Below are 115,343 nucleotides of genomic sequence, written 5' to 3' on the forward strand. Positions count from 1 at the left end.
CCAATCGCCCATGACCAGCTCGTCATGCAAGCAATCCACAACCCGATAACAACCAGCCCCATCATGAGGGCGTCATTATGTGCTCCCCCGATGAAGTCCACCACGAGGATGGGGTTGAGGGTGGAGAACCAGGCTGCAAAGTGCGGGTCTCGTCCGACTCGACGCGCCACCCGGGACAACAACAACCCTATAGCGATAACGCCTAAGAGAGCCGGAACACGCATAAAGACCGACGACCAGTAGGGATTGTCCCCAGTGAGGTGGACGATCCCATGTTGGACGACGAGGGCTAAAGGACCGTAGGGGGTCTTGGTATAACGCCATTCCTGGGCAACTTGGTCGGCGAAGGCCCCAGGTAGCAACCCGGGATACCCCTCATAGGGGCTGATGCCGTTTTCCAGCAGCCAGCCCTGGGCAGCATAGGAGTAGGCGTCGTGGCTGAAGATGGGTGGAGCGAGTAGGAAAGGCAGACCCCACACGCCGAGTACAGCCCACGGGTGTAGTCCAGCACGAATACCTGGAAGGTGTTTAAAGCATCGACGCGCATGCTTCGGCAGCGGTTCCGCAGTAAGGTCACGCGGCTCGCGACCAGGCCGCAGGCGCAGCCAGGAATCGACCAGCAAACCAACGCCGACGAGGACAAGCAAGGTCCCGACGATACGCCACGTTGATCCGCGTAAACCAGCCTCGTTTAGTCGAGACCACCATGGCGAGTTCAGTGGCAGATAGGCCGGGGTCAGTGATCCGGCCGTGATGAGAATCGTCCCGACCAGCCCTTCCAGGACCGACCAGGACCTCCAGGCGCGCACATAGGCAAGCCATCTGATCCGTCGCCGCCGCCCAACCGGCTGCTTCACCGATCACCGTCCAATCCCCACGCGCTGACCAAATCGGTGCGCGACAACGATTCCGAAACACGCTTGTCACTCCAGGACAGGGCGTCAAACGGGCAGGACTCGATGCACATGCCGCAATACATGCACAGCCCCCAGTCGATAGCGAACTCGTCGAGAACGGCTACCGTGCGGGGACGGCGAGCATCGCAGTCCGGAACCGCTTCGTGGTGAGCGTCGATGGTGATGCACCAAGCCGGACACTCGCGGGCACAGATCATGCAGGAGGTGCACGCGTCGACGTCAAGGTTGATAGCCGAATGTCTCATGCCTGCCTGCCTGACGCCGTGCTTGCCATTCGACGGGCAGCTGATCGCGGGCGCCGGCCAGACATGGCCGCGATGACCTCGGCATCCGGAATATCCTCACCGTCTTTGATACGCCGCCACGTCTCAGGGTCAGGAACGCCGACCGGCAGACGTCGACTCGCGGACTTCGAGCCAGCCTGGTCAGCCGCACCCGGCCACACGGTGTCAGCTCGCTGCGCCAACACAGCTTCCTTGCGCAGGGGCGGTTTCGGTGCATCGTGGACAAGGAGGGCACGATCATCTGCCCCAGGGCCGACAAACCTCACACCAAAAAAGTCGTGGATCTCCCGCTGATACCAGGATGCCCCGGCCAGCACGCCGACAATCGAGTCCAAGGTCCCGCCGTCACGAGGCACACGGGTGGAGATAGTCACGTCGTCGCCGTCATGATTCTCGAGGCGACAAACCACGATGATGTCGGGATCCTGGCCGCGCTCCCCTGTCCCGTCGATGGCCGTCAGATGAGCCAGCCACGGGTGAGTGGACACCGCCTGGGCAACAGCGTCGTGCCAGCCGATTGCAGGGACATCGCTGGTCGTCATGCGGCCTCCCGGGACGAGGCCAACAACCCGGTGAGCGTTTCAGGTCCGGGGGGACAGCCCGGAATCCAGTGATCGGCGTCGACCCCCGCATCCGGAAGTCCAGCGACAACACCAGCTGAATCCCAGTACGGTCCGCCTGCACAGGCGCACGCTCCAAAAGCCACCACGTCAACGGGATGGTTGCGCTTGAGTTCATGGACAGTGTCAGACACCACGGGCGCCAGACCAGTTGTCACCGTCCCGGAAACGAGCACCACTATCGGGGCGCCGTCTGGGATCTCTTCGCGCACCGGAGCGTTGGCCAACACGGCAGCCCCACTCTCGACCCCACAGCAGGCCAGCGCGAGGTCGACGACGTACACGGATCCGTCGGCGAACCAGTCGATGAACTTCACCAGGTCATCCTACCGAGGATACTGTTCATCACATTCGCGTGGCAGCGCGCAGCCGGGACCGAAGTTCGATAAGCAAAGGCTCGATGGTAGCGTTAGTAGCTGGTTCCGAAGCATCCAGACGCGCATCGTCGGTGCGGTCGTCCGCCACCCATATGACACGTCAACAACGGAATCCCGCGACGAGAAAAGAGGTCAGAGTGCCTTCCACCGACACGGCACATCACACCACTGACGAGCGAGAGGTCCAGCCCCTCGACCGAGTAGTCATTCGATTCGCCGGCGATTCCGGCGACGGCATGCAGTTGACCGGCGACCGCTTCACCGCCGAGTCCGCCATCCATGGCAACGACATTTCGACCTTGCCGAACTTCCCTGCCGAGATCCGCGCCCCCCAGGGCACGATCCCCGGCGTCTCAAGTTTCCAGGTGCACTTCGCCAATTACGACATCGCCACCCCGGGTGACCAACCTGACGTCTTGGTCGTCATGAACCCCGCCGCCTTGGCCGCGAACCTCGGCGACATCCGCCGCGGCGGACTCATCATCCTCGACTCCGCCGAGTTCACCGCGAAAAATCTCAAAAAAGCCGGATACACCGAGGATCCGCGCAATGACGGCACGCTGGAGTCCTACCAGGTCGTCGAGCTCAACCTCACCGGGCTGGCCGTAGCTGCCGTCGAACCTTTCAACCTTGGCCGCAAGAATTCTGAGCGCGCCAAAAACATGTTCGCCCTCGGACTGCTGACCTGGCTATACGGACGTCCCCTCGGCCCCTCGGAGAAGTTCCTAGCTAGCAAGTTCGCTTCCAAGCCGGACATTCGGGACGCCAACTTTGCCGCGCTCAAGGCCGGGCATGCCTACGGCGAGACGTGCGAACTATTCCGGGTGCGCTACGAGGTGGCCCCGGCCCCGATGCCCGAAGGCACCTACCGTCAGGTCACCGGCAATCTCGCCACCGCGTACGGTCTCATCATGGGTGCCAACCGGGCCGGGCTGCAGCTGTTCTTAGGCTCCTACCCCATCACCCCGGCCTCCGACATCCTCCACGAGCTGTCTAAGCGCAAGGCCCACAACGTCGTCACCTTCCAGGCCGAGGACGAGATCGCTGGGGTCAGTTCTGCCATCGGTGCTTCCTTTTCCGGTTCGCTGGGCGTGACAACGACGTCGGGCCCCGGCATGAGCCTCAAGTCCGAGGCCATCGGCTTGGCCGTCATGACGGAGCTGCCGCTGGTGGTCGTCGACGTGCAGCGCGCCGGACCCTCCACCGGTATGCCGACCAAACCTGAGCAGGCCGACCTGCTACAGGCAATGTTTGGACGCAATGGCGAATCTCCCGTCCCGGTGCTCGCAGCGAAGTCCCCGTCGGATTGCTTCGACACTGCGCTGGAGGCTTGCCGTATCGCGGTGACCTATCGCACCCCCGTGATCATGCTTTCTGACGGCTACCTTGGCAACGGTGCGGAGCCGTGGAAGGTGCCTGATCTGGCTGAGATCCCGCGCATTGACCCCCATTTCGCGACCGAGCCGAACACCACCGCTGCCGACGGCTCGCCGCGGTTTATGCCTTACCGCCGTGACCCGCAAACCTTAGCGCGTCCGTGGGCGCTGCCCGGCACCAAAGGTCTGGAGCACCGCGTCGGTGGTCTGGAGAAGTCAGCCCACACCGGCGCTATCTCCTATGACCCGGCCAACCACGAGGAGATGGTGGCCACTCGGGCTGCCAAGGTGAAAGGCATCGCAAAGACCATTCCTCCGACTGCCGTCGACGATCCTTCCGGTGACGCCGACGTGCTCGTGCTCGGATGGGGTTCCGCGTACGGCCCGATCACCGCCGCCGTACGCCGAGTACGTGCTCGCGGCCTGTCCATCGCCCAGGCTCACGTGCGCCACCTTAACCCGCTACCGGAGGATCTGGGTGACGTGTTGCGTCGATACCGGCAGATCGTCGTCCCCGAAATGAACACCGGCCAATTCGCGATGCTGTTGCGCTCGAAGTACCTCATCGACGTCAAGACGATCTCGCGGGTGCGCGGGCTACCAATCTCGCCGGTGGACCTGTGCGATGAGTTGTGTCGCCACTGTGGTGACAGCAAGGGTAGCGACGATACGAGGGAGGCCTGAGATGACTGACATCACCACCGAGGATCGTCCCGCCGGCCTGGCGGGTGTGCCGTTGGCGATTGAGCCGCTCAAGCGTCGGGACTTCGCCTCTGACCAGGAGGTGCGTTGGTGCCCCGGATGTGGCGATTACGCGATCTTGTCCACCTTCCAGGGTGTGCTGCCCAACCTGGGTATCGCCAAAGAGAACGCCGTCGTTATCTCGGGGATCGGCTGTTCCTCCCGCTTCCCGTATTATATGAATACTTACGGTATGCACTCGATCCATGGCCGTGCCCCGGCTATTGCGACGGGTGTGGCGGTGTCGCGTCCCGACCTGGCCGTGTTCGTCATCACTGGCGACGGCGACGCGCTGTCGATCGGGGGTAATCACCTCATCCACGCCATGCGACGCAACGTCAACCTGACGATTCTCATGTTTAACAACCGGATTTACGGTCTGACGAAGGGTCAGTACTCCCCTACCTCGGAGGCTGGCAAAGTTACGAAGTCCTCCCCGATGGGGTCGATCGACGCACCGTTCAACCCGTTGGCAGTGGCGTTGGGGGCGGGCTGCTCCTTCGTAGCTCGTGCCGTCGACTCTGATCGGAAGCATCTCGCCCAGGTACTCACCGCCGCCGCCAAGCATCGGGGCACCTCGTTTGTCGAGATGTATCAGAACTGCCCGATCTTCAATGACGGGGCGTTCGATGACTACAAGGGGCCCGAGGCCACCCAGCACCTCATCCGACTGGTTGATGGGGAGCCGGTGCTCGTCGGAGCTGACAATTCCCGCGGCGTGGTGCGCGACCCCGTAAGCGGCGAGTTAACGGTGGCTGACGTCGCCGAGGTGGGCATGGACCACGTGCTCGTTCACGACTCCCATCGCGCCGACCCGTCGCTGGCCTTCGAGTTGGCGCACTTGGACGACGGCACCGTCGTCACCCAGACCCCGGTCGGGATCTTCTACGACGTAGACCGCCCCACCTATGACGATCAGGCTCGCGCCCAAGTGAAACTGGCTTCCGGGGATGCGACCGACCCTGGCTCCCGTAACGCCGCGCTGCAACAGCTGCTACTCGGCAGCGACACCTGGCAAGTGCAGAGCTGACAACTCCCTGAGGCGAGGCCGACCGCGATTCTAACGTCGGTACCTCGCGGTTCTGAGTGCTGCTGCCCGGTCGATGTGGGGGTGACCTTGGTGGGAGGTACTATGTTCGTTGTCGGCCTAATGGGTGGGTTGATGCCTAGGTGGTGTGGGGAAGCTGGTGGGAGTCCGGCACTGTCGCGTAACCGTGACCACCATTTGTGTGGGAGTCGGGGTACCAGATCACGTGGGGGTGGTGTGGGGTTCCGTCGCGGGTTACGGGGTCGGCATCGACGCGTGAACGTCTGTGTTGTCTGTGGAATCCCCTCGGGACGTTTCCGTGGAGGGACAAGATGATAGAAGCAGCAACAACGAAACGTAGGCGAGTGTTGGGCTCGCTGGTGGCGGCTGCGGTGGTGACTGGCACGGTGGGGGGTGCCTGTCCCGGCTCTAGCAGCGGGTGGGCCGAAACCCGCCGATTACGCTGCCCAGGCCGGTAAGGCAGCCGACTACATTAACGGGCATAGTGCTGATCTGACGAAGGGTGATTTGGGTCCGGAGTTGGACGGGGCGCTGGCGTTGATTTCTGCCGGCAAGACCGATGCGAAGCTTTTCGGCATGATCAAGAAAGATATTAAGGCTAAGGGGCCGTCGTATTGCACTTTTAAGAATGTGGGTGGGTGTGCGAAGGTGACGATCACCTTGCTGGCAGCTGGCGAGCCGACCACCTATGGGGGAACTGATTACGCTAAGCCGGTGACGTCGTTGCCGGATTCGGCACTCAAGGAGCGCCCGTTTCATCAGGCGTTGGACATGATCGCGTTGGAGCGGCTGGGCAAACCGATCCCGCAGAAGCTATTCAAGTCGATCACCGACTATGTCTCGGCGCGTCCCGGGCGGAATTATCCGAGTACTGATGGTCTTATGCTCGCCGCCCTGTCGCATGTGGTGTCTACAGCATACGGTCAGGAGGGGATTACGGCTGTCAAGGCGGCGCTTGTCAAACGTCTGGATGCCGATCGTCAGACAGATGGGTGGGGTTGGCCAGACCACGGTGCGGATGTGCGTGCGACGACGCGAGTGGCACCGGGTTTGTATCGGGCCGGTGACGCGAACCACAAAGACCAGGCTGTCAAGGGTCAAGCGTGGCTGGCCGGTCAGCAGAAGGCTGACGGCTCGTTCCCAAGTAATGTCGTTAGTCCCGCGTGGACGATGATGGCGACGGTGCAGGCGGTTCCGGTGTTGCGGGGTTTGCAGTCGTTGGACACTATTGGTGCTAATCCGGCTCGGGCGGTCACGGTTGATGGGTGAGTGCCGCCTCGCCGGTTAGTGAAGATGACTGTGCTGGGAGACTCCTACTCGGCAGGCAACGGAACCTTGGTTGATGGGTATCCGGCTGATGGGTCGTATCGCAGCCCTAAGAATTATGGTTCGGTGCTCACGCGCCGGTTGAATCGGGAGTTCGGGGACGATACCACGTTCCAGACTGATGTGCGGGCCTGGAGTGGCGCCCAAATCACTACCGGGGACCACACTATTGTCAGTCAGGCCGACGGAATGGATCCCCACACACATGTAGTCCTCATGACCGCCGGAGGCAACGACCTAGACTTCACCACCGTCGTCGAAAACTGCTTCATTGAAAGAGTGTGGTCAGCGGCCAAGTGTGGCGGCTCTGTTGATGCGTCACGCAAGAAGATTGATGCCACGATGACGAAAACGACGACGTTGTTGTCGCACATACAGAACCGACTGGCCGACCCGGCTCACACACGGGTCATCCTGATCGGATACCCCTACCTCATCCCCGCAGACGATGATGCTCCTTTAACCGACGTGCCGTCTACCCGGGTGCGGGCCGCCGAGGACGAATTCCGCACCAGGCAAGCCGCCACCATCAAGGCCTGGAACACATCCCATGCCCTCAAAGTGACCTACACCCCCACCACCAGCCTCTTCAACACCCACGAACCCGAACCGCTGGTTCATAACGGTGACCAGAATCCGCAACGTTGGATCAACGCCGTCTTTGAGACCGCTGGCTACTCATATAATGGAAATGGCGTCATATTGTCAGAGCCAAGTCAAGATGAAAAGAATTGGTACCATCCGAATGTGGTCGGTCATGAACAGATTGCTGGGCTGGTCCATGATGCGCTCCTGTCGAGAACGGCCAGGAGTGCGAGCTTGTCTGAGAGTGTTGCGCAGGTGGCCTCGGCGCCGGGGGTGCGGATGCGTGCCGCTGTGATCGGGCAAAGCCAGGTGCGCCGGGGTAACCCGTTGAGCCTAGACGCGTCCTCGTCGTATACAGCCTTCGGCCATATCCGCCGCTGGCAATGGGACTTAGACGGTGACCGACACTACGAAATCGATACCACCACGCCTGAGATCACTCGCACCCTCACCCGAATCGGAACATACCAGGCACACCTGCGCATCACCGATACCACCGGCACCACTGACACCCTCACCTTCCCGATCCAGGTCACCCGAGACGGCGACGGCGTACCCGATACACAAGACAACTGCCCCACCATAGCCAACCAAGACCAAACCGACACCGACCACGACGGCATCGGAGACGCCTGCGACCCCCACACCACCACAAAGACACCACGATGACCACCCACAAAAACACACACGAACAGCAATACCGCCACGCACCCCTCAACGGCCTCATCATCGGAGCCATCATCGGGGTTGCCTGGGTCCTCGTGCTTTTGATTCCTGGTTTGTTCGCGAATGACCCTTCGAGGCGAGCGAAAATGGATCTTGTCGCATTGATGTTGCCTATTCTTGGATGGATTACCGGGGCATGGGAACGGTCCTTTACTTCCCGTGGGGATCCAGCAAAAATAGAGCATGGAATTAAGGTGATCGGTGCCGCAATGATGACTGCAGTAGGAATTATGACGGCAGCCACTTTTTATACGCTAGTTGCAAGTCAAGATACCCTCCATGTGCCAGCTCGTGCCGCATACAGCACTAAGGCGTTTATCCTGTACCTGCTTCCATTAATGATGTTTCCTTGTGCCGGATGGGCACTCGGGGGTGCGCGAGTAAATAATATTCATGATACTCGATGGATCATTTCTAAGATGAGTATCATGGCGGGTGTAATGCTGTTCTTGTCTGTGACTTTCTGGTTTACCACGAGTTTATTTATAGAAGCATTATTTTTTTTCGAGTTCTGAGCGTATTCCCAAATAACGCGCGCCCTTGCAACAATCCGCGCCGACCATGACGAGATAGGGGACGCCTATGATCTTCTATACCGCTACTAAAGAGGCAGCAACGACCACCCACAAAAACACGGTTGAAGAGCAATACCGCCACGCACCCCTCAACGGCCTCATCATCGGAGCCATCGTTGGAGCTGTCTGGGCGCTCGTGGTCTTGGGATACCTCATATCTCTACTCCTCACAGAACAAGATACTGAGCTCTGTCCACCTGAACTCGTCATGTCGCCTATTTTTCCTGTGGCTGGGTGGCTTACCGGACTGTGGCAGCGAACCGCCGTCGACTGCGACGATATAACGAAACAAAAACGCAGAGTTAAGGCCATCACTGCCGTCATGTCGAGCCTTGCCGGTGTACTCATGGGCTCCATCGAGCGTTTCCTGACAACTCTGAGGTTCATCAACGGCAAGGAAACCCTCATATACTATCTTATTCTTCTCGCGGTGTTCTCCCTGATAGGGTGGATTCTTGGCACGGTAGACATTACCCTCAAGGAGAACGGTAGCCACTTTCTCATCAAGATGGGCGCGGCCACAGCAATCGCACTATTCACATCCGTGGCGGTGTCCTTTTATGTGTTTAACGCCATGCAGATAATTTTTTTCTTTGAGGTTTGAATAGTTTGGATCGTTGATCTAGGACGTTGAGGACTTGACCGGCGGGCATGATTCTCGCTGAGAGTAGTAGTAAAGCTTTCTCTAGTAAAGATGGTCATGCTCCGCTTATAGCCAGACGCTCGTGAGAACTAGATCAAAATTCGGAGACTACCCGCTATCGAGAAGCAAAGATGATCACTCCTAAAAGCACCATTGATAAGCAGTACCGGCGCGCACCCCTTAACGGTCTCATCATCAGCGCCGCCTAAGCTCCGGAAATTTTGCTCTCCATGTTGAGGCTGGGGAAGTCCTGATCGTCGCGCGTCGAGGGCTTCCCGTCACCCAGCTGACGCTCTATGCAGGCGGTCGCCGAGCAACCAAGCCCGCCCGCCAAGAGTCAATTTTCGATACCAGCGATCTGACCACAACTGCGATCGACAGCGAGACTGTCCTCAACGACCTACGCGGCAAACGATGACTCGTTGGTATCTCGACATCTCAGCCACTGCCTTCGACCTCCAAGTCAATGCACTAGCCATCTACGACCAGCGGTTGCAATCAGCGGCACGCGACTGCGGCCTGACGGTCGTCGCACCTTCCTGAGACGGAACGCCGAGTAGTGGCCGAAGCTGTGATAGGCGGAAATGCATGGCTAGCGCGCCGGATAGGGTGGACCTATGACCGCATCCTTCCAGGACCGGGACCCCGACGTCCGCCCAGCTGATGACCTCTTCCGCCACGTCAACGGGTCGTGGCTATCAACAACGACCATCCCCAACGATCAGGCGAGCACCGGATCGTTCCGGGTATTGCGTGACAACTCCGAGGCCGCCGTTCACGACATCCTTGAGGAACTGACCTCCGGCGACGCCCACGAGTTGCGGCAAGCGGCCAGCGCGTCAACTGACCACGAAGTCAACCTTATGGCCGAGCTGTACCGCCGATTCATGGACTCTGCCGCCGTCGAAGCCGTCGGCACGATCCCCTTGACGCCGATCTTGGCACGCATCGATCGCGTGACAACGATATCGGAGTTCATGACATTGCTAGGCCAGCACTACCGCGAATCCCTCGGCGCCTTGTTCTACCTTGCCGAGGAGTCGGATCCCGCCGATCCCACTCGTTACGTACCGTGGATGGGTCAGGCTGGACTAGGCCTGCCCGACGAGGCCTATTACCGTGACGACGACAAGGCTGAGGTCCGCGAGGCGTATGTGAGCCACGTCACCCGGATGCTCACCCTGGCCGGGCTGGACAACGCCGCCGACCAGGCTCAGGCCGTCATGGATCTAGAAACCGAAATCGCGTCCCACCACTGGGATCAGGTCCACTGCCGAGATATGAAAGCAGCCTTTAACCCCAAGATCTTTGACGACCTGGCCTCGACACATCCTGGCCTGCACCTCGAGCAATGGCGCCAAGGTGCTCGCATCCCCGTCGAAGTCCTGGCCACCGTCATCGACAACCAGCCATCCTTCTTCGATGGGGTCGAGGGAATGCTCGTCGACGAACGCCTTGACCAGTGGAAGTCGTGGGCACGCTGGCACGCCATATCTTCCCTGGCCTCCTATCTCAGCTCAGCCTTCGTCGATGAGAACTTCGACTTTTACGGTCGTGTCCTCAACGGCACCCCTGCGCTCAAGGCTCGATGGAAGCGCGGCGTCTCCTTCGTTGAATCGGCCATGGGCGAGGCCGTCGGCAAACTTTATGTCGCCAGGCACTTCCCTCCAGCAGCCAAAGAGCGAATGGACAACCTCGTCGCCAACCTGCTGGCGGCATATCGTCAGTCCATCTCGACACTGACATGGATGAGCGAGTCGACCCGAGCTGAAGCCCTTGACAAGCTCTCGGCCTTCCGCCCGAAGATCGGCTACCCGGAACATTGGCGCGATTTCTCGGGACTCCGGCTACCTGACGGAAGCCTGGTCGACGCCGTTCTAGCCTGCAATTCATTCCAACTCGACCGCACCATTGAGAAACTCTCGGGCCCCATGGATCCCGACGAGTGGCTCATGTTCCCGCAGACGGTCAATGCCTACTACCACCCATTGCGCAACGAGATCGTCTTCCCAGCAGCCATCCTGCAGCCGCCATTCTTCGACGTCGAGGCCGACGACGCCGTCAACTACGGCAGGATCGGGGCCGTCATCGGTCACGAGATCGGTCACGGTTTCGACGACCAGGGCTCGACCTGCGACGGTGCAGGCAGACTGCGTGACTGGTGGACCGCTGAGGATCGCACCGCCTTCGAGGAACGCACCAAGGGTCTCATCAGCCAGTATGACGCCCTTGTGCCGCTGCAACTACAACCGGACGGCCCACACGTCAACGGATCACTGACAATAGGCGAGAACATCGGCGACCTCGGCGGAGCGGGAATCGCTTTCAAAGCCCTGCAGATTTCTTTTGCGGGAACTGAGCCCGAGCCGATCGACGATGTGCCGTGGCAGCAGCGATTCTTCCTGTCCTACGCCCGGATCTGGCGCGAGAAACAGCGCGACGAGGCCCTACGCACTCAAATCGCCACAGACCCACACTCGCCCACCGAGTTCCGGTGCAACCAGATCGTCCGCAACATCGACGCCTTCCACGAAGCCTTCGGGGTGACCGAGGACGACCCGATGTGGCTGGCTCCCGAGAAGCGGGTCACCATCTGGTGATGATAATGCCCCCGAGTCCCACCAACTCGGGGGCATTTCTTTTGCTCAGGTCACATCGTCATGGTCACTATTCGCGCAGCAACTCGTAAGGCTTGTGAGTCTTCACTGAAACAATAGTGCGCGGCAAGCACCCCAGCGGTACGGCAGCAAGAAGGACCAGAGGGAACCACGCTCCTTGCTCCAGCACATCAGCCAACGGCACCGGGGACATCGCCACCGGCCCCAAGTTCACCCCAACAGCCGTCAACGCCATCGCTACACCACACAGCACCAGCCCGACGATGACAATTCCCAGCGCCATCACCACACCAATAAAAAGGGCCTCCATTTCAAGGCAACCGAGAATCCACTCCCCCGAGCGGCCGAAAGCCTTAAATACTGCAATCTGAGACCCCCGCTGACGCGAGATCGTCGAGCCAACACTGACCCCAAGCACCAATGCCGCCACACAGATGACGACGATGAGGATCGTCTGCATCCGCTGGACATCAGAGGTCATCTGATCGGCGTATCCGACCACATCAGCCTGGCTGGTTGCGGAAAATCCTGCCTGGCTTAGCTGCCGATGGACGTCAGCGACGTGGGCGCGCGAATCAGCCTCGACATAGGCCCTCGACACGCCCTGCTTATCAAACGCTTGAGGGGACATCCCTGCGTTGGCAGCCTCCCAATTCTTGGCGTCGTCAACATTAACGTAGACCGTATCGGGACCGTCATTGTTCGGACGGCTGGAGTCGTAAAGGCCAACAACCTTGAGCTTCGTCGGGACAGCCTCAGCTTCAGATGCCTTCGTCTTGCGCTGGTACGACACATTGATCGTCGTCCCCAGCAAAGCTTTGAGATCATGACCGTTTACCGCATCTGGCACGATGACTTCCCCTGGCCGCACTGGCCTGGTGGGGCCGTCAAAGGCCACCGTGGCGGGAGGAACATCGGGAATCTGTGCCGTGGCCCATACGATCTGCGGAAGCCCATTGTCGTCGTCGCAGAGCAGTCCAGCCTGCGACCACTCGTAGACCTTCGCCACATGGTCCATGCCCATCATCTGCCGGCGAGCTGCCGCGTTAATCGGGCCACTAGACCCACGCCCCGTACTGTCAACAACAACATAGTTGAGTCTCTTGCCCGCGTCAGCGGCGTCAATCTGGTCACGAACATGGCCTGCGACGATGGTGTTCATTGCTAGAGCGCATCCTCCCAGCAAGGCCAGGACGATGATGAACCAGCGCTGTCGGGGCAAGCTGGAGCGTCGCAAGGACACCCAGGCGTGACGCGATGCTGACATGCTCATCGTGTCGCCTCCACCGTGACGCTCAGATGTGGAAGGTCGATCGGTTGGTGCGATGCCATGATGATCGTTCCTCCGTCATCCAGGTAGTCCTGAAGCAGTTTCTCCACGGCCCACCGATTGTCGTCGTCAAGGGATGCCGTCGGCTCATCTGCCAGCAAGACTGCGGGCCGCGACGCCACAGCCCGGACGACGGCCACCCGCTGCTGCTGCCCACCGGACAACGTGCTGGCCTGCTGATTGGCCAGGTCAGCCATGCCGCAAGAGGCCAGCAACTGATACGCGATCTCGGCTTCGGCGCACAGAGCGACGTTCTCCCAGACAGTGAAGTACGGGGTGAGGAATGGGTACTGGAAGGCGTAGGCAACCAGCCCCTCACGGCGAGCCTGCTCAGGATCACGGTCGCCATGACCATGAGCAATGGTGATGTGCCCGCTCGTCACTGGAAGCAGGCCACCGATCATGGCCATCATGGTCGACTTACCCTGACCGGATGCTCCCTTAATGAGACATGCCTGACCTGCGTCAACAGTCGCATCGGCGCAATGAATCGTGCACCCCCCACGCGCGGAATCGCCCGAGGGGAATGTCTTGGTCACACCTTGCCAAGAAACCGTCATGTCACCACGCCCAATTCCCGGAATACCTCAACAGGTACGCCGATTCGATACTGCACTTGTCCTTGACCGGCTTTCCATTGCGAATGAGCGCCGGACCAAGGTCCTTCCTCGGACATGGCGCATCCGCGAGACTGTCGCCGATGCGTTGCAACTGGGAACGAGACAATGTAGAGACGGTATTCGCCGCCGACAAGGCCATCGCGATAGTCGTACTCGGGCCACTTTAGGTCTCGAGATGGCGCAAATACCCGTCCGAGATCGACTCCCACCCCCATTTCTCGGCGTCCTTAGCATTGCTGAATAGGTCGGCACTGGCCAGCGCCTGCATCGCCCACCGAGCTTCCTCGGAAGAAGTCGTCTTGACCTTCCACGGTGTGAGGCACAACCCGTCGTTGGACAGGCCGATCTCCCGCCTCATCGTCGCGATGGGCAGATCCGTCATCACCGTCTTTCTCGTGATGCAGCCCTTCGGCAGGCGGGTACGTTTGTCGACCTCTGATCTCTCCTTGTCGGACAACGCGTTGAGGGTTTTCAGGGATGACGCCGCCATGAGTTGGTTGACGTGGGCCTGCCGACTGTCTCCACCATTCACCAAATACGGGCGCAAAGCCGCGACCAGATGATCATGAGCGTAGCCATCGTCGTCGGGTAGATCGTGACCGTCGATGAGCCGGAGGTACTCATATGTGCTCTTGAGCGTCCCAGTGGCTGACGAGTTCGTCGGCTCGCGAATGAGAGAGTTCGAGGGGCTGAAGACCGTACCGAGGTTATCGACAACGGGTGCCTGCGCATCATCTTGTCGAAAGCACGCAGTGGGCAGGAGAAGCAAGATGGCTGCTATCCCCACCAAGAATCGCTGGAAAGACACATTGCGAACACTATGACGCAACAGGCTCAACCCGACGATCTTGACAACGTCAACGGTGAACATGCTTGTCAAGCCGGCATTGAAACTGGGCTAACAGCTGTGCCCTGATGTGACGAAGTCAACAGAAAAACATCGAAAACACTCGCAACCTGTGACCCACGTAGGAGTTACTCTGCAGCCACGGCGAGACCGCACGACACGATATTCAACATTAGGAAAGATCGCATCATGCCCGAATCACAAGCCTTTGCCTTGCAGTCCACCACCGAGATTCTCAAAAACAAGTTCGATTGCGCCCTCCTCCGTCACGACGCCTGGTGGCTCGTGTTCATCGCGGTGCTCATCGGGCTGGGTGCCACCCTCCTTGCTGGTATGGCCATCTGGTGCGTCGTCAACCAGCACGGGAAGTTCACCGGCCACTGGAAATGGGTGAAGTACGGCATCTCCATATCTATGGAGTGTGCACGCTAATGCGTCCATCCGATGATGCCGACCGACTCCCCTCCCCGCGAGGGGGCCAGTCCTCGCGAGTACATCGAAGTTCGAGGGTCCGTTTTCTTGTCACGAGCCCGTCATCGAGATCAAGGATTTGGATTTCTACTACTCTGACAAGCCGGTCCTCAACAATGTCACTCTGGCAATAACCCAAGGATCTTGCCTTGCGCTCATTGGCCCCAACGGATCGGGAAAGTCCACGCTGTGCAAGATCTTGCAGGGCATCCTCGCTGCCCCGAAGACGGCGACGACCAATGTCCTCGGCTACCCCTGCGGTTCCCGAATCGCGTGCAGGGCGATCTCCTACTGCGCCGACAACGATCACCTACCGCAATTCCTCACCGGGGCGGAATTCATCTCGTACACCCTGTCTCTGAGGTCCCCATCGGTTCTCGGGAAACCACGTCTGCGTGGTGCGACCGCTGACATCTTCGAACGTCTGGGAATGGCGGGTCGCCATGACGATCTTATGGAGAGCTATTCCCACGGCATGCTCAAGAAAACCCAAATCGCAGCTGCGCTCCTTGCCCACTCCCCCGTGATCATCATCGACGAGTCGCTCAACGGCATCGACATCGAGGCCCAGATGACGATCGAGGACGCCCTTTTCAACCACATCCGGCAAGGCGGTACCCAGATCATCTGCAGCCACGATTTCGCCATGCTGGACCGCTGCGCAACCCACGTCGCCATGCTCGACTATGGGAATATGGTCGAGTTCTCCGCCGTCGACCAATTGCGCGCCCGACATGCCACCATCCGTGACCTCATCGTTGGGTATATGGGGCTGGGATGACCGAGACTGACACCATCTGGGTAGCCAGTGCGGGAAAGACTTCACCCACGCAAGGCCGAATCACCGTCACACCGGCGCCTCGAACCCGCCTCCGTGAGAACCTTTCACGGACCATGACCATCATGCGCTTCATGGGGGCGTACCTGGTCCGTGTCGTCGTTGGAAAGGGGGTCCTCAAGTCACGTGCCGCCCGTCTCGGTGCCTTCGCTTGCGTCATGCTTTTCCTTCTCACCGCGACCATTCTCGCGGTGATCCTCACCCATGATGGGGCAGGCGAAGCAACAACCCGAGATCTTGTCCTGACCGTCAGTTCCCTGTCCTCGGTGGTGTGGACCGCAGTTGCCTTCCTCATCGTCAAGGTGCTCATGGCTGACGCCGGCACCATGATGGCCATCACCCACCACCTTCCCATCACGAACCGGGAGCGACAGCGCGCTGTGGGGGTCCTCGATGGAGCTACCACCCTGCTCATCGTCATCATCGGGATGTTCGCCACCAGCGTCTCGACCCTGGTGAACTTCGGCATCTCAGCCATCCCAGGATTGACAATGTGCGTTGTGATGCCAGCCACCGCCACCTATACGGTGCTGGAAATGTCCCATCGATGCTGCGACCTGGCACTCGCCCGCACCCCATTGGGCCCCGCCCGCCAGCCGATCCTTGCCGTGGTTCTCTTCTTCGTCGTCCTCGCACTGTGGCGGTCGATGCCCACAATGCTAGCTGCCATCACCTCCACACCAGAGCCATTTACCGTCTGGAGCCTCGTCTTCCACGACATCGGCTTGCACTACGGCGCTCCCGCGGTGATCGGTTGCTTCGTCGTTCTGCTCGTGCTGAGTCTCCTACCTGTCATGGTATTGCCGACATCACCGTTGGATGTACGGCATCGCTTCGTGATGTTTCCCCTCGCAGGCATCAGCAATCGCTTCCGCAACGCGGCACCCCAATTCCAAGCTCTCTTCCGCAGCCGATACAGCCTGCAAGCCGCGGTGCTCTCGGCAGGATTCGTCATACTTCTGGCAACCAGAATCGCCAGTCCGTCGTCAGTGTGGGGGGTGGAACCCATGACCATTGGTGGATTCTTCCAGTTCGCCACCCTGGCACCGACCTTCCGCACCTTCGAACCGCGGCTACCAGCATCCCGCTTTTATCTCCGGATGCTCGCAGCACAATACGCCCTCGTCTCCCCAATGCTTGTAGTGGCAGTGCTGATCGACGTATTCACTGGCCACCCAGCCCACTCCACAGCCCTCGCTGTGGCGGGAGTATGCGGATCAGCCCTCATCACCATTGCTGTTGGGATTTTTATTCCAGCTCGTGACGACAATCCCCTGTCGATCCTGCTGGGTTGCGCGATCATGCTGGCTATCGGAACGGTACTCGTAGTGTTCTGTGGAATCCTCCACCTTCCTGCCACGGCATCCATTGGCCTGGGTATCGTCAGCGCAGTCTTGCTCATCACCCACAGCATCATCACCATTTCTGATCAACGGAAGGCAGCCCGATGAAGAACCCCAAGGTCTACCTGACAAGCCTGATCATCACGATTATTGCCACACTAGCGCTGGCCACCGGAACCATCCTCATCCTGATGTTTTCGGTACACGACAACGAGTCAGCTCACCTGACTGGGCTCTTCGGCTCGGTCTACTTTCAATCGTCTGTGGAGCACTCTCACAATACTGTCAAGGCGACGATGGGAGTGGCGTCCCTGCCTCGCCTGGGGGCGGTCGCCGCAGTGATCTTCGCCTTCACCTTGCTGGTGTCTTTCATCGTCATCAAGCTCAAAACATACCGTGAGTCGCTGCTCCACTGAACCACCAACTTGGGCATCTGCCCGTCACGTGCGTCCGTGGCCCTTATGCCATCACGTAGCCGTGGCGGGGAGCATTCCCGTGTCCATTCTGGTTTTTGGTTGGGTGTTCTGCATCCTCTCGCACAGCGATCCCGTCTTATTCACCAACGCCTTCGTGATCGTTGTGGTCGGCGTCCTTGGGTCCTACCTCATCCATGAGATCGGCCACTGGTTGGCCTTGTCGGTCACATCTCCGGATGCCGAAGCTCGCTGGGAGTCGACCCTGCTGCGAATCTCCCTTATCGTTCGCGGTAGCTCATCCCCGCGAGCAATCGCGGTCAATGCGGCTGCCGGCCCCCTAGCGTGCGTCGCGTTGGGTGCTCTTACCTTGCTCATCGGTGGTGGTCTTCCGTCTGAAGCGAGGAGCACCGTGAGGGTGATCGGATGGATCTACGTGGCACACGCGGTATTCCTCATCCCGCCATCAACAGATGGCAACACCGTTCTGGCGTCCCTCATGCACCACCGCTGACGGCCACGATCTCACATCACCCTCGTGCCTCGATCGCCTCAGCCATCGCCAGGGCTCGACGAGCAGTATCGACGTGAAGGTTCTCAATCATGCGGCCCTGGTAGGTCACGACGCCCGAACCGTTGCCGTTCTCCCATGCGTCGATGATGCCGCGAGCCTCGGCGACCTCCTCAGCGTCGGGGGCGAAGACCTCGTTGGCCGGGCCGACCTGGCCGGGGTGAATGAGCGTCTTGCCGTCGAATCCCATGAGCTGGGCCTCACGGCACTGGGAGGTGAATCCCTCAACATCGCGGACGTCGTTGTAGACCCCATCCAGAATGGCGGTACCGGCTGCCCGAGCCGCCAACATGCACATCTGCAGCGCCGTCACCACCGGGGCGCGGCCAGCCACGTGAGACGCGCGCAGCTCCTTAGTCAGGTCGTTAGTGCCCATGATGAGCACCGTCAGACGGTCGGAGGCCTCCGCGATGTCAAGGCAATCCAGCACCGCCCGTGGGGTCTCGATCATGGCCCATAATTTGACGCTCTCATCGGCCCCGGCGGCCTCCATGTCAGCGACAATAGCGTGCACGTGCTCGGCAGAGCCGACCTTGGGGACAGCGATAGCGTCCGGGCCAGCGGCAACAGCGGCAGCGAGATCATCGTGATACCACTGGGTGTCCATCCCGTTGACACGGATGGCAACCTCCCGGTAGCCGTACGGATGCTCTTTCACAACGCCAGCCGCGCGCTCACGGGCCTCAACCTTGAGATCGGGGGCCACCGCGTCTTCTAAATCAATAATGATGCCGTCGCAGTCGATGCTGCGGGCCTTCTCCAGCGCCCTGGCATTGGCGCCGGGCATGAATAAAACAGAACGGCGAGGGCGCAAAGAATCCATGCCCACAATTGTGCCGCAACCGAATCCAGCGCCGAGAGCGGGCTGAAGTCCAGTCATTGTGACCGAGTACTCACGGTCACAATGACTGGACTTCAGCGACGACGCAGCAGATACGTATCGAACACCCACCCTAAACGCTTCTCAGCGTCGGCACGAGCGCTCCGGATCTCCTCGCGAACCTCAGCAAGGTCCCCACTGATGAGAATCTCGTCGGGAGTGCCGATGTAGGCCGCCCAGTAGATATCGATATCTGTGGGATCAATGAGGCTAAAAGTCTGACGCCCGTCAAGCATGACGATCACATCGTCAACACCCTCCGGCATCCCGTTGGCCAGCAACCGGGCAGGCGAGATCTGCAGCGCGCGGCCTTGCCGATTGAGCGGAATCTGGTGACGCGACGCCAGGGACAGCGAACTCGAAATACCAGGAATGACGTCGAGCTCAATCGGCACACCCCCGTCAGCGTCAACGGCAGCGATGAGTTTCTTGACGATGGCGAGAGTGGACTCGAACAGGCCCGGGTCACCCCACACCAGAAATCCACCGCGTTCACCGTCGGCAAGGTTGTCAGCGACGGCATGGGTCCACTGATCGAGTCGCTGGCGACGCCACTTGGCGACGGCCGCTTTGTAGTTCTCGGCGGTCTTCCATGGACGCGGCGGATCCTGCAACTCGACGATGTGCAACCCATCGAAGTCGGCGTCGGGGCGGTGACGACGCAGCACCTCACGGCGGAACTCGACGAGATCATCGACGTCGTGCTCCTTGAGGACGACAAAGAGGACGTCGAGGTGCTGGATGGCGTCAACAGCCGCCAAAGTCAGCCAATCCGGGTTGCCGGGGCCGATGCCGATGAGGTCAAGACGACGGGACACAATGTCTCCTTAGTAGTTTCGAACGTGGCGTCAGGACGAGCGAGAAACCACCTCGTCGCACAGCGCCTCAAGAGCCTGCTTGGCATCCCCGTCAGGCAGCGGAGTCAAGTGGGTACGGGCGCGGTCCGCCCGGCGCTGAATCTCGACACGAGCCTCGTCGATAACGTGGTTGGCGCGCAGCTTGTCCAATACATCAGACAGCACGGCGTCATCGGACAGATCAGCATCGAGCATCTCCTTAAGCTCGGCGTCCGCCGGATCGTCAGAAGCGCGCAGCAAAAGGGTCGGCAAGGTCGGAACCTTCTCGCGCAGGTCAGTACCTGGGGTCTTGCCAGTCACCGTCGACGTGATGTCAATGAGGTCATCGGCAAGCTGGAATACCTCCCCGATGTCCTCGCCAAACTGCTCCAAGGCGGCGACGTTCTCGGCGGACGCATGGGAGACCATCGCCCCAAAGACAGCAGAGGCTGCAATGAGTGACCCCGTCTTATCGGCAACGACCTTGAGGTAGTGGGCCAACGGATCTTGCCCCTGCGAAGGACCACGGGTCTCGGCAATCTGCCCCTGTACCAGGCGGGAGAACGTTCGGGCCTGCAACTTAACGAAGTCGACTCCCAACTCCGCTACGGCCAGGGAAGCCTTCGAGAACAGGTAGTCGCCCACCATGATGGCCACCGAGTTGCCCCACCGCAGGTTCGCTGAAGGGGCACCGCGACGCCTAGACGCCTCGTCCATAACGTCATCGTGATACAGCGAGGCAACGTGGGTGAGTTCCATGACAACAGCGGCACGCACCAGGTCGGCGTCGTTCACCGCGTCACCAAACTGGGAGCACAACACCACCAGCAGCGGGCGGAACCTCTTGCCACCGGCAGAAATGATGTGGTTGGCCGCCTCAGTCACGAAGGGGGTGTCAGCGCCGGCCTGACGACCCAGCTCGTCCTCAATGAGGGCAAGTTTGGCGCTCACCAGATCGGTGAACTCGCTGCTGGCGCTATACGACACAGTTCTCCTCTTCCAACCAAGCGATCGCCCGGTACTCGTCCGGCTGTCGCCTCGACGTGGCCTGGTCATCTTTCACTTTACTGGCTTGACGGTGCTCGCGTCTTGCCGAAGTGCCGTTGTCATGGTCTACAGATGTAGCCAGGCCGGGGTCGCAACACTTCCAGATAGCGGCCCCGGCCCCCATTAACAAACTCAGCGCAGGAAGGTGCTCGCCTGGTTGAACAGGTCAATAATCGGCTGTGGGGCAACACCCATGACGATGGTGAACACCGCACACACGATGAGGGTGATCCATCCGGCGATGGAGGGCTCGGCAACCTCCACGGGGTCGTCGCCCTCTTTCGCGGACCGGAAAAACACCACGACGATGATGCGCAGATAGAAGGCCGCTGCCACCAGGGAGAACAGCACCCCAATCAACACCAGCCAGGCGTATCCACCACGCCATCCGGCCAGGAAGACCACCAGTTTGCCGGTGAAACCTGCCGTCAACGGGATACCGGCGAAACTCAGCATAAAGATGACGACCAGCACACCGATCCACGGATGACTACGACCAATACCCGCCCACGAGGCGATCTCAGTGGATTCGCCACCGGCGCGACGCACCATGAGGATGAGCAGCCAGAAGCCGATCGACGCCAAGCCATAGGCCGTCATGTACACCAGCACCGACGACACCGAACCCGTCTGGCCCTCGGCCATGCCGGTCTGGGTCGTCCAGGCTCCGACAACACCGACCAGCACGAACCCAGCATGGGCGATAGCGGAGTAGGCCAGCAGACGCTTCATATCGGTCTGCGCGAGACCCACGATGGCGCCCACACCCATCGAGGCCACAGCCACGACGGCGAGCACGATCTGCCAGTCCCATCTCATCGCGCCCAGACCGACATACAGGACGCGCATCAGACCGACGAGGGCGACGAGTTTGGTCGCGACAGCCATCCAGCCGCTAACCGGCGTCGGAGCGCCAGTGTAGACATCGGGGGTCCAGGAAGCGAACGGAACCGCGCCTATCTTGAACAGCAGCCCGACGGCCACCAGGATCATGCCTGCGACGATGAGTTTCGACGAGCCGACCTGAGTGACGCCCGCTGCGGCTAGATCGCCAAGCTTGAAACTGCCGGCGCATCCATACAGCAGCACGATGCCATAAAGGAACAAGGCCGAGGACAGCGCGCCCAGCAAGAAGTACTTCAGAGCGGCTTCCTGAGACAACAACCGACGACGCCGCGACATCCCACACAGCAGGTACAACGGCAGAGAGAAGATCTCCAAGGCAACGAACATCATGATGAGGTCATTAGCCGCGGCGAAACACATCATGCCCAACGCCGCGAACATCAGCAGCGGGTAGACCTCAGTGTGCTCGCGATGCTCCTGCTCGGCCTTAGCCTCCAGCGGGGAACCAGGCACCGACGACGCGCTCGCCACAAAAGCCGTCTGGGTGGTGCCGACTCGCTCAGCGAAGAGCACCACGGTCCCAAGACCGGTCGCTAGCAGAATGACCCACGTAGCCAGAGTCGGTCCGTCGGGGGCCAAAGTTCCCTGCCCGGCAACAATTCGGGTGCCACGGGCAATAGTGGTTAGCGTCGAGGCGATGGCAACAACCAGAGTGGCGACCGTCACGATGATCTGAGTCGGACGACGACCCGATCGGGGAACAAAGGCCTCCACCAGCACCGCCACGCACGCCCCTGCCATGAGGACGAACACCGGCGCCAGCGGCCCCCACTCGAGGTGCGGAGCCGCGACGTCGAGGAGCGCTGGCAGCCCAGACGCAGTAATCAACAGGGCGGAATTCACTTGAGACCCTCCTTGACGACGGGTGCCGGATCGGTGGCGTGGACCTGAGTCATGGTGGCCGTGGCCGCTGGTTCGATGGCGTGCAGCATCGGCCTGGGGAAGAACCCGAACACCAGCAGCAAAATGATGAGAGGTGCAAGCACCAACTTCTCCCGCCCGTTCAGGTCACTGACCTGCTCAGAGACACCCTGCACCGGGCCGGTCATAGTGCGTCGGTACGTCACCAGAACGTACACCGCAGCCAGCACCATGCCGATGGTGGAAATGGCGACATAGATTGGGTGACGCGACCAAGCACCAGCTAAGGCCATGAACTCGCTCACAAAGTTTCCCGTGCCCGGCAACGACAGGGTTGCCAGCCCGGCGAAGAGGAAAGTTCCGGCAAGTACCGGGGCGACCTTCTGGACGCCACCGTAACCGTCGACCTTCGCCGTCCCGCCCCTGCGCACCAGGAAACCAAGCACGAGGAACAACGCTGCCGTCGAAAAGCCGTGGTTGAACATGTAGAAGATCGAACCTGTGATCGACGTCGTCGTCAGCGCGAAAATGCCAATGACCATAAAGCCGAAGTGACTTACTGAGGTGTAGGAGACGAACCTCATGAGGTCGCTCGAGGTCGCGGCCATCATGGCACCCCACAGCACCGAGATAATCGCCAGGGTGAGGACGAAGGGGGTGGCCCAGTCGGAGGCGGCGGGGAACAGGCCCAGACACAGCCTCAGCATTCCAAAGGTGCCGATCTTGTCGAGCAAGCCGACGAGCAGGGAAGACGCCCCCGCAGTGGCCTGTTCGGCGGTATCAGGCAGCCACGTGTGCACCGGGACCATCGGGGCCTTGATCGCGAAGGCGATGAAGAATCCGACAAATAATTCCTTACCAATCGCCCCCGAGAAGTCCACCTTTGCCAGGTCGCTCAGAAGGAAGGATCCGCCGTGCACCCCGACGCCGATGACAGCGAATAGCATGACCAGCCCACCAGCCAAGGAGTACAGCAGGAACTTCATCGCTGCTCGGCCTCGTCGTGGACCGCCCCATCCTGCAATGAGGAAGTACATCGGGATGAGGGTGGCCTCGAACATGAGGTAGAACAGCAAGACGTCGGTGGCAGCGAAGCAATAGATTGCCAGTCCCTCAAGCATGAGGGCCAAGCCGAAAAACGCCCCAGTTGACCAGCGAGCCGTCTCGTCGTCGCCCACATGCCACTCGGCGAGTAGCACCACCGGCACGAGGATGACGACCAGCAGGATCATCGTCAGGGAAAGGCCATCACCACCTAGCGCATACCAGGCTCCGACAGCGCGGATCCAGCGATGGGTTTCCGAAAGGTTGGTGCCATTGACGCCGACGATGAAAGCGTAGACGCCCAGTACCAGAGTGACCAGAGAAAACACCATGCCGGTGGCTCGGGCCGCAGCCCCGCGCAGCATCATGGTGATAACGCCGCCGACGAACGGCAGCAGCGCGATCACTGTGAGGATCGGGAAAGACATGTCAGCTCCTCCAGCGCTCAGGCCATCCGGCCCAGGACGACGACGAGTCCGACGACCACCACGCCGACGACCATCATGAGGCCGTAACTGCGCACGTAGCCGTTTTGGACTTTGCGGATGATCTGGGAACAAGCCGTGGTGACGGAGCCAGCGCCGTTAACCAGACCGTCGACCACCGACCGATCGAAGCCCGCGACACCGCCGGCCAGCCAACGCCCCGGCTTCACCACGACAACATCGTTGATGTCGTCGCCGTAGATGTCGTGGCGACCAGCGACAAGCAGCGGATCGTGAGTCTCGGGCTCCTCGTTCGGCACATTGTGACGGTTGAGCAACCAGCCTGCCACGATGCCGAGGATCACCACGACGAGGGTGACAACCCCAATCACGCCCATATGCCACATACCGACGTGCTCAACCTCAGCGCCCGTAGCTGGAGCCAACCAGTCGCCGATCCAGTTGTTCATAAAAGCACCGGCGAAGATCGACAAAATAGCCAACACGATGAGAGGGATCGTCATGACTGCCGGAGACTCGTGCGGGTGGACGTCCGCGCGCCAACGCTTAGTCCCCAAGAAGGTCAGCATCATGAGGCGAGTCATGTAGTAGGCGGTGATTCCAGCGCCGATAAGGGCCAGCACCCCGAAGACCGCGCCCTTATCGAAGGCGGCCTCGATGATGTGGTCTTTGGAGAAGTAGCCGGAGGTACCAGGGATACCGATAATGGCGAGGTAGCCGCACGCGAAGGTCCAGAAGGTCATAGGCATCACCTTGGACAGCGCACCAAAGTGGTACATGTCCGTGTCGTCACCGGTACCGTGCATCACCGAGCCGGCCCCAAGGAACATGTTCGCCTTAAAGAAACCGTGGGTGAGCAGGTGGAAAATCGCCAGAGCCGCACCAGCCGGTCCCAAACCTGCAGCCAGCATCATGTAGCCGATCTGGCTCATCGTCGATCCGGCGAGGACCTTCTTGATGTCCTTCTTCGCCGAACCGATCCAGGCGCCGAACAACAAGGTAACGGTGCCGATGATCGCCACTGCCAACGAGGCTGCACCCGTGTGGGCATAGATCTCGTGAGAACGTACCACCAGGTAAACACCAGCGGTAACCATCGTCGCAGCGTGGATCAGGGCTGAGACCGGCGTCGGGCCCTCCATGGCGTCAAGCAGCCAGGCTTGCAACGGCACCTGAGCGGACTTACCACAAGCAGCCAGCAGCAGCATGAAGCCGAGCAACGTGGCCCAGGTTGACGTCAGCCCCGACGCTTTAGCTGAAACATCGGAGAAGCGCACGCTGCCGAACTGGGCGAGCATCGTAAAGATCGCCATCGTCAAACCGAGGTCGCCGATGCGGTTCATGATGAAAGCCTTATTACCGGCGCGGGCAGCAGCGGGACGACCAAACCAGAACCCGATAAGCAGGTAGGAGGCCAGACCGACACCCTCCCAGCCGACAAACAGGATGAGGTAGTTATCGGCCAACACCAACGTCAGCATCGCGGCAATGAAGAGGTTGAGATAGGCGAAGAACCGACGACGATCGGTGTCATGGGCCATATACCCGATCGCGTAGATGTGGATCAGCGAGCCCACGAAGGTGATGAGCAGCACAAACAGGATCGAGAGCTGGTCAATAAGCAGCCCCACTCGCAGATCCCACGCCCCGACGTCGATAAATCGGTAGACCCCCACGTCGACGGCACGAGACGCGCCGCCACGTCCGAGCAGGTCGATAAACAGGACCAACCCGATAACAAAGGCGACGATTGGGGCCACAGTGGCCAACACATGTCCCCACGCGTCGCTGCGGCGTCCCAACACCAATAGCAGCGCGGCAACCACCAGTGGCACCGCAATCATGAACCAGGCCACGTTGAACAAGCCGGTTTCCAAGACAGTCACGGTACCTCCCTCAGAACTTCAGCAGGTTGGTGTCGTCCACCGAAGTGGTGCGACGGGAACGGAAAATGGTGACGATGATCGCCAAACCGACGACCACCTCAGCAGCTGCCACAATCATCACGAAGAAAGCTCCGACCTGTCCGTCGAGAGAGCCGTGTACGTGAGCGAAAGTCACCAGCGCCAGGTTCGCGGCGTTGAGCATCAACTCCACCGACATAAAAGCCACCAAGGCATTACGCCTCGTCAGGAAGCCCACGATGCCGATAGCGAACAAGATCGCCGAGAGCACCAGGTAGTCATTCGGATTCATTCGAGTTCTCCTTGGACCTCGTGGCGGGCGGCACTGATTGACGCAAACGCCCGATGCGTCGGAGCCTTCAACTCACCGGCGTCGATAATGGCACCGCGGGTCGCCAAGGTTCCCGAGATCGAGTCCTGAGCCACCGTGCCGTCAGGCAGCAGAGCCGGAGCACCAATCTGATTCGTGCGGGCGTAGACACCGGAGTTGGGACGAACACCGGGGTGAGAGCCATGCTCGGCGTAGGCAGCCATACGGTCTGTCACCCGTTCACGCTGGGACTTCTTCTTGTCGGCCTCGCCATGAGCCAACACCATCGTGCCGACGGCAGCAGTGATGAGCAAGGCCGAAGTAGCCTCAAAGACGATGACATACTTGGTAAACACCAGCTCGGCAAGCGACTTGACGTTATTCCCACCAGCTGTGTTGGCCTGCCCCAGGCCCACCGGATGGTCAGTGCCGATAACACCGGTCGTCACTGCATTACCGACAGCCAGGATCAGCAGCACCACAAAGGCCAAGGCGGCGATCATGGCGGCCACCTTGTGACCCTTGAGGGTCTCTTTGAGGGAGTCGGTGGAGTCGACGCCGACAAGCATGACGACAAAGAGGAAGAGCATCAGGATGGCGCCGGTGTAGACGATGATCTGCACCACGAAAAGGAAAGGCGCTTCCTGGCTGGCGTACTGCACGGCCAGACAAATCATGACTACGGCCAGCGACAACGCCGAGTGGACAGGCTTCTTGGCAAAAACCATCACCAAGGCCGCAAGCACCATGATCGGTGCCAACAGCCAGAAGGCCCACTGGGATGCCGTCACCATAGGTACGAGACCGGCGAGCAGGGGGAGTCCCGTAGTCATCAGGCGGCCTCCTCATCCTTGTGTTGGGTGTCGTTGTCATCGTCCCGGTGCGCAGTGGCACCACTATTGGCCGGACCGGTCCGTACGTCGTCCTGCCCAGAGGGAGGAAGACCGTTGAAGTAGTCATCTTCGTCATCACCGAGACGGCGCGGGTGTGGCGGCTGCTCCATGCCCTCCTTGAGGGGAGCCAGCAACTCGTCCTTCGTCCAAATGTGCTTGGCACGCGAGGTGTCGGCCATCTTGAAATCGTTCGTCATCGTCAGGGCACGAGTTGGGCATGCCTCGATGCACATTCCGCACAAAATGCAGCGCAGATAGTTGATCTCGTACACGCGACCGTAACGCTCACCGGGCGAGTAACGCTCCTCGTCAGTGTTATCTGCCCCCTCGACGTAGATGGCATCGGCCGGGCACGCCCATGCACACAGCTCACAACCCACACACTTTTCCAACCCGTCAGGCCAGCGGTTGAGCTGGTGACGGCCATGCATGCGCGGCGGCATCGGCTTTTCCTTGCCCTTCTCCGGGTATCCCTGGGTGAAGGACTTGCGGAACATCGTCTCGAAGGTGATCCCGAATCCGGACCAGGCTCCCATCACAGACCTCCGTTCTCGTCGTGGTCTCGTCGAGCCACCGTGGTGGCCGTTGCAGCCCCAGCCAATGGGGCCTGCACCTGATGTGGCAATGGCGGTACCGGATAGCCACCGGCGAAAGCGTCGAAGGGTTCGTCAGGAGCCTCATCGGCCGTGGAATCAGTCTTACCACCCATGAACGCCCACACGATGAGAGCGACGAGGATGACGCCGACGACCACCAAAAAGACCGGGTTTCGACCCCATCCTTGATTGATGACGGTGCGCCAGGCAGCAATCATCAGGACCCACCCCAGCGACACCGGGATGAGAACCTTCCAACCCAGATCCATGAAGTGGTCATAGCGGAACCTCGGGATCGCGGCACGCACCCACACGAAGAAGAAGATGACGAGCTGGGTCTTGAGGAAGAACCACAACAGACCCCACCAGCCCGAATCGATGACGCCGAAGTAGTTCAGCGGCCACGGAGCGCGGTAGCCGCCCAAGAACAACGTGGTACAGACCGCCGACAGGGTCGCCATGTTGATGTACTCCGCCAGGAAGTACATGCCATAGGGGAAGCCTGAATACTCAGTGATGTAACCGCTGACGAGCTCCGATTCGCACTCCGGTAGGTCGAAGGGCAGACGGTTCGACTCACCAAACATCGTGATGACGTAGATGACGAAGCTCGGGATCAACAGCAACCAGTAATGCCCGGCGATATGGGTATCGAACCCGCCAACGACCAGGTGATTTGCCTGGGACTCGACGATCTGCGACGTCGACATCGAGCCAGAGAAGATGAACACCGTCACCAGAGACAGGCCCATCGCGACCTCGTAGGAGATCATCTGAGCACTGGAGCGCAGCGAGCCAAGCAAGGAGTACGTACCCGCCGACGACCAGCCGGCCAACACCACGCCGTAGATGCCGATGGACGCCACCGCAAGGATAAACAGCACGGCAACCGGCACGTCAGTAATCTGGAGCCTGGTGGTGTGACCGAACATCGACACTTGACCACCAAGAGGGATGACGGACCAGGACGCGAAGCAGGCTATGCCCGCTATGACCGGCGCCAGGTTGAAGACGATCTTATCGGCACCCTTCGGGGTGAGCATCTCCTTGAAGATGAGCTTCAGGCCGTCACCAACAGCCTGAAACACGCCACCAGCCCACGCCGAGTTCATGATCGGGCCGATGCGGTTCTGCATCTTGGCCAACACACGGCGCTCGAACCACACGTTGAAGATGGTCCAGGCCAGCAGGATCACGAAGAGGATGACGACCTTGACGATGATGAGCCACACCGGGTCGATGGTGGCCTCGAGGGGACTCATGCCACACCTGCCTCTCGGGAAGTTTCGGTTTCAACGGCGCTCAGCGAGACAACGGTTCCGGGAGCGTCGGGGACGGTGGTGCGGCTCTGAGGGGCAGTCGAGTCACCACGCAGCGACGGGATCCACACTGCCTCAGCCGTCATCGTCGTGTCGATCTTGACCGGAACTCGCAGACTGATAGGCCCACAGACATCAATAAGCTGCCCATTGGTCACACCAAGTTGCTCGGCCGTCAGCGGGTCGATGACGGCAACCGGCGCAGGTGCGGTAGCGACCAGTGCGTCGGCACCGGTCAGGCTTGCCGAGCCCTCCAGCAGCTGACGCCAGGTCTCCAGCACTCGGCCAACCGAACCGGCCTCAACCATGGGCGCCTGCGGTACGAGCGGGGAGGTCGACTCCATCTTGGGGTGACCGCCCGACCACTGCCCCAGGTCTCGCCACGCTTTGTGAGCCTGGGCGACCGTCGCTAGACCGGAGACCGACCCCATCTGGGAACTCAGCGCGTCAAGGACGCGGATCTCGTTCATAGGGGTCGCGGGCTGCTTGTTGACCACCCTGACACGGCCAGGGCGATGCTCCCAGTCAAGGAAAGTACCGGAGGTTTCCTCCAGCAGGCAGACCGGCAAGACAACGTCGGCTCGAGCTGAGACCTCAGAGAACCGCTGTTCGACAGACACGACGAACCCGCAATTCTCGACGGCCTCGCGAGCTCCGGTCGGGTCAGGCATATCAGCCAGCTCGACGCCAGAAACGACCAGCGCGTCGAGCTTTCCGGCCTGAGCGGCAGCCAGCATTCCGGCGGTGTCAAGGCCAGGCTGGGTCGGCAAGTTGGTGACTCCCCACGCGGCCGCGATATCGACGCGCGCCTTGGCGTCATCGACGAGACGTCCACCTGGCAGTAACTGAGGCAGCAGGCCAGCCTCGATGGCACCCATCTCGCCAGCTCGACGCGGCACCCAAGCCACCCGAACCGTCGAGTCAAGATCGTTGATGGCCGACAGGGTGCCGGGCCGGGTAGCGGCCCTCTCCCCCACCAACACGATGGTGCCCTCCCCAATGGTCCCATCGGCGACCAACTGGGCAAGAGCTTCAGGCTCCTGACCGGGCAGACAGCGAGCCAGCTCGGCACCTATCTTCGCCGAACCATTGGATAGGTGAGTTCCGACTACGGTGATCGTCGCCTTGTGACGACGCCACGCCTTCCGCAGACGCAGGAAGATCATCGGACACTCGTCCTCAGGCTCCAAGTCCACCAGGACTACCCGCGAAGCCGTCTCAAGGTCGGCGTAGGTGACCGATTCCTCGAGGCTGTGCCCGGCGACCCTGGCAGCCAGATAGGCGGCCTCCTCAGCTGAGTGTGGACGGGATCGGAAGTCGACGTTGTTGGTGCCGAGCACGACTCGAGCAAATCGCGACCAGGATAGACACGTCTCCACCGGGAGGCGCCCGCCGGTAAGGACACCGACGCTGGTACCGGCTTTCGTCAATCCAGCGGCGGCCGTCTGCAAGGCCTCAGCCCATGACGCCGGTTCCAGTACGCCGTTGTGACGCACCAGCGGAGTCGTTACCCGGTCGTCACCACGGCCGTAGCGGAAAGCGAAGCGACCCTTATCGCAGTTCCACTCCTCGTTGACGTCTGGCAGGTTGCCGGCGTTGCGGCGCTTGACCTCGTAATGACGGTGGTCGGTGCGCAGCTGGCAACCGGCCGCGCAGTGCTCACAGGTCGTCACCGTCGAGACGAGATCGAAAGGACGGGAACGGAAGCGGTACTCGGCGCTGGTAAGAGCTCCTACCGGGCAGATCTGGATGACGTTACCGGAGAAGTAGGAGTTGAAGTCGTCACCCTGATAAGCACCAATCTGGGAGACGGCACCGCGCTCCTGCAGGTTGATGAAAGGATCTCCGGCGATCTGGTCAGCGAACCGGGTACAACGCTGACACAGCACGCAGCGCTCGCGGTCTAGCAGCACTTGGGCCGAGATATTGATCGGCTTGGGATAGGTGCGCTTGACCCCGTCATAGCGAGACTCACCACGTCCGTTAGCCATCGCCTGGTTCTGCAGGGGGCACTCGCCGCCCTTGTCGCAGATCGGGCAATCCAGCGGGTGGTTAATGAGGAGGAACTCCAGCATGCCCTTCTGGGCTTTGCGAGCCATCTCGGAGCTGACCTGAGTCTTGACGACCATCCCCTCAGCGACCGGCATGGTGCAGGAGGGCTGTGGCTTGGGGAACCCACGACCGTTACCAGCGTCGGGGATCTCGACAAGGCACTCTCGGCAGGCACCGGCCGGGTCAAGCAGCGGATGATCACAGAACCGTGGGATAGCGGTGCCGATGGATTCGGCAGCGCGAATAATGAGGGTCCCCTTGGGTACGCTCACCTGCTGACCGTCGATGGTGCACGTCACGAGTTCGACGGGCTTGTTTTCGCTCATGCTCCGGCCCCCTCCAGGACTCGGCGATCGGCGTCGTTGAAGATCGAGCTGCGCTCATAGGGCAGATACTGCCAAGCGGGAATCCCCCGACATCCAGCTTCGAACTCGTCACGGAAGTGGCCAATAGCCCCGCGCAAACAGCCCACGGCACCGTCGGCCAAAGCGCAGAAAGAACGGCCACCGATATTGTCGGCAATGTCCATCAACTTGTCGACGTCACCCTCTTGGCCCTCACCAGCCTCGATGCGACGCAACATCTGGACAACCCACCAGGTGCCCTCACGGCACGGGGTGCATTTACCGCAGGATTCGTGCTTGTAAAACTCCAACCACCGCAACGTGACGCGAACCACCGAGGTCGTCTCGTCGAAGCACTGCAGAGCTTTCGTGCCGAGCATCGTCTTGGCCCCAGCCATCCCCTCGTAGTCGAGCGGGAGGTCGATGTCGTCCTTGGTCAGGATCGGGGTCGAGGAACCACCGGGGGTGAAGAACTTCAGTTCATGTCCCTGTCGCATGCCACCGGAGATGTCGAGGAGCTGACGCAGCGTAGTGCCCATCGGGGCCTCATACTGCCCAGGGTGAGCCAAGTGCCCAGACAAAGAGTAGATGGTGAAACCATCGGACTTCTCGGTGCCCATGGACTTGAACCATTCCTTGCCGTTGCGCAGGATCGACGGCACCGTCGAGATGGACTCGACGTTGTTAATGACCGTCGGACTGGCGTACAGGCCGGCAACGGCCGGGAAAGGCGGGCGCAGACGAGGCTGACCACGACGCCCCTCCAAGGAATCCAGCAGAGCCGTCTCCTCGCCACAGATGTAGGCGCCTGCGCCGGCATGGACGACAACGTCAAGGTCGTACCCGGAACCGAGGATGTTTTTGCCAATGTAACCAGCCGAGTAGGCCTCCCGCACGGCCTGCTGCACGCGTCGGACGACGTGCAGCACCTCACCGCGGATGTAGATGAAGGCCATCTTGGCCTTGATGGCGTAGGAGGCAATGATGACGCCCTCGACGAGGGTGTGCGGGGAGGCCATCATGAGCGGCATGTCCTTGCACGTGCCCGGCTCAGACTCGTCGCCGTTGACAACGAGGTAGGTCGGGTTGGGATTGTCCTTAGGCACGAAGGACCACTTCATGCCGGTGGGGAACCCGGCGCCACCACGGCCACGCAGGTTAGCGTCCTTAACCAGCGAGACAACGTCGTCAGGCGGCATCGTCAAAGCCTTACGAAGGCCGGTGTATCCGCCCTGTCGCTCGTAGTTAAGCAGCTTCCAACTGCGCTCTTCATCCCAATTGGCCGACAGAACCGGGGTCAGTGGATCGGTCACTTCTTCTCCTCTTCCACGGGCTCAGCGGGAGCGGGCAGGTTATTCGGATCTGGAGCCTTCCAGCCGCTCTGCTTAGCTAGCCGGACACCCTGCAGAGATGCCTCACCGGCGCTAGGGCCCTCGTCAGCCCGACCATCGGGGAAGCCAGCGAGCACTCGCTCAGCCTCACGCCAGCTAGTGATCTTCGCACCGCGGGTGGAATGAACCTCTTCGTCGCGAGCCAAGGAATCCAAGATTTCCTCAGCGCGGATCGGAGTCATGTTATCCATGTATTCCCAGTTGACCATCATGATCGGCGCGAAATCGCAGGCAGCATTACACTCCACCCGCTCAAGAGAGAACTTGCCGTCGGGGGTTGTCTGCCCCTCTTTAATGCCAAGCTTCTTCTCGACACGGGCAAGCACCTCCTCGCCACCCATGACGGCGCACAGCGCCGTGGTGCAGACACCGATGTGATGCTGGCCCGCAGGGTGCTTCTTATACATGGTGTAGAAGGTCGCCACCCCGGATACCTGGGCGGTGGTAATGCCGAGCACTTCAGCCGCAGTCTCAATGCCGACCGGCGAGATGCGTCCGTCCACCGACTGAACCAGGTGCAGGATCGGCAGCAACGCCGAACGGGAGTCGGGGTAACGCGAGGCGATCTGATGCATCTCCTCGATGGTGTGCTCGTCGATATTGGTAGAACGGTCGGTCTGATCGACTCCGCCGGTCCCCGAGAAGTCCGAGTGGAAAGACTCGACGTAGGGGTATCCCAGGTTGACGGGTTCGCGATCGCTCATCGGTCGACTCCTCCCATGACGGGGTCCAAGGATGCCAGAGACGGCACCACGTCAGAAAGCATTCCGCCCTCACACATGGCGGGCAGGGACTGCACGTTGACGAATCCGGGATCGCGCAGGTGGGAGCGGTAAGGCCGGACGCCACCGTCAGAAACAAGGTGGCAGCCGAGCTCGCCGCCGGCTCCCTCAATGGCCTGGTACACCTGGCCAGCAGGCACCCGGAAGCCCTCGGTGACAATCTTGAAGTGATGGATGAGAGCTTCCATCGACTCGCCCATGATATGGCGAATGTGCTCATTAGAATTGCCCTGACCGTCGGGGCCCAAAGCTAGCTCAGCCGGCCATGCGATGTGCGGGTCCTCGACCATATGACGGTCACCCTGGGTGTCCTCGAGGCGTTTGAGGCATTGCTTGAGAATGCGCACCGACTGGTCCATCTCTTCCAGGCGGATGCGGAAACGCCCGTAACAGTCACAGGTATCCCAGGTGGCGACGTCGAAGTCATACGTGTCGTAATCGCAATAGGGCTGGGTCTTGCGCAGGTCCCACGGCAGGCCGGTAGCGCGCAGAGCAGGACCAGTAACTCCCAGGGCCATACAGGTAGACAGATCAGCGTAACCAATGCCCTGAGTGCGGGCCTTAAAGATCGGATTCTCATTGCAGAACTGACCGATCTCGGGGAGGTACTTTTCCATCCGCTTGATGAGGTCACGCAACTGGTCGAGCCCGGTCTCGGGCAGGTCGGTAGCGACGCCGCCAGGACGAATCCACGCGTTGTTCATGCGCAGACCAGTGACGGCCTGGTTGAACTCCAGAATGATCTCGCGTTCCCTCAGGCCAACCTCAGCCACCGAGGAAGCACCAAGCTCCAGACCGCCAGTACCCACCGCAATGAGGTGGGATGAAATGCGGTTCAACTCGGTAATCATGACCCGAAGTACGCGAGCACGCTCGGGGACATCGTCGGTAATACCGAGCAGTTTCTCGACCGCCAGGCAATACACCAACTCGTTGAAGAAGTTCGCAACATAGTTGCACCGGGTCATGAAGGTGACGCCCTGAGTCCAGGTGCGAAATTCCATGTTCTTTTCGATACCGGTGTGGAGGAATCCAATCCCGACTCGCAGGTCTGACACTGACTCGCCATCAAGCTCAATGATGAGCCTCATGACACCGTGAGTGGACGGGTGGGAAGGCCCGAAATTCACGACGACGGTCTCGTCGCCTCGCTCGGCAGCCTCATCAACGATCTGGGCCCAGTCGCCGCCCTGGGACAAGTACTCGTGATTCTCGTTCATCAGTTGTAGCTCCTGCGCTGGTCCGGCGGTGGCACGACGGCACCCTTGTACTCGATCGGGATACCGCCAAGCGGGTAGTCCTTGCGCTGCGGATGGCCGACCCAATCGTCGGGCATGAGGATGCGAGTCAAGGCCGGGTGGCCATCAAAAATGACCCCAAACATGTCCCAGGCCTCGCGTTCCTGCCAGTCGGCGTGCGGGTAAACCGACACGACGCTGGGAACGTGTGGCAGGGAATCGACGTCGCTGCGCCCGGTACGAGCAACGTCCTCCTGACCGGGATCGGCCAGCGCCACCTCAAGGCGAATGCGACGGTTATGGGTCATTGACAACAAGTTGTAGACAACGTGCATTTCGCGTCCTGCCATGTGCGGGTAATGCACGCAGGTCAGCGATGTACAGCTTTCGAACCGCAGGGCGTCATCGTCTCGAAGAACCTTGACGAGTTCGAGGAGCTTCTCAGGACGGACGAAGAAGGTGATCTCCCCACGATCAACCACAGTCAGGCCGTCAGAAAAGTCGGGGACGAGCTCCGCCATGCGATCCGCAACCTCGTCGAACCAGCCGCCATAGGGGCGCTCAGAGTTGCCAGAGATTTCGACGGTGCGAACGATGCCGCCGTAACCAGACGTGTCTCCGGGGCCGGAGGTCGCTCCCCACATACCCTTTCGGGTATCGATGCGACGATCGGTCCACTCACGGCCCTTCGCGGGGGTGTGGACCTGGTCGGGATGGCTGGGATCAAGGAAGTTGCGGCCATCGGGGATGCGATCCCCGGAGTCCGAGCCGCCTGCGGCGCCGCGCGGGGTCGGCTTGTCACTCATCGCATGAGCCCCTTCTGCTCGAGAGTGGTCTTGGCGTCGAGGGCCTTCTTCTCCTTGGCTGCCTCGACCTCGGACATGTGGCCCATGAGTGGCCAATGCTGGATCTGCTCACGGATCTTGAAGACGGCGTCAATGAGCATGTCCGGGCTGGGCGGGCAGCCTGGCAGGTAGACATCCACCGGGACGATATGGTCGCATCCCTGGACGACCGCATAGTTATTAAAGATGCCGCCAGAGGATGCGCAAGCCCCCATCGAGATAACCCACTTGGGTTCGGGCATTTGGTCGTAAAGCTGACGGACCACCGGGGCCATCTTCTGGCTTACCCGGCCCGAAACGATCATGAGGTCGGCCTGACGGGGAGAGGCCCGGAACACCTCGTGGCCCCAGCGCGCAGCGTCGGCACGCGGGCCACCGTAGGAAATCATCTCGATGGCGCAGCACGCCAGCCCCATCGTCAGCGGCCAGAAGGAGGTCTTGCGGAGCCATCCGACGATGGCCTCCATCGAGGTCATCACGATGCCAGCTGGGACGTCGGCGTCGTACTCAGCCATCTCGCGCATCCTTTCTTTCTAAGACGTTGAGTGGCGTGGCTCGCAGGCCACTCAACATATTGCTGAGCGCGACCCCCAGGCCGCGCGGGAAGATCAAGTCCAATCCAAGCCGCCACGACGGCGGATGTAGAGGTAGGGGATGAAGACCATCGCCACGAACAGCACCATCTCCACCAACGCGAAGACGCCGAGGTGGTTAAAGTCAACCGCCCACGGGTAGAGGAACATGATGTCGATGTCGAACACGATGTAGAGCATTGCCACGACGAAGAACTTGACTGGGAACTTTCCGCCTCCTGCCGGTTGTGGCGTCGGCTCAATACCGCACTCATAGATCTCGTGTTTGGCACGATTGGGTCGCTTTACCGCAAGAAGGACGTTGACTGTGATCGTCGCCAGCACGAAGACCGCGCCGAGGATGACCATCCCCACAAGGGGAGCATATCCGTTCATCTCACCACCTTTAGTCACCACCATTCGTTCAGACCATACGACTCTGATCTGACACCCTGGTACTTTGGGTTACCTAACTTCAGGCTTGGCGGCACGAAAATGCTGCCGCAGGCCACGAACTCACAACGACGGGACAATCCTCGTCAGGGTGTTGATAATACGGTCATCAAGATCTCCACTCCTAGCATCAGTGAGGTTTGCCAGCAGCTTGTTCACAAATTTCATGAGTCGACGACGAGGAAGCCCGTACGTCGTGCACATCTTCATGACACGTGGATCGCCGATGAGCCGCACGAAGATCGTCCCCAGCCGGTAGTAACCACCGAAGTGGCGTTGCAGAGCGCGCGGATATCCCTGGAGTGCCTTCTCAGCAGCCGGAGTTCGGTGACCACGGTAATGAGCCTCAGCGATAGCATCAGCCGCCATCTCACCGGCCTCCATGGCGTAGTCGATGCCCTCACCATTAAATGGGTTGACCATGCCACCGGCATCACCCACGAGTAGTAAACCGTCGCGATAGTGGGGTTGACGATTGAAAGCCATCGGCAGGGCGGCACCGCGGATCGGCCCCTCCCGGTGTTCTTCGTCGAGGGTCCATTCAGCAGGCAGATGAGACAGCCAACGTTTCATAAGGGAGCGGTAATCAGTGCGACCAAACGCGGCAGAGGAATCAAGCATTCCCAAACCGATATTGACCGTTCCATCCCCCTCAGGGAAGGCCCAGCCATAACCCGGCAAAAGGTCAGATTTTTGCGGGGCACCGTCCCACAGCTCTAGCCAACTCTCCAAATTACGCGAGTCAGACAGCGCAGAGCGGTAATAGGCGCGTACCGCCACGCCCATCGGACGATCGTCGCGCTTATGCAGTCCCATCGCTAAGCCGAGGCGCGAAGAGTTGCCATCAGCCGCTACGACAACGGGGGCGGAATACTCGGTGCCATCGGAGGTCCGGACGCCGCAAATGCGGCCACTAGGATCGAGGATCGGATCAGTGACATTGGCACCCTCAACGAGAGTGACTCCCTGCGACTCGGCGTGGCGGGCCAGACGCTCGTCAAGAACCGTGCGTCGGCACACCATGCCGAAATTGGGGTAGTCGGCCAACTCGGGCCAGGGAAGAACGAAGGGGGCGATACGTCCACCGTGGATCCGCAGCCCCTCCGTGTGTTTCCAGCCAGCCTCTTCGGAGACGTCGATACCCAGCCGGATGAGCTGCTTGACGGCGCGCGGAGTCAGGCCATCACCGCAAACCTTGTCGCGGGGGAACGTCACCTTCTCCAGCAGGGTGACATGCAGCCCCCTGCGGGCAAGGTGCGCAGCGGTCGCTGAGCCACCAGGCCCAGCACCGACGACGACGACGTCGGACTCCATCTGGCTCGTCACGTGGACCCTCCTCATTAACGCACACCGACGATCTGCACGGGCGAGTCTAGGGGTTATCGGCTACATGCGCGTCGCCGCATCAGGTTCACGAAACCGAAAGGCAGACCCACCCCCTACCGGGCATACCGTTGCCGCCGACACTTCGATGACACTATGCAGTGCTATACTTCAGCTGAAAGTCTATATGATTTTCGTCAATTCCCATACGTACGACATATCGGGAGATCGTCATGTTCGTCCAAATCGCTGCCAGCCTGGCAGCCGCATCGTCCATTGCACTCGGCATACCAGGAGCTGCCACACCCATCGATGAGAGCCAACTTCCAGTCGGTCCTCAGGTCTCGGTGACCGACTCCGCACAGCACACTGGACCGTTCGCTGCATCTAGCCCTCTCACCATCACGGTCAAGCCGGGCGCACCATGCGTGCGAGCCGATGGTTATCAGGAATCCATGGTGACCCGCGTTCTCGACGACAAGGGTCACCAGGTGTGGACCGGAACGTTCGACGAGTCGAAGCTCATCGGCGGTACTGGCCTCGGCACCGCGACATTCCACGTTGGGTCTCCCGCCGCGGCGTTCAACTTTCACGGCAGCGAGCGCACCACCTACCGGACTCTCAGCTACTGTGCCTACCCGCACTACGTCAACGGCACCCGGGAGCGTCTGTCCCAGGTGAGCGTCAAGACATTCATGGTGGATCCCGCCCTCAACTGAGTCAACGCGCGTGGGCAGCGCCAACGGGGACGACCTCGTTTGGCATGGTTTGTCGTCCCCGTTGGCGCTCATAGCGATGAGACGGTGCTGCCCATGTGGACATCTCGGTTATCCTGCCACCGTGATCGTTGACCCAGGTTCAGCCCGCCTATGTGCCCGCACCGTCTCGATCTCGGACCCAGGTCCGCTCGAAAATTACATGACGCCGAACGACTCGGTGTGCTTTTTGCACCGCAACTACGGAATGGTTGGGCTAGGTGAGGTCACGCGATTCGAGACTGATTCCCCGGCCGCCGCCGATGTCTGGTGGGAGGCATTGTGCGATGATCTCGAGCACGAAACTGAGATGCCTGGTGCTGAGGCCACTGGACCAGTCGCCTTCGGATCCTTCACGTTTGACCCAGACCGGTCATCGTCACGGTCTGTCATGATCCTTCCCAAAACGATCATTGGACGCTGGCCCGGTTATTCGTGGCTCACCCAACTCTCCTGGGACAGCATCACCGACAATTCTCCCCATCAGCAAAGCGTGCCCCGGCCCCCCGGGGCCGTGACGGTACGTGACGGTGTCGTCAGCGAGCGAAGTTGGCGCCAAGTGGCGCGACTTGTCCAGGACATCATGAGCCCCGGAGAACTCGATCAGATTGTCCTCATGCGTGACGTCGAGGCCAAAGCTGCCTCCTCTATCGACCCGCGATGGATCGTCGAGACTCTGCGTCGCCAATTCCCCAACGCATATACCTATCTCGTCGAGGGATCCGTCGGCACCACGTCGAAACTCACCGTCGGGGTGAGCAAGTCCTTAATCACATCCCGGGTACTGACGCACTCCCCCGCCACCGACGCCAATCACCAGACCCTGCTCACTGCGCTTCAAGGCAAAGGGCCTCTGGCGGCCTATCATGACGAGATCGTTGGGCGAACCTGCGCACGTCTCGAACAATTCTGCGACACGGTCCACGTTCCCGACTGCCCGGGATGTGTCTACAACGATGCCTCAACCTACCTCGTTACCGACGTCACTGGTATCAACTCCCCCGATCAAGGATCCTGTCTGGCCCTCGTGCAGGCGCTGTGCCCGCCAGCTTTTGTCACCGGACTGCCACCACATTGCGCCCTGTCCGTGCTGGCTGAGGTTGAGCACGTCGACCGTGGCCGCGTCTCCGGCCCAACTGGCTGGGTCGATTCCTTGGGCAATGGCCAGTGGGTCACCGACTGCCGTGGCGGTCAGATCGACGCAACCGACCCTTCACTCGTCCATATCTTCTCCGGCCATCCCGTCGGCCATGACGACGACGCGGACGTCTTGTCGGCCGAGGCAGAGCACCGCATCGATGTGCTGCGGGACCTCTTCTTGACGTAAGTTGAGGCCTCACCATATGAAAGCGGTGGGACGCGTCGATAGCTGACGTCGATCCTGCCGGACGATTACCGCCGCTTACGCTCGATGACCTTCTTCTCAGCCTTGCCGCCCCGAGTGTCCTGACGGGCCTCGGCCAGTTGACGCTGCGACTCCTCGCGCATCTCAGCCAGGTCCTGCTGGTTCACACCGCCCATCCGCAGGAATCCAAATACCACCACGGCAATGAACACCGATACCCATGGCGACCACCCCAACACTAACGGGATGGTGATAAGAGCAACCATGTCGAGCCCGCGAATAAGGTTAAACATCAACCCGGGAGGCATTGCGCCAGCCTGAGTTGCGACCATCGGCGAGGAGTAATCAGCTGGTTTTGCACTGACCCACCGAATCGCACCAGCAAGGCCACCAGCAGCCGTCACCAAGCCGTACATGACGGCCTGCTCCCACGGCCTTGATACCGCCGAACCGACGCCGTGGAAGGCTGGGATAACGGCAATCGCCCACAACGCTGCTACCACGGCAGGCACCACCGAGGCCGCCGAAATGACCTGGCTGGTAGTGAAAGGTAGACAGCGCACCAGCCCCTTGCTACGAGTGAGCACTCGCAGACTGGTGAAGAAAGGCACCAAAGCCGCGACAAGCACCAGGGCCGACACAGGGACCGTCAGGGCACCGAATCCCAGAGCGGAGACGGCATAGGGAACCACGGCCGTCACGATGAGGGTGAGCAGCGGCTTTGGGGACCGCATGACACGCTGCACGTCGCGCCACACCAGGGCTCTCAAACCCTCGCCTCGTCCACGGGTGGGGCGCACCTGGCCGCGTTCGATGGCTTCTCGCTCCTGAAGAATGTCGCGTATGAGGGCGAAGTCAAGAGCGAAGGCGGCCCCCTGCATACCGGAGGCCAGTGAGCCACCGGCCATGAGACGGGCGCGTCGGATTCGGTTCAGACGCAGTCGTGCTAGCACGAAGGTGACAACAAGCAGTACCGCTCCAGCTCCGGCCACCGCCCAAGCGGAAGTGAGGTTTGTGTCACTCGACATCGGCACCGCATACCACCCCGACGCCGTCGAGATAACCCCCAGCAGTACCGCCAGACCAGCCAGTCCAGCCACAGCTTCGACGGCCTTCACTGGCCAGGTACGTTCAGTGCCCTGTTCAGCGCCCGCAAAAGAGACAACTCCGGCAGCACCCAGGGCGCTCGCCAGGGTCCAGGCGACGACGGCCTTCCCAGCGGCCCCAGTAAGGGCAGCCACCAGGGCGCCCAGGACGGCACCAGCGATCACCGAAACGAGCACCGCAGCTCGTAGCCGTTTGGCGAGAAACTTGGCTCGGTCAATCGGAGCGTCCATGAGCCAGAATCCCTCAGCTGCCGAGGCAAGTACCGGCCCAAACACCCGGGCCGCGGCCAGGGCAAAGGCCAACACTCCTGACAATGCCGCCCACGGCAGCAGACCGCGAGCCGTCTGGCATCCCGTCGAGGTGCAGCCCGAGGCCTGCCCTTGGGCCTGCACGATGAGGCTGATGACCATGGCAAGGACGACGACCAACGAAAAGACGAGCACGTAGGCGTCGCCAATGGCCTGCCAGATATTGCGGGTGGTACGGCCTTTACGCCAGTCGCCCATCAGGAGGGAGAGCTGACGTTCGTCGGCCTGACCGCCGAAGAATTCGTCGGGGCGGTGAGCGATGACCAGCTCCGGGTCGGGGACGACCGCCGCCTCAGCTCTGGCATTCTGTGGTTCGGACGGGGACGCCTTGGGGCGGGGCTTGGAGTGCTTACTGTTGCGCCGACTCATCCGCGCGGGCCTCCCAATTCGACAGTTCGGGCTCCCAGGGTCTCGACAAGGGCTGGCTCGTGGCTGGCCATCACGATTGCCAGGCCGTGATTCATCTCTTCGCGCAGCCTCTTACCAAGCCATGCGACACCTTCGACGTCAAGGCGGGCCTCGGGCTCGTCCAAGACGAGGAGTTTGCGGGGGCGCACGAGGGCCGTTGCCAAGCCCAGTCGGCGCCGCTGACCGGAGGAGAGAGTGCCGGGAAGCTGGCCGGACTGTGGGACGAGCTGGACTTCCTCGAGCACCTCGTCAACGAGAGCGTCCGCGTCGACCAGCCCGTGAGCGCGGGCAAGTAAATCGAGGTGTTCTACCACCGACAGATCGGGGAAGAAGTCAAGGTCGTCAATGACCGTAGCAACGTTGCGACGAAACTCCGGATTCGTCTCGGAAACCTTTTTACCAAGCACCTCGATCGTTCCAGAGCTTGGGCGGTCGGCTCCCACCAGCATTCTCAACACCGTTGACTTACCGGCTCCGTTGCGGCCAGTAAGAGCGACGGCTTCCCCCTCATGAACGGTGAGGGAGAGGTGATCAATAATGATTCGGTCACCATAAGACTTCGAGATGTCCTTAGCGATGAGGACAGTAGAGCGGGATGCCATGCTGGCCATTCTCCCGCACTTGCAAGACCCACCTCAACCGGCATTGACTCATGGACCAACCTGCCCGAGGGGGTCAAGGGGACACGCAAGGCTACAAGACCACCCAACCCGCCCGAGGGGGTCAAGGGGGAGTCGCCTCCCCCCCCTTACAATAAAACCCGTGTTGACAACCCGAGCCACCCTGGACAAACACCACACTGACGTCGCATCGATGTTCGACGGGGTGGCGAAACGCTATGACCTCATGAACCAGATCATGACGCTCGGGGCGATCGACACTTGGCGCGACCTCGTCGTCGCTGCGGTAGAGCCGGAACCCGGCCAGACCATCCTCGATTTGGCGGCTGGAACCGGCACCTCCTCAGCTACGTTTGCCGCCCGCGGCGCGCAGGTTTATCCCACCGATATTTCCACCGGGATGCTGGCGGTGGGTAAGCAGCGCCAGCCCCATCTGCACTTCGTCGCCGGGGACGCCACCTGCCTGCCCTACGCCGACAACTCCTTCGACGCCGTGACGATCTCCTACGGTCTGCGCAACGTCGAGGACCCACAAAAGGCACTGCGCGAGATGCTGCGCGTCACCAAGCCTGGCGGCCGGGTCGTCATCTGCGAGTTCTCCTACCCCACCTGGGCACCGTTCCGCCACGTCTACACCAAGTACCTGCTGGCGGCGATCCCGGCCATGGCCAAGCTGGCCTCCTCGAACCGGGATGCCTATGACTACCTGGCCGAGTCGATCCTCGCCTGGCCCGACCAGCCTCATCTGGCAGACATGATGGCCGAGGCCGGCTGGCAGGCCATTGCGTGGCGCAATGTCTGTGGCGGCGTCGTCGCCTTGCATCGTGGTTGGAAGGGCAGTGACGAGAAGGAGATGGCCTGAGGTGAAAGGTCCCTCCTCCCCGATCCTCCTCGACGCCTGGGCAGCTCGCAGCTGCCCGGTCAAGACCCAGAACGCCTATGACCCCACCCTGTCAGAACCGGTCGGCGATCCGCGTGACGACGAGCTCTTCGCAGGGGCGGAGGCCCACCTGACGGTCATCTGTGACGCCCTGGCAGCCGTCACGGACGCCGTCGATCTGCGCTCGGTCACCTTGAGCGTGGCCGGTCGCCGGGTCGCCACCCGCAGGGCCATCGAGGCCGGTGCACCCGTCATCGTCTGCCCTGAGTTGCCGTCGTCCCCGCAGGAACACCGCACCGGCTCCCCCAACGCCTTGGTGCTGGCCGGCAAGCGTGCCGACGGCGGGCCTGGATATTTGCCGGTCATCGTCAAGTACTACCTGGTGCTGGAAAGCCACCACACCCTGGCGGAATTCACCTGGGTGTCCCCCCTGAATGATCCGGATCCTCGCCACGCACGGATGTCACTGGACCAGACCTTCCGCGCGGGCCGGGAACGCGCCCTCATCCAGGCCGCCCATCACTGGAGGCTCCTCGAGGGCCTGGGCCTGGTCGCCACCCCTGACGAGTGCCCCAGCCATCGACGTCTCGTGGGGCTGGTCGGCCACGACGAGATTGGGATCCTCGACGACAACTTGGCCGTCTCCTGGCTCGATCTCGACCACAAGTTCATTCGCACCTTCTCGCGCTCGTCCGCCTCGGGATGGCGTCGCCGCAGCGTGCTGGACCGATACGACCACGAGCACACCTTCCGGGTGTCGGTGGCCGAGCACGCCATCGCCGGCGGCGAGCCGATGGTCGCCCCGATCGTCGTGCGTGAGTGCGAGTCCTGTCAGTGGTGGGCCATCTGTGAGCCACGTCTCGACGATGCCGATCTCTCCCTGCGCATCTCCAAGGCTCCCCTGGACGTCCGGGAGATCTCGACCCTGCGTCGTCTCGGGGTTTCCACCGTCGACGACCTGGCCGACGCCGACCTGGACGAGCTGCTGCCGGTCTACCTGCCTGAGGTTCAACACCGTCCCCGACCCGAACAACGACTCCGGGCGGCCGCCCGTCGCGCGCGCCTCATCCGTCAGGGAGTCCTGCTGGAGCGCAACGATGAGGGACCCATCGAGGTGGCCTCGTCCCGACTGGAACTCGACTTCGACATCGAGACCTCTCCGGATGGCCGGGTCTATCTGTGGGGTTTCGAGGTCAGTGATCCTGAACGCCTGCTCGACTCGACGACCGGTGACGTGCCCTATTACGTCGCCTTCAGCGAGTTCGCTGACATGGGCGACGACGATGAGAACGCACTGGCCGCCCGCGCCATCGCCTGGCTCGACGAGATCCTCTCGGCCCACCCGGAGACGATCGTGGTCCACTACTCCGACTACGAGATCGTCCATCTGCGTCATTTCGGCCACGTCTGCCAGGACGTGGAGACTCGTCAAGCGGTACGTCGGCTGCTGGACTCCGGCCGTTTCGTTGACCTCTTCACCACCATCAAGGCGCACTTCTTCGGGGTCAACGGGATTGGTCTGAAGGTCGTTGCCAACGCCGGCGCCGGGTTCTCCTGGCGTGACCCGGACCCGGGTGGCCTCAACTCCCAGACCTGGTGGGACCTCGCCGTCCATGACCCCGATCCGCAGGTCCGCGAGTCCTCCAGAACCCGAGTCATGGAATACAACGAGGACGACGTGAAGGCTACCCTCGCTGTTCGCCGTTGGCTTGCCGAGAGGCCCTCCGAGTAATCCTGGGACGCCTGGTCACGACGTTTCGCCGTGACGGGTGTCGCCATCGGCATGAGGTCAGGCAAAGATGATCCTGGCATGGCAAAGGTATACGGTTTTGTTGACACGTCCCTGACGATCCCTATCCGCTCATCTGGAAACCCATGCGTTCCTTGACACGAATCCTTCGATTCACCTCGCAGCTGTGGAAGTTCTACCTCGGGGTCGTCATCTCGGCTGTCATCGTCGCAATCACTCAGCTGGCCGTACCCTTCGTCATCGCCCGGGCCACCGACCTCGCCGTGGCAGGCGTGCGCGGCAACGACCACCACATCCGCGACATCATGCTTCTCGCGGTGGTCACCTCGTCCTCGACGTCGTCAACTCCCTGCTCACCAACGTCAACGGATGGCTGGGCGACATCATGAGCGCCAAGATGCGCCAGATCCTGTCGACCCGGTACTTCAGCAAGCTGCTGGAGCTGCCGCAGTCCTGGTTCGACGAGGAGCTCACCGGATCGATCACCTCCAAGCTCACCCGATCGATCACCAATGTCACCGACTTCGCCAAGGCCTTCTCGAACAACTTCTTCACCCTGCTGCTGACGACGTTCGCCGTCCTCATCATTTCGGCCATCTACTACTGGCCGCTGGCCCTGCTGTTGGCGATCGTCTTCCCGATCTACGTCTGGTTGACGGCCTTGACGTCACGCAACTGGCAGACCCATCAGGACGTCATCAACCACCACATCGACACCGCCGGCGGGCGGTTCCAAGAGGTCGTCTCGCAGATTCGCGTCGTCAAGTCCTACGTCACCGAGGCCAGCGAGCAGAAACAATTCAACAACCACTACGACGCCACCGTCGACGCCACCCGCCAGCAGTCCAACCACTGGCACCTCATGGACACCGTGCGGAGGGTGGTCCTCAACGTCATCTTCTTCGGTATCTACGCCATCATCTTCGTCCGAACCGCCAAGGGATACTTCGGCGTCGGGGACATGATCCTGCTCATCCAGCTCATGACGATGGCTCGCCAGCCGGTGCAGATGATGAGTTACATCATCGACGTCGCCCAGCGCGCCGTGGCCGGGTCCAAGGACTACTTCTCCGTCATGGAGACCCGTCCGGCCCACGTACCGCAGACCGCCACGACGACCATCCGCGAGCCCGAGCCGGGCGTCCCGATGATCTCCTTCAACGACACCGTCTTCAGCTACGACGGCACCAATCGGGTCATCGACCATGTCACCTTCGACGTCAGTCCCGGCGAGAAGGTGGCACTTGTGGGCGAATCCGGGGGCGGAAAGTCCACCTTGGTGAACCTGCTGCTCGGCCTCTACCCGGTCACCGAGGGCGCCATCATGGTGGCCGGCAACGATATCTCTCAGGTGACCCCGGATGCCTTGCGACGCCGTATCGGAGTGGTCTTCCAGGATCCGGCACTGTTCTCCGGATCGATCCGGAAGAACATCGCCTACGGCACCGAGGCCACCGACGCGCAGATCCGCGACGCTGCTCACCGCGCCTACGCCGACCGCTTCATCAAGCGGTTCTCCCAGCAGTACGACACCCTCGTCGGGGAGCGCGGTATCAAGCTCTCCGGTGGCCAGAAGCAGCGCATCTCGATTGCCAGGGCCCTGCTCAAGGACGCCCCGATCCTCGTTCTCGACGAGGCCACCTCAGCCCTGGACACCAAGTCCGAGCGGTGGGTGCAGGCCGGTCTGGAATCCCTCATGGCCGACCGCACCAGCCTCATCATCGCCCACCGCCTCTCGACGATCTCCAGCGTCGACCGGATCGTCACCCTGGACGCCGGTCGCGTCGACGAGATCGGCACCCCGGCCGAGCTGGCCGCCTCCGGAGGTATCTACGCCGAGTTGTTGGCCCTGCAGGCATCCAGCTCGAAGGCCGACCGCAAGAGGCTGGAGCGATTCGGCATCAAACTGTAATGAGGACCGCGCCGACGATGGCACCGACGCAGCCGCGTCACGAACGGCGAATCGTCCCGACGCGTTTTGGGCCGGGCCGCAGCGGTGTCACGGGGTCGTGGATCAGGTAGCTCTCATGTCGAAGTGGTAACGGCGATGGATGGCGGCCCCCAGCAAGGATCCACCGAACATCCCGGCGGCCAACGCACCGAAGACCCACCACGCGGCCCCAAGCAGGTCCAAGGCTCCCGACAGGATCCTGCCTGTGAGCCACACCGCGACAACCGAGGAGATCACCCCGCATATCAGGGCGGCCAGCATTGTGGTAGCCACCTCCACAAGGATGACCTGGTCCACCCAACGCCTGCCCAATCCGATGCGTTTGAGGCTGGTCACCAGATCACTGTTGGCGGCTCTCTCCTCCTTCGCCAACAGGCCCGCCATGATGGCCGACAACACGATGAAGGTGACGGTCGCGACGATGGTGATCGTTGGCAGCGGGACATCACCGAGGATTCGGGGGGCCATGACATAAAATTCCCCCAACCCGTGCGCCTGCGCCCACTCGTTGGTCAGTCGATCCTGATCGGGGGTCAGCCCTGTGAACAGAATCGCCGATCCAGCGCCTCGTGGTATTCCTGCTTTCGGACGCACGGAGATGCGCTTGACCCAGCTCAGATCATCCGTCAGCCCGACGGTGTGTGCCGGGTCGGCCCTGGAGGGATCATTGGTCAAGTACCCGCCTGATACAAGGACGTCACGTTGGGCGTCGTCAAGCTTTGTGACGACCGCAACATCGTCAACCTTGGAGAAATACCACCATGATCCGCTGATGTTGGCGTCATCGACCTGGTGGACGGTGATGTTTTTGGCGCCTTCCAGGGCATCGGAAAACTGCTTGACCTGAGCCGACTCCAGGGCGGGCACACCCTCCATCGAGACATGGAGCAAGGCCATCCCCGGGGGCATACCGGTGCTCGTCTGCGCGTTGGCCTGGGAGAACAACGCTGAAACGATGAGAAGCCCGGTAGCGGTTGCGGTGACCAGACCCGCCGCCACACCTGCGAAGACGCAATGCCACCCGCCCCGGCTGGAAAGAGCTCGATGAGCAGCAAGAGCCCGGCCTACGGGGCGATGTGTCCGGACCAGACGAGAGAGCACGAAGGGTGCCCCCAAACCACCGGCCACTGCACACATCCCAGCGACCACAGCGACCGCGGTGAAGGTTGCGTCAGCCCCCAGGAGACCCCACAGGCACACTGCGCAGCCCAGTACCAGAGCCGCCCACCCCAGCCGACGAGCCGTGTTCATGTTGATCCCTCGCCGCTTCACGGTCTTACGACGGGAGGGAACCATGTTCACCATGGCCGCAGGAAGTACCCCGATGACCAATGCCATCACCAACGGGACCGTGGGGAATCGCCAAGGCCCCAACGGAGCAGAAGCCCTGGGGGCCATGTACCACCGCGCCGCAGCGACCACCGCCTGGCCCAGGGCCACAGACATCAGCGAGACGGTTTCTGCAACGAGGAGGGCCACCGTCTTACTCATGGCCGATACCGATCGACGGCGTACCCCGATAGCCAGAAGGGGGGATGCGATGCGTCTGAGTAGGGCCGTCAGTGCCGCGCCGGACACGACTGCCCCCAGCAGGCCAAACACCAGCCATGCCAGGTTCTGATCCACGAATGCCTTCGGCGTCAGCCCGTGAGCTTCGCTGGCAGAACGGGTCTGTGTGGTATCGCAGTCACCTGCAAGCTTCAGGGTCTCGGCGAGGAGACTGCATACGTCACCGGGCTCCTGGGAGGTGAACCCAATTTGCCCATTGCCCCTGATACCGGCACGTCCAGCGTCATCGCGGGAAATCCGCCATGACTGCCATGTGCCTGGAGCCGCAAGAACCAAGGTCGCAGCCCGATCGTAGACGGCTTCGACATGGCCGGTGACCGTGAGGTGGAGATCACCTGCCTTGGCAGACAACCGCGATCCATCATCAGCGCCAAGAGTACTGGTGGCCAGAACCTCCCCGGCCTTCGCCGGCCAGCGACCCGAGGTCAGCCGATAGCGACCTTGCGTGGCCGAACCGGCCATGGGCATCTCTTGGTAGGCGACGTCATCGTACTGTACAAGGTTGATATTGCTGTAGAGCTGGGGAAAGGGCGCCGATGCCTGCAACGTGTTATTACGGGGTATCGGTACGGGGGTACCTGGAGGCACGTCTTCCTGCAGCGAGAAGAGACCGCTGGTGGAGCCGTAGCTCGCGATGTTCTTCTGTTCATCGGACAGTTGCCGAGCATTGGTGATGCCGCTGGAGACAGTCAGAGCTACAACGACCAGAGCCAGCGGAATGACGCGAAGCCACGTCCGCCAGTTCGACACGACGAGCCGGGTGACGTGGACGACCCACATCTCATACCTCCTCGAGAACCCCGTCCTCCATGTCGAGAACCCGGTCGACATAGTCGCAGGCTCGCGGATCATGGGAGGACAGCAGGACTGCACGATCAGCACCGTCGGTGACGATGTGACGCAAGACCTTGAAGATCATGTCAGTATTGGCCCGGTCGAGCTGGCCAGTCGGTTCATCGGCGAGCACGATTCGATGACCGCCAGCAATCGCACGGGCGATCCCCACCCGCTGAGCCTGACCCCCAGACATCTCAGCAGGGCGTCGATCTGCCAATTCAGCGACCCCCACCTCTTTGAGAGCATCCATGGCAATGGCCGCAGAATTTTTAATTTCACGCGCCCGCAGGACAAGCTCAATATTCTCACGGGACGTAAAATCGGGGACGAGCCCATGATGCTGAAAAACCATCCCCATTTCATGAAGACGAATGGCGTCCCGTCGTGATTCTGAGATTTTCGTGATGTCCACTCCGTTGATGCACACCGTCCCGCGCAATGGAGACAGGAGCCCAGAGAGCACATTGAGCAGGGTTGTCTTTCCGGAACCACTCACTCCGCGAACGAGTATCAGCTCACCGGTGTGCAGCACGAGATCGACACCTTTGAGTACCTCGTCACCCTTAACATAGGAAACATGGACATCACTGGCCTTGAGGGGGTGAGCCACCCCCTCAAGGCCTTGTCGTTGCGATGTCAGCACCGATGACCCAATCCATAGGATGAGGCTTCATCATGATCTTTCCACCAGAACGACGAATCATTCGTCCACGGCTTATAATCCCAGCAATGCCCCTTCTGGTTTACATCATACCAAAATGCGGCACCATAAGGAGTCTGATTTTTTACAGAACTGAGAGAATCATTCTGATTTTTGTTAAAGTTATAGTAACCTACCTTAGTCTGTTTCGCAATGAGACCATGGAAATTCGAGTCGGCATACATTTCCAACACAGCCTTCGACGGCGCCGACGCTGCCGCCAAAACAGTGGCACCCATACACGCCGCCACGACCCCCCCAACTATTTTCCTATTAACGGACATGGCTAAAGCCTCCATTCTTGATCGCCCGCTGCGCTGCGGCGTGTGATGCTTAGGTTACCTAACCTAAGACAGCCTGTCAAGAGTGGGTCACAACGGCCGATCCAGCATCGCCCCGACCAGAAATCCCACAGCGCACAGCAACTCCGCCAGCCCGGTGTTCTTGAGGACCGGCACCAGGGCCATCCCGGTGGCCTTCGTGGCCAAGGCCTTCACCGGGGAGACGAGCAGAATGACCATGAGCAGGCCCAGAAGGACCCACCAGGTCGACAGGGCCGCGACGACGATGACACCGACGCAGGCCAGGGCCACCAGCACGAGGTACAAGATCCGCGTCCCCTGATGGCCCAGCTTGGTGGCCACGGTGTGCTTGCCACTGACGCGATCACCGTCGATGTCGCGCAGATTGTTGGCCACCAGCACCGCACAGGCCATCGCACCGATGACACAGGCCGTCACCCAGCCAGCCGTGCCGACGTGATCGGCCTGGACGTACACCGTGCCGCCGACGGCGACCAGCCCGAAGAAGATGAAGACGAAGGTCTCCCCCAGCCCGGCATAGCCGTAGGGGTGTGAACCACCGGTGTAGAACCAGGCCGCAAGGATGCAGGCCAGGCCCACGATGATGAACCACCAGTGTCCAGTCATGATGGTGATGATGAGTCCGGCCACCGCCGAGACCCCGAAGCACGCGAAGGCAGCAGCTTCGACGTGCGAGGGTTCAGCGACTCCTGACCCGACCAGCCGCAGCGGACCAACCCGGTCCTCCCCGTCGGAGCCGCGAATACCGTCGGAGTAATCATTGGCGAAATTCACCCCGACGACGAGCCCCAACGCCACCACGAGGCACAGGGTGGCCAGTTCCCACCGCGCACCACCGTCGGCAATGGCGATCGCGGTACCCGCCACCACCGGAGCAATCGCGGTGGGGAGGGTACGGGGACGAGCCCCCTCTAGCCATTCGGCTGCAGTGGCCATGGACAACTCCCTGAGTCAGTGGTGGAGACGCGGATCGTGCGTCAGGCGGGCACCACACCGAAGGACTTCTCGGAACGTGCACCAGTGGCGACCATATCGCCGCTGCATGTCCAACCCGTATCTGCACCAGTGACAGAAACGATGGATAATCACAGATGCCCGATACCCCACTCGAGTTCGGCAGGAGTCGTCACCGTGAGAACCATGTTCGCCAGCCTGAGCATTCCGAATTATCGGATCTACTTCTCCGGCACTCTCCTGACGAACATGGGGCAGTGGATGGCCCGTACCGCCCAGTCGTGGCTGGTGCTCGTCATTCTGACCCACGGCAATGCGGCGGTGCTCGGTTGGGTGATGGCGGTGAACTTCGCGCCCATCCTGCTCGTCACGCCGTGGGCTGGCGCTTTGGCTGACCGAATGTCCAAGCGTCGCATCATGGTGACGGCGCAGATCGTTCTGGCGATTGACGCCGCGATTCTTTCCACCCTCGTCCTCACCGGGGCGGTGCGCCTGTGGATGGTGTTCGTCATCGCAGCCATGGATGGCCTCGCCGGCGCGTTCTACAGCCCGGCCACCCAGGCCTTCGTCTCCGAGCTCGTCCCACTGAAGAACCTGCCCAACGCCGTGAGCCTCAACTCTGCCTCCTTCAACGGCGCCCGCCTGCTCGGCCCTGGCGTCGGTGGCCTGCTCATCGCCGCCGTGGGAGTCGGCTGGGTGATGGCCATCAACGTCCTCTGCTTCATCGGGTTCATCACAACCCTGTTGTTCATCAGGGCTGACCGTCTCTACGTGTCCCCACCCTCAGCCGAGAAGGCACGGGTGCGCGACGGCGTCCGGTACGTCAAGCGTCGCCCCGACCTCGTCATCCTGCTGGCGATCGGGTTCATGATGGGAACCTTCGGTTTCAACTTCAACATCTCCGATGCGGTCATGGCGACTCAGGCCTTTGGCAAGGGATCTGGCGAGTACGGTCTGCTCGGTTCGCTCATGGGTATCGGCTCGATGGTTGCCGCTCTGGGAGCGGCTCGACGCAGGCCGCGGCTGCGCTGGGTCGAGCTGGCCCTGCTGGTCTACAGCGTCAGCATGGGTTTGTCGGCCCTGGCCCCGAATTACGGCATCTTCGCCGTGCTCAAGATGTTCGTCGGGTGGGGAGCCATCTCGACTCTCATCACCGCCAACGCCATGGTGCAGACCTCGGTTACTCCGCACATGCGTGGCCGGGTCATGAGCCTGTGGGCAACACTAGTCATGGGCGGCACCCCGCTCGTCTCCCCGGTCGTCGGGTGGATCGGCAATGCCATCGGACCGCGCGCCACGGTCGCCTGGGGAGCCATCAGCCTAGGCATCACCTTTGTGGTCATCACCGCCGTCATCATGCACAACGACCGCATCCGGGTCGTGTTCGATCCCTCCAAGCGGGCCCCGTGGCTGCGACAGGTACGCGGCAAGGTAACCATCGACTACGTCCAGCAGACGAAGTGAGTTAGCCAGTTGTGCCACAGCAAGTGAGTGCGTTAATCCATCTGATCGAGCCCCTGGAAAACCGGGGTCAAGATGGTTCACTAGTGCCATGAAGAAACTCATCAACGCTGTCGAGGATGTCGTCGTTGATTCCCTGCGCGGCGTAGCGGCCGCCCACCCACACTGCCTGAAAGTCGATCTCGACCATCGCATAGTGCTGCGCGCCAGTTGTCCGGTGAACGGAAAGGTTGGTCTGGTCTCTGGTGGCGGTTCCGGACACGAGCCGCTGCACTTGGGCTACGTCGGACGGGGGATGCTCGACGCCGCATGCTGCGGCGAGGTCTTCACCTCCCCCGTCCCCGACCAGATCACCGAGGCCACCAAGGCCGTCGATGGTGGGGCTGGCGTACTCCACATCGTTAAGAACTACACCGGTGACGTCATGAACTTCGATATGGCTGCCGAGATGGCTTCGATGGAGGCTGGCACCCGCGTCGAGTCCGTTGTGATCGCCGACGATGTTGCCGTACAGGACTCCCTGTACACCGCTGGGCGTCGTGGGGTCGGCTTGACGGTGCTGGCCGAGAAAATCCTCGGCGCAGCTGCCGAGGACAAGCGCGATCTCGACGCCTTGCTCGAGCTTGCTCAACGCATTAATGACGGTGGCCGCTCGTTTGGTGTGGCCCTGACCTCCTGCACTGTCCCGGCGGCCGGCAAGCCCACTTTCGACCTCGACGAGAACAAGATCGAAATGGGCGTCGGCATCCACGGTGAGCCTGGTCGCGAAACCGCCACGTTGGGCACTGCCGCCGAGGTCGCTGCCCAGATCGTCGAACCCATCCTGGCTGACCGTGACTTCACTACAACCCCGGTCATTGCCATGCTTAACGGCATGGGCGGCACCCCTCTCATCGAGCAGTACCTCGTGTGGGGAGAAATCGCCAAAATTTTGGCGGGAAAAGGCGTCAAGGTTGCCCGCACCCTGGTCGGCAATCACATTACGAGCCTAGAGATGGCAGGATGTTCCTTGACCTTACTCTCCGCTGACGACGATCTCCTGACACTGTGGGATGCCCCGGTGGAGACTCCTGGACTTCGATGGGGATGCTGATGTCTGAAATTTCTGCCGCAACTGTTTCCGAGTGGCTCAAGAACTACTCGGCGGTCATCTCGGAACACGCGAATGAGCTCACTGACCTGGATCGTCAGATCGGTGATGCTGACCACGGATCGAATATGGCTCGCGGAATGACCGCAGTGGCCGCCCTTGATCCCGAGCCCTTCGCGTCTGCCGCTGGGCTCCTCAAGAAGGCGGGGATGACGCTGGTGAGCACCGTCGGTGGCGCTTCAGGCCCCCTCTACGGCACCTTCTTCTTGCGTCTATCGACGGTTATCAAAACCGACGGCGAGCCCACTGCCCAGCTGCTCGCCGATGCCCTCGACGCTGGCTTGGCTGGCATCGTGGCCCGTGGCAAGGCTGAGGTCGGCGACAAAACCCTGGTGGACGCCCTGTCCCCCGCCGTTGACGCCGCTAAACAAGTTGCTGCTGACGATGGCTCTGCCGCCGAGGCGCTCGCTAAGGCAGCCGAAGCCGCTAACGAAGGCCGCGATGCGACTATCGAGATGGTGGCTCGTCGCGGCAGAGCGTCATACCTTGGAGAACGAAGCAAGGGGCACCAGGACCCAGGAGCCACCTCGATGGCCCTGCTCGTGGCGTCCGCAGCACACTGCCTATCAGGAGCCGATCATGAGTGACCAAGGCGTCGGAATCGTCATTGTCTCCCATAGCTGCCCATTAGGCCGAGCTGCGGCCGACCTGGCATCCCAGATGCTGCCCGGCCCGGAAATTCCACCCATCGAAGTTGCCGCCGGTCTTGATGACACCACGTTAGGTACCGACGCCACCGCAGTGAGCGCAGCAATCGAAAAAGTGGGCAATTGTGACGGGATCCTCGTTCTCGTCGACATCGGATCGGCAATTCTCTCGGCCGAGATGGCCTTAGACCTCCTCGATGCCGATATCGCTAGCAAGGTCAAGATCTCCACTGCCCCGCTGGTCGAGGGGGCTGTAGTCGCGGCCGTCATGGCATCGACGGGGGCCGAGTTGGAGGTCGTCGCCGCCGAGGCGGAAAAAGCCTTGGACCCGAAAGTCTCCCAGCTCTCTAACGATTGAACCTATTAGACGGTGGTGCCCGGTTCGTCCAGGCACCACCGTTTCACATTCTTAGACTGGCCTTCTGACGAGGACGGTGGCTGTCACAGCTGCCAGTTGACCAGATCGTCTTCACCAAGCTCACCGTCGGGCCACACTGCCCGCACAACACCAGCTGCCGCCAGCGCCTTGCGACAGCCAGAACACGGCTTATCAGTCACGTACGCCGTGGACCCGGCAGTATCCCGAGTGGCGAAGAGTAACGCGTTCATCTCGGCATGAATGGCTATGCAGAACCCGGGGGAACCGGGCACGTCGTAGTCGGAGAATGCCGGCACCTCGCCATAATCCAGCCGGCCCCGCGGGCAAGCCCCCTCCAGACAGTCCGGACGACCGGGAGCAGCTCCGTTGTACCCCGTGGCAATGATGCGATGCTCGTGGACGAGCAAGGCCCCCACTCGACGACGGGTGCATTTGGCGCGTGCCGAGACAGCCTCCGCTATACCCAGGAAGTATTGGTCCCAATCGGGCACTGTCACGACTTTGCCGTTCACCTCGGCCATCGTGGGCTCCTCTCGCTCAACTCCATACGTTCACATCTGTCAGACGCTGCATTGACTGAATCATCATGTTCGACCTTAACCCGGGTCAGACGTCAATATCTTCGTAAGAACGCGGGTCCTCGATGGGTTCCAAATGGCCGCTCACTCTCATCTCAGGCCATTCTTCAAGGATTTCATCGATAAGGTCCTCCATAACGTCATGGCCCTGCTTGACCGTCCAGGAACCCGGAACGAGCATGTGGAACTCGAGGAATTGTCGGTACCCGGCCTCTCGGGTGCGCACCGCATGGAACGTCAGGTGGTCATTGGAATGGGCGGCAAGGAAGTCCCGGATAGCCGCGTTATCCTCTTCGGGCAAGGAGACATCGAGCAGGGCAGTACCAGACTGTCTCACGAGTTTGGCCCCGGTGACAAGGATGTTGATCCCTACCGCGAAGGCGACGATCGGGTCGAGCCGCTGCCACCCCGTCAACCAGACCAGTCCGACTCCTACCAGGACGCCGAGGGAGGTCCACACATCGGTAAGGAGATGCTTGCCATCGGCGATAAGTGTCATCGATCGACGCTTGCGACCATTCCTAAGCAGAACCCACGCCACTGCCCCGTTGATGACCGAGGCCAGTACCGACACGAGAAGGCCGACACCGGCGTCCGCGATGGGGCGCGGATAGAGGAACCGCTCAACAGCGCTGTATACGATGACCGCGGCGGCGATGAAGATCATCATCCCCTCGGCACCTGCTGAGAAGTACTCGGCCTTCGAGTGACCGAATTGGTGATTCATGTCCGGTGGACGGATCGATACCTTCAACGCGACCAGGGCGATAATTGCCGCCACAAGGTTCACCAAGGACTCGGCAGCGTCCGAGAGCAGACCGACCGATCCAGTAATGTGCCAAGCGAGGGTCTTCAGCAGGATCGTTGCGATGGCTGCCGCGATTGACAACCATGCAAAACGGCTAAGATCCTCCGGCGGCCGGTGCCGCGAGGTGACCGCGGGAATGTCGGGAATCGTCGTCACCCGAGCATTGTCCCAGCCCCATCTGTACTCCCCAAACAGGACGGTCAATCATCTGTCCGGAACGCAATGTCGGCATAGCCAACGACCAAGGGACGGCCATGCGCACCGCACGGCACGACCACTATGGCGGAGGGGCGTCACGAAGTTGAAACCTGCCTGGTGAATGATGGAGATGTAAGCATGTACTGCGAAGGTACTTCGTGACGACTGCAGGAGGTTTCTATGCCCATCAAGCCACATAAGCTCGGGATTATCGGGGTCGGCCGAGTCGGGGATGCAGTGCTGTCCGACGCCATGATGAGTGGACTCTTCGGTGAGATTTGCGTCATCGACGTCAATGAGAAGTTGGCCGCCGGTCAGGCCCTCGATCAGCATCACGCCACCGCACTGCCCAACGTCACCAATGTCGCCGTGTACGCCGGTGACTACGACGACCTGTCTAATGCCGACGTCATCATCATGACTGCCGGCCCGTCTATCGACGCGTCCAACGGCCCGGCAACCGGCGCTGCACGGCGTGAATTGGCCGCCACTAACGGCAAGATCATCCGCTCCACCATGACGCAGATCACCAGCCGCAACCACGACGCAGCCATCATCATTTGCTCCAACCCTCTTGATGCCTTGGTCCATATCGCTAGCACCGAGTTCGATCACCCGCAGGGGTTGGTGCTCGGCACCGGAACGATCCTTGATTCGGCCCGCATGTGTCGCGTGGTCGCCGACCATCTCGGCGTCGATCCAGACTATGTGCGTGGCTACATGATCGGCGAGCATGGCCCGTCCGGGTTCCCGATGTTCACTGGAGTCAATGTCGGCGGCGTCGGATTCGACGGGCTGGCCAAGCTCTTCGATGCAGACCCGATGGACCGCGACGAGCTGACCACGCGCATTAACGATGCCGGTACTGCCGTATTCAATTTGAAAGGCTGGACGAGCGCTGGCATCGGCCAATCGGCCATCACCATTGCGCGCTCTATCCTCCTCAATGAACACGCCGTCTACCCGGTTTGTACCACCTTGCACGGCCAATACGGTCACGACGGCGACGTGTCTATGGGCGTGCCGTGCGTTATCGGCGCCACGGGTGTCGAACGCATCCTCGAGGTGCCGCTGGATGACTGGGAGCAAGAGCACCTGGCCAGCACCATCAAGGCCATCCAAGAGACCGTCGAGGCGGCTTCCTGAGCGCGCTTCGACGAAGCTCGTAGGATTGAGCTATGGAACTCCCCTCGTGGCTCGGTATCCCTACCCTCGCATTCGGATTGGGGAGCCGAACCCCCCAGCAGGGTCTAGTCCTTGCTGGGGGAGGGTCCAGAGCCTCCTTCCAGATGGGTGCGCTGCGGCACCTTTATGACGTCGTCGGGATTACCCCCACCTCGATGGTGGCCACTTCGGCCGGGTCAATTGTGGCCTGTACCCTGGCTCAATGGACCGATCCAGCCAAGCAATCGGCGGCACTGCGTCAGCTAGAGGCGATGTGGCTCGAGATGACCGATCAGTCCGACATGTTCACGCCGCGGGCATGGTTTTCTCGGTTGCTCGAAATAGGCCCGGAATGGATGTCGTTGCTCAACCGGGAAGCCGCTAAAACAAAGAGCCAACGTCCCTGGCTGAGCTTGCCATTTCATCGCGGCCCGGAGCAGACGAAAGTCCCTGACCCCGCAGAACCTGTTGCCGGCCGTGACGACGACCGCCTCACCGGTCAGGCAAGGACCTTGGAAATCGCCACTCGTGACGACCCCATTACAGGTGGTTCCTGGACCCCAGGTGTCATCTTGCAGTTGCTATCAGCCCTGTCCCGATTAAGTCGCGACGGCGGTGATATTTCGACGATCGTGCGAGGGGCTGAGACCTCGGCGTCAACCTATCGTGCCGGACCTATCTTGGCGAAACTGCTCGATCGTGGCTTCTTCAAATCCGAATTATTGGCAACCTCAGGAATGTCGGTACGCATTGCCACAGTCGCCCTAGAATCCGGAGAGTTGCGATACATGACCGAGTCAGGAGTGCTCGTCGACCGTGACAACAACCCCATCGGCTCCTCAACCTTCGATGTCTCTCGCGGGGTACTCGCCTCCTGCTCCATTCCCGGGGTCTTCCGTCCCGTTGACCTCGACGGAGAGCACTACGTCGACGGTGGTCTGCGGGAAAATGTGCCCGCCGAGATGGCAATCGGGCACCTTGGTGTGACGAACCCTTACATCATCACGTGTTCGCCGCAGGGGACCGCACGAGAGTCCGATTTTGGCTCTCGCAACATGCTTGATCTAGTAATGAGAACGGTGTCGATCCTGACTGACGAGACCGAGCGAGACGAGGTAGCCTATGCCCTCAACGCTGGCGCCGTCGTCATCGGTCCCGAGATTTCAGTACACGACTCGATGACGGTCGACCCTGGATTGCTGCGTATCAACCGCGATTACGGCTGGATGTGCTCGGCAGAGAAGCACATCACGCCGGGCCCCGACGAGCACGAACTCATCAAGGATGCGGTACGCACTCGAGTGCGCGGTTGGCAACTCGAACAGGCCTGGCTCAAAGAAGAAGCCTCCCGCGAGGACATGGACGAGATGCAACACCTCAAGGACCACTTGCGTGACATCGCGGCCCGGCTGCCACGCGATCTAGCTCCTGACGGGGTTGAGACGTGGGGGCGGGTTCTCGAAGGACATGGCCACCCGCAGGCACCCGAGGATGTCGTCATCCCCTGGCAGGTGTAAAAGCCCCAGGAACGTCCGGATACGACACGACGGCGGCGAACGTCACGTTCACCGCCGTCGCAGCATTTCGTCGATGTTTCAGATGAGCTCGTTGAGGTCGGCTACCGAATCAAGAATGATGTTAGGACGGTAGGGGTACTGTTCGACTTCTTCACGCTTGGTGATACCCGAGAGCACCAGGACAGTCAGCAACCCAGCTTCCATACCAGCAACCATGTCGGTACCCATTCGGTCACCGATCATGGCGGTGGTCTCAGAGTGGGCCTCAATGCGATTCAAAGCCGAGCGGAACATCATCGGGTTCGGTTTTCCGACGATGTATGGCTTGTGCTTCGAGGCAGCCTCGATCATCGCGGCGACGGCACCGGTGGCAGGCAGCGGGCCCTCTTTGCTGGGGCCAGTCGCGTCGGGGTTAGTGCAGATAAACCTGGCACCGTCGACGATGAATCGAACGGCCCGGGTAATGGCCTCAAAGGAGTAGGTACGAGTCTCTCCGAGGACGACGTAGTCAGGGTCGATGTCGGTGAGGATAAACCCGGCCTCGTGCAGGGCCGTCGTCAGGCCAGCCTCGCCAATAACGTATAGGCGCGCGCCGGGCTGCTGGTCGGCTAGGAAATGGGCGGTAGCCAAGGCGGAAGTCCAAATATTGTCCTCCGGCACCGTCAAACCAGAAGCCTGCATCCGGGCAGCCAGGTCACGCGGGGTGAAGATGGAGTTGTTGGTCAGAACCAGGAATCGCTTCGAGGTGTCAACCCAACGATTAATGAGATCGCTGGCGCCAGGCACCTCATGGTTCTCGTGGACGAGCACGCCGTCCATGTCGGTCAGCCAGCACTCGATGTCTGCAGGATCTCTCATAGCCCCTAGCTTATCGATCGTCAACCGACCTCGGTGCATTACGGGCAGAACCTGAACGCACCTACAATCACCTAGCCGTGATGTCGTACGGGGCGAACCATCTCACCTCATATGCTCAGACACCAGTCTTGGGCAGCGCCCTCAACCCGACAACAATTTTCTTACCGGACAGAGCGGTGATAGCGACGGCTGGATTCCCCGGGACCTTTCCGGCATGCATCGACGGGAGGGACGAGGGTGCCGTGGTGGGCGGAACGATCGTCCGGTGGATGTCAGCCCCGATCGCGAACGGGGACCCGTCGGTCGGCACCGCCACTCCCCAGAAGTCGACGAGTCCTTCCATCGGTGCAGTATTGCCGGGCAGGACGTCATTCGACAGCGGAAGCGCCCTGCCAATGGCGGGGGACGTGGGGCCCAGTCGGTACAGGCCTCCGGTAGGCCAATCATGGGCCCGGGCGGTCTCGTCGGCTAACCCCGGCAAACCGTTGATGTCACCGGGCCAGTTGGAATTCGGATGAGTGAGATTGTGGGTGACGACGTTGCCAGGACGCCCGACTGCTCGATTCCCGTTGGCGTCAAAGCTGTACGGTGCACCGTTGACACGGATGATGTTGTTCACGATGCCCACCTTCGTATCGGTCGTGAACGGGGCCTGTAATCGGATGCCCGCACCATTTCCCTCGTTGTTAGCGCGGAAGATGGTGTTGCCGTAGATCCACAGGCCACTCACCTGCCCGGGAATGCCGGAGCCGTCGTCGTAGGACGACACCATTATTTCGGGGGCGCTGCCGAAGGTGCGTCCGTTGCCGACAATGACGTTGTTGCGGATCGTGGCGCTGGCCTTGTTCTGCGCCGAGATGACCGATACACCATAGTTGGCGTTGTCGTGCAGGTAGTTGTTCTGGATCACCGAGTTGACGGTGTTGCGGTCGGCGTCCAGGCCGGTGCCATCGTTGCCGGTCCACCCCTCACGGTTTCCCCAGGCGTTGTTCCACTCAGCGGTGACGTTCTGGGTGGTGTCCCACCAAGCGCCTGCGCCGTTCATGGTGTTGCTTCCGGGGGTCGGATTCGGGTTGCGTCCCGAGCCGTTGCGGTACAGATCGTTCTTGCGTACTACGACGTCGGTCGCCCCGAAGACACCGATTCCCATGGCGTCGTTGTCATGCAGTGACCAGTTGGCGATCACGGCGTTCTTAATGCCGTCTCGCGGAGTCACGTGCGGGTAGGGTTTGGCGTCAGCAGCGAAGCAGGTCAGCACCGAATAGCCATCGCGGGCGACCCCTGCTTCAAAATCCGACCACGGGTACAGCTGGTGATAGCCGAGCTGCACCCCAGCGTGCTGAGTGTGGCTGGCCTCCACCTTGTTGATGGTGACCTGAGAAATCTGCGCCTTCGCCGAACACGGCATGACGGAGATCCCGCCAACGCCCATGACCCACATGTTCTTCGTGACCGAGTTGGCACCCCCGGTCCAGACGTTTTGCTGCGCGGTGACCCTCTGAATCGTCACACCGGTGATGTGTTCGCCGTTGTGAGCCTCGACGGAGATGTCATTGAAATAGCCGTTGCGAACGGTGAGGTCCTGGATGACGAAGTGCGACTTGTTGTCGACCTCGATGGCCGAACGCGGATTGTGCGCCGAGGCCTTGGCGTCGATCACCGGAGTCTTCCCCACACCGTAGGCACCTAGTAGAGTGTCGGCACCGGCGCGTCCGGAGGCATTGATGACGACAGTGCCAACGCACGTACTACCACGACGCAACAGCACTTTCCTGCCTGGGCCAAAGGCACTTTTGAGCTGGGTTAGGGAGTTCAACGGGCTCGTTTCGGTCCCCCTGCCGGGCGTGGGAGCCGAACAATCTACATAGGTCGTGGTGGTCGTGGCGGAAGCGGTGGGGGCTGCGACTGCGCCTGGAGCACCGCCAATGAGCGCTCCAAACAGTGCCAGGGTGACAGCGGTACGAAACCTCATCGGCTCTCCTACGGTGCGGTGCTGGGACCATCAGGTGAGAACCAGCAGCCTTGCTGACCCTCATCACGTGCCGACCATGTCGTCGGCTCCAATGGCATGTGACAGTCAACGCCGTCACACCAGAGTTGTCAAGATCTCTTTCGGAACTTCGTCAGACCCGCACTCAGACTTGTCGAGTCGAGGCCTCCAGCTGCGCCAAAGCAAGCTCCACAGCTCCTTGGACCACAGCATGAGCACCCGCTCGGGACGCCTCAATGTATGGCAGATGAGGTAGATCGTCGCGAAGACTGGCCCGCAACCGACGAGCGATGCGAACATGGGCCGGGCGAGCATGGCCGCCGATGACCAGTAGTCCAGGATCGAGGGCAGCCAACAGTGCAGCAACCCCCGGGGCGATGGCGTCGGCAAAAGCGTCGACGGCCTGCTCAGCCCAGACGGGGGCGTGTGGTGATCCAGCAAGTTCAAACAATGCCTCGGCCGAGACGTCGTGCCTGGCAGCAACGTCGACCAGATCCAGGTGCGCGGTAGCCCACCCTGACCCTGGCAGGTAACTCATTTCGCCGGCATACCCGGCAGAACCGCGAATGGCGCGTCCGTCGAGGATAATTCCGGCTCCCACCGAGGCATCGATGAGCAGCGAGATCATTGATTCTGTGTCCGCCAGGCCACGCACATGCTGCTCAGCCAGAGCAGCGAGCACTGCGTCGTTCTCGATCATGACATTACCCACACGCCCGTCATGAAGGGCAGCAAAGTAGTCAGGGTCGGAAATTTCTGGCAGGGACTCATTGTGACGCAACCGACCGTCCGGTCCGACGCTACCGAGGGCACCGATGACCATCGTGTCAACGGAATCCAGGCCCAGCTCTTGTAGCAGATCATCGAGGGCTTCGTCAAGCAAAGCTCCGGGGGAACCGCCACGTAGAGGTCGCGACGTGCTGGTCAACATCTCACCGTGCCAGTCGGCCAGGCCTAGCTCGACGCCCTGCAACCGGATGGCCGCCCCGGCCTGAACCCTCTTCGTGGCGTTCAGCGTAAACATCCGGGAGCGACGCCCTCCCCTGCCCCCGGCGTGCATCGATTCCCGCTCGAGGGCATCGCCCTGTTCTAGGAGCGAGTTCATGGCGGCACTGACGGTGGGGCGGGTCAGACCGGTGAGCTCCTGGAGACGTCGGATCGTCACGGGCTGAGTTGCCGTCACCAGACAATCCAGTACTGCCGCCTGGTTATGGTCGCGCAAGTCGGTCAGCGACCTGCCGCCAAGCTGTTCAGCACCGTCGGAGCGTCCTTGACCCATCAGGAACCAGCTTTCCACGAAAATCCGTCCATTTTCAGGCTCAGCTTACTTGCCCCAGATCAAGTTACGAATTACTCTTTCTAAACATCGTGGACACCGTCGCCCCGACGGGACTCGCATCGATGAAGATGGAGGAAAGCCGTGCGTGAGAGCTGTACAGCGGTGGTAACCGATCTCTCCACTCGCGTACGTCCAGACTCCGTGCCCCAATCGCTGTCAGAGCAATGGTTCGCCTCCGATCAGGCGGTGCGCGTCCAAGTCGCCTACCGGTGTGGCGCGGAAGGCTCCGAACATGTGTACGACCGCGTCACCGCCTCCGTCATGGTGCTGGTCGACGATCATGAGATCGCCGCCAACTGCTGGCGCGTCATGGAGGTTGCTGCTCCGCTGGTGCGCTACCCGGAATCCGGTGGCGTCTACGAAATCGACGTCCCCGGCCTAGTACCCGACCGACTTGACCCGCTAGGACGCTTCGGGACCCGGTTCCTGCCTGACCAGTGGCAGTCATTGGTGGTGGAACTGACGGCCCCACTTGACCCCGGAAGTCACACCCTAGACATTCGTTTTGTCGACGACGACGGGATCATCGCCGACGCCACGCAACGCCTCGAAGTGGTCTCGGTGACCGGGACCGTGGCGAGCTTCCACCACTCCGAGTGGATCCACGTTGATGCGCTTCAGGCGTGGTCCGGCGTGGAGGCCTTCGATGAGCGCCACTGGGACTCATTGACAAAGCCGTCGAGCTGGCTGCCAGCGCGGGCGTCGACACCCTGTTCACCCCTATACTGACCCCTCCTATCGACGTCGATCCCACCAGTCCGCCGCTGGCCACTCAGCTGGTCGTCGTGCACCGTCAGGGCGACCGCTGGAGCTTCGACTTTGACCGTCTGGATCGTTGGAGTCGCATCGCTCGACGTCACGGTATCACCCACCTCGAGTTCTCCCATCTGTTCTGCCAGGGGGAAGTCGACCGTCCGGCTGACGTCTACGATGCCGACGGCAACCACCTCTTCGGTTCCCATCTGCCTACTGAGGGGTACCGCGATTTCCTGGCCATCCTGTTGCCGGCCCTAGACCAGTGGTCACGACGCCATGGCTGGTCTGATGCACTGTACTGGCATGTCTCGGATGAGCCCCGGGCCAATCAGTACACCTCTTACCGTAAGGCCGTCGACATGGTACGTCGCACCGTCCCCGGGGCCACCGTCATCGACGCCGTGGACGATCCGAGGTTCGCCACCGTCGTCGACGTTCCGGTGACCATCTACGGACACCTCCTCGAGTGCGAGGCCGCTGGACTTGACGGCATGTGGGTCTACACTTCCTGCGCCTCGACTTTCTGGGAACCGAATCGCCATCTCGGCATGCCGCTCACCCGGCTACGTGCCCTGGGACTGCTGCTGTGGTGGCACCACACCCCCGGTCTGCTGCACTGGGCCCTCAACTTCTGGTTCGATCAGTTCTCGCGCTACCTCGTCGATCCCAACGCCGACACCTCGGCTGACTTGGCTTTTCCCTCCGGTGATAGCTCGGTCATCTACCCTCGTGTCGATGGTTCCCTCGTGCCTTCGCTGCGATTGAAGGTTCTCGCACAGCTCCACGAGGACGTCCGACTGTTGCGGCGTGTCGAAGATGCGGTCGGCCGCCCTACCATCGTCGACCTCATCGAACACTTGGCCCCCGGATCCACCGCCGATCTGGATCACCGTTACCCCTTGGAGCCTGATTTTTACCGGTCTCTGACCGCCAATTTGCTTCGCCTGCTCAAAGATATCGATGGAGCCACCGTATGAAAGTCGTCACCACATCCGGCCATCGCCGCCACTCCTCCACCCAACCCAAGCTGGCGCCGTGGTTGTTCCTGTTCCCGGCTTTGCTGCTGTTCGTCTTCATCTTCGTGTTGCCGATCGCCTATACGATCATGCAGAGTTTCTTGAAGCCAGGACAGAAGAAACTCCTGTACGCCCCCAGCGGGCACACCGCGCCGCAGTTCGCCGGAATCTCCCAGTACACGGCAGCCTTTCAGGATTCCCACTTTCTGCTGTCAATCGGGCGAGTATTGCTCATCGGCGTGGTCCAGGTACCGCTCATGCTGCTGTTTTCAGTGTGTCTGGCATTATTGCTGGACGCCCGTAGGGTGAAAGCCCGGCAGGGATTCCAGCTGGCCTATTTCCTGCCCTACGCGGTGCCCGGTGCGATCAGCGCCTTGATGTGGACCTTCCTGCTCCAGCCGCAGCTGTCACCGTTCACCTCGTTGTTCCAGAAGATGGGTCTGAACCTCAACCTGTTAGCCCCGTCGGTAGTACCTATCTCGGTAGGGAACATGATCACATGGGGCTTTGAGGGCTACAACATGGTGGTCATCTACTCCGCCCTGAAGGCCCTGCCCAACGAAATCCTCGAGGCTGCCCATGTCGACGGTGCCAGCTCTTGGCGCACCGCCTGGCAGATCAAGGTACCGATGGTGCGCCCCGCAGTCATCATGACCGCAGTGTTTTCCATTATTGGCACCATCCAGTTGTACAACGAGCCCGCGATCCTGCGAAACTCCGCGCCCCGCATCGACCCCGATTTCAGCCCGATTATGGCGGTCTACAACTTAGTAACCACGGGTGACTACTTCGGTGCTGCTGCTCGCAGCGTCATTCTTGCCGTCATCACCCTGGTGGCCTCGTTCGGATTCCTGAAGTTACAGTCACGCCGCGGAGGTGCCTTCGATGAGTGAGCAGAACCTCATGGAGTCGACGGACCACGGCACCACAGGTGTCGTGCCACCGGTCAAGCGCAACCGCGGCAAGGGAGGCAAACCACAGTTCGGCCTCACCGGAGCCTCGATGCTGGTCGTCATGATCATCGCTGCGCTGTATTTTCTTGCCCCGCTGTGGTGGTTTCTCGTCTCGGCCACGAAAAGCAACGGTGGGCTGTACTCGGGTAATCCATTCTGGTTCCATGACTTCAGTCTTGCGGAAAATTTCACCGACATCGTCCACCGCGACGGAGGCATCTACTTCCGCTGGCTGCGAAACTCCATCTTCTACTCGCTAGTTGCCGGGGTGGGTGCCGGACTGATCTCGGCCATGGCCGGGTACGCGCTGGCCAAGTTCCGGTTCCGTGGGCGAGATGCGGTGTTTAACTGTGTGCTGGCGGCGACCCTGTTGCCGATCATGCTGCTGACCGTCCCGTTATATCTCATGTTCTCAAAGGTCGGTCTGGTGGACACAATCTGGGCGATGATCCTGCCTAGTCTCATCAACCCTTTCGGCATTTACCTGTGCCGTGTGTACTCGGCAACCGTACCCACCGAGGTGCTCGAAGCAGCTCGTCTGGACGGCACGAGTGAAGCCGGCATTTTCTTCAAGATCGTGCTGCGCATCATCTCCCCCGCACTGGCCACGGTGTTCCTTATCCAGTTCGTGAGCACCTGGGCCAATTTCCTATTGCCAACAATGATGTTGACCACGCCCGAGAAACAGCCGTTAGCCGTCGGACTCGTCACGTGGCAAGCGACCATTCAGACGGGCAACCCGGCACCTACCAACATTCTCATCTTCGGGGCCTTTTTGTCAGTGCTGCCACTTGTGGCCCTCTTCCTTCTATTGCAGCGCTACTGGAAGACCGGTCTAACGACCGGCGGAATCAAGTAAGGAACAAAACATGGCAAACTTGCACAGTTTCAGTCGCCGTGGACTGTTGCTCGGAGGCGGTGTCGCTATGACGACCATGGCTCTAGCAGCATGTGGCGAATCCAAGAGTGCATCCAGCAGCAGTACGAGCAGCGGCGCCTCGGACGCGAAGGTTTCGTTGACCTTTTGGGGGTGGGCCCCCGGATACAAGGAGGCCGTCGAGCTGTGGAATAAGAAAAACCCGAACACTCAGGTCACGTGGATCGCCACCGAAGCCAGTCGCAAGATTTACCCGAAGATGCTCACGGCGGTCAAAGCCAACAACGCTCCCGACCTCGCTCAGGTAGGTTACGAGGCGCTGCCCTCCTTTGTGATCCAAGATGCGGTTCAAGACATCAAGGAATGGGCTGGTGACGTCGACAAGAATTTCACCGCAGCTGGTGCTAAGTCCGTCAATCTCGGCGGTGCCGTCTACGGAATCCCAGTGGATACTGCGCCAATGGCCATGATCTACAACAAAGCCTTATTGGACTCGTTGAAAATCAAGGCGCCCAAGACCTGGGACGAGTTCGCCAGCGCAGCTCGGGCTGTCAAGAAAGCCGACCCGAAGGCCTCGTTGACCTACTTCAGCTCCGACCGGAACTTCCTGGCTGGTTTGGTCCGGCAAGCAGGCGGACGCTGGTACGACGTCACTGATTCCACCGTAAAGGTCATCATGACTCAGGACGCCGCCTCGAGGAAGGTGGCTGACTTCTGGCAAAAACTCATCAACGAAGGCAGCATTCCCGTCCACGAGGGCTACACCCCGCAGGTGTACAAACAGATGAATGAGGACACCCTTATTTCGGAACTCTACGGCATCTGGGACACTGCACTCATCGCCCAGAACGTGCCCAAGGGGAAAGGCAAGTGGGCCGTTGCTCCGCTGCCAGAATGGCCGGACCGTCCCGGTGGAGCCGACATGGGAGGGTCAGCCACAGTGGTGCTCAAGGGTTCAAAGAACGCAGAAGCGGCCGCTAGGTTCGCCACGTGGATGAGCACTGACCCGCAGGCCGTGTCGATCTTGATTTCGAAGGGTGGCCTGTGGCCGGCCTCAACCACGGGGCTGGCGAATAAGGCCCTGCAGAAACCTGACGCCTTCTACAGCAACGACAAGGTTTTCGTCCCCTTCATCGACGTGGCGAAGAACCTCAAATACGACTGGGTTTGGGGACCGACCCAGGTTCAAGCTGGGCAAGACATGGAGAACAACTTGGTCAAGGTCTCAAAGTCGTACCCCATTACCAAGGCACTGGCTGACACCCAGGAGTCAACCTTGGCCAAGCTGAAGAAGCAGGGCATCAAGGTCGGCTGACGCTCGACGACACCTGACCGACTGCAGTCGGGAACCGAATCACCAGTGCGGATGAATCCACACTGGTGATAGGTACGTTACGCGAGAATGTCATCGAAGAACGCAGCGTGCACTTCATCACCTCGATGACAGGTCCGCTGCTGTCGGACGCCAGGAATGCCGTCCACCTTCCCTGCCAGTGCAAGCTGTGCCCCCACTGGGACTCGAACCCAGGACCCGCGGATTAAAAGTCCGCTGCTCTAACCATCTGAGCTACGGGGGCTCCCCTAGTGTAGCGATGCTTCCTTCATCATGCGAAGCGACCCGGGTATTCGGCGGCCGATTCTCGGTCCTTTGCCGCAACGCGTGTCGATACCTACTCCTAAACATCAACCTGTACTTCAGAGTTGGCATGAACTTTTTAGACTCGCCGCGGCAATGGCAACGCCCAGGACGATCACCTTCATGGCGTCCGGTATAACCCCTAGTCAAAGCCGATTAGGAGACCCTCAGCGTCGCCAGCGAACCCCAAATAACATCTTTGAGATTCTCAGCCATTTCTCGGCGTGTCGACTTGCAGGCGACGAAAAAACTCTTCGGAGCAAGTAGACGAAACCCGTTTTGACAACTTGAATTGCCCTTGTCACGCGAGGTGTTCCTGGTTGGGTCGGTGGACGGATCCGGGGAAGAGCCAGGAGTGCCCCATAGGGAGGCGGGTCCACACGCCGGAAGGAGTCAGTTCCATGGGTGTTGTGCGCCCGCTCCGGGCCGGGGTCGCAACCCTGGCCACCGCTGGTCTCGCCATCGGCGGCAGTCAATTCTTTGCCCCCCCAGCCCAAGCCACCAACAGTTCAGTAAAGGCCCGAGTGTCCGCTCGCACCGCCGTTAACATCAGGGCCCAGGCGGGCATACACGGAAAGATCGTAGGCGTACTCGAGAGGGGCCAGCAGCTCAATCAGACCGGCGTCCCCGTCAATGGCTGGGTCCCGGTCGCCTACCGTGGCCACACTGCCTTCATCGACCACCACTACCTGTCGTCAGTCGCCTGGCGCCCATCTCCCTCCAGCCCCTCCGCCTCCAGCTCTCCAGTCGGAATTGCCCAGGCAACCACGTACGTCTATGTTCGCGCTGGGCACTCTATGCAGGCCGCCAAGGTGGGTGTGCTCTCCCCCGGTGAGAAAGTCGGCGTAACCGGACGCTCCGCACAGGGCTTTAGCGAAGTTGTCTACAACGGCGTTCACCGGTGGGTTGGTTCCCGCTATCTGAGCCCCACCGCCGCCAAGCCCTCCCCGAAACCGGCGCCGGCTCCCAAGCCATCCAAGACCGTCTACACGACAGCTAACCTCAACCTACGAAACGGCGCCTCCATGAGCGCTGCGGTGTACACCTCAGTCTCACGTGGCACCGCCCTGGCAACCACCGGGCGGACTACCTCCGGATGGACCCAGATCACCCATCGGGGACGCACCTTGTGGGCCTCCAGCAAGTACCTCACCACTACTACTCCGCCCACACCGGCACCCAGGCCCGCCCCCGATCCCTCGGTGTCGCCTCGTGGCGCTCGGGCCGCCATTGTCAACTACGCCACGGCTCAAGTGGGCAAAGCCTACATTTGGGGAGGCGAGGGCCCCGACGGCTTCGACTGCTCGGGCCTAGTGTTGAAGGCCTACCAGCAGGCGGGAATTAACCTGCCCCATTACTCGGGGTCACAAATCGAGCGCGGTCATCGCATTTCCCTAGACCAAATTCAGCCCGGGGATCTTTTCGCCGCCTCGGGTGGCGGTCACGTCGGCATTTACGTCGGCAACGGGTACATGGTGGAGGCAGCCAATCCTCGTGCCGGGGTGCGTCTGAGCCCCATCCGTTCCTCGATGTACCCAGTTCGCATCAATTCAAACCTCCTCAACTGAACCAGCGTGACGCCGGCAATCCCTATCGGTTGCCGGCGTCTGCGGTGCCACCAAGGTAGGCACGCTGGTAAGCGCTCGTCTGCCCAGAAGGCCAGCATCCGGTGGGGCAATTTCTCGCCAGTGATATGACCTGGCTATGATGGCCCAGTTCGACGGTTGCCATCGCATTGATATGCATCCGTTGAGTCCCGGTCGTCCAGAGGCCTAGGACACCGCCCTTTCAAGGCGGCAACGCGGGTTCGAATCCCGTCCGGGATACCCTCAAGGGTCCTGCATCGACATCGATGCAGGACCCTAGTTATGTCCGGCCAGGTTGGTTTGTCAGCCAACCCACCGTTTCACGCCTCAGATCCAAATCATGTCATCGGCACGCTTAGGCGAAAGGATGCGCGTCATACCCGCCAGCGGCCCGCCCAACCATGGCGACCTTCAGTTGATCCGTCCTGCTCATCTCCCTTAGCACAGCAGCAGACACACTAGGTGGGCGCCCAAAACTTCTAGTTCGCTTACAGCGAACCCGGCATCCCTGCAAGATAGCCCCACTAGGCCATGCAAATACCCTAGTCACAGCTGTTTTAACCCGGCATCCAGAGGTCGATTTCCCTTCAGGGTTACATCCTTGCTATATTTTTCGAGCTGCCTGAGGCAGTGGTCGGGCTCACAAGAGTCAAGGCCCCGTAGCGCAGTTGGTTAGCGCGCCGCCCTGTCACGGCGGAGGTCGTGGGTTCAAGTCCCATCGGGGTCGCTGAAGCGGTGATGAGTTCATCACCGCTTTCGTGTTCATGCGGCCTTTGCGTGGGCACGATGGCCGGGTAGCTCAGTTGGTAGTAGCGTTCGCCTGAAAAGTGAAAGGTCACCGGTTCGACCCCGGTCCCGGCCACCTTGCAAATGACGAGGTCGCGTCAGCGCCTTTCCTAACCTCATTTGACCGAACCGCTCATGAGGCCAGAGACGAAGTACTTACCCAGGGCGATGTACACCACAACGGTCGGCAAACAGGCAATGAGCACACCAGCCATGATCTGCGGATAATTCGGGTTCTGTCCGGAAGCCAACGCATTGAGGCCGAAGGTGACCGGCCCGTTGTTCTGGTTAGTCAGGAACAGCGCAAAGAGGAAGTCGTTCCAGGCACTGGTGAACTGCCAAATGAGCGTCACGACGAAGCCTGGAATGGACACCGGTAGGACGATCTTGGTGTACGTCGAGATCATGGCAGCGCCGTCCACTCTGGAGGCCTCGACTATTTCCGAGGGCACTGCGGTCGCATAGTAGTTGCGGAAGATCAGAGTGCAAATGGGGATGCCATACACGACGTGGCACAGCACTAGGGTCGGGATCCCGGCGAACCACGGAGCTCCCTGCTGAATGTCTAACATCATGCCTGACAGCGGAATCATGATGGCCTGGTAGGGAATGAACATCCCGAACAGGAACAGCACAAAGATCACATGGGATCCAGGGAACTTCCACTTCGCGAAGACATAGCCGTTGAGGGATCCCAGAATGGCAGAGATGATGGCGGCCAGTACGGCCATCACGAGAGAACGTCCTAGAGCTGGCGCCAGGGCGCCCCAGGCGGCCTGCCAGCCTCCAACTGACCACACCCTAGGGAATTTCCACGCCGTCGTTTGGTCGTAGACAGACGGCGTCTTGAAGCTCGTCACGAGCAAGGCATAGGCAGGGGTCAGCACCAGCACGGCGAAAATCACCAGCAGCACATAGCGCACGGCGCTCATAGTCTGCTGGGCCGCCGTGCGACGCCGGCGACGTTGAGGGGCGTCAGCCAGGGTCCCACCGGGAACAGTAGCGTCACCACGTACCTCATCCGGAAGCGCTGTACTAGTCATCAGCGTCCTTGTCTCTCGGTGCGATTGGTGTACACGAGGTACGGGACGACGACAACGGCCACAATGACCAGCAGGATCGTCGCGTTGACGGCACCCGCCGTCGGGTTATTGAGCTGGAACATTTGAGTCCACATCAACGTGGCCGGGACCTCTGCGGTGTAGGAACTCTGCCCGGCAATTGCGTAGATAAGGTCGAACATTTTCATCGACATATGGCCAACGATGATGAGAGCGCTCAGAGCGATCGGCGAGAGCTGCGGGAAGAGAACGTTCCAGTAGAGCTTGAACTCGGACGCACCGTCGACCCGAGCTGCCTCACGCTGGTCTTCGGAAATACCGCGGAAACCGGCCAGGAAGAGAGCCATGATATAGCCGGACAATTGCCAGATAGCTGGGATGGCCATAGCCGCCATATTGAATTTACCCGACGAATACCAGGATGACTGCAGCCCGGACATTCCCATATGAACAAAAAGCTGGTTGAGACCGGCGGCCTGACCATCCTTAGCAGGAGACAGGAGCCACCGCCAGATGACACCAGCAGCCACGAAAGAGACTGCCATCGGGAATAGGAATATCGACCGGAAGAATCCCTCGCCGCTAACACCTTTCTCCAGTAGGAGAGCCCACAACAGGCCAAAGACCATGGTTCCAGCGACGAACACCACGGTCAGCACCAGCAAGTTCCACATGGCGTGCTGATACCGGCCATCGGCTAATAACTGTGAGTAGTTAGCCCAGCCACCGGGAGCCTTAACTCGCCCCGATTTCGTCTTTACCCGCGCCAACGATGCGAAGACCGTCTTACCGATAAACCCATAGACAAAGACGCCAACGAGAATGATCGACGGCAGCACGAGGAGAAAGCTCGGAAGCCAGCGCCTCACTCTTTTCATGATGAAATCTCCTGATTTTTTGGGGGATGAAGAGCGCTATATAGCACCCCTCATGTGAGCGCAAACGCGCAACGTTAGATCAAGAACAGTTCCGGTATGGGGTCCGACCTGCGGACCCCATCCATGGCTCACTTGCCGTATTTGTCGTGTGCAGCCACCAGCGCGGAAGCCAGGTTGTCGGCGTTCTTGTCCTGGTAGAACTTGCTCATCGCAGTGTTGATCTCGGAGCTCCATGCCAGCGAGACAGCCGCACCGTGAGCGATCGACGAAACGATCGGCACCTCTTTGAAGTCCTTCATCGCGGTCTGCTGGTACGTGCTGAAACCGTCAGGCTTGACGTCGGTACGAGCCGGGATAGATCCCTTGATCTTGTTGAACGTCGACTGGGCGTCGGCCGAACCGACGAAGCGCAACCAATCCTTGGTTGCCTCGGGGTTCTTGGTGCCGGTGGGCAGGGTGAAGGAGTCAGCCAGGAAATCGTAGACGACCTCCTTGCCGGGCACCACGAAAGCGGTGTAGTCGGCGTTGTACTTCTTGCCCTTCATGTCGAACTCCGCAACGGCCCAGTCACCCATGACGTTGTAGGCAGCTTTGCCGGAAGCCACCATGTCAGTGGCAGCCGGCCAGTCGTCGCCGTCGGAAGCGGTATTGGTGAAGGTGAGGGCCTTCTTGTAGTCCTCGATGGCCGCCTTAGCCTCGGGGCTGTCCCATGTGCCATCGGGAGTGAAAAGCTTGTTGTAGCCGTCGGCGCCCATATCAGCAGCCAGAATCGACTCGAAGAGTTCGGTCTGAGTCCAGGTGCCACCGATCGACAACGGGGTGGCGACGCCAGACGCCTTAACCTTCTCCATATCAGCAATCCAGCCCTTGACGTCAGTCGGAGTCTTGGTGACGCCGGCCTTCTTGAGGAGGGCGGAATTAGCCCACACCACATTGGCGCGGTGGATGTCGACCGGCACCGAATAGATGTGGCCATCGACAGTGAGACGGTCAGCTAGGGTCTTTGGGAAAACCGACTCGCCACCGAGTTCCTTGATAATTCCATCAACGGGCTCGATCTGCTCATTGTCGATATAGTCGGTCAGTTCAGCGCCAGCGTGACCTTGGAAGGAACTCGGAGGGTTGCCGTTCTTAAGATCGGAAGCCAGCTTGGCCTTAGCGTTAGACCCAGATCCACCAGCAACGGCAAGGTTTTTAAACCTATCGTGCGGGTACTTTTTGGCGAACATCTTCTCGAGAGCCTGCAAGCCCCTCGCCTCGGAGCCGTCGGCCCACCAGGTAAACACACCAACCTCGCCGCCGGCGCCGCCTGCCTTGGGAGTCGACGAGGACGTCGTCGACCCTTGACTCGCATCCTCGTCGGTCGTCGTGGAACTGCAGCCAGCCAGGACGAGCATCGATGCCGTCGCCAAGGCTGCGATCTTCTTCGCGTACATTCCAAACCTCCGTGTGGTTCGGTCAGATCGCCTTCTCCCGGCGCGGATGCCGCAGAGTCGATCTGTATCTGCTGGGCGACGGTGCCCAGCACAGGAAGTGTGTCATAAAAATGTTAACGACGTCCAAAAACGTGTCAGATGTGAGTTATTACGCTAAATAGGCGTCAACCCAGCGCTCCATTTCAGCGAAAACACCAGCCCGCACCGACGGAGCAGAGAGCACCACATCATGGAGTCCACCCCGGACACGGACCAAGGTGAGATGGCGACCAAGGTTAACTGCTGCGCGCGCCAACCGATCGACGTCGAGAACGGTATCAGCGGTCTTCATCGACGGCTTCCACGTCGCCGAAAGGTCGCTGCGAGCAGAAATGAGCACCAACAGCGGGACGTCAATGTGCAGCCCCTGAGCCACCTTCTGATGACCATCGAGGATAGCTGCCAACCACCCGGCGCGAGTGACGAAAGGAGCCCATGACGGATCCTTGACCTCCGGGACGTCCCATTCCCCGCCAAACTCACGACGGATTGAGTGACCAAAATTGTCCCGGGACGGGATAGGCAGCACAGTCGTCGGTTCTGCGACGCGGACTGATCGTGCCACCGGCCCAGCTAGAGCTCGGGTAAGGAACGACCCCTGAAGGTCGATCCACGGTGAGTTGAGAATAACCCCGTCAACCCATCCCGGATGACGCGACACCCACAACGGGACAATAAGCCCCCCTGTGGAGTGACCCATGATCGTCACCGAGTCGTGATCGGCCCGCAGCAATGACACCGCAGCGTCAATTTCCTCATCGTATTCGGCCAAGTCACGAACCCAGCCAGCCATCTGACCGGGAACAAGATTTCGCCCGTACCGACGCAGATCGAGCCCGAGGAAGTCATACCCCCAGCTCTCCACCACCTCAGCTAGATGAGCTTGGTAAAAGCAGTCCGACCAGCCGTGGACGTAGAGCATGGCACGGCCATGACGCGGCTCACCACGACGCACCACACTCGCAGTTAGAAGCCCGTCGGGATCCCCCACAGCCTTAGCTGCATGCGGGAGCCCGATCCGAGCGTATTCAAACCCGTCGAGTAAGGGGTCGTTCAGCCACCTCATGGCCGCATTACCGGCTCAGTCCTCCTCGCCGTAGTGGGCGTACTTCTCAGCCAAATCTGCGTACTCATCCGACAAGCCGTCCTCGTCATGAGGATCCTCCTGCTGACGGCTCTCGCCTCTCAGCTCTCGCTCCAGTGACTCGAGATCCATGTTCACCGAGCGATACTTCAAATCGCGGGCAACCTTGGTCTGTTTCGCCTTTGCACGGCCGCGCCCCATGTGGGTCGACCCCCTCGCTTCATCAATAGCGGCATTGCCGCCCAAAATCATCAACTATCGTGGTGCACAGGCTACCCGAGCGATGACCCACGTACCAAAGTGGGCCACCGCAAATTGTGTTTCCAGGCGAACGGCCTAGCAGCAAGGATGGCTCGAAACCAGCACCGCCCCCAGCTCATTCGTCGCGTCACGATGGGAAACATGACCGCACTGCCAAGCGGAAAGACCACGCTCGGCAAGCAGATCGATAGCTGCAGAGATGTTCGCGTCTGGCATGACGACGACCATCCCGACTCCCATATTGAGGGTCGCTTCGATGTCAGGCTGTGAGACGTTGCCCACCTGCTGGACGAGGTTGAAGATCGGCGCTGGTGTCCACGTGGACCGGTCGACCGTAGCAACGAGATCATCAGGCAGGACACGGGCCAGGTTGTTAGCTAATCCCCCGCCGGTGACGTGACTCATAGCGTGCACCTCGATCTGGCGGATAAGGGCCAGCAGATCAGCTGCATAAACCGTCGTCGGCTCCAACAGCTCTTCGCCAAGGGTGCGACCCAACTCATCGACATGACGGTTCAAAGCCCAACCAGCGTCAGCCAGCAGCACCTTACGGACCAGTGAGTAACCGTTCGAGTGCAGCCCCGAGGAAGCCACCGCCAACAAAGCGTCGCCCTCCTGCACGCGCTGCGGGCCAAGAATGTCGTCATACTCGACGGCGCCCGTAGTAGCGCCTGCGACGTCGTACTCGTCGTCGGTTAGCAGACCCGGATGCTCAGCTGTCTCGCCGCCCAACAGGGAACAGCCGGCTTGAGTACACGCTGCGGCGATGCCCTTGACAACAGCGGCAATCCGGTCGGGGTCGACGTGGCCGCATGCAATGTAGTCGGTGACGAACCACGGCTCAGCACCCACCACGACGAGATCGTCGACGAGCATGCCGACGAGGTCAAAACCAATGGTGTCGTGAATGTCCATAGCCTGGGCAATGGCCACCTTGGTGCCAACCCCATCAGTCGAGGTAGCCAGCACCGGGTGACGGTACTGGCCCAGGACGGAAGCGTCGAAAAAGCCAGCGAAGCCGCCCAAGCCGCCAAGGACCTCTGGACGACGGGTGGCGGCCACGTGGGCCTTCATCAGGTCAACGGCGCGCTCACCAGCCTCAATGTCGACTCCGGCACGGGCGTAGGCGGACTCGTTGCTCACTGCTGCTCCTGGTTCGGGTTGGTGTGGGTGGCGTCGGCTAGCACGGCTCGCGCCGAGACAGGCACCGGTACGGGATAAACGCCGTCAAAACAAGCCCGGCAGAGGTTATCGGCGTCAACGTGGGTGGCACGGACGAGGCCGTCAAGGCTGACGTAGCCAAGCGAGTCAGCGCCGATAGATCGGCAGATGTCCTCGACGTCAAGACCCGGGGCGATGAGCTGAGCGCGAGTAGCGAAGTCAATGCCGTAGAAGCACGGCCACTGCACCGGCGGAGAAGAGATGCGCACGTGCACCTCGGCCGCACCAGCCTCACGCAACATTCGGACCAGCTGACGCTGGGTATTGCCGCGCACGATGGAGTCATCGACGACGACGATGCGTCGTCCCTCAATGACGTCACGCAACGGGTTGAGCTTGAGCCGAATACCCAAGTTGCGCAGGGTTTGAGAGGGCTGGATGAAAGTCCGGCCCACGTAGGAGTTCTTGACCAGGCCCATGCCGTAGGGGATGCCGGACTCGTCGGCATAGCCGATAGCAGCCGGGGTGCCAGACTCTGGCACCGGGATGACGAGGTCGGCGTCGGCAGGGTGTTCCTGGGCCAGGATCTTGCCGACTTTGACGCGAACGTTGTGGATACGTCGTCCAGCAATAACGGTGTCAGGGCGAGCCAGGTAAACGTATTCGAAGACGCACCCCTTGGGCCGGGCCGCAGCGAAACGGCTGGTGCGCAACCCAGCCGCGTCAATGGCGACCATCTCGCCGGGCTCGATCTCGCGAACGAAAGTACCACCGACGATGTCGATAGCCGCAGTTTCGGAGGCGACCACCCAACCACTAGATAGGCGCCCCAGCACCAACGGTCGGATGCCCTGCGGATCACGAGCAGCGCACAAAGTGTGGTCGTCCATGAAAACGAGACTGAAGGCACCCTGAAGGTGGGGCAGGACCTGGGCGGCGACTTCCTCAAGAGTGCCGTCATAGGTCGTCATGAGGGCTGTTACCAGCGAGGTGTCGTTGCTGGAGTCCATCCGGTCTTTGTGGGGAACCTCGGTATCCGGGGCACGCTCAGCGATGAGGGCTTCGAGGGCGCCGGTGTTGGTGAGGTTGCCGTTATGGGCCAGAGCTAGCCCGTCACCACCTTGACGCGACCTGAACGTCGGCTGGGCGTTGTCCCAGATACTCGCACCAGTCGTCGAATACCGGGTGTGCCCGACGGCCATATGTCCCTGGAGGGAATTGAGGGTGGCCTCGTCAAAGACCTGGGACACCAACCCCATGTCTTTAAAGACCATCATGTGGCGACCGTCTGACACCGCCATGCCAGCTGATTCCTGGCCACGGTGTTGCAGGGCATACATGCCGAAGTAGGTGAGTTTAGAAACCTCCTCACCGGGGGCATAGATCCCGATGACGCCACAGGCGTCTTGGGGCCCGTGGTCCTGGGGGTTGAGGTCTGCGGTAAGCCTTCCGTCTGCGCGCGCCACATCAACACGCTATCGCACACCGAGGCAACTCACCGTGAATTGTGCGTCGGAGCGTCGGCGTCACCACACCCGTTCTCGACGGCGACAAGCGAGTTCAGTGTGTCGGGGCTACCCTCGATGCCGCCGGTAGGGCCAACAAGGTCGCCGCCACACCGACGCCCCACGTCACCGCATAGGCCGGAGTTGCACCACCCCAGTCAGCCAGCCGCCCGGCCAGGGTCGTCCCGAAGGCATACCCAAGGCTGTTCATAGCCGCTAGCAGAGTCATAACGGTGCCAATCCGTCCAGCCGAGGCCGACCTCTCCGCCACACTGAACAGGGTGATCATGTACGGGGCCGCCGCCATACCAAGGATGATGAGGATCGGCACCAACGGCCCAAGGCGATCGACCAGCAGCAAGGGGGCTGCAAAAAGGGCCAATCCGGCAGCGAAAAGACGCCACCTGGCCGGCAGGTCCAGACGATGAGCCAACCGTGGCAGAGCCAGCCCAGCAGCAGCGCTACCCACTGAAAGCAAGGCGTGGAACAGCCCTGCCAGGCCTGGACGTCCGGCGTCGGTGGCGAGGCTGGTCGTGCCGGTCTGCACAGACCCAAACACCATGCCCATAAAGATCATGCCAACGCAGGTGGCCGCGACACCTGAGGTGAATAGCGGGCCGGGGCCACCACGATCTGACCGTGCCGGGGCCCCGGCACGAATCGTTCTGCCCGGATGAACCTCAACGAGTTTCGACGTCGGGTCCAGGGCAAACCAACTCCCCAACACCACCAGCATGGCGCCGGCGACGATAAGCCCCGGAACGGGACCGGCCAGCACAGCGAGAGCGCCGACCGCGGCCGGGCCGAGAGCGAAGGAGGCTTCGTCAATGGCACCTTCCCAAGCAAAAGACGTTTCGAGGATCCCCGCCTCCATGGTGGGATTTGCCGCACCCATGGCGCGCCAACGAACTCTCGCCATCGTGCCAATCTGCGGAAGGAAAAACCCCGCTAAACCACCCATCACGGCCACTACCGGCCATGCGGCACCCATGACTGCAGCCAGTCCCTCAGCGATCAGGGCTGTGCCACCGACCAGAGACTGCGCAAGCAGCACGACACGCTGACCGTGACGGTCCGTCAGAGCACCAAAAAACGGGGAACCAATAGCGATAGCCAAGGCGACCACGCCGGCAGCCAGACCACCGGGGCCCAGCCGCCCCGATACTTGCGGACTGGACACCAGCAGCAGGGTGCCCAACTGGCTCATAGCTAGGGGCAAACGAGCCAGAGCGGAGACGGCGACGAACGTCCCGCCAGGCAGCGAGAACAGGGTGCGGTAGCTCACGGAACTGGAGGGCATGAGGCGGACCTCTCAATGACAGGGACAACGTGCTGCCCGCGCCTGCCCACCCTTCTGACGCGAATCCCGGTGATCGTCACACAAACGGGGCAACTCCCCGCTGAACGTCCCAGGCCCTGCCTGCCGGCACAGCCGACGGCAGGGTTATCCTACGCGGGAACACCGTGCAGTGGAACTTCGCTCCTCACTCGGCGAGGCCAGCAAGCATGAGGGCCTCGGTGAGGATCGCCCGACGGAAATCACCCAGGTGCAGGGACTCGTCGATGCCGTGCATACGCGACTCCGGGTCAGTAACAGCAGTCACCAGGACGGTGGCCTCCGGGAAGGCGTGCTGCAAGTCAGTCACCAGCGGGATAGCGCCACCAGTGCCCATCTCGACCGGCTCCTGCCCCCATGCCAGCCTGAAGGCCTCCTTGGCGACCTCGGCCTTGTCACCGGTGAAGGGGACGACGCCCGGCTGTCCCAACTGACCACGGGTCACCTTGATATGAGCACCGAACTCGACGTGGGACTCCAGATGCTTGACGAGGGCCTCCATAGCCTCGCCGGCGTCTTGGCCGGGAGCGACACGCAGGCTGATCTTGGCCCGAGCGCTGGCAGGAAGGATATTGATGGCGTCCTTGACCGGAGTGGCGTCAATAGCAATGACGGTCACCGACGGCTTGGTCCACATCTTCTCGACTGCACGTCCGCGCCCGACCCACTGAACACCGTCGAGGATGCCGGTCTCCGCACGCAAACGATCCTCCGGGTAATCCAGTTCAGGGCCCGCGAATCCCTGCAACCCGTCGACGGTGACCTCACCGGTCCCGTCGTGAAGGGTGGCGATAAGTCGACACAGGGTGGTCAAGGCATCGGGCACGATGCCGCCAAACTGGCCGGAATGCAAGGCGTGGTCGAGGGTGGAGACCTCGACGATGCAGTCGACGACGCCGCGCAGGGTGGTCGTCACGGAAGGGACGCCCTGCTCCCAGTTGACCGAATCGGCGACAACGATGACGTCGGCGGCCAGCTCGTCCTTGTGCTCGGCGATGATGACCTCCATAGAAGCCGAGCCGATCTCCTCCTCGCCCTCGACGAAGAGGGTGACGCCGACTGGGGGCTTGCCGTCGAAGGCACGAATGGCGGCCAGATGGGCGGCGACGCCACCTTTGTCGTCGGCGGTGCCACGACCATAGAGACGCTCACCTTTGGCGGTGGCGACGAAGGGTTCAGTATGCCACTCATCAAGGTTGCCGGTGGGTTGGACGTCACCGTGGGAGTACAGCAGGACAGTGGGCATACCCTCAGGCGCCGGCCAGTGGGCGATGACAGCGGGAAGGCCGTCGTTCTCCGTGACGACGGTGACGTCGGCGGCACCGGCCTCCTTGGCAGCGGCGGCAACGAACTCGGCTCCGGACCTCACGCCGTCGGGCCGCTGGGAACTAACCGACCGGACTGCCACGTGGCGGGTGAGTTGCTCAACGGCATCGTCGAAACCAGAATCAACCTTGGCAGACAGGTCCTTGAAAGTATGAGAAAGATCCATGATCAAAGTGTAGGGCCGTCTCCGCGCCTCATCGTCGGATTATGAGGCGGTTACATACCCGACTGCTCCATACCTCAAGCAAACAGGAACCACGCGGACGCGGGTAGGACCCGACCGTCCCGAAGTCCAGACCCCCATCGGTCAATTCCCGTGATCTTTGCGAAGGAAGGGGGCGAGGATATCCATGGGCAATGGGAACACGACCGTCGAGTTCTGATCGGCTCCCAGCTCAAGAAGCGTCTGCAAATACCGCAAATGCAGGGAGGCCGGGCTCTTCGAGAGTTCGTCGGCCGCCTGCCGCAACTCGCCGGACGCCTGCATCTCGCCGCGTGCGTTGATGACTTTCGCCCGCCGCTCCCGCTCCGCCTCCGCCTCACGGGCCATGGCCCGCTGCATCGCCTCCGGGATCTCCACGTCCTTAATCTCCACGACGGACACATCGACACCCCACGGGTGCGTCTGCACCTCGATGATCTCACGGAGGTCCGTGTTGAGTTCCTCCCGGTGGGCGAGGAGGGTGTCGAGATCCGCCCGGCCTAGGACACTTCGCAACGTCGTCTGAGCGATCTGGCTCGTCGCGATCGCGTAATTCTCCACATTCATGACAGCATCCATGGGGTCCGTCACGTTGAATAGGACGACGGCGTTGACACGAGCCGGCACGTTGTCGCGGGTGATGATCTCCTGCGGCGGGATCGTCAGGGTTACGGTGCGTTGGTCGACTCTGTGCAGCTTGTCGAGGCCGGGGAAGATAAACACGAGCCCGGAACCGTGCAGCCCGCGCAGTTTGCCGAGCCGGAAAACGACGCCGCGCTCATATTCGGGGATGATCTTGAAGCTCGATATCAGGAACCCGATGACGAGGATGACGAGCGCGATCGTGGTGAAGGTCCATTCGAGATCACTCATGTTCTGCTCCTGTCGGCATCGACGTCGTCCGCACCTCGGTAGTACCTGCCCCGGTCATACGTGCTCCGCGCCGCGGCCTCGACCGCAGCCGCCTGCTCGACCGAGCGGTACCGCGTCCGTCCGGACCTCCAACGGGACCCGTACCGGGCGATAAGACGGTCGGCCTCGTCACCGGCTCGGTCTGTCGTCGCCTGTCCATGAACGCCGAGCACGCGGACACGACCGTCGTCGTGCGCCGTCCCGGTATCCGGCACTGACGTCTCCAGCGGCAACCCCTCTGGGATGTCCACTGGGCGCCGGCGTATGGATGCAGCGGTGGGAACGAGAGCCAGGCAGACGATAGCGATAGTCGCTATAAGAGTGACCACCTCCGCCACCGTCCGTGCCACGAAGAGCATGCCACCTGGCAGGGCCAGAGCAGCGACCATGACGCACACCGTCATACCGCGATGGAACAGTCCGGCCTCGGAGTACGGCCACGGGTCGACGGGCATGGTTACCTCGCGCGCCGTCATCGTCGGCGAGCACGTGTCCTTGACGGGGCATCGACCACAAATCTCGTGCTGACCGCGGTACCTGACGACCCGCTTCTGCGGATCGAAGCTCGCGGGCCACAGCCAGTGGTCCTCATGGCACTTCCATCCGTCCCGATCGTCGTGGTAGACGAAGTTCGTCGTCTTCCACTCCCGACTCATCCGGGCGCTGTGGCGACCCAAGACATCGAGCAACCAGGCCACGGTAAGCAGAAAGAGGGAGTAGCAACAAGTGAGCACCACCTGGAGGGACGGGCTCACCTCGTCGCCTCCGGCAGCTGGGCGTGTCCTTGCTCGCCCGGGGCCTCCTCGATGAAGAGCCGCTCCACCGGCAGTTCATCGACGGTCCTCCCTTCCCGGTGGTGCATCAGTCCCTGGAATGTCATCCACAAGAACGGCAGCACTCCGCCGATGATGAAGACGAGGTCCCCCGGCATGCGGAGCCACTCGAGGACGACGTTGCAATGCTCGGTGATGTAGTTGAGCTGGCGGGCTTCGAAATAGCCTGCGTCCACCGAGTGGTATAGCTGCAGGATGCCAAGCGGTAGCAGGGTGACGAAGACCATCCAGGCGAGCCCGATGTTCGTGCACCAGAACGAGATTTTCGCCAGCTTGTCGTTCCACGCAGGGATGAGGTACCTCAGCGCGAACATCGCCAAGGCCATGGCCATCATCCCGTAGACGCCCATCATCGCCCCGTGGGCATGGTTGGCGGTGAGGGCGGTGCCGATCTCGTAGTAGGACACGATCGGCAGGTTGATGAGGAATCCGAAGACACCAGCACCGACGAAGTTCCAGAACCCGACTGCAACGAGGAACATCACCGTCCAGCGATGCGGGAACGGCGTCGACGATCGCGACTCACGCCGGGCTCCGAGCTGCATGAATCCCCACGCCTCGACTGTGAGGAACGTCAATGGGATGACCTCCGCAGCCGAGAAGAAGGCGCCGATGGCCATGTGCGCGCTCGGGGTGCCCGAGAAGTACAGGTGGTGCATGGTGCCGAGCACCCCACCGGCCGAGTAGAGGATGACGTCCATGTAGATGACACCCAACGCCACCTTCTCGCGGACGACACCGAGCATGACGAAGATGTACGCCACCATGACGGTGGTGAAGAGCTCGAGGAAGTCCTCGACCCAGAGATGGACCACCCAGAAACGCCAGAACTCAGCCACCGAGAGCTGAGTGTGCGTCCCGGCGAGGAGACCCACGGCGTAGAACATCGGGATCGATAGGGCCGAGAAGAAAAACACCCACGGCATATTGCCGACCGATTCGGTCCTCATCCGGGTATGCATAGCACGCCAGATAATGAACACCCACAGGAACATGCCAAGGGTGAGCAGGAGTTGGAACATCTTCGACAGGTCGATGTACTCCCACTGCTGGCCGAAGACCGGACCTTTAGCCCACGAAACTCCGTAGACCGACAACGCCTCACTGGTAAGGGAACCGAATACGACGAAAGCTACTGCCCCGAGCAGCACGTAAGTCAGCACGTGTTGCCTCCTAGGCTCCTTACCCGAGACGAAGGGAGCCAGGAAGATGCCGCCGGCAAGGAAGGCTGCCGCCGTCCAGAACAACGCCAACTGAACATGCCAGGTTCGGGCAAGGTTATAGGGCAACCAGGCCGCCAAATCGAACCCAAAAAAAACTCGAAATATCCGCCCGGTAATGCTCTGCCGCCGCACCAACAAGGGTCTGGAAAAGGAACAAAACAGCAATGACGAAGAAAAACCATGAGGTGGCGCGTTGCGACTTGGTAAGCCCAACCTGGCTGGGAGGGATGAAACTCAGTGACGGAGTCTCCGACTCGTGCCAACCGATGTTCTTGCTCCAGCGCCCATATATTGCGAACATGACTCCGGTACCGCCGATGAGGACGATAAGGGAAAGCACGGACCAGACAACCATGTCGGCCGTTGGACGGTTCGCCACAGTCGGGTCTGCCGGCCAGTTGTTTGTGTACGAATAGCTGTGGCCGGGCCGATCTGCGGCCGCTCCCCATGCGGTCCACGCGAAGAAGTCGGTCAAGTGCCTAGCTTGTGCCGGGCCCTTGATGTCGTCGGCTAGCAGACCGAGGTTGTGCGAATTCCTCCCGAAATACGTCGTGTAGTAGGAAACGAGATGGTGGTATGCGGCGGTCTGCTGACGTGATAGGACGAGCACGCCGGTGCGGGAGTCGTAGCGGTTGGTACGCCAGTCCTTGATGTTGGCCTGGTGCGGTTGATTCTCTCTAGCTTTGATTCGAACATCCAGGGTCAACGTCGCGGCACGACGCAGATAGTCGGCGGTGAAGTCGGGGCCAAGGTACCCACCGTGGCCGACGATGGACCCATACTCCATGAGGCCTCGGTTATTGAAGGCTTCCTGCCCGGCAACGATGTCGTCATGAGTAAACAGCACCTCTCCGGTGGTGGAGACAACCTTGTCGGGTATGGGTATGGAGTCGTTATAGGTGTGATACGCGAGGATGCCCATCACCGTGAATCCCAGGATCATCACAAGGGCGATCCCTTGCACCCAGCCTTTGCTGACGACCATCGGTCGACGACGGGTATCCTCGGGTTTCTTGCCTTCATCGCCCATGGCATAAGCCTATCGTTTATTGACGATACAATCATCATAAATGATGAGCGTGTCCGCCCCCTACCACGGCACGATGCCAGGACAGCCCGTTTCGGGAAGTGGCCCCTATCCTTGTGCTATTGCTCTTGCACTGCAGCGGATGTCACCGAGGAGGGCCCGTGATCCTGCTGGTTGACAACCACGATTCCTTCACCTTCAACCTGGCACACCTATTGGCCGAAGTCAGCGGGATCGAGCCAGTGGTGGTCCGCCCCGAGGAGGTCGAGCGTGCAGGGATCCTCCGCCGATTGGCTGATGGCGAATTCGACCACGTGGTTATCGGTCCAGGACCTGGCTCCCCGCACAACGACAAGGACTTCAAGACCGCCGGACAGGTGATCGATGCCTCCAACAAGCTCCCCCTGCTCGGGGTGTGCCTGGGCCACCAAGGCCTCGGGTTACGTCACGGTGCCCAGTTGCAGACCATTCGGCCCCATCACGGCATCGTCAGCCGAATTCATCACTCCAGGCGTGGAATCTTCGCCGGATTACCGCAAGATTTCGAGGCAACTCGGTATCACTCACTGTGCTTGACCACGTTGGGTGACCAGATCGTCGAACATGCTCGCGCCGAGGATGGCGCCATCATGGCGTTCGAGGTTGCCGACCGGCCACACTGGGGCGTGCAATTCCACCCAGAGTCAGTCATGACGCAGGTCGGATGTCAGTTAATGACGAACTTCCTGGCGATCGGCAGCCAGCCACGACACAGCGAGGTACGCGACAAACGCGAACCGCGCAACATCCAGTCACGAAAGTGTGCCCGGACTACGGCACGGTGGACAATCCACCACCAAACGGTGGACATCGACCTCGACGAAGAAGCCACCTTCAGCCGCCTCGCTGGCGACGGTGACGCCTTCTGGTTGGACTCGGCCACCACGCGTGGCGACACCGGCCGTTGGAGTGTCATGGGCACGGCGTCGGGGGCGGCATCCGAACTGGTCAGTTACGACGTCATCACAAACACGTTGACGGTCAACGGGCGAACCCAGTCTGGTGATGTGCTGGACTTCTTGGAACGCCGTCTTGCAGATGGAGTATCACGGAGGGACCCGGAACTAGATGACATCCCATTCACAGGTGGCTATGTCGGTTTCCTGGGCTATGAGTGCAAGGCGCTGACCTTGGGCCCGAATGCGCACTGCAGCGAACTGCCCGATGCCATGTGGATGCGTCCGGCCAGCTGGATTGCGTACGACCACTACCGGCATCACGCTCACCTCCTAGCCTTGGACGACCGTGACACGCCCGGCTGCAATGAGGCCGCTGATCTATTGGACGCACTGGCTGCGACGCTGGTGAAGCGACCAGGTAGCAGCGAAGAGCCCGCACCGCTAACCGTGCCTGTGGAAGGGTCGTGGCGGCTCAGCCGAGGGGGCTACCAGGACCGTGTTGCCGCAATCCAGCAGGCGCTAACGCGCGGTGACTCGTACGAGGCCTGTCTGACCGACACGTGGACCTCCCGGTGCGACGTGGACGGCTGGCGGTTGTACCGCGCACTGCGGCGTCGAAACCCAGCCCCCTATGGGGCGTATCTTCGGTTTACCGACCCGCGTGTGGAGGTGTGCTCTTCATCCCCGGAACGGTTCCTGCGAGTACGCGACGGCATCGCTGAATCCAAGCCGATCAAGGGGACAATGGCTCGCTGTGATGATCCGGTGGAGGATGCCCGGGGAATTGTCGATTTACAACATGACGCGAAAAACCGCGCCGAGAATCTCATGATCGCTGATCTGGTGCGCAACGACCTGTCGCGCGTGTGCCAACCAGGCACGGTGGAGGTACCACGTCTGATGGCGATCGAGTCATATGCGACGGTGCACCAGATGGTGACCACGGTGCGCGGACGATTGCGTGAGGACGTCGGATTGGTCGACGTACTGCGAGCGACCTTCCCTGGTGGATCGATGACCGGGGCACCGAAGGAACGGTCCGTAGAAATCCTGGACGGTCTGGAGGTCGGCGCCCGGGGAATCTACTCGGGAATCCTGGGATATCTCGGCTTCGATCGCACCGCCGACCTCAGCATCGTGATACGGACGGTGATCCGAACGGGGTCGCAGGTAACGGTCGGTGCCGGCGGCGCAATCGTCGCAGCTTCCCAGCCTGACGAGGAGTGGCGCGAGAAGAACCTCAAAGCGGCGGCACCGTTGGCTGCGCTGACGCTGTCAGCCGGGCCAGGAATTCCCGTCACTCCCCCATAGCAGTTGGAATCGGCTTGCGCCAGGCTCGTTCGATCTCGTCAAGGGGGAGGCTGAACAGACCGTTAACCTCGATCTCACCGTGATCTATGACCTCGCCAATACGGGCAGTCGGCACACCGTGCTCCTGGCACAGCTCCTTGAACTCACGGTAGCCGTTACCGCACAGCGAGACGATCGCTCGGGCCGGGGTCTCCGAGAACAACATCACCGATGGTTCGCCCTCGGGCAGACTCACCGACACGCCAAGACCCCCCTGTAGGCAGCTTTCCACAAGCGCCTGTGCCAGGCCACCGTCGGACAGGTCGTGGGCGCTAGACAACAGGCCGCGCTTCGACGCTTCCACCATCACCGCGGCCAGGGCCTTCTCGGCATTCAGGTCGGGCATCGGGGGCATACCGCCTAGGTGGCCAGCGTGGATGACGTCCTCATAGACCGATCCGCCGAACTCGCACTTCGTCGTTCCTAGCAGCAAGACAGCGTCGCCGTCGTGTGCGAAGGCCGACGGGATGCGACGATGCACGTCATCAATAACGCCGAGCACACCAACGAGCGGAGTAGGCCGAATCGACTCATCTCCAGTGCGGTTGTGCAGGGAAACGTTACCGCCCGTAACCGGCACGCCAAGCTCGCGGCAGCCGTCAACCAGACCAAGGATGGTCTCGTCGAATTGCCACATGACATCGGGATCGTACGGGGAGCCATAATTGAGGCAATCAGTGACAGCCACCGGAGTTGCGCCAGAGACAGCCACATTCCGGTAAGCCTCGCAAAGAGCCAGCTGGGCGCCAAGATACGGGTTAAGGGTGGTCTGGCGTCCGTTAGCGTCCAAGGACAGCGCGATGCCGAGGTTGTCGTCAATACGAATCATGCCGGCATCGTTCGGCTGAGCGAGCACAGTATTGCCACGCACGAACCGGTCATACTGGTCGGTGATCCAGGAACGGTCGCACAGCTGGGCGGAGCCAACAAGGGCCAGCAGGGCCCCGGCAAGACCCTCACCAGAGTTATCGCGCGGCAACGCGTTGGCGTCGTTCTCGTTGAGCTCATCAATCCACCACGGACGGGCGGCCGGCATGTCGAGAACCGGTCCGTCGTGAGCAACCGTCCGCGGATCGACGTCGACAATCCGCTCGCCCTGCCAATCAATGTGAAGTCGACCGGTGTCGGTGACCTCGCCAATGACAGTGGCAGCGACACCCCAATGGGCGCAGATCTCCATGAAGCGGTCAAGCTGATCGGGGCGCACCACCGCGGCCATCCGCTCCTGGGACTCGCTCATGAGGATCTCTTCAGGGGCGAGGTTCGGGTCGCGCAGCGGAACGCGGTCGAGCTCGACGTGCATGCCACCGTCGCCAGCACTGGCCAGCTCGGAGGTGGCACAGGAGATTCCGGCGGCACCGAAATCCTGCAAGGCCTCAACTACCCCGGCGTTGAAGAGGTCAAGGGTGCACTCGATGAGCAGCTTCTCCATGAACGGGTCGCCCACCTGGACGCTGGGTCGCTTCGACTCGCCCTCTGCAGCGAAGGATTCCGAGGCAAGGATCGACGCGCCACCGATACCGTCGCCACCGGTGGCCGCACCAAAGAGAACGACGAGATTGCCTACACCCGAGGCTTTGGCGAACTGTAGGTCCTCATGACGCAGCACCCCGACGCACAGGGCGTTGACGAGCGGATTGCCGTAATAGGTGGGGTCGAAGAGGGTCTGGCCGCCGATCGTGGGCAGGCCGAGGCAGTTGCCATAGTCGGCGATCCCAGACACAACACCGGGCAGCACACGTGCGGTATCTGGAGCATCCAGCGGGCCGAAAGCCAAAGCATTCATGACGCCGACCGGGCGAGCGCCCATCGCCATGATGTCGCGAACGATGCCACCGACTCCGGTAGCTGCGCCCTGGTGGGGCTCGACGTAGGAAGGGTGGTTGTGGGACTCCGCCTTAAAAGTGACGGCCAGTCCGTTGCCAATATCGACGACACCAGCATTGTCCCCGATGCCAGCTAGCAGCGGGCCGAGCGGCGTCTGCTGAGGCAGGTCACCGAATCGGCGCAGGTATTTCTTCGATGATTTGTAGGAGCAATGCTCCGACCACATCACCGAGTACATGGCGAGCTCGCCGCCGGTCGGGCGGCGTCCCAGGATCTCCCGGATGCGCTGGTACTCGTCGGCGGACAACCCCAACTCAGCCCAGGGCTGCTCAACGTCGGGGGTGCTGACGGCGTTCTCCACTGTGTCTGCCACAGGACAAATCTAGCCGTTGAGCGACGTCATTGCCGCCTCGACCACAGATGCAGGCCACTCAGGGCGCATCGGAGTAATGGAACGTCTTACCATGAGCCAGGTGAGTACCACCACATCGGGCCCTCGTCGTCGCGTCGCCATGACATGGGTTGTGTGGATCACAGCCGTGATCGCGTACGGGTTTGCGGTCATGCAGCGAACCTCTCTCGGCGTCATGGGGTTAACGGCAGCCGCCCATTTCAACGCCCCCGCCTCCGTCGTCGCCACCTTCATGGTGTTGCAGCTAGCGGTCTACGCGGTGCTCCAGATTCCAGCCGGTATTACCGTCGACCGACTGGGATCAAGGGTCGTCATTACCGCTGGGTCGATCGTCATGACTGTCGGTCAGGTCGTCATGGCACTCACCGGAAGCGTCGGCGGAGCAGTGCTGGCTCGCGTCCTGGTCGGATGCGGCGACGCCTTCATTTTTGGTGCCGCGATACGACTAGTGCCGGCTTGGTTCCCTCCCAAACAGACCCCTCTGGTAACCCAACTCACGGGTTTGCTAGGCCAGTTCGGACAGGTCGTCTCAGCTGTTGGCCTCGTGGCCATGGTCAACAGCAGCGGGTGGCGTTCCACCTATCTCCTGGCGGCCGGTGGTGCTGCGGTAGCGGCTGCGTTGGCATTCCTCCTCATTCGTGACGCCCCGCCCGGAGTGGAGCCGGAACGTACCGATGGCAACGTCAAACAACTCCCCCACCAGGTCGCTGAGGTCATCAGTCACCCCTCGACGCGACTGGCTTTTTGGGCACACATGTCGTCGAATTTCGCCGGAATCGTATTTTCGCTGATGTGGGGTATGCCCTACCTCACCCACGCTGAGGGACGCTCAACGGCCACCGCCTCGACACTTATGACGGTTTATGTCATCGCCAATGCCATCGCCGGACCAACGGCGGGCATCTTGACCAGTCGGCACCCCATTCGTCGTGGCACCCTCATCGAGGCCATGATCGCTGCCTCCGCGGTGGCGTGGCTGATCGTCCTGGTGTGGCCAGGGCCTGCTCCGTTGTGGATGCTTTTCCTCCTCGTCATCTGCCTGGGCATCTCTCTGCCTGGCGGAAACGTCGGCTTCGATGTGGCCCGCACTTTTCAGCCAGGCAACCGGTTGGCCACCGCGACCGGTGTAGCGATTACGGGCGGCTTCTTCTTCGGTCTTTTGGAGATCGAGATTATTGGCCTACTACTCGATATGCTGTGCCCTGGCGGTCGTTACACCCTCAGCGGGTTCCGCTGGGCGATGTCGACCCAACTCGTCCTCTTTGCCATCGGGTTGGCTGGGTTAGAGGTCAACCAGCGTCGGCTCTACCAGATCATGGCTGACAACGGCGTCACCGTGCCTACCTGGCGTGAGGCCTTGGCACGGCAGTGGCGGGTCGTCAAACAGCGTCGCCGTTAAAGCCGTTACTCAGTTATTGAAATCACGGGCGGTTTCGGCACGAGATGCCGCGTCGCGACGTTCCCTAACCATCCGGGTCAGACCGCCAGTGGCCGATTGGTGACTCGCCAACCAACGGTCAGCAGTCTCGGCGGTATCACCGTCAGGGAACAGCCCGACGACTAAACGCTGGGCCATCTCGATCGGGAACTCCTGCCAGATCTGCTCAAGATCATCGAAGTAGGAGCCATTGAGATTGGCAAACGTCTGGGCACCCAGCGGGGTACGCAAACCCTCGATGAGGGCCAGACAGTGCTCATTGGACAGCTCTCCCGGGGTGCGCAGGCGACGATAAGCCTCCTGCTTCGCGGCATCGTCAGGACGAGCGGTGAGGGCCGCCATGTGATGGGCAACACCGGTCTTGGTGTGGTCACGCTCTAGCTCGGCATCCAGGTCTTCGACGCTAGCCTGGCCCAGAGCGGCCAGAGCCATCCAGGACTGCCACCTCATTTCTGGATCGACGACCAGGCCGGCGACATTGCCGTCAAGCAGGCCACGAACCCGTCCAGCCGAGTCCGGATCGGTAGCTGACAAGGCCAGGGCGTGACGCGCCCACAAGCGCTGTAGGTCGCTACCCAGCTCGGACTCGTCGAGTCCCTGCCAGGCCCGGGCTGCCTCGGCGCGCCGTGCGGTCTTGCGAGCAGAATCAGGAAGATAGTTCTCGACGGCCATTCGTAGCTGCTGCAATACGGTGGCGAGGATGGCCGGTTCGGTCTCTTTGGGACCATGCGCAGCAACGGCGTCAAGGTAATCCTGAACCTTAAGCTTGGCGTCGCGCACGGAGTTCCACAGCATCGACCAGACCAGAGCGCGAGCCAATGGGTCGGCCAGACCCGACAGGTGAGCAAGGACGGTCTTCGTACCAGTAGCGCCAAGACGCACCTTGGCGTACGTGAGATCGTCGTCGTTGATGAGGATGAGGTCGGGGGCCGGTTTGCCCGCCGCCTCAGGAACCGGGGTGCGTGGGGAGGAGATAGTGAGGTCGATGAGGTTAGTGCGCACCAAATCTTCGCCGTGCAAGGAGTACAGCCCGACGCGCAGGGTGTGGGGACGATTGACGTCGCGGCCGGTGCGGACGTCAATCGAGTCACGCACGACAGCCAGCTCGGAAACAACGCCGTCACTGATAGTAAGTTCCGGCAGCAGGACGTCGGGACCAGCAGTCTTAAGCCAAGCGTCGACCCAGGCGCTCAGATCACGTCCGCAGGCCTTTTCGAGGTGACGAATGAGGTCGTCAAGGGTGGCTGATGAGAAGGCCAATTCACGAAAGTAGTGGCGGGCCGCGCTAAAGAACCGCTCAACACCGACATGGGCCACCAACTGCTTGAGCACCGAGGCGCCTTTGGCATAGGTAATGCCGTCGAAGTTCTGACGGGCAGCTTCCAGATCGACGATATCAGCGACGATCGGGTGGGTTGTCGACTGCTGGTCGGCGGTGTAGGCCCAGGCTTTGCGCCCGACGGCGAAGTTCGTCCAAGCCTCGCGGTATTCGGTGCCGGCAACCGAGGCGTGGGCACCCATGTACTCGGCGAAGGACTCCTTAAGCCACAGATCGTCCCACCACTTCGGGGTAACGAGGTCGCCGAACCACATGTGAGCCATCTCGTGGAGGATGGTGTTGGTGCGACCTGCAAGCTCAGATCGAGTAGCTGGGCCGCGATGGATGTAGTTCTCGGTGAAGGTCACCAAACCCGGATTCTCCATCGCACCAAGGTTGTATTCCGGCACGAAAATCTGGTCGTACTTACCCCATGGGTAGGGGTAGCCAAAGGTGCGATGGTAGAAGGCCAAACCCTGCTTGGTGATCTTGAAGATCTCCTCATGGTCGACGTACTCGGCCAGCGAGGCACGAGCCAAGATACCCAGCGGAATCGATTCGGAGCCGTCACGAGAGTGCCACTCGTCTTGGAACCTGACGTAGGGGCCGGCAGCAATGGCGGTGAGATAAGTTGACATCCTCGGGGTGAGGGCGAAATCGTGCAGGAGGCCATCTTCCTCCTCCCGAATGTCTTCGTGAACCTGATTGGAGGCGACCCGCCAGTCGCTCGGGGCGATGACGTCAAAGTCGACGTGGGCTTTGAGATCGGGCTGTTCGAACACTGAGTACATCCGGCGAGAGTCGGCGGCCTCAAAGTGGGTGTAGAGGTACACCTTGCCGTCGGCCGGGTCGACGAAGCGGTGCAAGCCCTGCCCAGTATGTTGATAGGGCAGCTTGGCGGTGACGATGACGAGGTTCTCGCGGTGAGTGTGGAGTCCGTGCAGCTGAATACGCGATCCGTCGTATTCCGGCTCGACTTCCTCGCCGTTGACGATGACCGATTCGATCTCGCCGTCGAGCAGGTCCAGGAAGGTGTCGGGCTCCGTGGTGGAGAACCGCACTCTGGTGTTGGAGGTGAAGTGGGTGGCGCCATCAGCGTCAGCACCGCGTACGTCGATACGGACGTGGTACCTCTCGACTTTGATGATCTCAGACCGGTGACGGGCTTCCTCGCGGGTCAAATTCATCGAACTCACACCACCAGAGTATGGCAGTGGCGCATGCCATGAGCATCCAGACCGAGCAGTTCCTCCCGGTGAAGCTGCGCCCCGGCTCGACCAGGGTGTCTGGTGTTCGTTCTTGGCGGGTGCGAGCCGGTAGCCAAGGAGCGGTGTCAGGGTAACTGATCCAGCGATTCCTTTGGGCAGTCAACCTGCTGGACCGTCACCCCATGGGCCACGTCGTAGATCCGACACGCGACCGAGGAAGCAGATTTTCCCGCGTCAGGTGGAAGCAGGGAGCCAGACTTCATATGCCTATAGAAGTCGACACGAAACCGGGTCCCCCGACGCGAACGCACCACCCAGTAGCCGCCAATAAGGATGTCCACCGGTCTGGTCTCGTTGAACCATGTCTGCGCGGCGTCCGCACGCGCAGCAGGAGAGGTGAGCCCTCGTGAGTCCAGTTTCTTACGCAGCGCATCGGGCACGGCGTAGTCGGCGCATGCCGCGGCATCCTCATCCGTCTCAGACTGGATCGTGCTGCAACCCGCCAAACCGAAGCAAAACAGCACACACGCAGTCACCACAACCAGGAACCGAGGACTCCTCATCGGTGCCTCCTCAGTTCTCGCAATGCAGCCACACGCCGCTCAGGTAAATGAATATCCACGATACCAGCACCTCTTGAAGTATCCACGAAGGCTGCCCGAGACAGAAGCTTGGAGCGTCGCGGTGAAAGCCCCGATCGGTATGCCCCCGGAAGCGACCAGACATCTTAGCCACGAGCGCGAGGGTATTCATCAGCGAAAACAAACGAGTCTCGCACCGGCACGTATCGGCATCAATACCCGTTACGCGAAATGAGGTTGGCCCGGCCGGGTACCGAGAAAGAATGGCATCGTCGGCGCTCCGATGGGCCACCGACCACCAATCGCGTATACACGAAAGGGCGAACCATTGTTGAATAAAGAGTTCACGGTCGATGTTCTGGTCATCGGATGGGGTAAGGCCGGCAAAACGATCGCCGGACGCCTGGCGGCGGAGGGACGCAAGGTCGCCCTCGTCGAGAGATCAGCACAGATGTACGGGGGGCAGCTGCATCAACATCGCGTGCGTGCCTACCAAGGACCTCATCGACTCGGCATCCAAGCGGGACGGTCGCGACCCCGCCTCCTACTTCACCTCAGCCGTCGCCGACCGAGACACCCTCATCGCCACATTGAACCGCACCAACCATGCCATGCTGGAGGGCAAAGTGCTCCTCCTCGACGGGGTAGCCAGCTTCACTGGGCCGCACACTGTCAAGGTGGTCGCGGGAGACGATGAGATCACCGTGCGAGCGGAGACGATCATCGTCAACACCGGATCTCACCCAGCCAACCTTCCGGTTCCCGGAGCCGATGGCCCGCGAGTCCATGACTCCACCACGATCCAGCACGTCGACCCCCTGCCGTCGCAGCTCGTCATCGTAGGCGGCGGGTTCATCGGGCTGGAGTTCGCCCAGATGTTCGCCCGATTCGGCTCCCAGGTGACCCTGCTCGAGGCCGGCGAGACCTTCGTCCCCGCCCTTGACACCGACATCGCCGAGCGTGTGCGCAACATGCTTGAGGGTGAAGGGGTCACCGTCGTCACCGGAGCGCAGGTGACCTCCTGCGATGAAACAGGTGACCATGTCGACGTCGTCACCGACGATCAGACATTCGCCGCCGACGCGGTGTTGGTGGCAGCAGGCAGACGCCCAGCAACCGAGGATCTCGATCTGACCGCCGCCGGGGTGGCCACCGATGAGCGGGGCTACATTACCGTCGACGATCAGCTGCGCACCAATATTGACGGAGTGTACGCAGTCGGTGACGTCAATGGTGGGCCGCAGTTCACCTATATCTCCCTTGACGACAACCGGGTGTTGTGGGACACCTTGCACGACGGGCCACGTCGCCGTGACGATCGAGTGGCCGTCCCAGCGACCACTTTCCTCGACCCGCCGCTGTCCCAGGTCGGCATGACGATGCGCCAGGCCCGGGAGTCCGGTCGCTCCGTGCTCGTGGCAACCAAGGACGTCGCCACGATCGCCGCCATGCCGCGACCTAAGATTGTCGGCCAAACCGAAGGCGTCATTCGAGTTCTCGTTGATGCCGACGACCACACCGTCCTGGGTGCAACCCTGTGGTGCATTGATTCACAGGAACTGGTCAACTTTGTCTCACTGGCCATGCGGTTGGGAGTGCGCTACGAAACGTTGCGTGACGGGATCTGGACCCACCCGTCCTCGACCGAAGCTTTCAATGAGGTACTCGGAGTACTCGAGCCTCTCACCTGAGAAGTGATCGAAGTCCAGTCATTGTGACCGAGTAGTCACGGCCACAATGACTGGACTTCGTTCGGTTTGACCTCAGGAGGCCAGGGGAGCTGAGACGACCTCAGGTTTGAGGTTTCCGGTCTCGATCTTGACGACGTGACCGGCCTTGCCAACGGTCACTTTGGCGCTCATGGCTGCGGCCAGATTGATGCGCTGCCATCCACCCGAGGACGAGTCGAGGGCATACCCAGCATCGATTTCGGTGGCGGCCAACACCTGACGGCGCTGGGCATCGGAGAGGGTCGGGAAGGCAGTGCTCAATAGATTCTCGGCACCAGTCGGGACGACCGGAGCAGTAGTGGCGGGGGCCGGGCCACCATAGGCGGAAGCCTTGTCGAAACCGTAGGTCATGCGGGCGCGATAGGCCTTAAGAGCCGAGGCGCGATCGACCACCGGCGTCGTGGACACCGAGTCGGTGAAGGTGTTGTAGTAGCCATTCTTGTCGTTGGCACCCACATTTCCGATGCATGCCTGCACAGTGTCACCATGACCGTCGGCCTCACAACGGCGGGTGAGGTATGCCATGACCTCAGTGCGGGCGGCCTTGAGGGAGGCAACGTACAACCTATTCGTGGTCAGCGCGGCGGACACGTTGCTGTGGCCCTCGATGCGCCCACCCATGATATCCATCGGGTAGTGCACGCCGAGCACAGCGCGATTGTTGCCGGCCTCGGATGCGCGAGTGAGGATCTCGGGACCCAGCTCAGGCAAGATCTCGGCCATCGCCAAACCATAGGCATAGGCAGCGGTGGTGTGGCCCGACGGGAAAGCCTGGCTGACGGTCAGATTGGTACCCGAGGTGCCGTCCATCAGGTCGTAGCCGGCAGTAAGGAGGGCCCGTCCACCCCTCTTGTGATTCACGTCGATCCGGCTTGGCACCCGCGCAATGGCAAGGTTTTTCTTAAGGCCGCGTAGATTGTTCGGATTCCCGGAATCGGCAAAGCTGCGATCAGCAAGGTAGGGGCGCGGGTAATTGAAGTACTTCTTGGCGGGCCCGGTGCTTTTATTCGTCACTTCCTGAAACCCTGTCGACCACAGGAACCGGGCAACGTGGGTGAGGCTGCAGGAGTGAACATTCGCCGGGGTGCACTGGGCGAGCCCCTCGGCCACATACTTGCTAAGCACCGGGCCGAGGGAATCGTTATCTTCTTGCAACGGGTCCGTAAACATCGTGGCATCGCGCAGGGCACGCCACTGCTGGGATCTGCCCTGTCGGTCAGCGGCTTGGTTCGCCTCGTCAACCCCGGCCTTGTTGATCTGCTCAACGCCCTCGTCGTTGCGAGCCAAGATCTTCGAGCCTTGAGGGGTCACGTCACCGCGAAAAGCAGTGTCGAAGTTCTGCTTGTCGAGCGGTTTGGGGGTCCAGTAGCGGTCGTACTCGCTCAAGAGGGCGACGTGCGGATCTGCGGATTCATCGGGTTGGGCCGCCTGGGCGGGGCTCACCCCCACACTGCTGACGAGCGCCGTCGCACAGGCAAGGCCTAGGACAGAGGTACGAAGAACTTTCACCAGTTGACTCCTAGCGTGGTAATGGGCTGCTCGGACGTAGCCACAGGACTGTCACGAATTGACGGTATGGGGACGAGGTGACGGGCAGTGGTCTATAAGGTGACGAATTACCCACACGTCATAGGCATGTTGCCCGATAGTCTGCGCGAGAGCGCGTCTCCCATGACAGAATCCCGGAAGATACGTCATATGTTCGACCCTCCTGGAGAAACAGGACCGACGTAGCACCGAGACGTCTCCGCTGAGCGCGGCGACCGCGAGGTGGTGTGCCGTTTGGGGTCCTTCGGGGGTAGTGTGTTCGTTGTCGGCCTAATGGGTGGGTTGATGCCTAGGTGGTGTGGGGAAGCTGGTGGGAGTCCGGCACTGTCGCGTAACCGTGACCACCATTTGTGTGGGAGTCGGGGTACCAGATCACGTGGGGGTGGTGTGGGGTTCCGTCGCGGGTTACGGGGTCGGCATCGACGCGTGAACGTCTGTGTTGTCTGTGGAATCCCCTCGGGACGTTTCCGTGGAGGGACAAGATGATAGAAGCAGCAACAACGAAACGTAGGCGAGTGTTGGGCTCGCTGGTGGCGGCTGCGGTGGTGACTGGCACGGTGGGGGGTGCCTGTCCCGGCTCTAGCAGCGGGTGGGCCGAAACCCGCCGATTACGCTGCCCAGGCCGGTAAGGCAGCCGACTACATTAACGGGCATAGTGCTGATCTGACGAAGGGTGATTTGGGTCCGGAGTTGGACGGGGCGCTGGCGTTGATTTCTGCCGGCAAGACCGATGCGAAGCTTTTCGGCATGATCAAGAAAGATATTAAGGCTAAGGGGCCGTCGTATTGCACTTTTAAGAATGTGGGTGGGTGTGCGAAGGTGACGATCACCTTGCTGGCAGCTGGCGAGCCGACCACCTATGGGGGAACTGATTACGCTAAGCCGGTGACGTCGTTGCCGGATTCGGCACTCAAGGAGCGCCCGTTTCATCAGGCGTTGGACATGATCGCGTTGGAGCGGCTGGGCAAACCGATCCCGCAGAAGCTATTCAAGTCGATCACCGACTATGTCTCGGCGCGTCCCGGGCGGAATTATCCGAGTACTGATGGTCTTATGCTCGCCGCCCTGTCGCATGTGGTGTCTACAGCATACGGTCAGGAGGGGATTACGGCTGTCAAGGCGGCGCTTGTCAAACGTCTGGATGCCGATCGTCAGACAGATGGGTGGGGTTGGCCAGACCACGGTGCGGATGTGCGTGCGACGACGCGAGTGGCACCGGGTTTGTATCGGGCCGGTGACGCGAACCACAAAGACCAGGCTGTCAAGGGTCAAGCGTGGCTGGCCGGTCAGCAGAAGGCTGACGGCTCGTTCCCAAGTAATGTCGTTAGTCCCGCGTGGACGATGATGGCGACGGTGCAGGCGGTTCCGGTGTTGCGGGGTTTGCAGTCGTTGGACACTATTGGTGCTAATCCGGCTCGGGCGGTCACGGTTGATGGGTGAGTGCCGCCTCGCCGGTTAGTGAAGATGACTGTGCTGGGAGACTCCTACTCGGCAGGCAACGGAACCTTGGTTGATGGGTATCCGGCTGATGGGTCGTATCGCAGCCCTAAGAATTATGGTTCGGTGCTCACGCGCCGGTTGAATCGGGAGTTCGGGGACGATACCACGTTCCAGACTGATGTGCGGGCCTGGAGTGGCGCCCAAATCACTACCGGGGACCACACTATTGTCAGTCAGGCCGACGGAATGGATCCCCACACACATGTAGTCCTCATGACCGCCGGAGGCAACGACCTAGACTTCACCACCGTCGTCGAAAACTGCTTCATTGAAAGAGTGTGGTCAGCGGCCAAGTGTGGCGGCTCTGTTGATGCGTCACGCAAGAAGATTGATGCCACGATGACGAAAACGACGACGTTGTTGTCGCACATACAGAACCGACTGGCCGACCCGGCTCACACACGGGTCATCCTGATCGGATACCCCTACCTCATCCCCGCAGACGATGATGCTCCTTTAACCGACGTGCCGTCTACCCGGGTGCGGGCCGCCGAGGACGAATTCCGCACCAGGCAAGCCGCCACCATCAAGGCCTGGAACACATCCCATGCCCTCAAAGTGACCTACACCCCCACCACCAGCCTCTTCAACACCCACGAACCCGAACCGCTGGTTCATAACGGTGACCAGAATCCGCAACGTTGGATCAACGCCGTCTTTGAGACCGCTGGCTACTCATATAATGGAAATGGCGTCATATTGTCAGAGCCAAGTCAAGATGAAAAGAATTGGTACCATCCGAATGTGGTCGGTCATGAACAGATTGCTGGGCTGGTCCATGATGCGCTCCTGTCGAGAACGGCCAGGAGTGCGAGCTTGTCTGAGAGTGTTGCGCAGGTGGCCTCGGCGCCGGGGGTGCGGATGCGTGCCGCTGTGATCGGGCAAAGCCAGGTGCGCCGGGGTAACCCGTTGAGCCTAGACGCGTCCTCGTCGTATACAGCCTTCGGCCATATCCGCCGCTGGCAATGGGACTTAGACGGTGACCGACACTACGAAATCGATACCACCACGCCTGAGATCACTCGCACCCTCACCCGAATCGGAACATACCAGGCACACCTGCGCATCACCGATACCACCGGCACCACTGACACCCTCACCTTCCCGATCCAGGTCACCCGAGACGGCGACGGCGTACCCGATACACAAGACAACTGCCCCACCATAGCCAACCAAGACCAAACCGACACCGACCACGACGGCATCGGAGACGCCTGCGACCCCCACACCACCACAAAGACACCACGATGACCACCCACAAAAACACACACGAACAGCAATACCGCCACGCACCCCTCAACGGCCTGGCCATCGGTACCATCGTTGGAGCCGTCTGGGCACTAGCGATCTTCGGATACCAAGTATCCTCAATATTAGCAGGTGCAGACAGTAAACTCAGCTCACCTAGATTATTCATGTCATTTATTTTTCCTGCAGTTGGGTGGCTCACTGGGCTGTGGGAAAAGGCCGCAGTTTCCCGAGACAATGTGACAAAACAAAAACGCAGAGTTAAGGCCATCACTGCCGTCATGTCGAGCCTTGCTGGCGTGCTCATGGGCTCCATGGAATATTTTCTTACAAGCCTCAGGTTTGCTAGCAGCAAGGAAAAGCTCATACACTACCTTATTTTGATTGTGGTGTTCTCGCTAACAGGTTGGATTCTTGGTACGATAGGCACCATCATCAAAGATGATGGCCATCGTTTTCTTATCAAGATGAGTATCGCCACAGCGGTCGCACTGTTCACATCTGTTGCGGTTTGGTTTTTTGTATTCAGTTTCATAAGAGTGGCATTTTTCTTCGAGTTTTGATGGACGTAAGTTACGTAGGCACAGCTCTTAGCAACAACAGTAATCTTGGGGAATCGCCCCAGCCGCGGGAGGCTACAGTGTTCCCAGTTACCACGCGGCGCCACCTCCACTGCTGTTACAGAACCAGACCCCCACTGACGCGAGGCAGCAATAAATATTCACACTAATACAGACGAGGAGCAATACCGCCGCGCACCCCTAACCACCGACACCATCGCCGAAGCCCTCTAGGTGGTTATGTTTTTGCCGCCTTTCTTATTTCCGATAGGCAACTACTCACGTAACCCCTGTTCGATCGGCTGTCGTGATCGTCCCGAATACTCTGGTGGGCACGCCACCCACTCTCCCCATACCCTTGACTCCATGAATGATGCCGTGCGCAGTGATTCCTCCCCAGTCCTCGCCGTCGACGCCGGACAGTCCAGTACCCGCGTGCGGTGCGAGCCAGGGCCATGGGGGCCGGGCTGGATCGTCACCTCGTCAGGGGTGCGCACCGCACTCCCGCTAGCCCAGCAGTTTGCGACCATCATGCACGACGTCGCGACGGCTCACCCGGAGATCACCCAGTCCGAATACACAGTAGCTATCGGATCATCGGGGGCCCGCGACGACGAGGACCCCATTCCCGTCTTGCACGCTCTCAAACCCTTCGGCGTCAGTCGAGTACTGCTCGCCCACGACTCCATCACCTCTTACCTCGGTGCTCTCGGTGACCAACTGGGCGTCGTTACAGCGTCGGGCACCGGAGTCATCACTCTGGCCGTAGGCCGCCACAACGTGGCCCGAGTCGACGGCTGGGGGTACATCATCGGCGATGCCGGATCAGCCTTCTGGCTGGGCCGTCATGGCCTGGATGCTGTCATGCGCGCCCACGATGGTCGCGGCGAGCCGACAGTCCTTAGCCACACCATCGGCAACGACTTTGACGACATCGAGGCTGCCTACCTGGAACTCCATGCCGACCCGCTCATGGTCTCACGGATCGCGGCCTACTCAGCCACAGTCACCGCCGCAGCCGAAGAAGGGGACCACGTCTCCCGTGATATCTGCGTGCGCGCAGCCCATGAGCTAGCCCACTCCACCGTTACCGGTCTGCGCCAGACCGAACTCACCGACGCCGACAGCCCCGCCGTCGGTCTACTGGGCGGGGTTATGAAGTCTCAGCTCATCCATACCGCGATTACCAGGGAAATCTCTGCGGCGATGCCGGGAGCGCGAATCGTCGAGCCTCTCGGCGAGGGACTCGACGGCGCCGCTGCCCTACCAACCGTCAGTCCCGAGTCCCCGCTCGGCCAGCGCATCCACGTCGCCCAGTGAGCCACAACACCGCAGAATTCTGACGGCGGGGTGGACCATGAGGACCACCCCGCCGTACGTCTCCAGGACGAACACCGCTACAGCTGGGCGGACAAGAATGTCATCAACGATCGAAAGAATCCCAGCCCGTCGGTCCCGGCGCCGGTGAGCTCCTCTACAGAATGCTCCGGGTGCGGCATGAGCCCGACCACGTTGCCCGCCTCATTAGTGATGCCAGCGATGTCGTGGACCGATCCATTCGGATTAGCGGTGTAGCGGAAGACGACCCGATTATTGGCCTCCAGCGCAGCTACGGTTGCAGCGTCCGCCACGTAGTTACCCTCGCCGTGCTTAGCAGCAATATGAATGCGCTCGCTGGGACGGAAGTCGCAGGTCCACACGGTGTCCACGCTGGCAACTTGAAGCTGCTGCACCGAACAGTGGAAGCGTCGTTTCTCGTTACGCATCAGGGTGCCAGGCAGCAGATGGGATTCGCACAGTACCTGAAACCCGTTGCAGATACCGAGCACTGGCAGGCCCCCATCGACAGCTCTGCGAATAGACGACATCACTGGCGAGGCAGCAGCCAAAGCTCCTGCACGCAGGTAATCACCATAAGAGAAGCCTCCCGGAAGGATGACGGCGTCGACCCCAGCCAGATCGGTCGAGGCGTACCACAACGACACAGGCTCAGCCCCGGCCAGGCGAACGGCCCGCGCTGCATCCTGGTCGTCGAGAGTGCCAGGGAAGGTGACGACTCCAATGCGCACCATCGTCAGTCCTCCACGTGCACGTCGAAGGATTCAATGACGGTGTTGGCCAACAGCTCAGAGGCCACCTGACGGATCTCGTCGAGACGATCTTCCAAACCCTCACCAGTGATCTCGAAACGCTTACCCTGGCGCACCGTCAAGCCGTCATGGCCAAGCCGAGCGAGCACCGACGTGATGGCCTTGCCCTGGGGATCCAAGATTTCGGGTTTCGGCATGACCTCCACCACTACACGTGACATAGCCCCGATCTTATCGGCACTACAGGACTCCGACTCGCCAGGAACGTCGAGGGCCACCGGTGCAGCGTCCCCGGACTCCCCGGAAACGCTATCCCGCGAAGCCCTCGCGTGCTTGTCATCGTCGGCCTCATTGTGAGGCGTCTCATCGCTGACCTCATCAGACACGTGCCCGCCAGTCAGACGTGCCCAGGCCTCCTCATAACGCCGACTGGTGGCCTTGACGACCTCCTCTGGGAGGGCAGGCGGCTCCTGGTCACTAGCGCGATCCCAACCGGACTCATTCGTGAGCCAATCGCGCACATATTGCTTATCGAAGGAATCTGCCCCCTTGCCGGGCTGCCACGTCTCAGCGTCCCAGAATCGCGAAGAATCAGGGGTAAGCACCTCGTCAGCTAGCACGATGGTGCCGTCGACACGACGCCCGAATTCAAGCTTGGTATCGGCCAGGAGGATGCCTCGCTTCCGAGCGATCTCCTCTGCACGCTGGTAGACCCGCAGCGAAAGGTCATGCAGCTGCGCTGCAACATCGGGACCGACGAGTTCTACCAGGCGTAGATAGTCGATGTTCTCGTCATGTTCTCCCTGCGGGGCCTTAATTGCCGGGGTGAAAATGGGCTCTTCGAGCCGGGACCCATTCTGCAGCCCCTCGGGAAGGCGGATTCCGCACACGGCCTGGTTGCGCTGATATTCGGCCCACCCTGAACCGGTGAGGTAGCCCCGCACGACGCATTCGACCGGGAACATGTCGAGTTCCTCAACGACCATGGCGCGCCCTGCGACCTCGGCGGGGACATCCACGCTCACGAGATGGTTATCGACGATGTCGGCCAATTGGTCGAACCACCACAAGGACATATTCGTCAAGATGGCTCCCTTGCCGGGAACATCGGGGGTCAGGACGTGGTCGTAGGCGCTAATCCGGTCCGTAGCGACCATAAGCAGGCGGCCCGGCTGATCGGGAAGACGATAGAGGCGTCGGACCTTGCCCTCAGCCAGCAATGGAAGATTGAGGTGCGAAGTGACCATGGGGGCATCATGCCACGGGTGCGGGCCCTGGCGACACAGAGAGTCCCGAGTTCACGATCTTTATAGTTATTGGCTATAGATAATATGTTTAGTGATAGCCTTGATCTATCACATCGTCGACGAGAGAGGACACCCATGAGTCTCATCAACACCAAGATCCTTCCATTCAAGGCCAACGCTTTCCGCAACGGGGACTTCATCGAGGTCTCCGATTCCGACATCAACGGCAAGTGGGCCGTGTTCTTCTTTTACCCCGGTGACTTCACCTTCGTCTGCCCCACCGAGTTGGGCGACCTCGCCGACCACTATGAGGAACTGCAGGCCATGGGGGTCGAGGTGTTCTCGGTGTCCACCGATTCGCACTTCGTGCACAAAGCGTGGCATGCCGACTCCGACACCGTCGGCAAGGTGAACTACACGATGATCGGCGACCCGAACCTGCAGCTGACCCGCAACTTCGACGTCGAGCGCGAGGGTGCCGGACAGGCCGATCGCGCCACCTTCCTCGTCGACCCTGACGGCATCATTCAGTTCTACGAGCTCACCGCTGAAGGAATTGGACGTAATGCCACCGAGCTAGTCCGCAAGGTTAAGGCCGCCCAATACATCTACACCCACCCAGGCGAGGTGTGCCCCGCCAAGTGGGAAGAAGGCGATGAGACCCTCGCCCCGTCGATCGACCTCGTCGGCAAGATTTGAGTTCCGACCCGAGCATCTGCTGCAGGGGCGCTCGTCCCTGCGGCGGATCCCCAGACCGGTACCCTTCCCTCCCCCTCCTCACCCCTTCAGGAGAACCATGCTTGATAACGCCCTGACCACTCAGCTCAAGACCTACCTCGAGATGGTGCGCGAGCCGATCGTCCTGGTGCCTTCCCCATACCGGGGTGACGACGCCGCAAAATCGTCAAAGTCGGCTCACATGGACGAGCTTTTATCCGAGATCGCCGCCTTGTCTGACAAAGTGAGCGTCGGTAAGCCCGTCGACAATGAGCGCACCCCCTCCTTTGCCATCACCCGCCCCGGTAGCCCCATCGACATCCGCTTTGCGGGCCTGCCGATGGGCCACGAATTCACCTCACTCGTGCTGGCCCTGCTGCAGGTAGGTGGACACCCCGTCAAGGAGGAGCAGTCCCTCATCGACGCCGTGCGCGCGGTCAAGGGTGAGCACCACTTCGTCACCTACATGTCACTAACCTGCCAAAATTGCCCGACGGTAGTGCAGGACCTCAACGCAATGGCCGTCCTCAACCCGAATATTCACCACACCGCCGTTGACGGTGGCACCCACACCGATGAGGTAGAAGCCAAAGGAATCGCCTCGGTGCCGGCCATCTACCTGGACGGCGAGGACTGGGGCTCCGGGCGCATGGACATGGCCGAAATCCTCGAGCGTCTCGACGCCGACGCCGCCCAGGGAGCCAAGGAAGACCTCTCGCAGCGCGACCCCTACGACGTGCTCGTCGTAGGGGCGGGTCCCGCCGGTGCCGCGGCCGCCGTGTACGCGGCTCGTAAGGGCATTCGCACCGCCATGGTCGGGTCTCGAATCGGCGGCCAGGTACTCGATACCGAGGCCATCGACAACCTCATCTCGGTGCCGCACACCACCGGTCCGCGTCTGGCCGACGCCCTCCGCAGCCACGTCAACGACTACAACATTGACGTTATTGAGCGTCAGACCGCCAGCGCCATAGAGACCACCGGCGGTATGACCACCGTGCATCTGACCGACGGCGACCTGCGGGCGCGCTCAGTCATCGTGGCCACCGGTGCCCGCTGGCGCAACCTTGGCGTGCCTGGCGAGAAGGAATACCGCACCAAGGGTGTGACCTACTGCCCGCACTGCGATGGCCCGCTATTCACAGGCAAAAAGGTGGCCGTCGTCGGAGGTGGAAACTCCGGCATTGAGGCCGCTATCGACCTTGCCGGCGTCGTCGACCACGTCACCGTCGTGGAGTTCCTCGACGCCCTCAAGGCTGACGACGTACTACTACGCACCCTGAACTCACTGCCGAACGTCGACGTCATCACCTCGGCCCGCACCACCCAGATCCTCGGCGACGGATCCAAGGTGACCGGTCTGGAGTACGAGGACCGCACCAGCGGCGACGTTAAGACCATCGAGCTAGCAGGTGTGTTTGTCCAAATCGGTCTGCTGCCCAACACCGAATGGCTCGAAGGTGCCCTGGAGCGCAACCAGCGGGGAGAAATCGTCATCGACGAGCGTGGCACCACCTCAGCCCCCGGAATCTTCGCCGCCGGTGACTGCACCACTCAGCCGTACAAGCAGATCATCATCTCGATGGGGGCCGGCGCCACCGCTGCTCTAGGCGCCTTCGACCACCTCATCCGTCAAAATCCGACACAGAACTGAGGCCGTGTGAACCTTCATGATCTGCGGTATTTCGTCGCCCTGGCCGAAGAACACCACTTCGGCCGGGCTGCGGCGTCATGCGGTGTCAGCCAGCCCACCCTCTCAACTCAAATCCACCGGCTCGAGAACGAGCTCGGCGTGGTGCTGGCCGTGAGGGTGGGACGACGCATCGAGATCACCCCAGTGGGGGAACGCATCGCCCAAGCTGCCCGTGACATGCTGGTGCTATCCGACGACATCCGGACCATGGCGCGGGAGGAAGCCGACCGGATGACCCTCCAGCTGAGGGTCGGGGTATTCCCCACCTTAGGGCCGTTCGTGTTGCCTCAGGTGATCGCCCGATGTGACCAGCACGAGCCTGGCGTGAACATCCATATCGTCGAGAAGCGCACGGCAGAGCTGTTGGAGGCAATCCGCAACGGACAGTTAGACGTCGCCGCAGTGGCAGCCCCCGTTAATGATGACTCTTTGGTGACTATTCCCGTTTTTCGGGAGGAGTTCTTGCTCGTGACGGGGGCTGACGATGAGTTGGCCCGTGAGGAACGACCAATCAATCCGCACGACGTTCCCACCGAAGGGCTCATCCTCATGTCGGAGGGACACTGTCTAAGAGACCAGGTGCTTGAGGTGTGCAGCCCGTCTCATCCGCTGCCTCCCGACACCCTCACGGCGGGATCCCTCGAGACGCTCCGCGAACTCGTATCGGTGGGCGCCGGTCGAACCCTCATGCCGCGCAGTGCGATCTCGGCACCACTTCATGCGGACCCGCGCATCGTGGTGCGGGAGTTCACCCACCCCAGACCCCACCGCGACATCGTGGTGGCTGGCAGACCGGCCACAATGCACCGTCCGGCGGTGCAGACCCTGACCACCATCCTGCGGCAGCTACCAGGTGACGTCGTCGAGCCTCTCGGCGTTGCCGGAGCATCGTTGTGCTCTCACGGGATGTGATGACAACGTGGTGCGTGCCCCGGCACGATCACCTCACAACACCAGACCAGGCAGGTAGTTGGCAGCCTTCGGGTATTCCCGAACAATGTCCTCCACCTTGGCGCACAGCGCCTCGACCTGATCCTGGGCGCCACCAGTGAGATCCAGCGGAGAGGACACCAAACCACGTAGCTGCTCCTTGGTGAGCGGGATGCGCGGATCGGCGGCCAGACGGGCGAAAAGGTCGTTACCAGTGCGACCGGTTTCGCGCATGTCGAGGGCCACGGCTACGGCGTGTTCCTTGATGGCCTCATGGGCGTCCTCCCGACCGACGCCAGCACGCACACAAGCCATAAGGACCTTAGTAGTCGTCAGGAAGGGCAGGTAGCGCTCAAGCTCAGCCTCAATGACAGCGGGGAACGCCCCGAAGTCGCCAAGGATCGTCAAAAAGGTCTCAAAAGCACCATCAATGGCATAGAAGGAATCGGGCAGCGCCACACGACGCACCACCGAACAGGACACGTCACCCTCGTTCCACTGCACTCCCGCCAGACCGGTGGCCATAGTCAAATAGCCACGTAACACAACAAGGAAGCCGTTGACCCGCTCGCAGGAACGAGCATTCATCTTGTGCGGCATCGCCGAGGAACCCACCTGGCCGGGCTTGAACCCCTCGGTGACAAGTTCGTTACCGGCCATAAGGCGGATAGACGTCGCCAGGTTAGACGGGCCTGACAGCACCTGCACCAGAGTTGACATGACCTCAAAGTCCAAGGACCTCGGGTAAATCTGACCGGTCGAAGTGAGTACCTGGTTAAACCCCAGATGATCAGCAACGCGATGCTCAAGATCGTCAAGCTTGGACTCATCACCGCCAAGCAGGTCAAGCATGTCCTGGGCAGTTCCCATCGGGCCCTTGATACCACGAGCCGGGTAGCGCTCAATGAGCTCGTTGACGTGATCCCATGCCACCAGCATCTCATCGATAGCGGTGGCGAACCGCTTGCCCAGGGTCGTCACCTGGGCGGCAACATTGTGAGAGCGTCCAGCAATGGCTTGATCGGAGAACTGAGCGGCCAGGCGCGACAGCTGGTTGAGCGTGGCAACCATTTTGTCGCGCACTAGCCGCAGCGACTCCAGCACCTGCATCTGCTCAATGTTTTCGGTGAGGTCACGGCTCGTCATGCCCTTGTGAATGTGCTCATGACCGGCCAGGGCGTTGAACTCCTCAATCCTGGCCTTGACGTCATGACGAGTAATCGCCTCCCGCTCGGCGATCGAGTCAAGGTCAACGTCGTCGAGAACCGCCTGGTAGTCGGCCAACACCTGTTCGGGATCGTCGCCACCAAAGCTCACACCGAGATCGGCTTGAGCTTCCATGACGGTCAGCCAGAGTCTGCGCTCAGCACGGATTTTGTTTTCCGGCGTCCAGATGGAACGCATGGCCGCGGAGGCATAACGGGTGGCAAGGATATTGGGTACGCTCATGAAGACTCCCCGTCGGTCAGGTTGGTGGAATTCTCGGACTGCGGTGCGCGTCCGTCAGCCATTTCGTCAACGGCCTCGAGCTCGGCTGCATGGCGGGCAATGTCCGTGCGGTGGAACCCGTCACTAACCTCCAACTGGTCGATCCTGCGGTAGGCGTCAGCGCGGGCTCCGGCCAGAGTTTCGCCGTGGCCGAGCACGACGAGAACGCGGCCACCACTGGTAACGAGGCCGTCCCCTTCGATACGAGTCCCAGCGTGCAAAACGTCCTCGTCGTCAACCGGGGCGACGACCCGGCGCCCTTTCGCCGGGCAAGCGGGATAACCCTCGCTGGCCATCACGACGCCGACGGCTGCGCCACAACGGAAGCGAAGACCGTCAACACCGGACAGGTCTCCACGAGCCGCGGCAGCCATGATCTGGGCCATAGGTGACTCCACCATACTCAGTAGTGGCTCAGTCTCGGGATCGCCGAATCGCACGTTGAACTCAACGACTTTGGGACCAGCAGAAGTGAGCGCCAACCCCACGTAAAGCAGGCCGACGAATGGGGTACCGCGATCCGCCATGGCCCTCAGGGTTGGCGAGATGATGGTAGTCGACACCGTCTCGACGAGATCGTCTGGGGCCCACGGCAACGGGGTGTAGGCACCCATGCCACCGGTGTTCGGACCAACTCCCCCATTCCCGACCCGCTTAAAGTCCTGGGCCGGCTGCATCGGAAGGGCACGGGTGCCATCACAGATAGCAAAAAGACTTACCTCCGGGCCGTCAAGGTACTCCTCAACGACCACCCGGTGATCGGACTCGAAACACCGTTTGGCATGAGCGAGAGCCTCGGCGCGATCGTGTGTGACGACGACTCCCTTGCCCCCGGCCAGACCATCGTCCTTGACCACGTATGGTGGCCCGAACTCGTCAAGGGCAGCCGAGACGGAATTGGCATCGTCGCAAGAACGGGAGGCTGCCGTCGGCACACGGGCAGCAGCCATCACTTCCTTGGCGAAAGCCTTCGACCCTTCCAACTGGGCGGCCTCGGCACTTGGACCGAAGCAGTCGATCCCGGACTCGCGCAGAGCATCGGCCACCCCGGCAACCAGCGGCGCCTCCGGGCCGACGACGACGAGGTCAGCTTCCAGGCCACGCGCCAAGGAGACAACGGCATCACAATCGCACGGATCCAACGGATGATTCGTGGCGAAGGATGCCGTCCCCGGGTTACCGGGAGCGACGTGGACGGCGGCAACCTCTGGGTCACGATGGCAGGCCAAGGCAAGGGCATGCTCGCGGCCACCGGACCCAAGGACGAGAACAGTCATGCTGGACACGGGGACTAGCCTAGAACCTACAGCGTCTATTCCCGTCAGCCGGGAGGAATCAGTCAATGAGGTCGTTGATCACGACTGACTCGTCGCGTCCGGCCCCCACGCCGATCCCGGAGACCCGAGTACCCACAAGCTCCTCTAGACGACGCACGTAAGCCTGACAGTTGCGCGGCAGATCATCGAAGGAACGTGCCGTAGAAATGTCTTCACTCCAGCCATCCAGGAACTCATAGACCGGCTTGGCGTGGTGCAAATCGGACTGGGTGACGGGCATAATGTCGGTACGCTCACCGTCAATGTCGTAGCCCACGCAGACCGGGATCCTCTCCCAGCCTGTCAGCACGTCAAGCTTGGTGAGGAACAGGTCAGTCACCGAATTGATCATGACCGCCTGCTGCACCACCAGCGCGTCAAACCAGCCACAGCGACGCGGACGCTTAGTCGTGACACCGTACTCACGACCTTCACTGCGCAGCCGCTCACCATCATCGTCACAGAGCTCGGTCGGGAACGGACCTTCACCAACGCGAGTGGTGTACGCCTTAGCGATGCCAACAATGCGGTCGATGCGAGTCGGTCCGACGCCTGAGCCAGTACACGCGCCCGCAGCGATCGGGTTGGACGAGGTGACATACGGATACGTGCCGAAGTCAACGTCAAGATGATGGGCCTGGGCGCCCTCAAAAAGTATGACCTTGCCCTCGTCAAGGCCCTTGTTGAGAACTCGAGCCACGTCAACGACGTAGGGGCGGATGCGCTCGGCGTGGGCCAGCAGACCGTCGGCAACCTCGCCTGGATCGATAGCGCGACGGTTGTAGATCTTCACCAGGATCTGGTTCTTTTGGTCTAGAGAGGCCTCGACCTTCTGACGCAGGATCGATTCGTCGAAAAGATCCTGGACGCGAATGCCCATCCGATTGATCTTGTCGGAGTAGGTCGGCCCGATGCCACGACCCGTGGTGCCGATACGTCGACTGCCAAGAAAACGCTCAGTGACCTTGTCGAGAGTCTGATGGTACGGGGTGATGAGGTGCGCATTGGCGCTGATGAGCGGGTGCGGAATGTCTACGCCGCGGCCGCGCAAGGCGTCGATCTCATCGGCCAGCACGTCAAGGTTGAGCACGACTCCGTTGCCGAGCACGGCCGTGGAGTTCGGGTTAAGGACCCCAGACGGAAGCAGGTGCATGAAGAACTTCTCGTCATCGACGACGACAGTGTGTCCAGCGTTATTGCCTCCCGAATACCGCACGCAATAGTCGACGCGTTCGGACATGAGATCGGTGGCCTTGCCCTTGCCCTCGTCACCCCATTGGGTACCCATGACGACGATTCCAGGCATGTGTTCCTCCATTTCCTCGCACCACTGTGCGGGTTGCCTCTGGTTGCATCGGCACATGCCGCTGTGCAACCAAGGACACTTTACGTGCCCATAACGACAATGGGCGCGCCGGCCCAGGCCGATCCGTTCCGCCCGCACCAGCCCAGGCCTTTTCGCCAGTGACGTCTCTAAGCGACGGTTGCGCCACCATCCGCCGGATCACCAGCGTCGTCAGCAGGCAGGACCGAAATCTCCATGAGATTCAGGCTGGCCCCCTCCAGCGGAAGGCGAGACGCGAGCGGGCCGAAGTGTGGGTCGCTGCGGTGACCGTCAAAATTGATGCGCTTGTAGCCGGCATCTTCGGCCCAGGTGATCACCGATGACATTGCTGAGGCGACGGCGTTGTCTCCAGCGGGGGTACCAGCCTGCACGGTTTCTGCCACCACGGTCGGGTTCTCGTCCACAAAAACGAAGGCCACCGCCGCGGGTTGACCATCAACAAGCGCTACTCGAGTGGCTTCGGAGTCGAGGTCTTCCAGCTCCTGACGCAGCGCCTCGTGGGCCGCCTCGCTGTCGTCGACCGGGGACCATGATGCGTGCATCCACACGTACATCTGCTCCCACAACGTCTCGAGCACGCCGGGGGCCAGGGTTGCGCCCGAGATGGCTCCGCCCGGGCCAAGGCTGACCCCCTCCAGCACCTCAACCGCTCGTCCAAAATGACGGCGAGGCAGCTCGAAGGGCGGACACGATGCGTAGACCTCTCCACCCAAGGAAAGAATGAAGCTCTCAGCGTCAGAACCAGCAATGGCCTTGGTCGCCAATGGTCGATCTACCCTCTGCTGGATCTGACGCACCAGCCGCGTACCGATCCGATGGCCCCGAGAGTCAGGATGGACCTCAACGTCGATAAATCGACGAGTACGGTGAACTACCGCCAACCACGAAACCGCATATCCGACGATTCGATTCTCGTACAGCGCAACCCTGGCGACGACATCCGGACGGTCGACGCGATCAATCAGAGAACCGGGTTCTCCAAAGGTGATCACCTTGACGTCCTCTGGCCGCATATCGCGGAAAACAACGTGCCCACTCATGTCGCCCTCCTGGGTCTGGCGACGCCTCTGACGTCGCTGTGTCTCCATTCTTCCGCCTTTTGCCACCTCACGTCACCCAAGCTGATTTTCTAGTGTCGTCATCATGACGTCCATGCCATGATTAACGGCATGTCAGATACGAACGATGCCGTCCACCTAGCCGATAACCTCAATCCGGCAGCTGAGCGGATGTTCAAGTGGATTCTCTCCTCAGACCTTGCCCCCGGGGACCCCATCCCGATCGAACAGGACCTCGCGACCCAGTTCGGGATGGCCCGTGGCACAGTTCGTGAAGCGGTGCGCGAATTACGCGCCCTAGGAATCCTTGAGGTGCGGCGTGGACTGGGGACCTACCTGTCTACGGCATCTGCTTCGACGATTCGGCACAGTCTCGTCTACCGGAGCGTCAAACAGATCACCACTGACGAGAGCGGCACCAGGGATTTCATCGGTCTGCGAGAAATGGTAGAGGTGCGGGCCCTTATGGAGTGCTCACTGGTCACCGAAGTCACCGGCCGCATCAGCGCCGAGACCGGACGGGCCCTGCACGCCCTGGCAGCCCGGATGGACGACCCTAAGGACTCCGCCGCTGCGGACCGCCAGTTCCACCGACTGTTGTACGCGGACATGGGCAATCAACTCGCCCGCGAACTGATCGACGTCTTTTGGGACTCCCTCAATCTCGCTGGGCTGATGCTTCCACCAACTAATACAATGCCGGCCACCCGTCACGCCCACGACCTCATCGCCGACTGCGTTATCGGCCATGATCCACAGGCCAGTCGCGAGGCTATGTGGGACCACTTCGCCGCCATTCGGGAGAGGTTGGGAGGGGCACCCCGCACCTCCTGAAGAATGCACGCCACGCAACTTTGAAACAGTCAGCCTGACCTGACTAGCGGAGGATACGCGCCGGTGTGACATACCGAGAAACGTCCCGGCTTCGGCCTGGGAAAGGTGCTCGTCACGGGCAAGGTCACCTCAGCGCGTCACGGAACCATCCAGTGATCGAGGTCGGATGGGTGATCGCGGTCCCTACCACAACGGCGTGGGCTCCCAGGTCCATCGCACGGCGCGCTTGATCCGGGGTGTGGATACGTCCCTCAGCGATGACGGGACGGTCACCATCGAGCTTCTTGACAAGGGCTTCAATAACCTCATAGTCGGGCCCGTCGGCTTTGGGGCGCTCCCCGGTGTAGCCGCACAGTGTCGTCCCGATGAGGTCGGCTCCCGCTTCAGCAGCGAACAATCCGTCATCAACCGAGCCACAATCGGCCATGACGACGACGTCGTATTCACGCTTGAGGCGTTCGATCGTCTCAGCCAGGCTCAACCCGTCGGCACGTTCGCGTCGGGTGCCGTCGAGGGCGACGACGTCAGCCCCGGCAGCTGACACGCAGCGTGCATGGCGCAGGGTCGGGGTGATGTAGATGCCCTCATCACCCTCCTTCCAGATACCAACCACTGGGACGCTCACGCGCCCCTTGACGGCGGAGACATCGGAGAGTCCCTGGGCACGCACCGCCACTGCTCCCCCGGCTTCGACCGCAGCCGCCATCTGGGCCATCGTCTCGGGGTGGCGCAGCGGCTCGCCCGGGTAAGCCTGGCAGGAAACCACAAGCCCTCCTGCCATAGAGGCGATGATCCGGTCGGTGAATCCGCTCATACTTGAATCCTCCTCACATCGATGCTTGTCATTCACGCGAGCTGGCCAACACGACGCAGCACTTCGGCAACTCTCTCCACGTTGTCCCCAGTGAGGGTTGGCAGTGGCACACTCATAGTGTTGGTTTCGATAATGCCGAGAAGCTGCATGGCCGTCTTGAAAGCGCCCACACCAGCGGCCGGACCGACGACACCCTGCGGTGCGAACGCGATCTCCATCAGCTCGGCAGCCTTGTCTTGTTCAATGCGGACCGTCTCCCAATCCCCCTCACGGTAGGCCTTGTACATGGCGACGTAGCTGGTCGCATCAACGTTAGCCAGCCCAGGCACGACGCCGTCAGTACCCGACATAA

Annotated in this window: 96 protein-coding genes, 4 tRNA genes and 6 pseudogenes (2 of these 106 cut by a window edge); 42 read left to right on the top strand and 64 right to left on the bottom strand. The window is 61.0% G+C overall.

Translation table 11 applies throughout. The features are described from left to right. The 4 genes in view from mptB to CPA42_RS10105 are tightly spaced (each overlapping or abutting the next) and all read right to left on the bottom strand, a layout consistent with a single transcriptional unit that may run on beyond the window. Positions 1-857, bottom strand: the 5' portion of a protein-coding gene (gene mptB / locus CPA42_RS10090; RefSeq protein WP_002515964.1) for a polyprenol phosphomannose-dependent alpha 1,6 mannosyltransferase MptB. The gene continues 724 nt to the left of window position 1, outside the view; the window shows 857 of its 1,581 coding nt (coding positions 1-857); the start codon lies at positions 855-857; its stop codon lies off the left edge, out of view. Further along, complete coding sequence (locus CPA42_RS10095) at positions 854-1,162, bottom strand: 4Fe-4S binding protein (protein ID WP_002516088.1); 309 nt, start codon at positions 1,160-1,162, stop codon at positions 854-856. The genes mptB and CPA42_RS10095 overlap by 4 nt, the downstream gene beginning before the upstream one ends. Continuing rightward, complete coding sequence (locus CPA42_RS10100) at positions 1,159-1,743, bottom strand: NADH-quinone oxidoreductase subunit C (protein WP_002516021.1); 585 nt, start codon at positions 1,741-1,743, stop codon at positions 1,159-1,161. Before CPA42_RS10100 ends, CPA42_RS10095 begins: the two co-directional genes overlap by 4 nt. Next, entirely contained in the window at positions 1,740-2,138 is a 399-nt protein-coding gene (locus tag CPA42_RS10105) for an NADH-quinone oxidoreductase subunit B family protein (protein ID WP_002516075.1), read from the bottom strand. The genes CPA42_RS10100 and CPA42_RS10105 overlap by 4 nt, the downstream gene beginning before the upstream one ends. A gap of 152 nt (positions 2,139-2,290) precedes the next feature. Between CPA42_RS10105 and CPA42_RS10110 the strand changes: the two genes are divergently transcribed. The 7 genes and pseudogenes from CPA42_RS10110 (at position 2,291) to CPA42_RS10145 (ending at position 11,818) form a co-directional block, all read left to right on the top strand. Then, positions 2,291-4,258 (top strand): 2-oxoacid:acceptor oxidoreductase subunit alpha, encoded by a 1,968-nt coding sequence (locus tag CPA42_RS10110; RefSeq protein WP_002519378.1) that lies wholly within the window; start codon positions 2,291-2,293, stop codon positions 4,256-4,258. 1 nt (position 4,259) lies between these two features. Continuing rightward, entirely contained in the window at positions 4,260-5,345 is a 1,086-nt protein-coding gene (locus CPA42_RS10115) for a 2-oxoacid:ferredoxin oxidoreductase subunit beta (RefSeq protein ID WP_002516005.1), read from the top strand. 411 nt (positions 5,346-5,756) lie between these two features. Further along, positions 5,757-7,943 (top strand): annotated as a pseudogene (locus tag CPA42_RS13625) (PKD domain-containing protein). Then, positions 7,940-8,515 carry a hypothetical protein gene (locus CPA42_RS12955; RefSeq protein ID WP_023031594.1) on the top strand — a complete coding sequence of 192 codons (576 nt, stop codon included), beginning with the start codon at positions 7,940-7,942 and terminating at the stop codon, positions 8,513-8,515. Before CPA42_RS13625 ends, CPA42_RS12955 begins: the two are co-directional and overlap by 4 nt. 67 nt (positions 8,516-8,582) lie before the next feature. Continuing rightward, positions 8,583-9,179 carry a hypothetical protein gene (locus tag CPA42_RS10135; protein WP_002519598.1) on the top strand — a complete coding sequence of 199 codons (597 nt, stop codon included), beginning with the start codon at positions 8,583-8,585 and terminating at the stop codon, positions 9,177-9,179. Positions 9,180-9,632: 453 nt separating this feature from the next. Further along, positions 9,633-9,761, top strand: coding sequence for a hypothetical protein (locus CPA42_RS10140; protein WP_002515415.1), 129 nt, complete (start codon positions 9,633-9,635; stop codon positions 9,759-9,761). 74 nt (positions 9,762-9,835) lie between these two features. Continuing rightward, positions 9,836-11,818: a M13 family metallopeptidase gene (locus CPA42_RS10145; protein WP_002519597.1), complete on the top strand. Its 1,983-nt coding sequence runs from the start codon at positions 9,836-9,838 to the stop codon at positions 11,816-11,818. A gap of 67 nt (positions 11,819-11,885) precedes the next feature. On the opposite strand, the gene CPA42_RS10150 is transcribed toward CPA42_RS10145, so the two are convergent. The 3 genes and pseudogenes from CPA42_RS10150 to CPA42_RS10160 all read right to left on the bottom strand — a co-directional run bounded on the left by CPA42_RS10150 (position 11,886) and on the right by CPA42_RS10160 (position 14,657). Further along, the gene (locus CPA42_RS10150) at positions 11,886-13,109 is read right to left on the bottom strand and encodes an ABC transporter permease (RefSeq protein WP_002515431.1); all 1,224 of its coding nucleotides are present in this window, start codon (positions 13,107-13,109) and stop codon (positions 11,886-11,888) included. After that, the gene (locus CPA42_RS10155; RefSeq protein WP_002515382.1) at positions 13,106-13,726 is read right to left on the bottom strand and encodes an ABC transporter ATP-binding protein; all 621 of its coding nucleotides are present in this window, start codon (positions 13,724-13,726) and stop codon (positions 13,106-13,108) included. The genes CPA42_RS10150 and CPA42_RS10155 overlap by 4 nt, the downstream gene beginning before the upstream one ends. A gap of 1 nt (position 13,727) precedes the next feature. Next, a pseudogene (locus CPA42_RS10160) lies at positions 13,728-14,657 on the bottom strand (hypothetical protein). Positions 14,658-14,822: 165 nt separating this feature from the next. Between CPA42_RS10160 and CPA42_RS10165 the strand changes: the two are divergent. From CPA42_RS10165 to CPA42_RS10185, 5 genes and pseudogenes are all read left to right on the top strand, one after another. Then, a complete protein-coding gene (locus tag CPA42_RS10165) occupies positions 14,823-15,065 on the top strand; it encodes a hypothetical protein (RefSeq protein WP_002515413.1) in 243 nt (80 codons plus the stop codon). After that, positions 15,065-15,885, top strand: a pseudogene (locus tag CPA42_RS10170) (ATP-binding cassette domain-containing protein). The gene CPA42_RS10165 and the pseudogene CPA42_RS10170 overlap by 1 nt, the downstream one beginning before the upstream one ends. Before the next feature lie 113 nt (positions 15,886-15,998). Next, entirely contained in the window at positions 15,999-17,393 is a 1,395-nt protein-coding gene (locus CPA42_RS10175) for a hypothetical protein (RefSeq protein ID WP_002515371.1), read from the top strand. Further along, a complete protein-coding gene (locus tag CPA42_RS10180; protein ID WP_002515372.1) occupies positions 17,390-17,701 on the top strand; it encodes a hypothetical protein in 312 nt (103 codons plus the stop codon). The genes CPA42_RS10175 and CPA42_RS10180 overlap by 4 nt, the downstream gene beginning before the upstream one ends. A gap of 61 nt (positions 17,702-17,762) precedes the next feature. Next, the gene (locus CPA42_RS10185; protein WP_002519595.1) at positions 17,763-18,212 is read left to right on the top strand and encodes a hypothetical protein; all 450 of its coding nucleotides are present in this window, start codon (positions 17,763-17,765) and stop codon (positions 18,210-18,212) included. A gap of 16 nt (positions 18,213-18,228) precedes the next feature. Here CPA42_RS10185 and CPA42_RS10190 read toward each other — a convergent pair whose 3' ends face one another. The 19 genes from CPA42_RS10190 to CPA42_RS10280 all read right to left on the bottom strand — a co-directional run bounded on the left by CPA42_RS10190 (position 18,229) and on the right by CPA42_RS10280 (position 38,329). Next, entirely contained in the window at positions 18,229-19,092 is an 864-nt protein-coding gene (locus CPA42_RS10190; protein WP_254926945.1) for an HpcH/HpaI aldolase/citrate lyase family protein, read from the bottom strand. Between the two features lie 92 nt (positions 19,093-19,184). Then, entirely contained in the window at positions 19,185-19,967 is a 783-nt protein-coding gene (gene cobF / locus CPA42_RS10195) for a precorrin-6A synthase (deacetylating) (RefSeq protein ID WP_002515421.1), read from the bottom strand. Positions 19,968-19,997: 30 nt separating this feature from the next. Then, the gene (locus CPA42_RS10200; RefSeq protein ID WP_002515404.1) at positions 19,998-20,972 is read right to left on the bottom strand and encodes a polyprenyl synthetase family protein; all 975 of its coding nucleotides are present in this window, start codon (positions 20,970-20,972) and stop codon (positions 19,998-20,000) included. Beyond that, positions 20,962-21,156 (bottom strand): hypothetical protein, encoded by a 195-nt coding sequence (locus tag CPA42_RS10205; RefSeq protein ID WP_002519593.1) that lies wholly within the window; start codon positions 21,154-21,156, stop codon positions 20,962-20,964. The genes CPA42_RS10200 and CPA42_RS10205 overlap by 11 nt, the downstream gene beginning before the upstream one ends. An 8-nt stretch (positions 21,157-21,164) precedes the next feature. Continuing rightward, the gene (gene nuoN, locus CPA42_RS10210) at positions 21,165-22,781 is read right to left on the bottom strand and encodes an NADH-quinone oxidoreductase subunit NuoN (protein WP_002515378.1); all 1,617 of its coding nucleotides are present in this window, start codon (positions 22,779-22,781) and stop codon (positions 21,165-21,167) included. After that, on the bottom strand, positions 22,778-24,271 hold the full coding sequence (locus CPA42_RS10215; RefSeq protein WP_002515375.1) for an NADH-quinone oxidoreductase subunit M: 1,494 nt from the start codon (positions 24,269-24,271) through the stop codon (positions 22,778-22,780). Before CPA42_RS10215 ends, nuoN begins: the two co-directional genes overlap by 4 nt. 17 nt (positions 24,272-24,288) lie before the next feature. Then, positions 24,289-26,175: an NADH-quinone oxidoreductase subunit L gene (gene nuoL, locus CPA42_RS10220; RefSeq protein WP_002515367.1), complete on the bottom strand. Its 1,887-nt coding sequence runs from the start codon at positions 26,173-26,175 to the stop codon at positions 24,289-24,291. Between the two features lie 10 nt (positions 26,176-26,185). After that, positions 26,186-26,485: an NADH-quinone oxidoreductase subunit NuoK gene (gene nuoK, locus CPA42_RS10225; protein WP_002515419.1), complete on the bottom strand. Its 300-nt coding sequence runs from the start codon at positions 26,483-26,485 to the stop codon at positions 26,186-26,188. Beyond that, positions 26,482-27,336 (bottom strand): NADH-quinone oxidoreductase subunit J, encoded by an 855-nt coding sequence (locus CPA42_RS10230; protein ID WP_002515420.1) that lies wholly within the window; start codon positions 27,334-27,336, stop codon positions 26,482-26,484. The genes nuoK and CPA42_RS10230 overlap by 4 nt, the downstream gene beginning before the upstream one ends. Next, positions 27,336-27,932, bottom strand: a complete 597-nt coding sequence (gene nuoI / locus CPA42_RS10235) for an NADH-quinone oxidoreductase subunit NuoI (protein WP_002515396.1) — start codon at positions 27,930-27,932, stop codon at positions 27,336-27,338. Before nuoI ends, CPA42_RS10230 begins: the two co-directional genes overlap by 1 nt. Beyond that, a complete protein-coding gene (nuoH, locus tag CPA42_RS10240) occupies positions 27,932-29,254 on the bottom strand; it encodes an NADH-quinone oxidoreductase subunit NuoH (protein WP_002518044.1) in 1,323 nt (440 codons plus the stop codon). The genes nuoI and nuoH overlap by 1 nt, the downstream gene beginning before the upstream one ends. Further along, entirely contained in the window at positions 29,251-31,689 is a 2,439-nt protein-coding gene (locus tag CPA42_RS10245; protein WP_002515430.1) for an NADH-quinone oxidoreductase subunit G, read from the bottom strand. Before CPA42_RS10245 ends, nuoH begins: the two co-directional genes overlap by 4 nt. Next, positions 31,686-33,020 carry an NADH-quinone oxidoreductase subunit NuoF gene (gene nuoF, locus CPA42_RS10250; protein WP_002515397.1) on the bottom strand — a complete coding sequence of 445 codons (1,335 nt, stop codon included), beginning with the start codon at positions 33,018-33,020 and terminating at the stop codon, positions 31,686-31,688. Before nuoF ends, CPA42_RS10245 begins: the two co-directional genes overlap by 4 nt. Next, positions 33,017-33,802, bottom strand: a complete 786-nt coding sequence (gene nuoE, locus CPA42_RS10255) for an NADH-quinone oxidoreductase subunit NuoE (RefSeq protein WP_002515387.1) — start codon at positions 33,800-33,802, stop codon at positions 33,017-33,019. Before nuoE ends, nuoF begins: the two co-directional genes overlap by 4 nt. Continuing rightward, on the bottom strand, positions 33,799-35,100 hold the full coding sequence (locus CPA42_RS10260) for an NADH-quinone oxidoreductase subunit D (protein ID WP_002515416.1): 1,302 nt from the start codon (positions 35,098-35,100) through the stop codon (positions 33,799-33,801). Before CPA42_RS10260 ends, nuoE begins: the two co-directional genes overlap by 4 nt. Continuing rightward, on the bottom strand, positions 35,100-35,924 hold the full coding sequence (locus CPA42_RS10265; protein ID WP_002515389.1) for an NADH-quinone oxidoreductase subunit C: 825 nt from the start codon (positions 35,922-35,924) through the stop codon (positions 35,100-35,102). The genes CPA42_RS10260 and CPA42_RS10265 overlap by 1 nt, the downstream gene beginning before the upstream one ends. Continuing rightward, entirely contained in the window at positions 35,921-36,478 is a 558-nt protein-coding gene (locus CPA42_RS10270) for a NuoB/complex I 20 kDa subunit family protein (protein WP_002515395.1), read from the bottom strand. The genes CPA42_RS10265 and CPA42_RS10270 overlap by 4 nt, the downstream gene beginning before the upstream one ends. A 93-nt stretch (positions 36,479-36,571) precedes the next feature. Continuing rightward, a complete protein-coding gene (locus CPA42_RS10275) occupies positions 36,572-36,955 on the bottom strand; it encodes an NADH-quinone oxidoreductase subunit A (protein ID WP_002519591.1) in 384 nt (127 codons plus the stop codon). A gap of 96 nt (positions 36,956-37,051) precedes the next feature. Beyond that, complete coding sequence (locus CPA42_RS10280; protein WP_002519590.1) at positions 37,052-38,329, bottom strand: geranylgeranyl reductase family protein; 1,278 nt, start codon at positions 38,327-38,329, stop codon at positions 37,052-37,054. A gap of 215 nt (positions 38,330-38,544) precedes the next feature. Here CPA42_RS10280 and roxP point away from each other — a divergent pair, with 215 nt between their 5' ends. Both roxP and CPA42_RS10290 read left to right on the top strand, forming a co-directional pair. Beyond that, positions 38,545-39,030, top strand: coding sequence for an oxygenase RoxP (gene roxP, locus CPA42_RS10285; protein ID WP_002515361.1), 486 nt, complete (start codon positions 38,545-38,547; stop codon positions 39,028-39,030). Between the two features lie 199 nt (positions 39,031-39,229). Next, positions 39,230-40,393, top strand: a complete 1,164-nt coding sequence (locus CPA42_RS10290) for an isochorismate synthase (protein WP_002525330.1) — start codon at positions 39,230-39,232, stop codon at positions 40,391-40,393. A 65-nt stretch (positions 40,394-40,458) separates the two neighbouring features. Here CPA42_RS10290 and CPA42_RS10295 read toward each other — a convergent pair whose 3' ends face one another. Continuing rightward, positions 40,459-42,195, bottom strand: a complete 1,737-nt coding sequence (locus CPA42_RS10295; RefSeq protein ID WP_002515391.1) for a DUF6297 family protein — start codon at positions 42,193-42,195, stop codon at positions 40,459-40,461. Beyond that, positions 42,192-42,845 (bottom strand): ABC transporter ATP-binding protein, encoded by a 654-nt coding sequence (locus tag CPA42_RS10300; protein WP_002519588.1) that lies wholly within the window; start codon positions 42,843-42,845, stop codon positions 42,192-42,194. Before CPA42_RS10300 ends, CPA42_RS10295 begins: the two co-directional genes overlap by 4 nt. A gap of 151 nt (positions 42,846-42,996) precedes the next feature. Between CPA42_RS10300 and CPA42_RS10305 the strand changes: the two genes are divergently transcribed. The 4 genes from CPA42_RS10305 (at position 42,997) to CPA42_RS10315 (ending at position 47,396) form a co-directional block, all read left to right on the top strand. Beyond that, on the top strand, positions 42,997-43,716 hold the full coding sequence (locus tag CPA42_RS10305) for a demethylmenaquinone methyltransferase (protein ID WP_002515408.1): 720 nt from the start codon (positions 42,997-42,999) through the stop codon (positions 43,714-43,716). Position 43,717: 1 nt separating this feature from the next. Beyond that, entirely contained in the window at positions 43,718-45,466 is a 1,749-nt protein-coding gene (locus tag CPA42_RS10310) for a TM0106 family RecB-like putative nuclease (RefSeq protein ID WP_002515411.1), read from the top strand. 143 nt (positions 45,467-45,609) lie between these two features. Continuing rightward, the gene (locus CPA42_RS13285; RefSeq protein ID WP_002515427.1) at positions 45,610-45,873 is read left to right on the top strand and encodes a hypothetical protein; all 264 of its coding nucleotides are present in this window, start codon (positions 45,610-45,612) and stop codon (positions 45,871-45,873) included. Continuing rightward, positions 45,870-47,396: an ABC transporter ATP-binding protein gene (locus CPA42_RS10315; protein WP_002519585.1), complete on the top strand. Its 1,527-nt coding sequence runs from the start codon at positions 45,870-45,872 to the stop codon at positions 47,394-47,396. Before CPA42_RS13285 ends, CPA42_RS10315 begins: the two co-directional genes overlap by 4 nt. 102 nt (positions 47,397-47,498) lie before the next feature. On the opposite strand, the gene CPA42_RS10320 is transcribed toward CPA42_RS10315, so the two are convergent. From CPA42_RS10320 to CPA42_RS10335, 4 genes are all read right to left on the bottom strand, one after another. Further along, complete coding sequence (locus CPA42_RS10320; protein WP_002515392.1) at positions 47,499-49,784, bottom strand: ABC transporter permease family protein; 2,286 nt, start codon at positions 49,782-49,784, stop codon at positions 47,499-47,501. A gap of 1 nt (position 49,785) precedes the next feature. Continuing rightward, positions 49,786-50,484 (bottom strand): ABC transporter ATP-binding protein, encoded by a 699-nt coding sequence (locus CPA42_RS10325; RefSeq protein WP_002518024.1) that lies wholly within the window; start codon positions 50,482-50,484, stop codon positions 49,786-49,788. Next, complete coding sequence (locus CPA42_RS10330) at positions 50,478-50,840, bottom strand: hypothetical protein (RefSeq protein ID WP_002525328.1); 363 nt, start codon at positions 50,838-50,840, stop codon at positions 50,478-50,480. The genes CPA42_RS10325 and CPA42_RS10330 overlap by 7 nt, the downstream gene beginning before the upstream one ends. A 72-nt stretch (positions 50,841-50,912) precedes the next feature. Continuing rightward, positions 50,913-51,800: a 1,4-dihydroxy-2-naphthoate polyprenyltransferase gene (locus tag CPA42_RS10335; RefSeq protein WP_002515366.1), complete on the bottom strand. Its 888-nt coding sequence runs from the start codon at positions 51,798-51,800 to the stop codon at positions 50,913-50,915. A 204-nt stretch (positions 51,801-52,004) separates the two neighbouring features. Here CPA42_RS10335 and CPA42_RS10340 point away from each other — a divergent pair, with 204 nt between their 5' ends. The 4 genes from CPA42_RS10340 to dhaM all read left to right on the top strand — a co-directional run bounded on the left by CPA42_RS10340 (position 52,005) and on the right by dhaM (position 55,434). Continuing rightward, entirely contained in the window at positions 52,005-53,282 is a 1,278-nt protein-coding gene (locus CPA42_RS10340; protein WP_002520111.1) for an MFS transporter, read from the top strand. Between the two features lie 88 nt (positions 53,283-53,370). Beyond that, complete coding sequence (dhaK, locus tag CPA42_RS10345) at positions 53,371-54,372, top strand: dihydroxyacetone kinase subunit DhaK (protein WP_002515376.1); 1,002 nt, start codon at positions 53,371-53,373, stop codon at positions 54,370-54,372. Next, the gene (gene dhaL, locus CPA42_RS10350) at positions 54,360-55,016 is read left to right on the top strand and encodes a dihydroxyacetone kinase subunit DhaL (protein ID WP_002515400.1); all 657 of its coding nucleotides are present in this window, start codon (positions 54,360-54,362) and stop codon (positions 55,014-55,016) included. Before dhaK ends, dhaL begins: the two co-directional genes overlap by 13 nt. Further along, a complete protein-coding gene (gene dhaM / locus CPA42_RS10355) occupies positions 55,009-55,434 on the top strand; it encodes a dihydroxyacetone kinase phosphoryl donor subunit DhaM (RefSeq protein ID WP_002514950.1) in 426 nt (141 codons plus the stop codon). Before dhaL ends, dhaM begins: the two co-directional genes overlap by 8 nt. A gap of 83 nt (positions 55,435-55,517) precedes the next feature. On the opposite strand, the gene CPA42_RS10360 is transcribed toward dhaM, so the two are convergent. From CPA42_RS10360 to CPA42_RS10370, 3 genes are all read right to left on the bottom strand, one after another. Next, positions 55,518-55,976: a deoxycytidylate deaminase gene (locus CPA42_RS10360; protein ID WP_002514951.1), complete on the bottom strand. Its 459-nt coding sequence runs from the start codon at positions 55,974-55,976 to the stop codon at positions 55,518-55,520. A gap of 85 nt (positions 55,977-56,061) precedes the next feature. After that, positions 56,062-57,045 carry a cation diffusion facilitator family transporter gene (locus tag CPA42_RS10365; protein ID WP_002515434.1) on the bottom strand — a complete coding sequence of 328 codons (984 nt, stop codon included), beginning with the start codon at positions 57,043-57,045 and terminating at the stop codon, positions 56,062-56,064. Further along, on the bottom strand, positions 57,046-57,237 hold the full coding sequence (locus tag CPA42_RS10370) for a hypothetical protein (RefSeq protein WP_002515398.1): 192 nt from the start codon (positions 57,235-57,237) through the stop codon (positions 57,046-57,048). Between CPA42_RS10370 and CPA42_RS10375 the strand changes: the two genes are divergently transcribed. Further along, positions 57,220-58,185: an L-lactate dehydrogenase gene (locus CPA42_RS10375; RefSeq protein ID WP_002515406.1), complete on the top strand. Its 966-nt coding sequence runs from the start codon at positions 57,220-57,222 to the stop codon at positions 58,183-58,185. The two genes, CPA42_RS10370 and CPA42_RS10375, sit on opposite strands and share 18 nt — an antisense overlap. A gap of 32 nt (positions 58,186-58,217) precedes the next feature. Then, a complete protein-coding gene (locus CPA42_RS10380; protein WP_002515399.1) occupies positions 58,218-59,720 on the top strand; it encodes a patatin-like phospholipase family protein in 1,503 nt (500 codons plus the stop codon). A 78-nt stretch (positions 59,721-59,798) separates the two neighbouring features. Here the strand turns inward: CPA42_RS10380 and CPA42_RS10385 are convergent, their stop codons facing one another. The 3 genes from CPA42_RS10385 to CPA42_RS10395 all read right to left on the bottom strand — a co-directional run bounded on the left by CPA42_RS10385 (position 59,799) and on the right by CPA42_RS10395 (position 63,847). Further along, positions 59,799-60,617, bottom strand: a complete 819-nt coding sequence (locus CPA42_RS10385) for an HAD-IIA family hydrolase (protein ID WP_002515362.1) — start codon at positions 60,615-60,617, stop codon at positions 59,799-59,801. A gap of 76 nt (positions 60,618-60,693) precedes the next feature. Beyond that, entirely contained in the window at positions 60,694-62,550 is a 1,857-nt protein-coding gene (locus CPA42_RS10390) for a right-handed parallel beta-helix repeat-containing protein (protein WP_002519579.1), read from the bottom strand. 163 nt (positions 62,551-62,713) lie between these two features. Continuing rightward, complete coding sequence (locus CPA42_RS10395) at positions 62,714-63,847, bottom strand: ROK family transcriptional regulator (RefSeq protein ID WP_002515425.1); 1,134 nt, start codon at positions 63,845-63,847, stop codon at positions 62,714-62,716. Positions 63,848-64,048: 201 nt separating this feature from the next. Here CPA42_RS10395 and CPA42_RS10405 point away from each other — a divergent pair. The 4 genes and pseudogenes from CPA42_RS10405 (at position 64,049) to CPA42_RS10420 (ending at position 68,824) form a co-directional block, all read left to right on the top strand. Continuing rightward, positions 64,049-65,640, top strand: a pseudogene (locus CPA42_RS10405) (DUF4091 domain-containing protein). Next, positions 65,637-66,572 carry a carbohydrate ABC transporter permease gene (locus CPA42_RS10410; protein WP_002515394.1) on the top strand — a complete coding sequence of 312 codons (936 nt, stop codon included), beginning with the start codon at positions 65,637-65,639 and terminating at the stop codon, positions 66,570-66,572. Before CPA42_RS10405 ends, CPA42_RS10410 begins: the two are co-directional and overlap by 4 nt. Beyond that, positions 66,565-67,491 (top strand): carbohydrate ABC transporter permease, encoded by a 927-nt coding sequence (locus tag CPA42_RS10415; protein ID WP_002515383.1) that lies wholly within the window; start codon positions 66,565-66,567, stop codon positions 67,489-67,491. The genes CPA42_RS10410 and CPA42_RS10415 overlap by 8 nt, the downstream gene beginning before the upstream one ends. A 10-nt stretch (positions 67,492-67,501) precedes the next feature. Beyond that, positions 67,502-68,824, top strand: a complete 1,323-nt coding sequence (locus CPA42_RS10420) for an ABC transporter substrate-binding protein (RefSeq protein ID WP_002515363.1) — start codon at positions 67,502-67,504, stop codon at positions 68,822-68,824. A 188-nt stretch (positions 68,825-69,012) separates the two neighbouring features. On the opposite strand, the gene CPA42_RS10430 is transcribed toward CPA42_RS10420, so the two are convergent. Continuing rightward, positions 69,013-69,086, bottom strand: a tRNA-Lys gene (locus CPA42_RS10430). Positions 69,087-69,546: 460 nt separating this feature from the next. Here CPA42_RS10430 and CPA42_RS10435 point away from each other — a divergent pair. From CPA42_RS10435 to CPA42_RS10450, 4 genes are all read left to right on the top strand, one after another. Continuing rightward, positions 69,547-70,713 (top strand): C40 family peptidase, encoded by a 1,167-nt coding sequence (locus CPA42_RS10435; RefSeq protein WP_002515365.1) that lies wholly within the window; start codon positions 69,547-69,549, stop codon positions 70,711-70,713. A gap of 185 nt (positions 70,714-70,898) precedes the next feature. Next, positions 70,899-70,971 (top strand) — tRNA-Glu (locus CPA42_RS10440). Between the two features lie 413 nt (positions 70,972-71,384). Then, a tRNA-Asp gene (locus CPA42_RS10445) sits at positions 71,385-71,458 on the top strand. 61 nt (positions 71,459-71,519) lie between these two features. Then, positions 71,520-71,593: transfer RNA gene (locus CPA42_RS10450), tRNA-Phe, on the top strand. 40 nt (positions 71,594-71,633) lie between these two features. Here the strand turns inward: CPA42_RS10450 and CPA42_RS10455 are convergent. The 12 genes and pseudogenes from CPA42_RS10455 to CPA42_RS10510 all read right to left on the bottom strand — a co-directional run bounded on the left by CPA42_RS10455 (position 71,634) and on the right by CPA42_RS10510 (position 85,804). Beyond that, entirely contained in the window at positions 71,634-72,560 is a 927-nt protein-coding gene (locus CPA42_RS10455; RefSeq protein ID WP_002515368.1) for a carbohydrate ABC transporter permease, read from the bottom strand. Continuing rightward, positions 72,560-73,456 (bottom strand): carbohydrate ABC transporter permease, encoded by an 897-nt coding sequence (locus CPA42_RS10460; protein ID WP_002515417.1) that lies wholly within the window; start codon positions 73,454-73,456, stop codon positions 72,560-72,562. The genes CPA42_RS10455 and CPA42_RS10460 overlap by 1 nt, the downstream gene beginning before the upstream one ends. 128 nt (positions 73,457-73,584) lie before the next feature. Continuing rightward, positions 73,585-74,892, bottom strand: coding sequence for an ABC transporter substrate-binding protein (locus tag CPA42_RS10465; RefSeq protein ID WP_002515410.1), 1,308 nt, complete (start codon positions 74,890-74,892; stop codon positions 73,585-73,587). A gap of 148 nt (positions 74,893-75,040) precedes the next feature. Further along, positions 75,041-75,997 carry an alpha/beta hydrolase gene (locus tag CPA42_RS10470; RefSeq protein ID WP_002515422.1) on the bottom strand — a complete coding sequence of 319 codons (957 nt, stop codon included), beginning with the start codon at positions 75,995-75,997 and terminating at the stop codon, positions 75,041-75,043. A 15-nt stretch (positions 75,998-76,012) separates the two neighbouring features. Further along, the gene (locus CPA42_RS10475; protein ID WP_008597657.1) at positions 76,013-76,216 is read right to left on the bottom strand and encodes a DUF3073 domain-containing protein; all 204 of its coding nucleotides are present in this window, start codon (positions 76,214-76,216) and stop codon (positions 76,013-76,015) included. Positions 76,217-76,351: 135 nt separating this feature from the next. Next, entirely contained in the window at positions 76,352-77,419 is a 1,068-nt protein-coding gene (gene purM, locus CPA42_RS10480) for a phosphoribosylformylglycinamidine cyclo-ligase (RefSeq protein WP_002515370.1), read from the bottom strand. Then, on the bottom strand, positions 77,416-78,903 hold the full coding sequence (gene purF, locus CPA42_RS10485; RefSeq protein ID WP_002515373.1) for an amidophosphoribosyltransferase: 1,488 nt from the start codon (positions 78,901-78,903) through the stop codon (positions 77,416-77,418). Before purF ends, purM begins: the two co-directional genes overlap by 4 nt. Before the next feature lie 94 nt (positions 78,904-78,997). Beyond that, positions 78,998-80,242: an MFS transporter gene (locus tag CPA42_RS10490; protein WP_002515432.1), complete on the bottom strand. Its 1,245-nt coding sequence runs from the start codon at positions 80,240-80,242 to the stop codon at positions 78,998-79,000. A 184-nt stretch (positions 80,243-80,426) separates the two neighbouring features. Further along, positions 80,427-81,770 (bottom strand): dipeptidase, encoded by a 1,344-nt coding sequence (locus CPA42_RS10495; RefSeq protein ID WP_002519576.1) that lies wholly within the window; start codon positions 81,768-81,770, stop codon positions 80,427-80,429. 141 nt (positions 81,771-81,911) lie between these two features. Then, positions 81,912-82,679 carry a slipin family protein gene (locus CPA42_RS10500; protein ID WP_002515414.1) on the bottom strand — a complete coding sequence of 256 codons (768 nt, stop codon included), beginning with the start codon at positions 82,677-82,679 and terminating at the stop codon, positions 81,912-81,914. Next, positions 82,676-83,473 (bottom strand): hypothetical protein, encoded by a 798-nt coding sequence (locus CPA42_RS10505; protein WP_002515409.1) that lies wholly within the window; start codon positions 83,471-83,473, stop codon positions 82,676-82,678. The genes CPA42_RS10500 and CPA42_RS10505 overlap by 4 nt, the downstream gene beginning before the upstream one ends. After that, a pseudogene (locus CPA42_RS10510) lies at positions 83,470-85,804 on the bottom strand (nitric-oxide reductase large subunit). Before CPA42_RS10510 ends, CPA42_RS10505 begins: the two are co-directional and overlap by 4 nt. 158 nt (positions 85,805-85,962) lie before the next feature. Between CPA42_RS10510 and pabB the strand changes: the two are divergent. Further along, positions 85,963-88,050, top strand: coding sequence for an aminodeoxychorismate synthase component I (gene pabB, locus CPA42_RS10515; RefSeq protein ID WP_002515369.1), 2,088 nt, complete (start codon positions 85,963-85,965; stop codon positions 88,048-88,050). On the opposite strand, the gene purL is transcribed toward pabB, so the two are convergent. Next, positions 88,037-90,289, bottom strand: coding sequence for a phosphoribosylformylglycinamidine synthase subunit PurL (gene purL / locus CPA42_RS10520; protein ID WP_002519574.1), 2,253 nt, complete (start codon positions 90,287-90,289; stop codon positions 88,037-88,039). The genes pabB and purL overlap by 14 nt on opposite strands. 139 nt (positions 90,290-90,428) lie before the next feature. On the opposite strand from purL, the gene CPA42_RS10525 reads away from it, so the two are divergent. Next, positions 90,429-91,727, top strand: coding sequence for an MFS transporter (locus CPA42_RS10525; protein WP_002519573.1), 1,299 nt, complete (start codon positions 90,429-90,431; stop codon positions 91,725-91,727). Positions 91,728-91,736: 9 nt separating this feature from the next. Here CPA42_RS10525 and pepN read toward each other — a convergent pair whose 3' ends face one another. The 3 genes from pepN to CPA42_RS10540 form a co-directional block, all read right to left on the bottom strand. Further along, entirely contained in the window at positions 91,737-94,271 is a 2,535-nt protein-coding gene (gene pepN / locus CPA42_RS10530) for an aminopeptidase N (protein ID WP_002515412.1), read from the bottom strand. A gap of 146 nt (positions 94,272-94,417) precedes the next feature. Then, positions 94,418-94,855: a hypothetical protein gene (locus CPA42_RS10535; protein ID WP_002515401.1), complete on the bottom strand. Its 438-nt coding sequence runs from the start codon at positions 94,853-94,855 to the stop codon at positions 94,418-94,420. Between the two features lie 10 nt (positions 94,856-94,865). Then, on the bottom strand, positions 94,866-95,045 hold the full coding sequence (locus tag CPA42_RS10540; RefSeq protein WP_002519572.1) for a hypothetical protein: 180 nt from the start codon (positions 95,043-95,045) through the stop codon (positions 94,866-94,868). A 313-nt stretch (positions 95,046-95,358) separates the two neighbouring features. On the opposite strand from CPA42_RS10540, the gene CPA42_RS10550 reads away from it, so the two are divergent. Beyond that, a complete protein-coding gene (locus CPA42_RS10550; RefSeq protein ID WP_002519571.1) occupies positions 95,359-96,564 on the top strand; it encodes a dihydrolipoyl dehydrogenase family protein in 1,206 nt (401 codons plus the stop codon). Between the two features lie 72 nt (positions 96,565-96,636). On the opposite strand, the gene CPA42_RS10555 is transcribed toward CPA42_RS10550, so the two are convergent. Continuing rightward, positions 96,637-98,112: an acid phosphatase gene (locus CPA42_RS10555; protein WP_002515390.1), complete on the bottom strand. Its 1,476-nt coding sequence runs from the start codon at positions 98,110-98,112 to the stop codon at positions 96,637-96,639. Between the two features lie 603 nt (positions 98,113-98,715). On the opposite strand from CPA42_RS10555, the pseudogene CPA42_RS13630 reads away from it, so the two are divergent. The 3 genes and pseudogenes from CPA42_RS13630 (at position 98,716) to CPA42_RS10575 (ending at position 102,779) form a co-directional block, all read left to right on the top strand. After that, positions 98,716-100,902: pseudogene (locus CPA42_RS13630) on the top strand (PKD domain-containing protein). Beyond that, entirely contained in the window at positions 100,899-101,462 is a 564-nt protein-coding gene (locus CPA42_RS10570; RefSeq protein WP_023032912.1) for a hypothetical protein, read from the top strand. The pseudogene CPA42_RS13630 and the gene CPA42_RS10570 overlap by 4 nt, the downstream one beginning before the upstream one ends. A 363-nt stretch (positions 101,463-101,825) precedes the next feature. Continuing rightward, positions 101,826-102,779, top strand: coding sequence for an N-acetylglucosamine kinase (locus CPA42_RS10575; protein WP_002516182.1), 954 nt, complete (start codon positions 101,826-101,828; stop codon positions 102,777-102,779). A 77-nt stretch (positions 102,780-102,856) separates the two neighbouring features. Here CPA42_RS10575 and purQ read toward each other — a convergent pair whose 3' ends face one another. Beyond that, the gene (gene purQ / locus CPA42_RS10580) at positions 102,857-103,531 is read right to left on the bottom strand and encodes a phosphoribosylformylglycinamidine synthase subunit PurQ (RefSeq protein WP_002516327.1); all 675 of its coding nucleotides are present in this window, start codon (positions 103,529-103,531) and stop codon (positions 102,857-102,859) included. A 2-nt stretch (positions 103,532-103,533) separates the two neighbouring features. After that, complete coding sequence (locus tag CPA42_RS10585; RefSeq protein WP_002518075.1) at positions 103,534-104,796, bottom strand: phosphoribosylaminoimidazolesuccinocarboxamide synthase; 1,263 nt, start codon at positions 104,794-104,796, stop codon at positions 103,534-103,536. Between the two features lie 135 nt (positions 104,797-104,931). On the opposite strand from CPA42_RS10585, the gene ahpC reads away from it, so the two are divergent. The 3 genes from ahpC (at position 104,932) to CPA42_RS10600 (ending at position 108,118) form a co-directional block, all read left to right on the top strand. Beyond that, entirely contained in the window at positions 104,932-105,495 is a 564-nt protein-coding gene (ahpC, locus tag CPA42_RS10590) for an alkyl hydroperoxide reductase subunit C (RefSeq protein ID WP_002514430.1), read from the top strand. A 97-nt stretch (positions 105,496-105,592) separates the two neighbouring features. Further along, on the top strand, positions 105,593-107,167 hold the full coding sequence (gene ahpF, locus CPA42_RS10595; protein ID WP_002516372.1) for an alkyl hydroperoxide reductase subunit F: 1,575 nt from the start codon (positions 105,593-105,595) through the stop codon (positions 107,165-107,167). A gap of 6 nt (positions 107,168-107,173) precedes the next feature. Next, positions 107,174-108,118, top strand: a complete 945-nt coding sequence (locus tag CPA42_RS10600) for a hydrogen peroxide-inducible genes activator (protein ID WP_002516268.1) — start codon at positions 107,174-107,176, stop codon at positions 108,116-108,118. Between the two features lie 33 nt (positions 108,119-108,151). Here the strand turns inward: CPA42_RS10600 and purB are convergent, their stop codons facing one another. The 4 genes from purB to CPA42_RS10620 all read right to left on the bottom strand — a co-directional run bounded on the left by purB (position 108,152) and on the right by CPA42_RS10620 (position 113,373). Then, positions 108,152-109,585 (bottom strand): adenylosuccinate lyase, encoded by a 1,434-nt coding sequence (gene purB, locus CPA42_RS10605; RefSeq protein WP_002514433.1) that lies wholly within the window; start codon positions 109,583-109,585, stop codon positions 108,152-108,154. Beyond that, positions 109,582-110,901: a phosphoribosylamine--glycine ligase gene (gene purD, locus CPA42_RS10610; protein WP_002519465.1), complete on the bottom strand. Its 1,320-nt coding sequence runs from the start codon at positions 110,899-110,901 to the stop codon at positions 109,582-109,584. Before purD ends, purB begins: the two co-directional genes overlap by 4 nt. A gap of 58 nt (positions 110,902-110,959) precedes the next feature. After that, positions 110,960-112,258 (bottom strand): adenylosuccinate synthase, encoded by a 1,299-nt coding sequence (locus CPA42_RS10615; RefSeq protein WP_002516230.1) that lies wholly within the window; start codon positions 112,256-112,258, stop codon positions 110,960-110,962. A 155-nt stretch (positions 112,259-112,413) separates the two neighbouring features. After that, the gene (locus CPA42_RS10620; protein ID WP_002519466.1) at positions 112,414-113,373 is read right to left on the bottom strand and encodes a GNAT family N-acetyltransferase; all 960 of its coding nucleotides are present in this window, start codon (positions 113,371-113,373) and stop codon (positions 112,414-112,416) included. Between the two features lie 69 nt (positions 113,374-113,442). On the opposite strand from CPA42_RS10620, the gene CPA42_RS10625 reads away from it, so the two are divergent. After that, entirely contained in the window at positions 113,443-114,177 is a 735-nt protein-coding gene (locus CPA42_RS10625; protein WP_024513516.1) for a FadR/GntR family transcriptional regulator, read from the top strand. Positions 114,178-114,301: 124 nt separating this feature from the next. Here CPA42_RS10625 and CPA42_RS10630 read toward each other — a convergent pair whose 3' ends face one another. Together CPA42_RS10630 and CPA42_RS10635 are read right to left on the bottom strand one after the other, a co-directional pair. Further along, positions 114,302-114,991, bottom strand: coding sequence for an N-acetylmannosamine-6-phosphate 2-epimerase (locus CPA42_RS10630; RefSeq protein WP_002516270.1), 690 nt, complete (start codon positions 114,989-114,991; stop codon positions 114,302-114,304). Between the two features lie 32 nt (positions 114,992-115,023). Further along, positions 115,024-115,343: the 3' end of a dihydrodipicolinate synthase family protein gene (locus CPA42_RS10635; protein ID WP_002516222.1), read on the bottom strand. The gene runs 652 nt beyond the window's last position; 320 of the gene's 972 nt are visible here — the last part of the coding sequence; the start codon falls outside the window, past its right edge; it ends in the stop codon at positions 115,024-115,026.

The organism is Cutibacterium acnes (assembly GCF_003030305.1).
Lineage (GTDB): Bacteria > Actinomycetota > Actinomycetes > Propionibacteriales > Propionibacteriaceae > Cutibacterium > Cutibacterium acnes.

What these genes read in the sequence shown, in the direction of transcription:
- CPA42_RS10455 (WP_002515368.1), bottom strand. Translation starts at nt 72,560, where the DNA reads ATGACTAGTACAGCGCTTCCGGATGAGGTACGTGGTGACGCTACTGTT.
- CPA42_RS10100 (WP_002516021.1), bottom strand. Translation starts at nt 1,743, where the DNA reads ATGACGACCAGCGATGTCCCTGCAATCGGCTGGCACGACGCTGTTGCC.
- CPA42_RS10540 (WP_002519572.1), bottom strand. Translation starts at nt 95,045, where the DNA reads ATGAATACCCTCGCGCTCGTGGCTAAGATGTCTGGTCGCTTCCGGGGG.
- CPA42_RS10110 (WP_002519378.1), top strand. Translation starts at nt 2,291, where the DNA reads ATGACACGTCAACAACGGAATCCCGCGACGAGAAAAGAGGTCAGAGTG.
- ahpF (WP_002516372.1), top strand. Translation starts at nt 105,593, where the DNA reads ATGCTTGATAACGCCCTGACCACTCAGCTCAAGACCTACCTCGAGATG.
- CPA42_RS10410 (WP_002515394.1), top strand. Translation starts at nt 65,637, where the DNA reads ATGAAAGTCGTCACCACATCCGGCCATCGCCGCCACTCCTCCACCCAA.
- ahpC (WP_002514430.1), top strand. Translation starts at nt 104,932, where the DNA reads ATGAGTCTCATCAACACCAAGATCCTTCCATTCAAGGCCAACGCTTTC.
- CPA42_RS10180 (WP_002515372.1), top strand. Translation starts at nt 17,390, where the DNA reads ATGAAGAACCCCAAGGTCTACCTGACAAGCCTGATCATCACGATTATT.
- CPA42_RS10260 (WP_002515416.1), bottom strand. Translation starts at nt 35,100, where the DNA reads ATGAACGAGAATCACGAGTACTTGTCCCAGGGCGGCGACTGGGCCCAG.
- CPA42_RS10470 (WP_002515422.1), bottom strand. Translation starts at nt 75,997, where the DNA reads ATGAGGTGGCTGAACGACCCCTTACTCGACGGGTTTGAATACGCTCGG.
- CPA42_RS10190 (WP_254926945.1), bottom strand. Translation starts at nt 19,092, where the DNA reads ATGGATTCTTTGCGCCCTCGCCGTTCTGTTTTATTCATGCCCGGCGCC.
- CPA42_RS12955 (WP_023031594.1), top strand. Translation starts at nt 7,940, where the DNA reads ATGACCACCCACAAAAACACACACGAACAGCAATACCGCCACGCACCC.
- CPA42_RS10375 (WP_002515406.1), top strand. Translation starts at nt 57,220, where the DNA reads ATGCCCATCAAGCCACATAAGCTCGGGATTATCGGGGTCGGCCGAGTC.
- CPA42_RS10155 (WP_002515382.1), bottom strand. Translation starts at nt 13,726, where the DNA reads ATGACGGTTTCTTGGCAAGGTGTGACCAAGACATTCCCCTCGGGCGAT.
- CPA42_RS10295 (WP_002515391.1), bottom strand. Translation starts at nt 42,195, where the DNA reads ATGAGTCGGCGCAACAGTAAGCACTCCAAGCCCCGCCCCAAGGCGTCC.
- CPA42_RS10490 (WP_002515432.1), bottom strand. Translation starts at nt 80,242, where the DNA reads ATGCCCTCCAGTTCCGTGAGCTACCGCACCCTGTTCTCGCTGCCTGGC.
- CPA42_RS10570 (WP_023032912.1), top strand. Translation starts at nt 100,899, where the DNA reads ATGACCACCCACAAAAACACACACGAACAGCAATACCGCCACGCACCC.
- CPA42_RS10135 (WP_002519598.1), top strand. Translation starts at nt 8,583, where the DNA reads ATGATCTTCTATACCGCTACTAAAGAGGCAGCAACGACCACCCACAAA.
- CPA42_RS10415 (WP_002515383.1), top strand. Translation starts at nt 66,565, where the DNA reads ATGAGTGAGCAGAACCTCATGGAGTCGACGGACCACGGCACCACAGGT.
- CPA42_RS10525 (WP_002519573.1), top strand. Translation starts at nt 90,429, where the DNA reads ATGACATGGGTTGTGTGGATCACAGCCGTGATCGCGTACGGGTTTGCG.
- CPA42_RS10420 (WP_002515363.1), top strand. Translation starts at nt 67,502, where the DNA reads ATGGCAAACTTGCACAGTTTCAGTCGCCGTGGACTGTTGCTCGGAGGC.
- CPA42_RS10495 (WP_002519576.1), bottom strand. Translation starts at nt 81,770, where the DNA reads ATGGATCTTTCTCATACTTTCAAGGACCTGTCTGCCAAGGTTGATTCT.
- CPA42_RS10145 (WP_002519597.1), top strand. Translation starts at nt 9,836, where the DNA reads ATGACCGCATCCTTCCAGGACCGGGACCCCGACGTCCGCCCAGCTGAT.
- CPA42_RS10380 (WP_002515399.1), top strand. Translation starts at nt 58,218, where the DNA reads ATGGAACTCCCCTCGTGGCTCGGTATCCCTACCCTCGCATTCGGATTG.
- nuoK (WP_002515419.1), bottom strand. Translation starts at nt 26,485, where the DNA reads ATGAATCCGAATGACTACCTGGTGCTCTCGGCGATCTTGTTCGCTATC.
- CPA42_RS10115 (WP_002516005.1), top strand. Translation starts at nt 4,260, where the DNA reads ATGACTGACATCACCACCGAGGATCGTCCCGCCGGCCTGGCGGGTGTG.
- CPA42_RS10625 (WP_024513516.1), top strand. Translation starts at nt 113,443, where the DNA reads ATGATTAACGGCATGTCAGATACGAACGATGCCGTCCACCTAGCCGAT.
- CPA42_RS10615 (WP_002516230.1), bottom strand. Translation starts at nt 112,258, where the DNA reads ATGGAGGAACACATGCCTGGAATCGTCGTCATGGGTACCCAATGGGGT.
- CPA42_RS10630 (WP_002516270.1), bottom strand. Translation starts at nt 114,991, where the DNA reads ATGAGCGGATTCACCGACCGGATCATCGCCTCTATGGCAGGAGGGCTT.
- CPA42_RS10575 (WP_002516182.1), top strand. Translation starts at nt 101,826, where the DNA reads ATGAATGATGCCGTGCGCAGTGATTCCTCCCCAGTCCTCGCCGTCGAC.
- CPA42_RS10320 (WP_002515392.1), bottom strand. Translation starts at nt 49,784, where the DNA reads ATGTGGGTCGTCCACGTCACCCGGCTCGTCGTGTCGAACTGGCGGACG.
- CPA42_RS10340 (WP_002520111.1), top strand. Translation starts at nt 52,005, where the DNA reads ATGTTCGCCAGCCTGAGCATTCCGAATTATCGGATCTACTTCTCCGGC.
- CPA42_RS10265 (WP_002515389.1), bottom strand. Translation starts at nt 35,924, where the DNA reads ATGAGTGACAAGCCGACCCCGCGCGGCGCCGCAGGCGGCTCGGACTCC.
- CPA42_RS10095 (WP_002516088.1), bottom strand. Translation starts at nt 1,162, where the DNA reads ATGAGACATTCGGCTATCAACCTTGACGTCGACGCGTGCACCTCCTGC.
- CPA42_RS10465 (WP_002515410.1), bottom strand. Translation starts at nt 74,892, where the DNA reads ATGTACGCGAAGAAGATCGCAGCCTTGGCGACGGCATCGATGCTCGTC.
- roxP (WP_002515361.1), top strand. Translation starts at nt 38,545, where the DNA reads ATGTTCGTCCAAATCGCTGCCAGCCTGGCAGCCGCATCGTCCATTGCA.
- pepN (WP_002515412.1), bottom strand. Translation starts at nt 94,271, where the DNA reads ATGAATTTGACCCGCGAGGAAGCCCGTCACCGGTCTGAGATCATCAAA.
- CPA42_RS10280 (WP_002519590.1), bottom strand. Translation starts at nt 38,329, where the DNA reads ATGAGGAGGGTCCACGTGACGAGCCAGATGGAGTCCGACGTCGTCGTC.
- CPA42_RS10175 (WP_002515371.1), top strand. Translation starts at nt 15,999, where the DNA reads ATGACCATCATGCGCTTCATGGGGGCGTACCTGGTCCGTGTCGTCGTT.
- nuoI (WP_002515396.1), bottom strand. Translation starts at nt 27,932, where the DNA reads ATGGGAGCCTGGTCCGGATTCGGGATCACCTTCGAGACGATGTTCCGC.
- CPA42_RS10245 (WP_002515430.1), bottom strand. Translation starts at nt 31,689, where the DNA reads ATGAGCGAAAACAAGCCCGTCGAACTCGTGACGTGCACCATCGACGGT.
- CPA42_RS10585 (WP_002518075.1), bottom strand. Translation starts at nt 104,796, where the DNA reads ATGGTCACTTCGCACCTCAATCTTCCATTGCTGGCTGAGGGCAAGGTC.
- CPA42_RS10395 (WP_002515425.1), bottom strand. Translation starts at nt 63,847, where the DNA reads ATGGGTCAAGGACGCTCCGACGGTGCTGAACAGCTTGGCGGCAGGTCG.
- CPA42_RS10315 (WP_002519585.1), top strand. Translation starts at nt 45,870, where the DNA reads ATGAGCGCCAAGATGCGCCAGATCCTGTCGACCCGGTACTTCAGCAAG.
- CPA42_RS10620 (WP_002519466.1), bottom strand. Translation starts at nt 113,373, where the DNA reads ATGGAGACACAGCGACGTCAGAGGCGTCGCCAGACCCAGGAGGGCGAC.
- purD (WP_002519465.1), bottom strand. Translation starts at nt 110,901, where the DNA reads ATGACTGTTCTCGTCCTTGGGTCCGGTGGCCGCGAGCATGCCCTTGCC.
- CPA42_RS10385 (WP_002515362.1), bottom strand. Translation starts at nt 60,617, where the DNA reads ATGCACCGAGGTCGGTTGACGATCGATAAGCTAGGGGCTATGAGAGAT.
- CPA42_RS10390 (WP_002519579.1), bottom strand. Translation starts at nt 62,550, where the DNA reads ATGAGGTTTCGTACCGCTGTCACCCTGGCACTGTTTGGAGCGCTCATT.
- purB (WP_002514433.1), bottom strand. Translation starts at nt 109,585, where the DNA reads ATGAGCGTACCCAATATCCTTGCCACCCGTTATGCCTCCGCGGCCATG.
- CPA42_RS13285 (WP_002515427.1), top strand. Translation starts at nt 45,610, where the DNA reads ATGCGTTCCTTGACACGAATCCTTCGATTCACCTCGCAGCTGTGGAAG.
- CPA42_RS10215 (WP_002515375.1), bottom strand. Translation starts at nt 24,271, where the DNA reads ATGTCTTTCCCGATCCTCACAGTGATCGCGCTGCTGCCGTTCGTCGGC.
- CPA42_RS10230 (WP_002515420.1), bottom strand. Translation starts at nt 27,336, where the DNA reads ATGACTACGGGACTCCCCCTGCTCGCCGGTCTCGTACCTATGGTGACG.
- CPA42_RS10500 (WP_002515414.1), bottom strand. Translation starts at nt 82,679, where the DNA reads ATGAGTGATCTCGAATGGACCTTCACCACGATCGCGCTCGTCATCCTC.
- CPA42_RS10300 (WP_002519588.1), bottom strand. Translation starts at nt 42,845, where the DNA reads ATGGCCAGCATGGCATCCCGCTCTACTGTCCTCATCGCTAAGGACATC.
- purQ (WP_002516327.1), bottom strand. Translation starts at nt 103,531, where the DNA reads ATGGTGCGCATTGGAGTCGTCACCTTCCCTGGCACTCTCGACGACCAG.
- CPA42_RS10150 (WP_002515431.1), bottom strand. Translation starts at nt 13,109, where the DNA reads ATGAGCATGTCAGCATCGCGTCACGCCTGGGTGTCCTTGCGACGCTCC.
- CPA42_RS10140 (WP_002515415.1), top strand. Translation starts at nt 9,633, where the DNA reads ATGACTCGTTGGTATCTCGACATCTCAGCCACTGCCTTCGACCTCCAA.
- dhaL (WP_002515400.1), top strand. Translation starts at nt 54,360, where the DNA reads ATGGGGATGCTGATGTCTGAAATTTCTGCCGCAACTGTTTCCGAGTGG.
- nuoE (WP_002515387.1), bottom strand. Translation starts at nt 33,802, where the DNA reads ATGAGCGATCGCGAACCCGTCAACCTGGGATACCCCTACGTCGAGTCT.
- CPA42_RS10335 (WP_002515366.1), bottom strand. Translation starts at nt 51,800, where the DNA reads ATGGCCACTGCAGCCGAATGGCTAGAGGGGGCTCGTCCCCGTACCCTC.
- dhaM (WP_002514950.1), top strand. Translation starts at nt 55,009, where the DNA reads ATGAGTGACCAAGGCGTCGGAATCGTCATTGTCTCCCATAGCTGCCCA.
- CPA42_RS10290 (WP_002525330.1), top strand. Translation starts at nt 39,230, where the DNA reads ATGACGCCGAACGACTCGGTGTGCTTTTTGCACCGCAACTACGGAATG.
- CPA42_RS10435 (WP_002515365.1), top strand. Translation starts at nt 69,547, where the DNA reads ATGGGTGTTGTGCGCCCGCTCCGGGCCGGGGTCGCAACCCTGGCCACC.
- dhaK (WP_002515376.1), top strand. Translation starts at nt 53,371, where the DNA reads ATGAAGAAACTCATCAACGCTGTCGAGGATGTCGTCGTTGATTCCCTG.
- CPA42_RS10330 (WP_002525328.1), bottom strand. Translation starts at nt 50,840, where the DNA reads ATGGAGGCTTTAGCCATGTCCGTTAATAGGAAAATAGTTGGGGGGGTC.
- CPA42_RS10535 (WP_002515401.1), bottom strand. Translation starts at nt 94,855, where the DNA reads ATGAGGAGTCCTCGGTTCCTGGTTGTGGTGACTGCGTGTGTGCTGTTT.
- CPA42_RS10460 (WP_002515417.1), bottom strand. Translation starts at nt 73,456, where the DNA reads ATGAAAAGAGTGAGGCGCTGGCTTCCGAGCTTTCTCCTCGTGCTGCCG.
- CPA42_RS10370 (WP_002515398.1), bottom strand. Translation starts at nt 57,237, where the DNA reads ATGTGGCTTGATGGGCATAGAAACCTCCTGCAGTCGTCACGAAGTACC.
- CPA42_RS10475 (WP_008597657.1), bottom strand. Translation starts at nt 76,216, where the DNA reads ATGGGGCGCGGCCGTGCAAAGGCGAAACAGACCAAGGTTGCCCGCGAT.
- CPA42_RS10270 (WP_002515395.1), bottom strand. Translation starts at nt 36,478, where the DNA reads ATGGCTGAGTACGACGCCGACGTCCCAGCTGGCATCGTGATGACCTCG.
- CPA42_RS10360 (WP_002514951.1), bottom strand. Translation starts at nt 55,976, where the DNA reads ATGGCCGAGGTGAACGGCAAAGTCGTGACAGTGCCCGATTGGGACCAA.
- CPA42_RS10165 (WP_002515413.1), top strand. Translation starts at nt 14,823, where the DNA reads ATGCCCGAATCACAAGCCTTTGCCTTGCAGTCCACCACCGAGATTCTC.
- CPA42_RS10275 (WP_002519591.1), bottom strand. Translation starts at nt 36,955, where the DNA reads ATGGTGGTGACTAAAGGTGGTGAGATGAACGGATATGCTCCCCTTGTG.
- CPA42_RS10205 (WP_002519593.1), bottom strand. Translation starts at nt 21,156, where the DNA reads ATGGGGGCCGGGGCCGCTATCTGGAAGTGTTGCGACCCCGGCCTGGCT.
- nuoH (WP_002518044.1), bottom strand. Translation starts at nt 29,254, where the DNA reads ATGAGTCCCCTCGAGGCCACCATCGACCCGGTGTGGCTCATCATCGTC.